Annotated in this window: 82 protein-coding genes and 1 pseudogene; 20 read left to right on the top strand and 63 right to left on the bottom strand. The window is 42.9% G+C overall.

Going from position 1 to position 86,059, the window contains the following annotated elements:
- On the top strand, window positions 1-422 hold a 422-nt coding region (locus tag HF992_RS05525; RefSeq protein WP_168549062.1), incomplete at its 5' end, for an IS30 family transposase.
- 387 nt (window positions 423-809) lie between these two features.
- Here the strand turns inward: HF992_RS05525 and thiI are convergent.
- The 10 genes from thiI to HF992_RS05475 all read right to left on the bottom strand — a co-directional run bounded on the left by thiI (window position 810) and on the right by HF992_RS05475 (window position 13,662).
- On the bottom strand, window positions 810-2,024 hold the full coding sequence (gene thiI, locus HF992_RS05520) for a tRNA uracil 4-sulfurtransferase ThiI (protein ID WP_168549061.1): 1,215 nt from the start codon (window positions 2,022-2,024) through the stop codon (window positions 810-812).
- Between the two features lies 1 nt (window position 2,025).
- Window positions 2,026-3,168 (bottom strand): cysteine desulfurase family protein, encoded by a 1,143-nt coding sequence (locus HF992_RS05515; RefSeq protein WP_168549060.1) that lies wholly within the window; start codon window positions 3,166-3,168, stop codon window positions 2,026-2,028.
- A 172-nt stretch (window positions 3,169-3,340) separates the two neighbouring features.
- Complete coding sequence (locus tag HF992_RS05510; protein WP_168549059.1) at window positions 3,341-4,342, bottom strand: YeiH family protein; 1,002 nt, start codon at window positions 4,340-4,342, stop codon at window positions 3,341-3,343.
- Entirely contained in the window at window positions 4,339-6,810 is a 2,472-nt protein-coding gene (locus tag HF992_RS05505) for a bifunctional DnaQ family exonuclease/ATP-dependent helicase (protein WP_168549058.1), read from the bottom strand. Before HF992_RS05505 ends, HF992_RS05510 begins: the two co-directional genes overlap by 4 nt.
- Before the next feature lie 216 nt (window positions 6,811-7,026).
- Complete coding sequence (gene glmS, locus HF992_RS05500) at window positions 7,027-8,841, bottom strand: glutamine--fructose-6-phosphate transaminase (isomerizing) (protein WP_168549057.1); 1,815 nt, start codon at window positions 8,839-8,841, stop codon at window positions 7,027-7,029.
- Between the two features lie 148 nt (window positions 8,842-8,989).
- Window positions 8,990-9,430, bottom strand: a complete 441-nt coding sequence (locus HF992_RS05495; protein WP_168549056.1) for a CoA-binding protein — start codon at window positions 9,428-9,430, stop codon at window positions 8,990-8,992.
- Between the two features lie 39 nt (window positions 9,431-9,469).
- Window positions 9,470-9,679 carry a suppressor of fused domain protein gene (locus HF992_RS12185; RefSeq protein WP_168549055.1) on the bottom strand — a complete coding sequence of 70 codons (210 nt, stop codon included), beginning with the start codon at window positions 9,677-9,679 and terminating at the stop codon, window positions 9,470-9,472.
- Complete coding sequence (locus tag HF992_RS12180; RefSeq protein ID WP_168549054.1) at window positions 9,676-10,041, bottom strand: suppressor of fused domain protein; 366 nt, start codon at window positions 10,039-10,041, stop codon at window positions 9,676-9,678. The genes HF992_RS12185 and HF992_RS12180 overlap by 4 nt, the downstream gene beginning before the upstream one ends.
- A 14-nt stretch (window positions 10,042-10,055) precedes the next feature.
- Window positions 10,056-12,713 (bottom strand): DNA polymerase I, encoded by a 2,658-nt coding sequence (gene polA, locus HF992_RS05480; protein ID WP_168549053.1) that lies wholly within the window; start codon window positions 12,711-12,713, stop codon window positions 10,056-10,058.
- Between the two features lie 106 nt (window positions 12,714-12,819).
- Entirely contained in the window at window positions 12,820-13,662 is an 843-nt protein-coding gene (locus tag HF992_RS05475) for a DegV family protein (RefSeq protein WP_168549052.1), read from the bottom strand.
- A 131-nt stretch (window positions 13,663-13,793) separates the two neighbouring features.
- On the opposite strand from HF992_RS05475, the gene HF992_RS05470 reads away from it, so the two are divergent.
- Window positions 13,794-14,372 (top strand): TetR/AcrR family transcriptional regulator, encoded by a 579-nt coding sequence (locus tag HF992_RS05470; RefSeq protein ID WP_168549051.1) that lies wholly within the window; start codon window positions 13,794-13,796, stop codon window positions 14,370-14,372.
- A 140-nt stretch (window positions 14,373-14,512) separates the two neighbouring features.
- Here the strand turns inward: HF992_RS05470 and HF992_RS05465 are convergent, their stop codons facing one another.
- Genes HF992_RS05465 through HF992_RS05455 form a run of 3 tightly spaced genes read right to left on the bottom strand, consistent with a single transcriptional unit; the run spans window position 14,513 to window position 16,866 of the window.
- On the bottom strand, window positions 14,513-15,547 hold the full coding sequence (locus HF992_RS05465; RefSeq protein WP_168549050.1) for a M42 family metallopeptidase: 1,035 nt from the start codon (window positions 15,545-15,547) through the stop codon (window positions 14,513-14,515).
- Between the two features lies 1 nt (window position 15,548).
- Window positions 15,549-15,941 carry a hypothetical protein gene (locus HF992_RS05460; protein ID WP_168549049.1) on the bottom strand — a complete coding sequence of 131 codons (393 nt, stop codon included), beginning with the start codon at window positions 15,939-15,941 and terminating at the stop codon, window positions 15,549-15,551.
- A gap of 7 nt (window positions 15,942-15,948) precedes the next feature.
- Window positions 15,949-16,866, bottom strand: coding sequence for an aldo/keto reductase (locus HF992_RS05455; protein WP_168549048.1), 918 nt, complete (start codon window positions 16,864-16,866; stop codon window positions 15,949-15,951).
- 298 nt (window positions 16,867-17,164) lie between these two features.
- Here HF992_RS05455 and HF992_RS05450 point away from each other — a divergent pair, with 298 nt between their 5' ends.
- The 5 genes from HF992_RS05450 to HF992_RS05430 all read left to right on the top strand — a co-directional run bounded on the left by HF992_RS05450 (window position 17,165) and on the right by HF992_RS05430 (window position 22,239).
- Window positions 17,165-18,418 carry a threonine/serine exporter family protein gene (locus HF992_RS05450; protein WP_168549047.1) on the top strand — a complete coding sequence of 418 codons (1,254 nt, stop codon included), beginning with the start codon at window positions 17,165-17,167 and terminating at the stop codon, window positions 18,416-18,418.
- A gap of 148 nt (window positions 18,419-18,566) precedes the next feature.
- A complete protein-coding gene (locus HF992_RS05445; protein ID WP_210729415.1) occupies window positions 18,567-19,808 on the top strand; it encodes an aminopeptidase in 1,242 nt (413 codons plus the stop codon).
- A 512-nt stretch (window positions 19,809-20,320) separates the two neighbouring features.
- Window positions 20,321-20,854: a beta-class carbonic anhydrase gene (locus HF992_RS05440; RefSeq protein WP_210729414.1), complete on the top strand. Its 534-nt coding sequence runs from the start codon at window positions 20,321-20,323 to the stop codon at window positions 20,852-20,854.
- Between the two features lie 3 nt (window positions 20,855-20,857).
- Window positions 20,858-21,490 (top strand): MBL fold metallo-hydrolase, encoded by a 633-nt coding sequence (locus tag HF992_RS05435; RefSeq protein ID WP_168549044.1) that lies wholly within the window; start codon window positions 20,858-20,860, stop codon window positions 21,488-21,490.
- The gene (locus HF992_RS05430) at window positions 21,481-22,239 is read left to right on the top strand and encodes an alpha/beta hydrolase (RefSeq protein ID WP_168549043.1); all 759 of its coding nucleotides are present in this window, start codon (window positions 21,481-21,483) and stop codon (window positions 22,237-22,239) included. Before HF992_RS05435 ends, HF992_RS05430 begins: the two co-directional genes overlap by 10 nt.
- A gap of 373 nt (window positions 22,240-22,612) precedes the next feature.
- Here HF992_RS05430 and HF992_RS05425 read toward each other — a convergent pair whose 3' ends face one another.
- Together HF992_RS05425 and pcrA are read right to left on the bottom strand one after the other, a co-directional pair.
- A complete protein-coding gene (locus HF992_RS05425) occupies window positions 22,613-23,893 on the bottom strand; it encodes an O-acetylhomoserine aminocarboxypropyltransferase/cysteine synthase family protein (RefSeq protein WP_168549042.1) in 1,281 nt (426 codons plus the stop codon).
- A gap of 242 nt (window positions 23,894-24,135) precedes the next feature.
- Window positions 24,136-26,385 (bottom strand): DNA helicase PcrA, encoded by a 2,250-nt coding sequence (pcrA, locus tag HF992_RS05420; protein ID WP_425505592.1) that lies wholly within the window; start codon window positions 26,383-26,385, stop codon window positions 24,136-24,138.
- 376 nt (window positions 26,386-26,761) lie between these two features.
- On the opposite strand from pcrA, the gene HF992_RS05415 reads away from it, so the two are divergent.
- Entirely contained in the window at window positions 26,762-27,970 is a 1,209-nt protein-coding gene (locus HF992_RS05415) for a cation diffusion facilitator family transporter (protein ID WP_168549040.1), read from the top strand.
- Between the two features lie 84 nt (window positions 27,971-28,054).
- On the opposite strand, the gene phoU is transcribed toward HF992_RS05415, so the two are convergent.
- From phoU to nox, 18 genes are all read right to left on the bottom strand, one after another.
- The gene (gene phoU, locus HF992_RS05410; protein ID WP_168549039.1) at window positions 28,055-28,708 is read right to left on the bottom strand and encodes a phosphate signaling complex protein PhoU; all 654 of its coding nucleotides are present in this window, start codon (window positions 28,706-28,708) and stop codon (window positions 28,055-28,057) included.
- Between the two features lie 12 nt (window positions 28,709-28,720).
- Window positions 28,721-29,479, bottom strand: coding sequence for a phosphate ABC transporter ATP-binding protein PstB (gene pstB / locus HF992_RS05405; protein ID WP_168549038.1), 759 nt, complete (start codon window positions 29,477-29,479; stop codon window positions 28,721-28,723).
- A gap of 8 nt (window positions 29,480-29,487) precedes the next feature.
- Window positions 29,488-30,291, bottom strand: coding sequence for a phosphate ABC transporter ATP-binding protein PstB (gene pstB / locus HF992_RS05400; protein ID WP_168549037.1), 804 nt, complete (start codon window positions 30,289-30,291; stop codon window positions 29,488-29,490).
- A gap of 180 nt (window positions 30,292-30,471) precedes the next feature.
- Window positions 30,472-31,359, bottom strand: a complete 888-nt coding sequence (pstA, locus tag HF992_RS05395; protein ID WP_168549036.1) for a phosphate ABC transporter permease PstA — start codon at window positions 31,357-31,359, stop codon at window positions 30,472-30,474.
- The gene (gene pstC / locus HF992_RS05390) at window positions 31,349-32,284 is read right to left on the bottom strand and encodes a phosphate ABC transporter permease subunit PstC (RefSeq protein ID WP_168549035.1); all 936 of its coding nucleotides are present in this window, start codon (window positions 32,282-32,284) and stop codon (window positions 31,349-31,351) included. Before pstC ends, pstA begins: the two co-directional genes overlap by 11 nt.
- A gap of 9 nt (window positions 32,285-32,293) precedes the next feature.
- The gene (locus tag HF992_RS05385; protein WP_168549034.1) at window positions 32,294-33,160 is read right to left on the bottom strand and encodes a phosphate ABC transporter substrate-binding protein PstS family protein; all 867 of its coding nucleotides are present in this window, start codon (window positions 33,158-33,160) and stop codon (window positions 32,294-32,296) included.
- A 150-nt stretch (window positions 33,161-33,310) separates the two neighbouring features.
- Entirely contained in the window at window positions 33,311-34,621 is a 1,311-nt protein-coding gene (locus HF992_RS05380) for an RsmF rRNA methyltransferase first C-terminal domain-containing protein (RefSeq protein WP_168549033.1), read from the bottom strand.
- Complete coding sequence (locus HF992_RS05375; protein WP_168549032.1) at window positions 34,618-35,382, bottom strand: inositol monophosphatase family protein; 765 nt, start codon at window positions 35,380-35,382, stop codon at window positions 34,618-34,620. Before HF992_RS05375 ends, HF992_RS05380 begins: the two co-directional genes overlap by 4 nt.
- The gene (locus tag HF992_RS05370; protein ID WP_168549031.1) at window positions 35,372-35,650 is read right to left on the bottom strand and encodes a UPF0223 family protein; all 279 of its coding nucleotides are present in this window, start codon (window positions 35,648-35,650) and stop codon (window positions 35,372-35,374) included. Before HF992_RS05370 ends, HF992_RS05375 begins: the two co-directional genes overlap by 11 nt.
- 2 nt (window positions 35,651-35,652) lie before the next feature.
- The gene (locus HF992_RS05365) at window positions 35,653-36,054 is read right to left on the bottom strand and encodes a Spx/MgsR family RNA polymerase-binding regulatory protein (RefSeq protein WP_168549030.1); all 402 of its coding nucleotides are present in this window, start codon (window positions 36,052-36,054) and stop codon (window positions 35,653-35,655) included.
- A gap of 73 nt (window positions 36,055-36,127) precedes the next feature.
- Entirely contained in the window at window positions 36,128-37,045 is a 918-nt protein-coding gene (locus tag HF992_RS05360) for a bifunctional riboflavin kinase/FAD synthetase (protein WP_168549029.1), read from the bottom strand.
- 23 nt (window positions 37,046-37,068) lie between these two features.
- Window positions 37,069-37,950, bottom strand: a complete 882-nt coding sequence (truB, locus tag HF992_RS05355; protein ID WP_343032954.1) for a tRNA pseudouridine(55) synthase TruB — start codon at window positions 37,948-37,950, stop codon at window positions 37,069-37,071.
- A gap of 226 nt (window positions 37,951-38,176) precedes the next feature.
- Entirely contained in the window at window positions 38,177-38,827 is a 651-nt protein-coding gene (locus tag HF992_RS05350) for an ABC transporter ATP-binding protein (protein WP_168549027.1), read from the bottom strand.
- Window positions 38,828-38,829: 2 nt separating this feature from the next.
- A complete protein-coding gene (locus HF992_RS05345; RefSeq protein WP_168549026.1) occupies window positions 38,830-39,504 on the bottom strand; it encodes a DUF1430 domain-containing protein in 675 nt (224 codons plus the stop codon).
- A 69-nt stretch (window positions 39,505-39,573) separates the two neighbouring features.
- Window positions 39,574-40,842, bottom strand: a complete 1,269-nt coding sequence (locus HF992_RS05340; protein ID WP_168549025.1) for a hypothetical protein — start codon at window positions 40,840-40,842, stop codon at window positions 39,574-39,576.
- A gap of 271 nt (window positions 40,843-41,113) precedes the next feature.
- Window positions 41,114-41,413: a lactococcin 972 family bacteriocin gene (locus HF992_RS05335; RefSeq protein WP_246201243.1), complete on the bottom strand. Its 300-nt coding sequence runs from the start codon at window positions 41,411-41,413 to the stop codon at window positions 41,114-41,116.
- A 643-nt stretch (window positions 41,414-42,056) separates the two neighbouring features.
- Window positions 42,057-43,334, bottom strand: a complete 1,278-nt coding sequence (locus tag HF992_RS05330) for a DUF2130 domain-containing protein (RefSeq protein WP_168549024.1) — start codon at window positions 43,332-43,334, stop codon at window positions 42,057-42,059.
- An 86-nt stretch (window positions 43,335-43,420) separates the two neighbouring features.
- The gene (nox, locus tag HF992_RS05325) at window positions 43,421-44,788 is read right to left on the bottom strand and encodes a H2O-forming NADH oxidase (RefSeq protein ID WP_168549023.1); all 1,368 of its coding nucleotides are present in this window, start codon (window positions 44,786-44,788) and stop codon (window positions 43,421-43,423) included.
- 412 nt (window positions 44,789-45,200) lie between these two features.
- Here nox and trkA point away from each other — a divergent pair, with 412 nt between their 5' ends.
- Genes trkA through HF992_RS05310 form a run of 3 tightly spaced genes read left to right on the top strand, consistent with a single transcriptional unit; the run spans window position 45,201 to window position 48,787 of the window.
- Window positions 45,201-46,556 carry a Trk system potassium transporter TrkA gene (gene trkA / locus HF992_RS05320; RefSeq protein WP_168549022.1) on the top strand — a complete coding sequence of 452 codons (1,356 nt, stop codon included), beginning with the start codon at window positions 45,201-45,203 and terminating at the stop codon, window positions 46,554-46,556.
- A gap of 1 nt (window position 46,557) precedes the next feature.
- Window positions 46,558-48,033, top strand: coding sequence for a TrkH family potassium uptake protein (locus tag HF992_RS05315; protein WP_168549021.1), 1,476 nt, complete (start codon window positions 46,558-46,560; stop codon window positions 48,031-48,033).
- A gap of 1 nt (window position 48,034) precedes the next feature.
- Entirely contained in the window at window positions 48,035-48,787 is a 753-nt protein-coding gene (locus HF992_RS05310; RefSeq protein WP_168549020.1) for a GNAT family N-acetyltransferase, read from the top strand.
- A 37-nt stretch (window positions 48,788-48,824) separates the two neighbouring features.
- Here the strand turns inward: HF992_RS05310 and HF992_RS05305 are convergent, their stop codons facing one another.
- Window positions 48,825-49,577 (bottom strand): MurR/RpiR family transcriptional regulator, encoded by a 753-nt coding sequence (locus HF992_RS05305; protein ID WP_168549019.1) that lies wholly within the window; start codon window positions 49,575-49,577, stop codon window positions 48,825-48,827.
- A gap of 203 nt (window positions 49,578-49,780) precedes the next feature.
- Here HF992_RS05305 and HF992_RS05300 point away from each other — a divergent pair, with 203 nt between their 5' ends.
- From HF992_RS05300 to HF992_RS05290, 3 genes and pseudogenes are all read left to right on the top strand, one after another.
- Window positions 49,781-51,469, top strand: a complete 1,689-nt coding sequence (locus HF992_RS05300; protein WP_168549018.1) for a PTS transporter subunit EIIC — start codon at window positions 49,781-49,783, stop codon at window positions 51,467-51,469.
- A gap of 1 nt (window position 51,470) precedes the next feature.
- Window positions 51,471-52,253, top strand: coding sequence for an HAD-IIB family hydrolase (locus HF992_RS05295; RefSeq protein WP_168549017.1), 783 nt, complete (start codon window positions 51,471-51,473; stop codon window positions 52,251-52,253).
- A gap of 107 nt (window positions 52,254-52,360) precedes the next feature.
- A pseudogene (locus HF992_RS05290) lies at window positions 52,361-52,831 on the top strand (PTS sugar transporter subunit IIA); the annotation flags it as partial.
- A gap of 878 nt (window positions 52,832-53,709) precedes the next feature.
- Here HF992_RS05290 and HF992_RS05285 read toward each other — a convergent pair.
- The 6 genes from HF992_RS05285 to metG form a co-directional block, all read right to left on the bottom strand.
- Window positions 53,710-55,725 carry an FtsX-like permease family protein gene (locus tag HF992_RS05285; RefSeq protein ID WP_168549015.1) on the bottom strand — a complete coding sequence of 672 codons (2,016 nt, stop codon included), beginning with the start codon at window positions 55,723-55,725 and terminating at the stop codon, window positions 53,710-53,712.
- 1 nt (window position 55,726) lies between these two features.
- Window positions 55,727-56,482 carry an ABC transporter ATP-binding protein gene (locus tag HF992_RS05280; RefSeq protein WP_168549014.1) on the bottom strand — a complete coding sequence of 252 codons (756 nt, stop codon included), beginning with the start codon at window positions 56,480-56,482 and terminating at the stop codon, window positions 55,727-55,729.
- A gap of 124 nt (window positions 56,483-56,606) precedes the next feature.
- On the bottom strand, window positions 56,607-57,578 hold the full coding sequence (locus HF992_RS05275; RefSeq protein ID WP_168549013.1) for a sensor histidine kinase: 972 nt from the start codon (window positions 57,576-57,578) through the stop codon (window positions 56,607-56,609).
- Window positions 57,578-58,273 carry a response regulator transcription factor gene (locus tag HF992_RS05270; RefSeq protein WP_168549012.1) on the bottom strand — a complete coding sequence of 232 codons (696 nt, stop codon included), beginning with the start codon at window positions 58,271-58,273 and terminating at the stop codon, window positions 57,578-57,580. Before HF992_RS05270 ends, HF992_RS05275 begins: the two co-directional genes overlap by 1 nt.
- Window positions 58,274-58,471: 198 nt before the next feature.
- Window positions 58,472-59,044, bottom strand: a complete 573-nt coding sequence (locus HF992_RS05265) for a GDSL-type esterase/lipase family protein (RefSeq protein WP_168549011.1) — start codon at window positions 59,042-59,044, stop codon at window positions 58,472-58,474.
- Window positions 59,045-59,049: 5 nt separating this feature from the next.
- Window positions 59,050-61,044 carry a methionine--tRNA ligase gene (metG, locus tag HF992_RS05260; RefSeq protein WP_168549010.1) on the bottom strand — a complete coding sequence of 665 codons (1,995 nt, stop codon included), beginning with the start codon at window positions 61,042-61,044 and terminating at the stop codon, window positions 59,050-59,052.
- Window positions 61,045-61,516: 472 nt separating this feature from the next.
- Here metG and HF992_RS05255 point away from each other — a divergent pair, with 472 nt between their 5' ends.
- Genes HF992_RS05255 through HF992_RS12365 form a run of 3 tightly spaced genes read left to right on the top strand, consistent with a single transcriptional unit; the run spans window position 61,517 to window position 62,453 of the window.
- On the top strand, window positions 61,517-61,768 hold the full coding sequence (locus HF992_RS05255; RefSeq protein WP_168549009.1) for a transposase: 252 nt from the start codon (window positions 61,517-61,519) through the stop codon (window positions 61,766-61,768).
- Window positions 61,738-62,274 carry a transposase gene (locus HF992_RS05250; RefSeq protein ID WP_168549008.1) on the top strand — a complete coding sequence of 179 codons (537 nt, stop codon included), beginning with the start codon at window positions 61,738-61,740 and terminating at the stop codon, window positions 62,272-62,274. The genes HF992_RS05255 and HF992_RS05250 overlap by 31 nt, the downstream gene beginning before the upstream one ends.
- Window positions 62,275-62,303: 29 nt before the next feature.
- Entirely contained in the window at window positions 62,304-62,453 is a 150-nt protein-coding gene (locus HF992_RS12365) for a TetR-like C-terminal domain-containing protein (RefSeq protein WP_168549007.1), read from the top strand.
- Between the two features lie 243 nt (window positions 62,454-62,696).
- On the opposite strand, the gene HF992_RS05240 is transcribed toward HF992_RS12365, so the two are convergent.
- The 6 genes from HF992_RS05240 to dhaK all read right to left on the bottom strand — a co-directional run bounded on the left by HF992_RS05240 (window position 62,697) and on the right by dhaK (window position 68,826).
- Window positions 62,697-63,410 (bottom strand): MIP/aquaporin family protein, encoded by a 714-nt coding sequence (locus tag HF992_RS05240; protein WP_246201242.1) that lies wholly within the window; start codon window positions 63,408-63,410, stop codon window positions 62,697-62,699.
- 21 nt (window positions 63,411-63,431) lie between these two features.
- Window positions 63,432-65,252, bottom strand: a complete 1,821-nt coding sequence (gene glpO, locus HF992_RS05235; protein ID WP_168549006.1) for a type 1 glycerol-3-phosphate oxidase — start codon at window positions 65,250-65,252, stop codon at window positions 63,432-63,434.
- A 93-nt stretch (window positions 65,253-65,345) separates the two neighbouring features.
- Window positions 65,346-66,851, bottom strand: coding sequence for a glycerol kinase GlpK (glpK, locus tag HF992_RS05230; protein WP_168549005.1), 1,506 nt, complete (start codon window positions 66,849-66,851; stop codon window positions 65,346-65,348).
- Window positions 66,852-66,877: 26 nt separating this feature from the next.
- Complete coding sequence (gene dhaM, locus HF992_RS05225) at window positions 66,878-67,252, bottom strand: dihydroxyacetone kinase phosphoryl donor subunit DhaM (RefSeq protein ID WP_168549004.1); 375 nt, start codon at window positions 67,250-67,252, stop codon at window positions 66,878-66,880.
- Window positions 67,245-67,829 (bottom strand): dihydroxyacetone kinase subunit DhaL, encoded by a 585-nt coding sequence (gene dhaL / locus HF992_RS05220; RefSeq protein WP_168549063.1) that lies wholly within the window; start codon window positions 67,827-67,829, stop codon window positions 67,245-67,247. Before dhaL ends, dhaM begins: the two co-directional genes overlap by 8 nt.
- Window positions 67,830-67,833: 4 nt before the next feature.
- A complete protein-coding gene (gene dhaK, locus HF992_RS05215) occupies window positions 67,834-68,826 on the bottom strand; it encodes a dihydroxyacetone kinase subunit DhaK (protein WP_168549003.1) in 993 nt (330 codons plus the stop codon).
- A 175-nt stretch (window positions 68,827-69,001) separates the two neighbouring features.
- Here dhaK and dhaS point away from each other — a divergent pair, with 175 nt between their 5' ends.
- The 3 genes from dhaS (at window position 69,002) to HF992_RS05200 (ending at window position 71,910) form a co-directional block, all read left to right on the top strand.
- Window positions 69,002-69,574 (top strand): dihydroxyacetone kinase transcriptional activator DhaS, encoded by a 573-nt coding sequence (dhaS, locus tag HF992_RS05210; RefSeq protein ID WP_168549002.1) that lies wholly within the window; start codon window positions 69,002-69,004, stop codon window positions 69,572-69,574.
- On the top strand, window positions 69,567-70,541 hold the full coding sequence (dhaQ, locus tag HF992_RS05205; protein ID WP_168549001.1) for a DhaKLM operon coactivator DhaQ: 975 nt from the start codon (window positions 69,567-69,569) through the stop codon (window positions 70,539-70,541). The genes dhaS and dhaQ overlap by 8 nt, the downstream gene beginning before the upstream one ends.
- 541 nt (window positions 70,542-71,082) lie before the next feature.
- On the top strand, window positions 71,083-71,910 hold the full coding sequence (locus HF992_RS05200) for an exodeoxyribonuclease III (protein WP_168549000.1): 828 nt from the start codon (window positions 71,083-71,085) through the stop codon (window positions 71,908-71,910).
- Between the two features lie 1,158 nt (window positions 71,911-73,068).
- Here the strand turns inward: HF992_RS05200 and HF992_RS05195 are convergent.
- From HF992_RS05195 to HF992_RS05115, 17 genes are all read right to left on the bottom strand, one after another.
- Entirely contained in the window at window positions 73,069-74,244 is a 1,176-nt protein-coding gene (locus HF992_RS05195) for an acetate/propionate family kinase (protein WP_168548999.1), read from the bottom strand.
- A 20-nt stretch (window positions 74,245-74,264) separates the two neighbouring features.
- A complete protein-coding gene (locus tag HF992_RS05190) occupies window positions 74,265-74,984 on the bottom strand; it encodes an MIP/aquaporin family protein (protein ID WP_168548998.1) in 720 nt (239 codons plus the stop codon).
- Window positions 74,985-75,000: 16 nt separating this feature from the next.
- Window positions 75,001-75,519, bottom strand: coding sequence for a GlcG/HbpS family heme-binding protein (locus tag HF992_RS05185; protein WP_168548997.1), 519 nt, complete (start codon window positions 75,517-75,519; stop codon window positions 75,001-75,003).
- 41 nt (window positions 75,520-75,560) lie between these two features.
- Entirely contained in the window at window positions 75,561-75,944 is a 384-nt protein-coding gene (locus tag HF992_RS05180; RefSeq protein WP_168548996.1) for a glycerol dehydratase reactivase beta/small subunit family protein, read from the bottom strand.
- Complete coding sequence (locus tag HF992_RS05175; RefSeq protein ID WP_168548995.1) at window positions 75,925-77,778, bottom strand: diol dehydratase reactivase subunit alpha; 1,854 nt, start codon at window positions 77,776-77,778, stop codon at window positions 75,925-75,927. Before HF992_RS05175 ends, HF992_RS05180 begins: the two co-directional genes overlap by 20 nt.
- Before the next feature lie 27 nt (window positions 77,779-77,805).
- Window positions 77,806-78,312: a diol dehydratase small subunit gene (locus HF992_RS05170; RefSeq protein WP_168548994.1), complete on the bottom strand. Its 507-nt coding sequence runs from the start codon at window positions 78,310-78,312 to the stop codon at window positions 77,806-77,808.
- 30 nt (window positions 78,313-78,342) lie between these two features.
- Window positions 78,343-79,002: a propanediol/glycerol family dehydratase medium subunit gene (locus tag HF992_RS05165; RefSeq protein ID WP_168548993.1), complete on the bottom strand. Its 660-nt coding sequence runs from the start codon at window positions 79,000-79,002 to the stop codon at window positions 78,343-78,345.
- Between the two features lie 12 nt (window positions 79,003-79,014).
- Window positions 79,015-80,676: a propanediol/glycerol family dehydratase large subunit gene (locus HF992_RS05160; RefSeq protein WP_168548992.1), complete on the bottom strand. Its 1,662-nt coding sequence runs from the start codon at window positions 80,674-80,676 to the stop codon at window positions 79,015-79,017.
- A gap of 17 nt (window positions 80,677-80,693) precedes the next feature.
- A complete protein-coding gene (gene pduB, locus HF992_RS05155) occupies window positions 80,694-81,395 on the bottom strand; it encodes a propanediol utilization microcompartment protein PduB (protein WP_168548991.1) in 702 nt (233 codons plus the stop codon).
- A 242-nt stretch (window positions 81,396-81,637) separates the two neighbouring features.
- Window positions 81,638-82,090, bottom strand: a complete 453-nt coding sequence (locus HF992_RS05150) for a cupin domain-containing protein (protein WP_168548990.1) — start codon at window positions 82,088-82,090, stop codon at window positions 81,638-81,640.
- Window positions 82,091-82,109: 19 nt separating this feature from the next.
- Complete coding sequence (locus HF992_RS05145; protein ID WP_168548989.1) at window positions 82,110-83,207, bottom strand: ethanolamine utilization protein EutH; 1,098 nt, start codon at window positions 83,205-83,207, stop codon at window positions 82,110-82,112.
- Between the two features lie 25 nt (window positions 83,208-83,232).
- The gene (locus tag HF992_RS05140) at window positions 83,233-83,508 is read right to left on the bottom strand and encodes a EutN/CcmL family microcompartment protein (protein WP_168548988.1); all 276 of its coding nucleotides are present in this window, start codon (window positions 83,506-83,508) and stop codon (window positions 83,233-83,235) included.
- 21 nt (window positions 83,509-83,529) lie between these two features.
- Window positions 83,530-84,159 (bottom strand): ethanolamine utilization protein, encoded by a 630-nt coding sequence (locus tag HF992_RS05135; RefSeq protein ID WP_168548987.1) that lies wholly within the window; start codon window positions 84,157-84,159, stop codon window positions 83,530-83,532.
- Between the two features lie 16 nt (window positions 84,160-84,175).
- A complete protein-coding gene (eutD, locus tag HF992_RS05130) occupies window positions 84,176-84,817 on the bottom strand; it encodes an ethanolamine utilization phosphate acetyltransferase EutD (protein WP_168548986.1) in 642 nt (213 codons plus the stop codon).
- Between the two features lie 14 nt (window positions 84,818-84,831).
- Window positions 84,832-85,482: a hypothetical protein gene (locus tag HF992_RS05125; RefSeq protein WP_168548985.1), complete on the bottom strand. Its 651-nt coding sequence runs from the start codon at window positions 85,480-85,482 to the stop codon at window positions 84,832-84,834.
- Between the two features lie 86 nt (window positions 85,483-85,568).
- A complete protein-coding gene (locus tag HF992_RS05120) occupies window positions 85,569-85,838 on the bottom strand; it encodes a BMC domain-containing protein (protein ID WP_168548984.1) in 270 nt (89 codons plus the stop codon).
- A 57-nt stretch (window positions 85,839-85,895) separates the two neighbouring features.
- The gene (locus tag HF992_RS05115) at window positions 85,896-86,045 is read right to left on the bottom strand and encodes a BMC domain-containing protein (RefSeq protein WP_425505591.1); all 150 of its coding nucleotides are present in this window, start codon (window positions 86,043-86,045) and stop codon (window positions 85,896-85,898) included.
- Window positions 86,046-86,059: the final 14 nt, after the last annotated feature.

The raw sequence follows: 86,059 nt of genomic DNA, 5'->3' as shown, positions 1-86,059 counted from the left end.
ATGAGATTGATACCGTTATTCAGACGCGTGCTAAAAACGAGTGCTTACTGACACTCACAGACAGGAAGAGTCGCTTTCAAATCATTCGTCTCATTCCTGACAAGTCAGCGACATCAGTAAATCAAGCTTTGAAAGGGATTCTACGAAACTATCACATCAACTCAATCACAGCGGATAACGGGACAGAATTTAGTCGCTTGGCAGAGGTCTTTGATCCTGAGTGTATCTATTATGCTCACCCTTACGCCTCTTGGGAAAGAGGAACCAACGAGAACCATAACCGACTCATTAGACGATGGTTGCCAAAAAGCACTAAGAAAACGACCGCAAGAATGGTCGCCTTCATCGAAAATTGGATTAACAACTATCCAAAGAAATGTTTGAACTATTTATCTCCTAGACAATTTTTACTAAATGCCTAACTTAGACTTGAAATTTAGCGTATTATAAGTTTCGCTTTTGAACGAATTCTTCCTGCAATCCGTCAAAATGACAGAAGCTAAAACAATAGCCGACCGATAGCTATTCCCTAAAACGCTCAACACTAGTCTCATCGACATAAACAGCAATGTATATCCCCAGTTCACTCTTTTGCATTTGGCTGGCGAAAGGTTTATTGCTATCGATTACTCAAACAGTGCAAACATCTTATTTTATTCGCAAAATCACACCGATCCATACCCGACGAGATGGGGAAAAGGCTAAGGGCATTTCTTGGTAGACAATCTTGGCTAAGTTTTCAGAATGACCCACACCATCCCAAAAACACTCGACTCAATCAAGCAACTAACCTTCTGGGACAACTCGCTTTATAACAAGTTCTCAATGAGAGCACTAAGGCTATCCTCTTTGGAATGAGGCGTTATTTCTGTCACCACGATACCTGCTAATGCTCGTTCGACCAAACCATCTACATCTAGGCGCGCTTCGTACTGCTCGACGTTTTTGAGTTTAGGATTAGTCTTAGGCTGTGCAGGGGCAAAAATGGTACAGCAGTCTTCAAAGGGCTGAATAGAGATGTCAAAAGTATCAATTTGTTCTGCCAAGTCAATAATTTCTAGCTTGTCCATAGTCACAACAGGACGGATAATTGGGGTGCTAGTTACTGCATTGATGGCCTGCATGGATTCCAGTGTTTGACTGGCCACTTGTCCCAAACTTTCTCCATTGATAATGACGAGGGCACCACGCATCTCCCGTATCCTGTCTGTAATGCGCATCATAAAGCGGCGGGTCAAGGTCATTAAATAAGCTTCTGGTACCTTTTGTTTAATCTCTTCTTGAATCTCTGTAAAAGGAACTTCAATAAATTGGATATTACCACCAAACTGCGTTAACTTACGGGTCAAATCATGGGCTTTTTTTAAGGCTCCTGGACTGGTATAAGGGGGGCTAGCAAAATGAACAGCTTCAATTTCCACCCCGCGTTTGAGTGAAAGATATCCCGCTACTGGTGAATCAATCCCCCCAGACAGCATCAGCATGCCCTTGCCAGAAATGCCAACAGGCAAACCACCAGCTCCCTTATGAGTCTCATGGGAAATATAGGCCGCATCGTCGCGTATTTCTACGCGTAAAACGACATCTGCCCCCTTCATTTGGGCTTTAATTTCAGGTAAAACTTGAAACACAGCATCTCCCAAGAAATGATTAAGCTCGACCGAATCCATTTCAAAACTATGATCACTACGCTTAGTCACTACTTTGAAAGTCATGCCTTCTTGATATACACCGCGCATAATAATCTGAACAGCTTCTTTCAGGGCTGGTACTGATTTTTCAATTTTATAGGACGGCGAATACGTCTGAATCCCAAAAACCTTAGCAAGAGCTGTTGAGACCTCACGATAATCTGCCCCGTTAAGGTAAACATGGCCACGGTCACGATCGGTATAGATTCTGACCTGAGGAAAGCCCTCCAAGACAGCTTCGATGTTACGGCGAAGGCGACCAATAAAGCGCATACGGTTCTTTCCTTTAGTAGATAGCTCTCCGTAGCGAATTAAAATCTCTGAGTACTGCATCTTATCTCACTTTCTGTGTTTGATTGTCAATTTGCTTGAGAATGGTCAAAAACTGCTCAATCTGACTAGCATCCGTCTCTGAACCTAAACTGAGACGAACAGCTGTCTGAGCATTCTTTGTCGGAACGCCCATAGCAATCAAGGTTCCTGCTGCATGACCTGCCCGAGACGAACAAGCACTAGTCGTCGATATATAGATTTCATGGGTTTCGAAAGCATGGACAATGACTTCCCCACGGACATTTTTTAGTCCAAAGGTCACAATATGGGGCGCAAAACCATCTCTACCCGAAAACAACAAAATATCCGAGTGTTTTTCTAAGGCGTTCAGCAGATTATCTCTCAGAACACGTTGTTGATGACTCACTTGTTCTAAACGCCCCATAGCCAAGCGAAGCGCCTTCGCTGTCGCTGCAATACCAGCCACATTTTCTGTAGTGGACCGTAAATCACTCTCTTGGCCACCGCCGTGAAAAAGGGGAGTTATTTTTTTGCCACGCTTTTTATAAATAAATCCAACTCCACGAACACCATGGAATTTATGACTGGAGAAGGTCGCAAAATCCACGCGCTCCGTCAAGTAAGTACCTGTTGGAATCTTGGCTAAGGCCTGAACACCATCCACATGAAAACTGATGGTAGGTTTATCTGCTAATAAAGCTGAAATAGCCTCAATCGGCTGGATAGCACCAATTTCATTGTTGACCGCCATAATGGACACTAAAATCGTTTCTGGAGTAATCCGTTTAGCCAATTCATCCACATCAACAAAACCAGCACTCGTCACTGGAGCTATATCTACTACAAAGCCTTGCTGAGTCAGCCACTGAGCTGTTTCTTTAACGGAAGGGTGTTCTACCGCTGAAATGATGATATGGTTGCCGTAAGCACGTTTTTCAAAGGCAACCCCTTTTATAATCCAGTTGTTCCCTTCTGTCCCACCAGAGGTAAAGAAGATTTCATCTGGCAATTTGCCAATAAGCTCTGCGATTTGTTTCCTAGAAGCTTCTAAAATACGGCTAGCTTGTGTCCCTAAATGATGCAAAGAACTAGGATTGCCCCAAATTTTTTCAGAAACCTCCCGATAGGTGTCAAGAACTTCCGGAAAAGGTTTAGTTGTCGCACTATTATCAAGATAAATCATACTTACTTTCCTTTAAAAGGCTTGAATCAACGGATCCAAGCACTGTTTTCAATAACTTTTATTATAACAGATTGTGACCTTCCAGTCTATTTTCCCTAATTCTTATCAATTAACATTTAAGGGGAAGGGGGCTAAATCTTGGCTGACAGTGTAAAAGAGGCACGGTCATAACCTACCACATTCCCAACAGAGACTGCATGGCCAGAGTAACGACGATAATGGCTAACCAACAGGTGGCTCCTAGGCCAAAAGCTCGGCCTCCAGTTTTTAATAATTTTCCAAAATGGGTGTTGAAGCCTATTGCTGCCATGGCCATGACAATGAGAAACTTGGACAGCGTTTTTAGAGGCTGAAAAACCTTCACATCAAGTCCTAAACGACTCCATAAAGTAACAAACAATGCTGCGGCTAAAAAATAGAGCAAAAAAGTTGGCATTATCCGCTTTAGCTGAACCCTCGATTTAACCTTCCCTTTTTGACGATTACGGTAAAACGATAAACTAAGAGTTATAGGAATAATCGCCAGAGTCCTAGTCAATTTCACAATCGTCGCCTGCTCCAAAATATAACTTTGATGGAGGCTGTCCCAAGCAGAAGCGGTCGCCGTTACTGACGAGGTATCATTAACTGCCGTACCTGCAAATAAGGCAAACCCCTCATTTGACAGCCCTAAAAATTGCCCCAAACTTGGAAACAAAAGAGCAGCCAGAAGGTTGAAGAAAAATATCACTGAAATAGCTTGAGCGACCTCTGCTTCTTCAGCATCAATCACAGGCGCAGTTGCTGCAATCGCCGAACCCCCACAAATAGAGGAGCCTACGCCTATCAATGTGGCTTTTGTGGCATCTACGTTAAAAAGAGTCTTAAAGAGAAAAGCAACTGCTAAAGCTGTTAAAATGGTCGTTACAATGACTGGCAATGATGCTAGACCAACAGCCAGTACTTGATGAAGATTAAGGCTAAAGCCCAATAGGACAACTGCTAGTTGCAAGATGACTTTCGCAGTGAACGTAATTCCTGCTTGCGTCAGCTGACGTTGCTTATGGATAGAACCAATACTCATTCCCAACAACATGGCAATAACTGGCGCTCCCACTAAAGGAAAAACCTGCCCCAAAAACCACGCTGGTAAGGCTACTAGAAAACAAAGGGCAAGTCCTCTTAGATAGATCATGGCAACTTCCTTTCTTCCTCTCCCGATGCAAAATAAGTTTCAATTTTGGAGGGCAAATCAATTGGTGATACACTCTCTACAGGACAAATGGTTTCCAAGAAGAGCCGTATCGTTTGACCGTAAGATTTCGTCAATACCCGTCTATCCATAAGGACAACTGCTGACTGCTGATCCTTGCGGCGCTGAGTACGTCCTAAGGCTTGTTTGAGCTTTAGCATAGCCAGAGGAAGATGATAGTCATCAAAGGGGTTAAGCCCTGTTTCTGCCAAATGATGATTGAGTTTTTTGACGTAGGGATTGCTCGGATTTTCAAATGGCAGACGGGTCACCAAGAGGATCATCTGGTCTTGCTGAATAAAATCCGCTCCCTCCCAAAAGCTCCCTGAACCGAGTAGAATATTAGCTTCACCTCGCTCAAATCGCCGTTTAACCTGATTAGCTGTTCCGTGCTGGTGTTGGGCCAAGTAAGGAAGTTTGCTCCTTTCTAGACGTTCAGCGACTTCTAGTAAGGTTTGATTAGCAGTAAAGAGGACGATTATGGGCTTGTTAAGCTGGCTCAAACTTAGGATCTGGTGGTAAATTAAGTTGACATAGTCCTGGGCAGTAAGGCTACTAATGTCGGGCAACTCTTTCAACAAAAAGACTGTCTGGCTCCTTAAACGCTCCTGAGGTAAGTAATCGTAAGTTACTCTCTTCTCAGGAACCCCCAACAACTGCGCCAAATTGACGCGCTGGCTAATGGCCAAGGTAGCACTAATCGCCATCACTTTCGTATTTTCTGGCAATAGTTCATAGAAATTCCCTAGGGATAAACTGGCCCCATGCAAATAAGGAACGACCGTTTCTCCCCATTTTTCCTGACTGATCCAAAATTGATCTAAACGCAAGTCTAAGACCTCTCTGAGCTGAGGAAAAAAGCTAACATTAAGTTCGCTCAGATCTTGGCGTAGGGCTTCAACGGTTTTTTCAATATCAGTTGATTGATGCACTAATTGCGCAAGGTTGTAAGCAATATTCTCTAATAACCGTCTGGTCAATAAATCTGGACTAGTTTTCAGATGCTGCTGACTATCGTTTTGGAGTTCAAAAAGATTGACCTTTCGCCTGCTTAAATGCTCCAACTGCAGGGGCAATTTTTGAGCCTCGTCAATGATCAGCACCTTTCCTACTAAAAAGGAAGGATCGTCTGCCAAACGATTAAGCAAATAGGCTTGGTTAGTAATGACCAAGCGACTGATCTTAGCCCTGAACTGTCCTTTCTGCCAGAAATCAATATCAGTGAAAAGACTGGAAGTCGACAGGTGACCGTCATGACGCAGACGGTCAAAATAGTTAAATGCGCCAAATTTCTGCTGGATTTCATCTAGATCACCTGTCTCAGTCTCCGTCAACCAAACTAAAAGCTGCATCTTAATGCGATTGAGAAGACGGTTATCTTCCTCTAGAGAGAGGCTAGCCCAAAAAACATCCAACTTGATATAATTCTCATAGCCTTTGAGACTGAGGCAATTCAGATGAAACACTTCTGCTAAGCGTGTCCCTTCTGTCTGCATAATCTGATCTTGAAGCAATTTGGTTGGAGCAGCCACAATAATTTGCTTATCTGGACAGTTAGCTAGAAGCGGCAAAAGATAGCCATAGGTTTTGCCAATCCCTGTCTGCGCCTGAATAAAATTGATGTTTTGATCTCTCAATCGATTTTCAACTACTGAGGCAAAGGCGACTTGCTGTTGCCGTTCTTCTAGGCCTAACAGAGCACTATTTTGCTCAAAATGGGGAGCCAGATGACGTGCTTTTGCATAGTAAGATGGTTTTTTTACCACAATATCTAACACACGCTCATATCCTGCAGACAAGTAATCACTCGTATAACTAAGCAATTCCTCAAGGACCTGACCTGTTTCAAAAAGCAAGTGATCCGCATAGGTCAACAATTTTTGGAGCGTTACTTTAGGCAGGGTTATTATTTTCTCCTGAATGGCTAGGAATAATTTGGCTGTCGCTAGTGCATCCGCAATGGCCGTGTGAGCGTCCAGAAGCTCAATTCCTAGATAATCTGCCAGATTGCCCAAACTATAGCGTTCTAAACTGGGGAAAAAGACCTGACTGAGTTCAACAGTATCTACTCTTGGTGTCCTCAATTCATAACCTTCTAAGAAAAGGTGCTCTGCTAGCAAATTGGCATCAAATCGCACATTATGGGCGACAAAGACAGCATCTTCCAAGAGCGCAAAAATATCACGCGCTACTTCCGAAAAAACTGGTGCCTGTCGTAATTGTTCATCCGTAATGCCTGTCAACTGTTTGATATGAGGTGTCAGGTCTTCGTGCGGATTGACATCTGTTTCATACATTTCAAGAAGTTGACCATCTTGAACCAATACGATACCCACCTGAATAATCTTGGCATCTGGACCTGTTGATGTCGCTTCTAAATCAACAATGGCATACTTCCTCGTCTTGATCATCTCTTTCATCCTGTTAAGTATTATAGCATATTTCCAAACAAGATTGAACGATTTGAAATAAGACAATAGGTGCTGACCGCTAACATTTTTCTATAGTTGGTTCAAGTGAACCTAATACGACGTAAACTATTGTGGGAGACTAAGATAGTAAAAAGCAATCGGATCTAAAATGAATCCGATTGCTTTTTAAACTGTTTTGAGTATCCTATATCTCTACTATTCTACGGTAACAGATTTGGCTAAATTACGCGGTTTGTCTACATCGAGACCCCGCTGTAACGAAGCATAGTAGGCTACTAACTGCGTTGGTACCACCATTGCAATTGTTGAGAGATACGGGTGTACTGCGGTTACGATTAGGTCGTCATCTTCTTTGGCAATCCCTTCTTCTGCGATAGTCATGACACTAGCACCGCGAGAGACTACCTCAGAAATATTGCCACGGGTATGGGCTGCAACAGCAGGATTGTTGGACAATAAAGCAATCACAGGCGTGCCATCTTCAATCAAAGAGATTGTGCCGTGTTTTAACTCGCCAGCCGCAAAGCCTTCGCACTGAATATAGGAAATCTCTTTCAGTTTCAAACTGGCTTCCATAGCAACATAGTAGTCATTGCCACGGCCAATGTAAAAAGCATTACGGCTGGTTGCCAGCAAGTTTTCTACCTTGCTTGCTACTACCTCCTTCTCAGACAAGGTCGCTTCGATCGATTGGGCTACCAGAGACAATTCTCGAATCACATCAAACTCAAGCGCTTCTTTCTGGCCATTGGCACGCCCAACTGCAGTAGCCAAAAGTGCCAAAGCGGCGATCTGGGCGGTATAAGCCTTGGTTGAGGCAACTGCAATCTCTGGCCCAGCATGCAAAAGCAGGGTATGGTCTGCCTCACGCGACAGGGTTGAGCCTGGGACGTTGGTTACGGTTAGACTAGGAATGCCAAGTTGATTCGTCTTGACTAGGACCTGACGGCTGTCAGCGGTCTCCCCAGATTGGCTGATGAAGATAAAGAATGGTTTTTGGCTCAAGATTGGCGTGTGGTAGCCCCATTCTGAAGCAATTCCCAATTCAACAGGCGTCTGTGTCAATTCTTCTAGGAAGGACTTGGCCGCAAAGCCAGCATGGTATGACGTTCCAGCGGCGATGATGTAAAGGCGATCAGCTTCTTGGATAGCCTTTACAATGGCTTCGTCAATAACCAAATTTCCTTTGTCATCAGTGTACTTCTGAATCAGCTTACGCATAACCGTTGGTTGCTCATCGATTTCTTTGAGCATGTAGTAAGGATAGGTCCCTTTTCCAATATCCGATAAATCAAGCTCCGCGGTGTAACGTTCACGCTCAATAGGATTGCCATCAAAATCTGTTACTGTCACGCTATCCTTGGTCACAACAACCAATTCCTTGTCATGAATCTCCATAAACTGATCGGTTTCACGAATCATGGCCATGGCATCTGAACAGACCATGTTGTAACCGTCCCCTAAGCCAATCAAAAGTGGCGACTTATTCTTGGCGACATAGATGGTCGTTGGATCTGCTTTATCCATCAAAGCAAAAGCATATGATCCTTCGATGATAGACAAGGCCTTTTTAAAGGCAGATAAGGTATCCAACCCTTCTTCGGCAAATTTTCCAACCAAGTGAACAGCAATTTCGGTATCTGTTTGTCCTAAGAATGTATCTCCGACCAAGTAAGTCTCCTTGATCGCTTGATAGTTTTCAATCACACCATTATGAACCAAGGTGAACTGCTTATTTTCTGACTGATGCGGGTGGGCATTGACTTCACTTGGTTTACCGTGAGTCGCCCAGCGGGTATGGCCAATACCCGCTGTCCCATGAATATCAATTCCAAGCTTATCACGCAGACTAGCAATCCGTCCTACAGACTTAATCACTCGAGAATCCTGCTCACTAGATGTCACGTAGATACCAGCGGAATCATAACCGCGGTACTCCAACTTTTCCAATCCTTGCATCAAAATATCAGTCGCATTACGGTTTCCAACGACACCAACAATTCCACACATTTTTTTACTTCTTTCTAAAATTGGTATAGTTCATTTCTAAAAACAACATTACTAAAACTAAGTATAAACAAGTTTTTAAACTTTGTCAATGATAAAAGTGGTATAGGTCACTTGAATAAAAGAAGAGTGGGCAATTTGCCCGCTCCACTTAATCGCTAGATCTTTTAAGGTTATAATATTCAACCTTGATGCAACGATTCATGACAATATCCTCTCGACCAGCCTGACGCAGAATCCTTTCTGCGTCTTGGCTCTCCAAGCCCAACTGAGCCCAGAAGACTTTGGCATCCGTCTTGATAAACGCTTCTGCCACTTCTGCTAAAAATTCGCTTCGGCGAAAGACGTTGACAATATCAATAGAAACCGGCACCTCAGAGAGGTCTCTATAGGTCATTTCACCTAGGATTTCCTGACCAGCTGCCTTTGGATTGACTGGAATAATCCGGTAACCCGCCTCTTGCATCACCTGGCTAACTTGGTAAGCAACCGTCTCTGTCCTTGGCGATAGACCAACTACTGCAATGGTCTTTGCTTGTCTTAAATAATCAAAAATTTTCTCCTGAGGAGGATTCTGAAACTGATAGGTCATGGGGTTCTCCTTTCATAAAATGTTTTTTCCAATCGTTTATCAGAATTGAATCTCTGGACGGTTTAGATCCCAGTAATCAATCTGTTGCTCTTCAAATAAATCTTGCAACTTGTCTGCTCCGTATTGCTCTACGAATTTCAATTCTTTGTCTGAAATCGGTATAGCCATAAGCCAAGTAACAGTTAGCTGGTCAAGGGTTAAATCCTCAATATCCCATAAAAACAGAGGGACAAACAACATGTGTTTCATGGATAACGTCGTATCATATTGTGACACACATTGGGATAAACGATACCAGGCGAACAGCTATGAGTTTTCATAATCACATTAAAGGCACAACTCGCTAAGATATTGGCAAACAACTCCTGTCCAGCATAAGCCACACCTATTAGTTCAACGCGTAATTCTTTGTGATTAGGTAAGTAGGTTTGAATACTATGTTGGGACAAACCGATGGTCGCATAGGTCACCCAATCTTTTTCAGGCCTATCAATCGCAGAAAAAATATCAATCCAGGATTGTTTATCATCAGTATAATAACGATTGACTTGTGGCGAACCACCCACACGATTTAATATATGATGTGCAATAACTTTTAGATGACTACGCATTGACTATCTTCTCTCTACTTCGCCTCGTACCAGTTTTCTCCTGAACTGCTATCGGCAATGAGGGGCACAGACAACTCAATGGCAGACTGCATGGTCTCGGTGACCAGTTGGCTAACAGCATCTAGCTCTGCTATTGGCACCTCAAGGACGATCTCGTCGTGCACCTGAAGGAGCATGCGTGCTTGATAGTCGCCAGCAGTCAGTGCCTGATCTAGGTTAATCATGGCAACCTTTAGGATGTCTGCAGCAGATCCCTGAATCGGTGAGTTGATGGCAGTTCGCTCAGCAAATTGGCGGATATTAAAATTGCGCGAGTTGATATCTGGCAATTCTCTGCGACGCTTGTAAATGGTCTCCACATAGCCCTTATCTCTGGCCTCCCGCACCACATTTTGCATGTAGTCCTTGATTCCTGGGTAACGCTCAAAGTAGGTGTCAATATAAGCCTTAGCCTGATGACGCAAAATCCCCAAATTATTAGCCAACCCAAAATCAGAAATCCCGTAAACAATCCCAAAGTTAACTGCCTTGGCATTCCGACGATCATTTGGTGTCACGTCTTCTGGCTGATCAATGCCAAAGACCCTCATGGCTGTTGAGGTGTGGATATCCAACCCATCCTTGAAGGCCTGAATCAAATGCTGGTCTTGCGAAATATGAGCTAGCACCCGAAGCTCAATTTGTGAGTAATCCGAGGCTAAAAGGACGCTGTTAGGCATAGACGGCACAAAGGCCTTGCGAATTAGCCTTCCTTGTTCTAAGCGGATAGGGATATTTTGCAGGTTAGGTTCTGTTGAGGAGAGTCGTCCGGTCTGGGTCAAATCCTGGACATAGCGCGTGTGAATTTTATGGTCTACAGTAATATAATCCTGAAGGCCGATGACATAGGTCGATTGTAGCTTGGCAATCTGGCGATAGTCCAAAATCTTAGCCACAATTGGCGATAGGGGAGCCAGGCGTTCCAGAACATCAACGGCAGTGGAGTAACCTGTCTTGGTTTTCTTAGTCATTTCAACTGGCAGGCCTAACTTCTCAAAGAGAATCACCCCCAGTTGCTTAGGCGAGTTGATATTGAAAGCTTCTCCTGCCAGGTCATGAATTTCAGCCGTCAGGCTTTCCAGGACCACTTCATTTTCTGCCTGCATAGCCAGCAAGGTCTCTTTCTCCACCCGAATACCCGCTATCTCCATCTTAGCTAGAACATTCGCTAGAGGCTGCTCCATCTCCAGAAGTAGGTCTAATTGTTGGTGTTCAACCAAGCGCTCTACCATAACGGTTTCAGTGTCGATTAAAACCTTTACCTTTTGAGCTAAATGGCTGAGCAAAATAGCTGTTTCAGGAACCGCACGCTTGACGCCCTTGCCATAGACCAATTCATCTGCCGCAAGCTGTCCCTGACCATAAAGCTGATCAATGGTAGACAAGGTATTGTCCTCAATCGTTGAAAGTAAATATTTTGCCAAACGACTGTCAAAAGCAGGCGCAGGTAAGTCAATCCCATAGCGACTTAGGAGGACTTTGAGCCGTTTAAAGTCATAGGTTTTCAGGGCTGTCTTTTCCAAAAATCCCCTAAGAACGGAAGACTGCAAGAGACTGTCTCCTTGGCTAACATAAATCTTCTCCTTGTCTCCCCAAGCCAGACCAATCACAGGCTCAACATGGTAATTATCATTGAGGATTTCCAGATAATAAAAGTGATTGGAATCAAGCATGGCTTCTGTCACTTTTGTTACTTGTTCAAAGGCGATTTCTTGACGTGCAGGGGAGGCTTCTGGTTGTACTGAGACTATCTGGGCTTTTAGCTGCTTAAACCCCATCTCATCGTAGAACTGTCCCAAGGCCTCAAGATTCTGAGGACCGGTATAAGCAATATCTGCTAAATCAATGGCAATCGGAGCCTTGGTATCAATGGTCGCTAATGTCTTGGATAAAAAGGCTTGATCTTGATCATTGACCAAATTTTCCTTCATCTTAGAAGGCTTCATCTGGTCAATATTGGCATAGATGCCTTCCAGGCTACCATACTCGTGAAGCAACTTGAGCCCTGTCTTTTCTCCGATTTTGGTTACCCCAGGGATATTATCAGAGGCATCTCCCATAAGCGCTTTGAGGTCGATAAACTGACTCGGTGTGATTCCCATTTTTTCCATCAGATAGGCCGGAGTGAAGGTCTCAAATTCAGCCACACCTTTTTTCGAAATTTCAACTTTGGTATGGACATCTGCCAGCTGAATCAAATCTTTATCACCAGAAACCACCGTTATCTCAAAAGCCTGATTAGCCTGCTCTGCCTTTTTAGCCATTGTTCCAATAATATCATCAGCCTCATACTGTTCCAGTTCATAGTGCCTTATGCCTAAGACATCTAACTGCTGGCGGATAAAAGGAAACTGTTCACGGAACTCATCAGGGGTCTTGGCACGGCCACCCTTGTAGTCGGCATACATGGCAGTCCGAAAAGTAGTTTTACCAGCATCAAAGGCCACCAAAACATGGCTAGGCTTTAGGCGCTCCAAGAGGTGGTTAAGCATAAGGTGAAACCCATAAATCGCATTAGTATGAAGACCGGTCGGACTTTTAAAACGATCAATTTGGTGGTAAAGGGCAAAAAAAGCTCGAAAGGCTACCGATGAGCCGTCAATCAATAAAAGTTTTTGTGTCATATTTTCCATATACCCATTATAGCACATCTCTTGCCTTTCTAATTATTTAGGCTATCATGAGATTTTGGAAACAAAAAACTGACTGCCACTCAGTGAGGACTGTCAGTCTGATGTGTTAAATTTCATAGCCAATCAAGAGGCCGCCTTCTTCTGCATAGAAGGAACAAAGACCAGATGTTGGGAGAACCACGATTTCTGCTGCTGGAAATTGGCTATGTATCAAGTCTGAAAACTGCTCAACAAACTTCTCGTTATTGCGATGACCAATGACAACCTTGCCTCCCTTGTAACCAGCTTTTAGAAACTCTTCATAAGCAGTGCTAACAGACTTCTTGTGCCCGCGTGCCTTTTGGAGCATTTCAAGAGTTCCTTCATCACTAGCCTGACCGACCAATCGAATATTGAGAAGTCCGATAACAGTCCCTAATACCTTGCTCAGACGACCGTTTTTAACCAAGTTGTCTACCTTTGCTAAAACAAAGAGCAACTTGGTTTTCTCTTGATAAGCTGTTATAGCTGTCGCTACTTCTTCAAACGACAAGCCTTGGGCAATCAATCGATTTAGCTCTAAGACCAGTAGGTCCACTTCACCCCCAGCAGATTTGGAGTCAATCAAATGAATCTGAGCTTCTGGATGTTCTTCCTTATACATGTCAGCAGCAACACGGGCTGCATTGAAGCTACCAGACAGAGTCCCTGTGATAGTAACCACAAAAATCTTATCCGCTCCTTGATAGGATTGCAAGTAAGCTTCTGTACTTGGACAGGCTGAGGATGCTGGCTTAGAAGAGGCATACATAACCTCCATCATTTCATCGATATCTAGATTCTCATCATCTACAAAAATCCGGTCTTCCACTTGAATTGTCAAGGGAACACGTTGATAGCTAGCGTCCGGTGCTAGATTTTCTATAGATTTTAACTCGCTAGATGAGTCGGCAATAATTTTCCAAGACATAGGTTTACCTTTTTCTATTTTAGATGATTTTAGTTTGACATTTAGGGTCTTTATCATTAAAATTATATCATGTCCGAAGATTTTTGGACAGTAGAAACTACTGTTGATGTCACAAAAGAAAGGGAAGTGTCATGCCTGATCAAAAAACACCGCAAAAATCGACACAGCACCTCCAAGCTTTTAACAAAGAGGCCAATCAGTTGACACGCGAATCGCTTGAAACAGCTCTGCTATTTCTCTTAGAAAAAAAAGAGCTTGCCAAGATTTCTGTATCCGAACTGGTCCAAAAAGCTGGGGTCTCCCGCAATGCCTTCTACCGCAACTACCAGTCCAAGGAACAGCTTTTAGAAGAGATATTTGAAAAGGTGATTCGCCGTATCTTCAAGGAAATGCGGACCAACTCTAAAAAACAGGGGCAGGATAATTCCTGGCTGACCCTCTTTAAGGAAGCCAAAAAAGAAGCCAAGCTCTTTCAAATCGCCTTCCGCTATAATTTTGAAAAGCGACTGAGTACCATGCTGTCTGAATTTTTAAGCGGTAAAGAGGAAGCTAGTACGTCTAGCGAGGAAGTTAAAGAAACAGATTATACCAACTCCTTTTGGAGTTCTGCTATTGTCGCTACCCTAGCCAAATGGGTGTCAGATGGCATGAAGATTTCTGAGGAGAAAATGGCAAATTTAGGCCTTCCCTTCTTCAGTAAGAAAAAATAAAAACCATTAGTCCCTCACTAAGCAAGGCACTAGCTCCCTGTTGTCCGCTTGAGTGCTGACGCCGACATACATCAAAAGGATTGGATCCCTAATATCAAGGGCCCAATCCTTTTTAGGTAGTAGAATGATTAAGGCTAAAATTATTCCAGCATCTCACTCTTGAGGTAAGCATCCACCAAACGCTCTGTCGCATCAACCGAATCAATATGGGTCCGTTCATAAGAATGACTGGACTCAATTCCAGCTCCCAAAAGAGCATGGCGCACATCTGCCCCCGCCCGCATAGCAGCTGAGGCATCGCTCCCATAGTAAGGGTAAATGTCTAACTGATAAGGGATGCCGTTACTTTCACAAAGGGATACTAAATGCTGGCGAAGCTCATAGTGGTAAGGGCCTGAACCGTCCTTAACGCAGATGGAGACAGTGTATTCATCTGTCTGCTGATCATCGCCCATCGCCCCCATATCAACCGCCAGGTACTCGACCACCTTGGCATCAATATTAGAATTGCCACCATAGCCGATTTCTTCATTGTTTGAGAAATAAAAATGAGTGGTATAAGGCAGTTCAACACCTTCTTCTTGATAGGTTTTTAATAGATGGAGCATGATGGCTGCGCTGACCTTATCATCCAAATGCCGACTCTTAATAAAGCCATTTTCAGTCACGATAGTCCGGGGATCAAAGGAGATGAAATCACCGACTTGGATGCCCAATGCACGTGTCTCTTCCGCATTGGTCACTCTCTCATCCAAGCGAACTTCCATGTTGGTTTGATTTCGTTCAGCAGTCCCTGCATCACGATAAACATGGACACTGGTTTGATGCATGAGAATGGTTCCTGAAATGGTCTGTCCAGTCTTTGCAACATGGATGGTGCAATTTTCCCCTTCAATGGCATTGTAGACAAAGCCTCCGACCAGATCCATCTTGAGACGGCCATCTGATTTGATAGCACGCACCATGGCTCCCAAGGTGTCTAGGTGGGCTGTGATAAATCGGTGTTGGTTATCATTCTGCCCCTTAACCGTCACCAAAACACCACCCTTGGGTGTCTGGACGGGATCATAACCAAATTTTTGAGTTTCAGTCACAACGTAGTTCATGATTTCTTTAGTAAATCCTGTCGGTGACGGGGTTGTTGTTAATCGTGTAATATAGTCAATCGTGTTCATCTTACTCCTTCTTTGAAAAATACTTGTCAAAAATTGCTTGACACCAGCCGATCCATTTTACCTCGTAAAGGTCCTGCGGTAAACGTCTTGTGGCCAAGTCAGCAATAGATACGATTCTTTTTTCCTTAGTGGCTTCAACACAAAAACGGTAAAAGTCCCAGTTCCAGTCCTCCTCCTCCAGAATAACTGGAAGAGCTTCTAGTCCCTTCTGATAAGCCACAAATAGTCTTGAATGGCCATCTACCACAATCCATTGCCCATCCAAGTACTTGACCGCAATAGGCTCAAATCCGGCCAAATCTTGGGGATTGAACCAAACTTCAATAGCTTGAAGTTTAGCCTCAGATAGGTAAAATTGACTGGGCTGTAGGTTTAAAATGGGGAAGTTTTTCATTCGGAGACTATGGCAAGAAGTTGCCAGCTGACAAGTAAAGCTTGTACCATTCTTCGCGGGTCAAATGAATGTCACATGCTTTAGCGATATTTTTCAGGCGCTCAGGTTTCATGGAGCCAATAATGGCCTGCATTTTAGCAGGATGACGCAAAATCCAAGCAATGGCAATCGCTTCTGGAGAGACTCCTTTTTCATTGGCCAATTCTTCCAGAGTCTTATTTAACGCCTCATAATCAGGATGACCAAAGAAAGTTCCCTTATCAAGACTAATCAAGAATGGCGACCAGGTTTGGATAGTGATGTTTTTCAGGCGGCAATACTCTAACACGCCACCATCACGGTTCACACCACCTTCAGTCAACATGTTAACCTGCAATCCCGCATCAATCATCGGCGTATGAGCGAGGCTCAGTTGTAACTGGTTGGCTAACAAGGGCTCATCCAGATAGCTTTGAAGAAGTTCGATTTGATAGGGATTGACATTGCTAAGCCCAAAATGACGAACCTTGCCGCTTGCCTTGAGCGCTTTGAAAGCTTCTGCGACTTCTTCAGGCTCAAATAGCGTATCAGGACGATGGAGCACCAAAACATCTAAGTAATCCGTTTGCAAACGTTCCAAAATCCCATCTACCGACTGCAAAATATAATCTTTTGAAAAGTCAAAGAAGCCACGACGAATCCCACATTTGGACTGCAAGATGATAGCTTCGCGCTTGATGCCTAGCTCCTTAATAGCCTGACCAAAAATCCTTTCGGACTGACCACCACCATAAATATCTGCATGGTCAAAGAAATTGATGCCCAAATCCAGGCTGGTCTGGATAACTTCTTTTGCAGCTTCCAAATCCAGGCCAGCCATGCGCATACATCCTAAAGATAAGCGAGACACCCGAAGGTCAGATGGTCCAAGAGTTATTTTTTCCATTTTCTTCTCCTTTTGCTGTGAGAGTGATTTCTTTCATTTTAACATAAAAAAAGGCAAAAGGCAGTTGTTAATCAATATTTAGGGGTATTTTGATGACACTAACAGCAAATGACCTCAATGAGAATTCTGTTTTACTAATAGCCTGTCTAACCTGACTTTGATTCGTAAAACGGCGTTTTAGATTCAAATCGCCCATTAATACGTCGTTCAAAGCACTTAGGAAAGGCTCCGTTGTTCTTACTTCCTCTTGAAATGGTAGCCCTGAGGGCGTATAATAGAGACAGTAAAGGAAGATTCTATGAAACAAAGTCAAACCTATTCAGAGATGGATACTATCCTCAGAGCTGGCCGCATTTTGGTGGAGTCTGGAGCAGAAATCTACCGTGTCGAAGAAACCATGAGTAAGATGGCAACAGCTCTCGGCCTCCAACAATTTGATTCTTATGTGATCAACAGAGCTATTGTGGCCTCCGCCTTGAACGGCAAAGGGTTTTCAGAAGCACGAACTACGACGGTCCCAGAGACCAGTATTAACCTCGGAAAATTAGAGGCAGTCAACGCTCTTTCGCGGCGTATGGCGGAGACTGGCAAGGCCTCGCTAGTCGAGGTAGACTGGGCCTTGCGGAAAATCGAAACTCAGCAAGATTATGATTTCTGGCAGGTTGTCGCTGCCTATTTTGTTGGGGCAGGAGGCTTTTCTCTTGCTCTTGGAAGCAGTGGGATGGATTCTCTTGCTTCTGCTTTGACAGGTGGTCTTCTAGGTGTTTTGCTTCAGCTCATCTCTCCCTATATTCAGACCAAGTTCTTGCTCAATATCTTCGGGGCTAGTGTGGTCTCTTTGTCTGCTAATCTACTCTATTTTTGGGGTCTGGGAGAACACCGTAGTTTGATTATCTTGGGAACCTTGATGGTCTTGATTCCTGGGGCCTTCTTTGTCAATGCTATCCGAGAATTTTCTCAAAACAATTATTTCACAGGTCTAGCTCTGTCTATGTCAGCCCTTTTGACCTGTATATCTATTTCAGTTGGAGTTGCCGTTACTATTGGCTTCTTGCCCTTCGCAGAGCAGATGACTAGCAGTTTTTCGCTCACTGAGCTATCCCTATCTGGCTTACTGATCCAAACCTTGGCTGCCGGGGTTGGTACAATCGCTTTTGCCATCCTCTACCATACCCCATGGCTGTATTGCCTGGATTTGGGAATGTTAGGAGGGGCTACCTGGGGATTGTACCGCACTCTATGGTATCACTTTCATATCGAAGCTCTGGCCATTTTCATTCCAGCATTGATGGTGGTCTTTATGTCTCGGATTTTAGCGATTAAAAGACAAAGTCCCGCAACCATTTTTCTGTCAACCAGTATGTTTCCTTTAATTCCTGGACTCAGTTTTTATCGGGCGGTCTATTTCTTCATTACAGGTTCAGATGAGCTAGCCATAGACCATATCCGCAACAGTTTTATCACTGCCTTCACTATTACCATTGCGATCGCTATAGTCCAACAACTCCCGTTGAGGCGCTGGATTACTCACTCGATTAAGAAACAAGCGTAAACACTCTCCTCCTCTTTTGGAAGGGAGTCTTTTTTTAGGGCATTCGGACTATAACAAATTTTATATAGTCAATTTCTGAAAATAAAGTCATTTTATGGTAGAATAGACAGTATCTTATTGAATAAATGGGCCATGCCCAAAGAAGGAGATGACTATGTCACACATTGATGCACGTTTACATAAATACGCTCAAGTAATTACCCAAGTTGGTGCGAATGTTCAACCAGGCCAACGGGTTTGGATCAACTGCACCACAGATGCCCTTCCCCTGATTCGCTTGATTGTCGAAGAAGCTTACAAGCTAGGTGCTGCAGATGTTCATGTTAAAATGACAGATGACCGCATAGCACGCCTTAGTGCTGAATACCAACCAATCGACTACTTCTCAGAAGTTCCACAATACGCTGTTGACGAGCGTAATTTCTACTTAGATGACAACGTTGTCTTCATTCATATTGTTTCGTCTGCGCCAGACCTCATGGCTGGTATTGATTCTGATAAGTTGACTGCTCGCGCAAAAGCCATCGGTGAAAGCTTCCAGTACTACCGCTCACGCACTATGACGGATAAAAACTCATGGACCATTGCTGCCTACCCTTCTCCAGGCTGGGCTAAGTTGGTTTTCCCAGATGAAACGGATGAAGAAACAGCGGTTGCTAAATTATTGGATGCCATGCTGGAAGCAACTCGAATCAATGTCCCAGACCCTGTGACAGAATGGAAAGAGCACCGTGCGCGTCTAACCGAAAAAGCAAGCTATCTCAACCAGAAACACTACAAGGCTCTTCACTACACAGCTGAAGGAACGGATTTGACCATCGGATTGCCGAAAACCCATCTCTGGGTAGCTGCTGGTGCACACAATGAAAAAGGCGCTGCCTTCATTCCAAACATGCCAACTGAAGAAGTCTTCACAGCGGCTGAGAAAACTGCCGTGAACGGTTATGTTTCCAACAAAAAACCACTCTCTTACAACGGAACAATTATTGATAACTTCAAACTCCACTTCAAGGATGGTGCTGTCGTTGATTTTGAATGTGAACAAGGGTACGATGTCTTGAAGGGCTTGATTGAGCACGATGAAGGCTCGCGTTACCTCGGCGAAGTTGCCCTCGTGCCACATGACTCTCCAATCTCCAACTCAGGCCTGCTCTTCTTCAATACGCTCTATGATGAAAATGCAGCCAATCACGTTGCCTTAGGTGCTGCTTACCCTACTAATATTGAAGGAGGCGGTGATATGACGGCTGAAGAAATTGCAGCTGCAGGCATCAACTACTCTACAGCCCACGTGGATTTCATGATTGGTTGTGCAGACATGTCTATTGATGGTATCCTCGAAGATGGTACCCGCGAACCCGTCTTCCGCAATGGTAATTGGGCCTTTTAAACTGCTAGCCAGTCAGTCCTGTTGGTAAAGCTATCATAAGTCCCCTAACAACACCTATGCCCGTCAGCTAAGCATTTGACTAGCCACTTCCAAGCTTTATAACCGAAAACTTGGGAGTGGCTATTTTGGTTATCCTACTAAAAATAGAAACAGGTTAGATGGCAGTTTGCACTGTCTCTCTAGTAACCATCGTCACAATCATGTGTTGCATAATTGCCTACTTGTTATCTACTAAGGAGATAACTGATTGAGCTTCAGCTCTTTTTAGATCAATTCGGTTATATGTAAAACTGTTAATTTAGCTTAGAGCAACTACCACAGCAAGGGATCTGGGTATAAAATAGGTCACATTTTGCAGACGCTTTCCAAAGACTGCTAACTTTACCATTCTGCTGGATATTTCTGTTAGAGACTGGACCAGCAAGTCTATTCCTCCATTCAATCAATACCCTACTGCAAAGGAGCATCAATTGTCGTTACTAGCTGAAATACTTTCTTATAATGAGAAGTTTGTGGAACAAGAACTCTTCTTGACCTATACCAAACCTGAAAAAACGAGAGACCTAAATGTCGTTGTGGTCACCTGTATGGATGACCGTTTAGTGGAGTTAGCTCATAAAGCCCTTAACTTAACTAGCGGAGAGGCTAAAATAATTAAAAATGCTGGTGCCCTAATCAGTCATCCCTTTGGTTCAGTGATGCGTAGCTTAATTGTAGCCGTTTATGAACTCAAAGCTGATGAAATTATCATTATGGGCCACAAAGATTGTGGCATGAGCAAGGTCAACACTGAAAAAATGATTCATAGTATGTTGGATAGAGGGATTAACCGAAAAGATCTTGATTTGATTCAATATACAGGCATCGACTTTGAGCGCTGGCTTCGTGGGTTCAGCGACGTGTTCCAATCCGTCAAACACGATGTCAACTTGGTCAAAAATCATCCCCTGCTACCTTCTGATGTTCCGGTTCATGGACTGGTTATTGATCCAGAAACAGGTGCTCTCGATTTAGTTGTTGATGGTTACCAAAATGTGAAAGGATAAGATATGAATATCATCAAAATTGTCAACGAAGTTGCTGGAGAAAATACCTATATTTTAGAAAATGAGACCCATCTGCTCATCGTTGATCCAGGCAGTGATTGGGCAAAAATTTCTAGTAAGTTACAAGAGCTTGGAAAACCATTAGCAGCTATTCTGCTCACTCACACCCATTATGACCATATCATGAGTGTCGATCTTGTGCGTGATCATTTCAACCAACCACCTGTTTATGTGGCTAAGGAAGAAGCTGATTGGCTATTCACTCCTGAGCTCAACCTTTCTGCCCTTCCGAGACACGATGACATGCAAAATGTCATATTAAGACCTGCTGAAAAGATCTTTGAGCTCCATAAGCCCTACCAGATGGAAGGGTTTGCATTTGAAGTCCGCCCAACACCTGGACATTCTATCGGAGGTGTTTCCTTTGTCTTTGATCAGGAGGCATTGGTGATTACTGGTGACGCCCTCTTTAAGGGCAGTATCGGTCGGACAGATCTCTACACTGGTGACCTTAATCTGTTAAAAGCAGGCATTCAAACAGAACTCTTCACCCTTCCGAATGACTATGTCGTCCATCCTGGACACGGTCAAAGTACTACGATCGGTTACGAAAAGGCCTTTAACCCATGGCTTTAAGAGAGAATTTTTCAAAAAAAGCACGAAAATGGGGTCTAATCTTGGTGAGCCTCTTTTTGAGCCTGTTACTAATTGGGTATGCTTATCTGATCATAAAAACCTATCGTCCCACAGCCTTAGCTTATGAGAGCCTTGAAACAGCTCAAGAACAAACGACTAGCTATAGCTATTTTGAACCTAAGCAAGCCAACACAGAGAAACAACCGCTAATCTTTTATGGAGGTGGACTAGTGGATAGCCAGTCCTACAGCTATTTAGCCCATCAACTAGCGGATCAGGGCTATCCTGTTTACCTACTCCACTCTCCCCTCAATCTTCCAATTTTGGGACAGGACCAAGCTCTTGATTTGATTGAAGAAAAAAATCTGCATTCTGTCTATCTAATTGGCCATTCTCTTGGTGGTGTTGTAGCATCTGGAGATGCTTTAGAAGGCCATCCAGATATCTCAGGCCTAATCTTACTCGCCAGTTACCCCGCCTCGAGCGTTGACTTATCAAAAACTGAGGACCTAGCTGTTCTCTCTATAACTGCCAGTCAGGACAAGGTGCTCAACTGGCAACAGTATGAAAAAAGCAAACCCCAACTCCCACCCAAGACCAGCTATATGACTATAGAAGGTGGCAATCATAGTGGTTTTGGCCTTTATGGACAGCAATCTGGAGATGGGCAGGCAACAATTACTCCACAAGAACAGCAAGAATGGGTCAGTCAGGAAATTCATCGCTTTATCCAAAACTCTCTTCACTAATCGCACTATTTTCTAAGTATTTAATAGTCTTTTCAATTTGGATTTTTCCATCTAAGGGCAAGTGCCTTTGTAACTGCTGAGCAAGACAATCACTAGCTTAGAAAAAGAGTGATAACTGAACCATTAGCATAAAAAACAACAAACACGCTTTAGCGTCTCTTGAACGTACCCAAGATGATACCAAAGCGTGTTTTTTTGTGGCGTTTATTCTAAGTGACAATCAAAATCTGAGTGAGATGGTGGTCATCAAGCAACGATTTTGTCAGTACTGCAGCAGCTAAAAAAGCGTTGAAGTAGTCGTTAGACTCAGGTTTTAAGCTTAAATAAATAGCAGTGTGTCGGTGAGCCATCTCCTGTCAATCAACTAGTTTCCTTAAATCTTCTCTAATGCTAAGCGAAAATCTTCAATCAAATCCTCTATGTTTTCTAGGCCTACTGAGATACGGATTTGATTTTGGGTGATGCCTGCAGCTCGCAAAGCTTCTTCGTCCATCTGGCCGTGCGTCGTTGTCGCTGGGTGGATGACCAGTGACTTGGCATCTGCTACATTAGCTAGGTCTGAGAAGATCTCTAAGTGATCTATCACCTGGCAGGCAGCCTCTGCTCCTCCCTTCACCTGAACTGTAAAAATAGAGCTGGCACCTTTTGGTAAATATTTTTGTGCCCTCTGGTAATAAGGACTAGAAGGAAGACTGGCATAGTTCACAGACTCAATCTTAGGATGATTTTCCAAGAAACTGGCTAGTTTCTTAGCATTGTCAACATGGCGCTCCACACGAAGGGAAAGGGTTTCTAAGCCCTGCAAAAGCAAGAAAGCATTAAACGGCGATAAACAAGCCCCTGTATCTCTCAACAGCTGAGTTCTGACAGCTGTTATGAAGGCAGCCTTCCCAACATCGCGTGTGTAGCTTAAATTATGGTAAGTCGGATCCTCATTGACAAACTGGGTAAATTTTCCAGATGCTTCCCAATCGAATTGTCCCGAATCAACGATGATCCCCCCAATAGATGTCCCATGCCCACCAATAAATTTAGTTGCCGAATGGATGGCAATATCCACCCCATGTGTGAAAACATTAATCAGGTAAGGAGTTGCAAAGGTATTGTCAACTACCAACGGAATCTGATGCCCATGAGCAATTTCTGCCAAGCGCTCAAGATCTGCTACATTGCCTAAAGGATTACCAATGGTCTCTGCAAAGATGAATTTCGTATTCTCTTGAATAGCTGCTGTAACCGCCTCAAAATCATCAATATCCACAAAAGTCGTTGTAATGCCATATCTTGGCAAAGTGACATGAAACAGGTTATGGTTGCCGCCATAGATGGTGCTTGATGCCACGATATGATCACCAGCATGGGCTAAGGCCAAGGCTGTATAGGTAATAGCTGCCATCCCAGACGAAGTTGCAAGGGCTCCGACACCACCTTCTAAAATTGCCAAACGCTCTTCTAAAACAGCTGTAGTCGGGTTGGTGATACGCGTATAGATATTAGCTGGCTGGCGCAGGGCAAAAATATCCTCAGCATCTTGAGCACTGTCAAAAACAAAAGAAGTCGTCTGGTAAATGGGAACAGCCCTTGACTTAGTGGTTGGGTCAATCGGCTGACCAGCATGCAATTGTAAGGTTTCAAAATGAAATTGTCGCGTCATAAAACACTCCTCAAGATTTATTTTTTATTAGTGTAGTCCTTTTCACCTCTTTTGTCCAATAGTCTTTCTATTTAGGCCAAGATAGTTTTTGACTATAAGAGAAAAAACGGCTTGTCATGCCATCAGCAACTAGAACCAATCGCCTATTTTGGGGATTTTCATCAATCAGAACCTCCCGCTAAACATAGAATAACCCACCATGATGAAACTACCATCACGGTGGGCAACACGACTCTTTGCACTTATTTCTTCTCAATTGGAGCAACACTGGCTAAGAGTTTTTTGAGACCAACTTCTGGAAAATTGATCTTCAACTCTTGTGCTTGACCACTGCCTGATACTTCAAGGACAATGCCCTCTCCCCATTTTCTATGGTGTACAGTATCACCAATTTGCCAATCGACGCTGGATGTCGTATGAGACTTGGCGGGGATATATGGTCTCTGAGGAGAAGCTTGTGCCTTTCGACTTTGAAGGGCTTGAGAGAGACTCATCCCTTGGCCAAACTTAGAGGCTCTGCCATCAACATAGGCGGCCTTAAAGCTGACTTGTTCTGGCCGAGCTAATCCTTGATAGTCCAGCAAATCGTTAGAAATTTCAATTAAGAACCGGCTAGGGCGGTTGTAGTTCGTGCGTCCAAATAGAAGGCGAGAATTGGCATTGGTCAGGTACAGGCGTTGCTCGGCTCTTGTAATCCCGACATAAGCAAGGCGTCGCTCTTCTTCCAGCTCATCCTCATCTTCTTTAGCACGGCTGAGTGGAAAGACATCCTCTTCCATCCCTACCACGAAAACAATGGGGAATTCCAACCCTTTGGCAGCATGTAAGGTCATCAAGGTTACCTCATCCGACTCCACCTCACCATCATCAGTATCCGCAATCAGTGCTAAGTCATTGAGAAAACGACTCAGTTTGTCCAGACCACTCTCTTCTGCTGAACCTTCCGACACCTGTTTTTCATCAAAGTTCTTGGTCACAGAGAGAAATTCTTGAATATTCTCCAGACGATTTTCGCTTTCTGGTGTCTGTTGAATGGCTAGAGCTTGTGCATAGCCCGTCAGATTCAAAACCATTTCCACTAATTCCGTTACAGTCGTCTGGTCCAATTTTTGACGCAAGTTGGCTAAAACAGTTGCTAGTTCGTATACTGCTCCTGCAGCCTTACCCTTTATTGGTGATAGTAAAATGTTTTGACCAGCTTCCAAAAGAGAAACGCCCTCCTGATTGGCAAAATGGCGGAGCTTATCAAGTGTTCCAGGTCCAACACCACGTTTGGGTTCGTTAATGATGCGTTCAAAGCTGAGATTGTCAGCAGGATTGGCTATGATATTGAGATAGGCAATAACATCCCTAATTTCTTTACGGGAGTAGAACTTGGTTCCACCAACCATGGTGTAGGAGATATTCGATTTGAGCAGGGCTTCTTCCACTGTCCGTGACTGGGCATTGGTTCGGTAAAGCACCGCAAAATCCCGATACCGAAACCCTTGCTCCCTTATCAGACCATCAATGGTTCGCGCAATGTAGACCGCCTCGTCTTGCTCATCATTGGCGCGGTAGTAGGTAATGGCTTCTCCTTCTGGATTCTGAGTCCATAATTTCTTAGGTCTACGCTGACGGTTGTTTTGAATCACCTCGTTAGCTGCCTGTAGAATAGTCTTGGTTGACCGGTAATTTTCCTCCAAGAGCACCACCTTAGCTTCTGGGTAGTCCTTTTCAAAATCGAGGATATTTTGCATATCCGCTCCCCGCCAGCCATAGATCGATTGGTCCGCATCTCCGACCACGCAGATATTTTTGAATCGCGAAGCCAAGAGTTTGACCAGCTGGTATTGGGCATGGTTGGTATCTTGGTACTCATCGACATGAATGTACTGGTAGCGTTGTTGATAATAAGTCAAGACATCTGGATGCTGATCAAAAAGACGTAGCGTCAGCATGATTAAATCGTCAAAATCCACCGCTTCGGATTGGCGAAGTTCTTGCTGGTAAGCCTTATAGCACTTAGCCACTATCTGCGTGTAGATATCGCCAGCCAGATTCTCATAAGCGACTTCATCAATCAGGTCATTTTTGGCGTTGGAAATGGTTCCCAAAATAGAGCGTTCACTCCATTTCTTGGGATCCAGATTGAGATTCTTTAAAATCCGCTTCATCAGCGTGCGTTGTTCACCTGGATCAACAATAGTGAAATTGCGATTATAACCTATATGGTCTGCATCACGTCTCAAAATGCGCACACACATGGAGTGAAAAGTCGCAATCAAACTATCCTGTGTTGCGGGATTAAGGGCCATAGCACGTTCTTTCATCTCACGCGCAGCTTTATTCGTAAAGGTAATGGCCAAAATATTCCAAGGATTAACCATCTTTTCATCGATTAAGTAGGCAATCCGATGGGTTAAGACCCGCGTCTTACCAGACCCTGCACCAGCCATGATTAAGAGCGGGCCTTCTGTTGTCTGCACTGCTTCTGCTTGTCTGTCGTTCATACCTTTGAGTAAAGAATGCATATCGTCTCACTTTCTGTTCTAACCGTTCCATTATACCATAAAATACTCGTCTATAGGTGCTTTAATCTTAGACACTCAAAAAGAGAAAATCCTTTTTTCTTGCCCTCTTTCGTGTAACATCCTGTTGGACGGCGATCATTTCTGCACTAGTTTGAGTGGCTAGAGCATAAGGCCTATAACTTGATATAGATTTTAGGTTTTCTGCCTATTCTGACGTTCTGTCGGTCCGTTCTCAGAAAGAAGTAAGCTCCCCTCCCTATGTAAACTGACCCATCCAGATGACTGACCTAGAAGATTTGAAAAAATGCCTTATCTTAGTTATAATAAGAAGACACTATCCTAGAAAGAATCGTCTATGAACCAAGCTGCCACTAATCTTAAACTTGCTGAGCGCGGTGCCCTGATAGGTATCATCGCCTATATTCTACTATCGATTATTAAAATCACCGCAGGCAATCTGTTTCATTCTGCTTCTTTGATGGCAGATGGTTTTAATAATATGAGCGATATACTGGCCAATCTTGCGGTTTTAATCGGTCTCAGGCTAGCCAGACGACCAGCTGATACCGATCACAAATTCGGTCACTGGAAAATCGAAGACCTAGCCAGCCTAGTCACTTCCTTTTTAATGTTTGCCGTTGGGTTTGACGTCCTTTTCAAGACGGTCCAAGGCTTATTTCGCGCTCAGTCAGTTCCTGTAGACCCTCTAGGGGCCTGGGTCAGTATCTTTTCAGCCTTAATCATGTTTAGTGTTTACTATTACAATAACAAACTGGCCAAAAAGGTTCATTCTAAAGCATTGAGAGCTGCAGCAAAAGATAATCTTTCCGATGCCCTGACCTCTATCGGAGCCAGTGTTGCCATCCTAGCTTCTGCCTACAATCTGCCAATCATCGATAAAGTGGCTGCTATTGTGATTACCGGTCTGATTCTAAAAACCGCCTATGGTATTTTCATGGAATCTTATTTTACCCTATCAGATGGTTTTGATGAACAGCTTCTGGCCAAGTACAGCCAAGATATTCTCCTTCTTCCCAAAATTTCATCTGTTAAAGCGATTCGTGGCCGAAGCTACGGGAGCAATATTTACTTAGACATCGTGCTTGAAATGCATCCTGATCTTTCCGTTTATGAGAGTCACGAGGTCACCGAACAAGTCGAAGACCTTCTCAAAATCAAATATGGGGTATTTGACATTGACATTCATGTTGAACCACTCATCATTGATGAGGACGAAGTTATAGAGAATGTCTTTAACAAACTTTACCGCTTTGAATCCTACATCCTAACAGAAGAAGACCAGTGGCAAAATCTCCTATCAAAATACTTAACAGTCATTAATGCTCAAGGGAATGAATTAGACTACCAGTCCTTTCTAACGCATAAGCCAAAAACGTCCGAGGCAATTCGGCACTTTCACATGACACCTATCAGTCAAAAGAGCATGCTGATTCATTATAAATTAGCTCAAAATGCCCACACTTCACTCTGGCGTCGTCATGAAGATTGGAAACTGGTCTTTCACCAAGTCACCCCTATCCCGACAGACAAAGAAACCACCTAGCGGTAAAACTGGGTGGTTATTTTTCGTTAGTTTTCTAAAATCACAGATCCTCTGTTACTCGTCTAGTCTTCTTAGGAAACGGCTTTATAGCTCGATGATCTTACCAGTCTTCAAGTAAACCACCCACTCACAAATGTTAGTGGCATAATCCCCGATCCGTTCAAGATAGGTCAAGACTTGGAAATAATCCTTTCCTGCAATGATAGCTTCTGGATTTTCCTTAATTTGCTCAATCGCTAAGGCTTGAATTCTATTGTAATGTTCGTCAATGTCCTTATCTGAAGCCGCAATTTCCCGAGCCTTTTCATCGTCACCTTTAATATAAGCATGCATGGTTTCTTCAACCATAAGCTTAACGGCGCGACCCATTTTGCTGATTTCTTCTTCCACATCCTTCAAGCGAACTTCACCCTTCATTCGGATAGTTGCCTGAGCAATAGACAAAGCATGGTCCCCCATTCGCTCCACATCACTTGAGGCCTTCAAAACGGTGATAACCGTCCGAAGGTCATGGGCTACAGGCTGTTGAAGAGCAATGATTTCCAGAGATTTCTTTTCAAGCTTTAATTCATAGTTATTGACAATTTCATCTTTTTCGATGATTTCCTGAGCCAATTCACGGTCATGACTGACAAAAGCACGAACCGTACGATTGATTTGGGCAAGGACCTCTGTCCCCATGGCATAAAACTGATTGTGCAGCTTATCTAGTTCTTCTTCAAATTGTGTTCTCAACATAGCAGTCTCCTTTTAACCAAATTTACCAGTAATATAGTCTTCTGTTTCCTTGTTTTGTGGGTTAAGGAACATTTTACGCGTCTCACCGTATTCAACCAATTTTCCATCCAGAAAGAAGCCGGTACGGTCTGAAATCCGTGATGCTTGTTGCATAGAACGCGTCACCAAAAGAAGGGTGTAGTCCTTCTTCAATTCATAAAGTGTTTCCTCAATTTTACCTGCCGAAATAGGGTCAAGGGCAGAAGTCGGTTCATCTAAGAGAATGAGCGTCGGACTGGTTGCCAAAACGCGTGCCACACAAATCCGTTGTTGCTGACCGCCAGATAATCCGACAGCTGAATCATTGAGACGGTCCTTCACTTCTTCCCAAATGGAAGCCCCTTTGAGAGAGCGTTCCACCACTTCATCTAAGACGTTTTTATCCTTGATGCCCTTTAAACGCAACCCATAGACCACATTTTCATAAATGGTCATCGGGAAGGGATTCGGCTGTTGAAAAACCATCCCAATTTCCTTGCGGAGTTCCACTGTATCAGTTCGAGGACTGTAAACATTGTGGCCATTGTAGGTCACAGAACCTGTCACTGTCGCTTCTGGATTGAGATCATTCATCCGGTTGATTGAACGCAGGAGTGTTGACTTTCCTGATCCAGATGGGCCAATAAGGGCTGTAATTTCATTGGCTTGAAAGTCCATTGAGACATTGTCCAGGGCCTTTTTCTTTCGGTAATAAACCGAGAGGTCTCTCACACTTAAAATAGATTCTGACATGATTCCTCCTATCCGAAACGGCCTGTGACATAGTCAGTAGTAGACTGAAGTTTAGCATTTTGGAAGACATTGATGGTCTTGTCGTATTCGATTAAATCTCCCAAGTAGAAAAAAGCCGTGTAGTCGCTAGCCCGTGCCGCTTGTTGCATGTTGTGGGTCACGATGATGATGGTGTAATTCTTCTTTAAGTCTAACATCGTCTCTTCCAGCTGCATTGTTGAAATAGGATCCAACGCTGAAGCTGGCTCATCCATCAATAAAATATCCGGCTTAACGGCAATAGCGCGCGCAATACAAAGCCGCTGTTGCTGGCCACCCGAGAGCGTGAAGGCAGATTTGTGAAGATCATCCTTCACCTGATCCCAAAGGGCCGCTTGTTTAAGAGATGTTTCCACGATTTCATCTAAGAATTGCTTATCCTTCACACCCGACCGCTCATAAGCAAAGGTGATATTTTTGTAAATGGACTTAGCAAATGGATTTGGTCTCTGAAAAACCATGCCGATATGCTTTCTTACTTCATAGACATTCATATCAGGACGGTTGACATCAATCCCCTCGTAGAGAATATTCCCCGTTACCTTAGCGATGTCAATGGTGTCATTCATCCGGTTAAGGCTACGGAGGTAAGTCGATTTACCACATCCAGACGGTCCGATTAAAGCCGTAATTTTATTTTTTTCAAATTGCATATCAATGCCCTTAATAGCCTCCTTAGGCCCATAATAGACATGGAGGTCTTTGGTTTCAAGAGCTACCTTCTCCTCTGGGAAAGTAATGATATGCCGTTCATTCCAATTGTAATCCGCCATTAGTTCTCCTTTTTTTGAAGAGGAATGGGAAAGAAGACTACACATGGTTTAGTCCACAATCCATCCCTATCTACTGATTCGGTCTCAGTTGCTTTTCTATTGAGCAGTCGGACCGGCCAATTCCTATCATTTTCTTACTAGCTACTTCTAAAAATTGGCATTATACTCAGCCCATAATTGCTATTCAGCTGAGGTTAGTTTTTTGTACAACGTCTGACCGATGTAACGTGCAGAAATGTTGAAAATCAAGATAAAAATCAAGAGGACGGCTGCACTTCCTGCAGAAACCTGAACAGCATCTGGGATCGTTCCTTCACTATTAACTTTCCAGATATGGACCGCTAAGGTTTCAGCCTGACGGAAAATAGAAATCGGACTAGTGACACTGAGGATATTCCAGTTAGACCAATCGAGTGCTGGCGCAGATTGACCAGCGGTATAGATCAAAGCCGCTGCTTCGCCAAAGATACGCCCTGAAGCTAGAACGATCCCTGTGACAATCCCTGGTAGAGCTTCTGGAATAACCACATGCAAGACGGTCTCCCAACGCGACAGCCCCAAAGCTAGCCCTGCTTCCCGTTGGGTATGATGGACGTTGCGCAAGCTATCTTCCACCGTACGCGTCATCTGAGGAAGGTTGAAAACGGTCAGTGCTAGGGCACCTGAAATAATGGAAAAGCCATATTGAAACTGGACAACGAAGATTAGATAGCCAAAGAGACCCACTACCACTGATGGCAAAGAGGACAAGATTTCAATACAAGTTCTGATAAAGTTTGTCAAAGGCCCTTTTTTGGCATATTCAGACAGATAGATTCCTGCTCCCATTGAAATAGGAATAGAAATAATCAGGGTCACAACTAGCAGAAAGAACGAATTGTACAGTTGAATCCCAATTCCACCGCCTGCCTGATAAGAAGAGGAAGGACTCGTCAAGAAGGACCAACTGATGTGCGGAATCCCTCTTGCCAAAATAAAGAGAATCAAAGAGGTAAGAATAGTAACAATGATGGTCGCAATACTGTAGAGTACCCATGTTGCTAATTTATCTATTTTTTTAGCGTGCATAATTTTTCTTACCCTCTCTCGTAATCAATTTCATCACCATATTAAACGCCAAACTCATAAAGAGCAAGACTAAAGCCAATGACCAAAGCACATTGTTTTGGACGGTTCCCATAACCGTATTACCAATCCCCATAGTCAAAACAGAGGTCAGAGTTGCTGCTGGTGTCGTCAACGAAGTCGGAATGACCGCCGAGTTACCGACTACCATCTGGATGGCCAAGGCTTCTCCGAAAGCACGAGCCATCCCAAAAATAACTGCCGTAAAAATGCCTGGGCGCGCCGCGTTTAAGATGACACGCCAAATCGTCTGCCAACGGGTCGCCCCCATAGCTAGGCTCGCTTCTTTATAATGGCGTGGCACAGCTCGCAGACTATCAACTGTCATGAAGGTCACTGTTGGCAAAATCATGACAAAGAGCACAAAGACCCCTGACAAGATGCCGAATCCTGTGCCTCCAAAGATAGAACGAACAAAAGGGACAACTACCTGCAAACCAATAAAGCCATAGACGACCGACGGAATTCCGACCAAAAGCTCAATCACCGGTTGTAGGATTTTGGCACCGTATTTAGGTGAAACTTCTGTCATAAAGACGGCCGCCCCAATCGCAAAGGGAGTAGCAACAATGGCCGATAAAATCGTCACAATAAAAGATCCCATGATCATCGGAAGCGCTCCAAGATAAGGTTGACCATTCGCATCCTTTACGCCTGGTTGCCATTGACTACCAAACAGGAAATCAAAAGGGTTCACCTTATTAACAAAGAAAGTAGATAGTCCTTTTTGAGCCACAAAAATCAAAATCATGGCTACTATAAAAACAATCAATGTTAAACAGAAGAACGTAATGCTTTTTCCAAACTTCTCCAGACGGGAATTTTTAGATGGAGTGGTCAACTGTTTGGCTAATTCTTGATTTTTCATCTCTACTCCTTACTTTGGTGTTACCTGACCATCAGCTGTCTTTTCGACCTTCATGTCATCGATCGAAATATAGCCCATAGTTGGCACGATTCCTTTTTGAACGTCTTCGCTCAGTATGTATTCCATGAATTCTTGAGTTAAACTATCGATTTCTTTTTGCGTATACATATGCTCATAAGACCACAGTGGCCAATTGTTAGTCGTGACATTCTCAGCAGTCGCTTCAAAGCCGTTCAACTTCAAGCTTTTAACCGAATCGTCTACATAGGCAAAAGCCAAATAAGAAATCGCTCCTGGCGTTTGCGCAACGATGGACTTAACCATCCCGTTTGAGTCTTGCTCCTGGCTCTGCTTAGCGGCCATACCACCCATAATAACCGAATCAAAGGTTTCACGAGACCCTGAACTCGTGGCACGGTTAATAATGGAAATCTCAAGGTCTTCTCCACCTAGTTCTTTCCAGTTAGTAATCTCACCTGTGAAAATCTTTTTTAACTCTTCTGTTGTCAAATCGTCAACTGTCACTTTACTATTAACGATAACAGCCATTCCTGCCACAGCAACTTGATGATCTACAAGGGCAGACGCATCAATCCCTTCCTTTTCCTCGGCAAAAAGGTCACTGTTTCCAATCTGAACAGCACCAGACTGAACCTGGGATAAACCCGTTCCGGAACCACCCCCTTGAACGTTAATGGTTTTACCAATATTGTCCTGACCAAATTCATAGGCCGCTGCTTCAACCAAAGGTTGAAGGGCTGTCGACCCTACAGCAGTAATGGATTCACCACGGTCAATCCAGCTAGCACAAGCTGTCATGCTGAAGCTAGCCAATCCCAATACGACCAGTCGTCCGAATTGAAGTCGTTTTTTCACTTTTTTCTCCTTTTTAGAGTAACTTTTATGGCTATTTGTCTTCCTAAATCACTTTAACCGTTATCCTTTTTCAGATTAAATCGAATTAGGGGCTTTCAACCAAATTCTCTCTTTCCACTATAACATAGATAACCCCATTTTGAAAGTAGTTTATTTCATCCTGAGGCCTTTTGGAAAGTAGTTTTTGAGTATCCCGCTGACCCACTTAGCAAAGCCTAGCCCATTCCCTTCCACAACTACTTGATACCAGCCATTAGGAAGGTCTAGAGCTAGAGAAAGGGCCTCTCCCGAGATGTAGCGGGTAAAATCATCAGAGGATAGTTCAATGGTTTTTGATACCTCATCAGGTCTCAACGCCAGTCCTAATGCAAAGCTCGGCTCAAAACGCTTGGTTTTAAAGGTTCCCAAATGCAGACCATTACGCGCAATCTTCAGCTTAGACAAATCAGGCAACCCTTCGGGCAAAAGGTAAAGTTCCTCCCCAAACACCTGTAGCAATCCCGTGATTGACACGTTCAGGTGCTCTTTGGCAAAGGCTTGCCAGTAAGCAAGCTGTTCTCTAGTAAGGTTGGATTTGCCCGACCTTAGCTCGGTAGGCTCCTGAACGGGTCTTTGGTCTCGGAACTTAGCAACAAACTGCCCCTCTCCCTTAAACCGATGGGGATACATCCGAGCCGTTTGGGGCTGATGGATCCCTGTCGTCATGCCATTTAGGTGTTGAATTGGAACCAAGTCAAGGTAGTCCGTTTGGCTTAATAGCCATTCCACTACTTCTTCATTCTCTTCAGGTGACCAGGTACAGGTGGAGTAGACAAGACTTCCTCCTGGCGCTAACATGGTCAAGGCAGAACTCAAAATCTCTCTTTGCAGACTAGCACACTGGGCAGGATAAGCCTCTGACCAATACTGGACAGCTTCTGGATCCTTTCGAAACATCCCTTCTCCCGAGCAAGGCGCATCTAGGACGATCAAATCAAAATAAGCTGGGAAAACCTTGGCCAAGCGTTCCGGAGATTCATTGGTCACCACAACATTACGCGCCCCAAAGCGCTCAATGTTCTCCACCAAAATCTTACTCCGCTTCTTGCTGATTTCGTTTGAGACTAAGACACCTGTATTGTCCAAATAGCTGAGCAAGTGCGTTGACTTTCCACCTGGTGCTGCTGCTAAATCCAAGACCTTCATTCCTTTTTGGGGCGCAGCAATTTGCCCAACAACTTGTGCCGCAGGCTCCTGAGAGTAAACAAGACCTGTTACATGCTCAATGGATTTCCCTAATACCTTACCGTAATATGACCAAGGCATCTGATCGATTTTCTCGGCAAACTCTTTCTTCTTAGCCTTCAAAGGATTGATTCGAAAGCCTGAAACAGGAGGTTTGTCAAAACTCTCCAAAAAAGCTTGGGCCTCATCTCCAAGCAATTGTGTGTATTTATCAATAAAGGATTGCGGTAACGTCACCTTGAATTCTCCAAAATTTCTATTATCCTATCACATTGGCTGGCAGGAACCATCATCACATACTGGCGGTCACTAAAATTAAGTTCTTCTACAAGCCCGATCGTCACATAACCTAGGCGTTCTCCCATGATTTTTGCAGCAGCATAATCCCAAGGACTAATATGGGAAATATAGCCTAAGAGCTGACCCGATAAGACCTTGGCCATACTGATCGTTGCTGAACCATAGGTCCGAATCCCCAAAACCTGATCAACTAGACCAGCTAAGCCCTGAATGTTATGGCGATACATGCCTGGGTTGATTGCCAAAAGGGATTGGTTTAACGGTTTCTTCTGATAGGCAGCTAAGCGGTGGTCATTGCAAAAAACATCAAACTGTCCACCACCGTAAAATAACTCCCCTGCCATGACATCGTATATCAAGCCAAATTGCCCCACACCATCTTCAAAATAAGCCAGTGAAATAGCAAAATCACACTTTTGAGCCACAAAGTTATTAGTACCATCGATGGGATCAATCACCCAAACCGATCCTTTATCAATGGGTTGCTTGTAATCCTCTTCCTCTGCCAAAAAATGATCCGCCGGATACTGGCTTAAAATCTCCGATATCAGAAAATCTTGGACTTTTCTGTCCATATCCGTAACCAAATCTGTGAAATCCGTTTTTTCTGTGATTTCTAAGGGCTGGTCCATGCCAGCCTTCAAAAATTCTCCCGCTGACCAGACTAGGGACTTGGCAAAATCAAATTTAGTTTCCAAGGCGGATTTTCCCCCTTCCCTGTTCTCTCGCTAGTTGCACCACCCGGTAGGTCGAATAGCCACTCACAGCTTCAAAGTCACGGTCAATCTGACGTTCTTCTCCCTTGCTTGGAACAACGGTTTTAAAGAGACGATAGGCTTCTAGGAGCTTTGTAGCTTCTACCCCACCTTCATAGGCGGCTTCAACCTGGTTTAAAAAAGAAAGCACTGAGGTCATCTCATCAGTGCTCCACAACAAATTTAAAGGATAGGAATACTGCTTATCCATAACTAACCAATCTCCGCTTTCAAAGTGGCATTTTTTAATTCTTGCTTGCGATAATCCCGTGATAAAAAGGCACGAATCTCATCCTCATTAAAACCAATTTGCATGCGCTTGCTATCCAACAAAATCGGCCGTCTTAACAGGCTAGGATAATCTTCAATCAGCTTAATCAACTCCGAAATGGACAAATCATCCACATCAATGTTCAACTTCTGAAAAATTTTTGATCGTGTCGATATCAAGTCATCCGTACCATTTTCTGTCAGAGACAAGATGTGCTTTAACTCATCTGCTGATAAGGGACTTGTCATAATATTGTGTTCTTTAAAGGGTACATTATGCTTGGTTAGCCAAGCCCTTGCCTTGCGGCAAGATGTACAACTTGGAGATAAAAATAAGGTAATCATACAATCGTCCTCGTCATTCAGTCTCTAATATTATACAATATTTGAAATCATTTTGCTAGACTTTTTCGTGTTTTTATGCCTTCCAGACTCGGACTTTTTCTTCATCATCTGCCAATTGTCGGGTCAAACTGTCAATGCCATCAAATTTTACCATTTCGCGCAATTTATCTAACCAATGAATCTGAATGGTCTGCCCATACAAATCCCCTTCAAAATCAAGAATATGAGCTTCTATGCGTAATTCTTGCCCATCAAAGGTCACATTTTTGCCAACACTGGCCATTGACCGATATAACTTTCCTTTGATTTCAACATCTGCCACATAAACACCGTCCCCTGGTAGAAAAACTCTATCCAAAGGCGCTAAATTAGCTGTCGGATAACCAATCGTTCGTCCCCTAGCATCACCGTGAACCACAAGGCCACGCGTGTTATAAGTATAACCTAACAGTTCACGCGCTTGAGTCACATTGCCTGCTAAAATAGCCTGACGGATCTGTGTTGAAGAAATCTTTTGGCCTTGCCATTGTTGCTCAGCCACAATATGAACCGGGCAATCCAAAACTTCTTTCAAGTAATGCGCATCTTTTTGATCACTTCCAAAACGGTAGTCAAAACCAGCTACAAGCGCTTGTGCACGTAACGTTTTGACATAATTTTGTATAAACTCACTCGATGAATTCTGGGCAAACTCCCCTGTAAAATCAATCCAATAAAGGAAATCAACCCCTGCTTCTGCAAATTTCGCCAACCGATCCTCTGGACTATTAAGGTGAAGCAATAGCTCTGGCTCAAACCGGCTAAATGCTAATTTGGGAGACTCTGGAAAAGTCAATACAGCAACCTTCAACCCCAAATGCTTTGCTAGTTTTTGAGCTTCTTGAAATAAGCTTTGATGGCCTAGGTGCAAGCCGTCAAAGTAACCTAGAACCAGAACAGTGTCCTCTTCCTGTACAATGTCTCGATAGTCAGTGATTTTGTAAACTTTCATGTTTTTTATTTTACCACATTTCGTTAGAGAAAGACTTTTCTAGGCTTGTAGAGCTCTTCTCGCTTCTCTAAGATCGCAATCAATTGATCCGCTCGAAAAGCTGCAACCCAGTCATCTGCCACGTCAGGCAAGGCAATAAATCTCCCGTAGAGAATATCTTGCCCCTGTTCCTCATTCAAGAGAACCCTTGGTAACGTCCCCAAACCAAATTCGATCGGCAATAGAAACTCCCAATTTCCCTCCTCCACTTTCTGAGCAATTTCTGATAAAGTCACGGCATCCTGAATCTCTAGACCAGATGCTGACGTTCGGACCAACTTGGACATGTGGCTAGCATAGCCTAGCTTCTTCCCTAAATCAACTGCCAAGGTCCGCACATAGGTCCCCTTACTGCACTTAACCTGAAAACCAAACCGAACAAGACCATCTTCAAACTGCAAAGGACTGGTCCGTTCAAAAGAGTAAATGACCACCTGACGCTCGGGACGCTCGACTTCTTCACCGGCACGGGCATACTCGTAGAGCTTACGCCCATTGACCTTGACCGCAGAATACATGGGGGGAACTTGAGTAATCTGACCGACAAAGGCCGCCATGACTCTATCCACTTGTTCCTCGCTTAAATCCTCTTCAATAGGGGTCGTCTCGACCACTTCCCCACTGGCGTCTTCCGTTGTGGTGGAAAAACCAAGAGTTATCTCTCCTTCATAGATTTTTCCTTCTTCTTGCATGTATTCGATGAGCCGAGTAGCTTTTCCAACTGCAATAGGAAGCACCCCTGTCACATCGGGATCCAGCGTACCACCATGCCCAATCTTCTTTTCATGCAGGATTTTCCGCAAGCGAAAGACCACATCATGACTGGTCATCCCAGCCTCTTTTTTGACATTAATAATTCCTGAAATCATGGGTTTATTTTACCATAAACCACAAGGAAAAACTAGGGGATTGGTCAAAAAGAAAAGTAGTCCTCTAATTTTATGGCAAACGTCTAAACTCGAATCTAAAAAAAACGGACACAGTTCATTTTCTGTTACTCAGAGTCCCTTTTTGTTCGCTTTTAATGATGCTACACCTTCAGAGGAACTAACGGTCTCAAAAGTCAAAATTATTTATTCAACTCTCCGACAACTAATAAGACTGGAGAGTCACGATATCCTCCAGTCTAATGATGCAATCTGCTTTCTCCCATATGGCTGGATTATGGGTAGCGATAATAATCAACCGCTCAGGAGATTTCAATTGTAGCAACAAAGCCATAATAGCCTCTGAATTTTTAGGATCCAGTGCTGCTGTTGGCTCATCTGCTAAAATAAGTGGAGGATTTTTAAGAATAATTTTTGCAAGAGCGACCCGTTGCGCTTCGCCTCCTGAAAGCTCAAAAATCTTTCTATTCAACTCTAAATAACCTAGATTTACTTGCTCTAATGCCTGATAAAGGGCTCTCGTTTTTTCCTGCTTTCCCATTTTTTTACCAATAAGCCCTAACTCAAGATTGTCTTGAATGCTCTGGTTATCTAATAGGCCAAAGTTTTGGAAAAGGTAACCCAAATGACGACGAAAAAAAGTTAAATCACTTATTGATTGCAGAGATTTATCGTTATAAAAAATATTCCCTGAATCCTCTTTTTCTAGCTTACCTATCATATTGAGCAAAGTTGTTTTACCACTACCACTCTTACCAACCAGAGCATAAACCTTACCTGCCTCAAAGGTTAAATTGAGTTTTTGAAACAATTGCCGTTGCCCGAATGATTTCGATATAGATTGAAGTGTAATCATCTCTAAGCTCCTTTCAAAACGGTTGCTGGGCTCAATTTTTCACGATGCGCTCTATAAATTAGCGTAAGGAGGGCATTTAACCAGAAAATCAAAAATGTCAAACTATTTAAAAATAAAGGAATCCTTAACCAAACCAATACAGCAAATGCCAAAAAGAATATCGCTAATTGGGCAGTCAAATAGTCTCTATGTAGCTGAAGAAATCCTAGACCTGAAAGACGTTTAATAAAAATCTCTCTGCGAAATTGCTCAAAATAAAGAAGATTCATTGACTGAAATAGAAGAACTGATGTCGCTATGCCTAGAATACTGCCTCCTAGACTGAGTAATCGTTCCGAAGCGATGTGTTCAAGTTGTCTCTGATAAAGCAAGCGACTATTTTCGATATAGGAAATGTAAGGTAACAACTGTTCCTCTTCAAGCAGGTGTTTAGCGGTTGCATAATCACTAAAAAATAGGTGATTGGTAAATGCATTTCCCCAAAATTGCCGTGCTAATGAACTACTTCCTGTTGACTTAGGGGTTATCACCACAATAATTGGATCGATTAGATACTGTTGGGAAGTAATGGCCGTCTGATTATACAAAAAGTATTCTTTCCCATCCGAAAGATAGCCGACAATTGGATTTATTAGCTCAAGAGCTGTTGATTCATCAGTCTTGAATCTATCGTTCAACTGTTTACTGTAAAGTTCTATGTAATCATTAGCTCTATCTTTCAAAGAATGAGGCAACAGAAGGCCATACTAACCCGGCGAAAGTTCTTCTAATTGTTGTCGTACCTTAGCATCTACATCAATGGATTGCTTATCAAGATAGTTCGCAGTAACATAGAGGGTGTTGCCATCCGGATGATAATCTGTTTTTTTTACACCTTGGTTATTCTGATCTGAAAAAACATACTGTGTCAAATTGTTTTGAACCAGCATAGCAACATTGGCTTCAACTGCCTTATTGATAAACGGATACCACTTATCAAAATAGGTAGCCTGTTTATCCCTTTCTCCAACTGCTAAATTAAAACTCATATTGACAAGGTCTGGCTCCTTGGCCCAATCTGACTTGGACTGTTCTTGCAAGCTCATTTCATTCTGATAAATAAAGACACGATTAAGGCTTACTCCAACAATAGTAATGGCTAAAAATTGTCCTCCCAACATTAGACTCAACAAACCGAGTAAGGGTAACCTCCCTTTGATAATGGGAAGAATATGGTTCTTTCTGACACCCAAAACATAGACAAGTGTCAGGAAAGAAGAAATTAAAATCAAAATGAATTGATAAATAAGTAAACTAGCTAATAAAAAGGATATAAAAAACCATTCCCCTAATCCTCTATAAAATAACCAAGCGCTACCAAGTAACAGCGAGACCAAGGTAGCTATACTTGTCCCTATAATATCTTTTAGAATACTCGCTAGACTAATGCTGAGTAACGGCCGGCCTGATAAAAGGTTAATTCCAACTGCTTTCAGCTCTGTAATCCGATAAATCAGGGTCAAAGCCGTAAAAGTCAATATACAAATCAAAACTGCTAGTAGCTGAGATCCTCGAGATAACGCGAACAAAGCGAATAACCAAGGTGACTCAGGTAACTTGGGAATTGCTTGATAACCCAAACGTAAAAAAAAGTCAGCCAGCACCTGAACCGTCAACGTACCATCAATAATAGCATAAGAGGTAGCTTGCTTTTGATAGGTAACGACCATTTGCTCCGTTGCAAGTGGTAATTCCTTAGGTAATTTTCCGTGGCCATAAACCTGATAGAAAAAATTAGCCTCACCACTCTCTTGCGGAACAGCCAAAACTTTCGCAATCGTGCTATCTGTTTTTACAGCAAGCTTCTCTAATTCAGCATCAAGAGTTTCTAAATTTGCTGGAGATTCTGTCACTATTTGATGGATAAATAAGCTAGGATAGCTTCCATACCGTAACTGAGTAACACGTCCACTAATCAGCCACACTACAAAAACAGTTAACAGTAGACTTGAAAATAAAAGAAAGAATCGTTTCATTTTACCTCTCCATCTGTAAAGCCAGTCTGGGATAAAAAGTCCTGACCACTCCACTCGATTTTAAATTGGTTAAGCAAAGCGCATTAGTTAAGGGACTAGACTGCCTAACTCTAGGCAATCTAATCTCCTTTTCGTCACACCCATTTTTTGAAATCAGTTTAGGTGGATAGACTTATTACCCTACATTTTGCAATCTCAAACAGCCTTTTGCATGACTGTTATACTCTTTTTCGTTTGTTGGCGTTCTTTCCCACTCCCTCTAAAAACCAAGCTAGTTTGTCCCACAATCAAACCAAGCATGCTCGCCAAAGCTTGTATTGACGAAGGCATATGCTGTATAATGCCTATCGGCTGTTTTATAATCCCCTCTGCTATCACTAGCTCTGGTAACGCTCGCCCAATGCCACATATAATCGTGACGATAGCTAGAAAAAGCTCCCCAATTGTCGGGATCGTGATGGCCTCCATAAGACCAGTAACCACCGTTCTGCACGGCCAAAACTGGACTTCCAACTCCTAAGACAAATGAAACACCCAAAAACAGTTTGAGAATATTAGATTTAGTAGACATTGACTGAATTCCTTTCTATAACTAATGATTCCTATCAAACATTTCCCGTTTTTCTCAATGTTACCCTCCTTTCATCAACGGGATACTCTGTTTTCTATTCCAAAGTTATTATACACAAAAAGAAAGCGTTGTCAATCATTTTTGCACGCCAAATGCATGCAACTATTTTCTAGTCACCTGCATTTTTTCAAAAAAATTCTTGAAAATATCCCTATAATCGGTGCCAGTCTGTTCATCTCACAGAAATGATACCACAAATTTTATCTAAAAAGCAAAGCACACTAATTCCCCGAAAATTTGTTTTCTAAAACCATCTTTGCTTCATGTGTTTGGCGTGACTATTCGTGAAAGAAAATGGATGTAGCCTTTTTCTAGTCCATCCATTTTTTAAACATCTTCACAGGTTTTACATTTTAATGATCACTGACTTTCCTTATGACAGATACCAAAATGTCATCCTAAAAATATAACTGTCTACGAAAACAAGGTAGCTGAAACCGACGTTTGTCTCAGGCGTTTGGCATAATCTATTTTACCAGTAATTTTGATCATTATGCCAATGTCGTGTAACGAATGACAAAAGACCTACTATGTCTAACACATTTGCTTCTTGGGTTTCTAGCATTCAGCGACTTTCGTCATGCTACTTCTGCTTTGCCAACTCCTCAAATTTCTCCCGCATGGTGGGATTGTTTCGGGTTAATTTCTTGACAGAGACGTCTTCTAACTTGTTGTTCGCCAAGCGAAGCTGGTTTTCAGAGGTAGTCAAAAAGCGTTTGACTTCTTCCATGCGCTTAATGGCCTTGTCAATCTCATCAATCGCCTTGCTGAAATTGGTACTGGCCGAGTTGTAGTTTTTGGCGAAGGCTGTCTTAAAGGTCTCCAAATCCTCCTCAAAATGGGTGATGTCAATGTGTTGCTCTCGGATAAGGGCTAGCTCCTGCTTGTAGGCCAGACTGTTGAGCGCAGCATTTCGCAAAAGCCCAATGAGCTGGATAAAGAACTGAGGGCGGACCACATACATCTTCTCGTACTCGTGACTAACGTCTACAATACCGGTATTGTAGTAGTCGTTGTCCGCTTCCAGCATGGTGACAAGGACCGCATACTCACACTTTTTCTCTCGTCTGTCCTTGTCCAATTCCTTGAAAAAGTCACTATTTCTGTGCTTTGTTTTAGTGGTATCGGCTTCATTTTTCATCTCAAACATGATGGAAATGAACTCGATCCCATTCTCATCTGCCTCACGAAAGATAAAATCCCCTTTTGAACCAGAACCTGAGACCTCATTATCTTTCCCGAAATAGGCTCGAGGAAAGGCATAGGCCCGAACCTTATTAAACTCCGTCTCCGCATAGATTTCCAGACTCTCTCCGATAGCCTTAGTGGATTGCTGAGCCTTGAAATTCTTATAAAATTCAACCTGCTCATTGGCTGCTTTTAGCTGAATGGCATAATCATTTTGGACAGCAGTCAACGCCAACTGGCTTTCTTTTTCTTGTAGAAGGAGTTGATGTTTCATCTGATCTCGTTCTTTTTCAACTTCGATCAAGCTTGTCTGAAGCTGATTTTGATGCTCCAGCCGCAGGCGATCGAGTTGAGCCTCTAAGGCTATGATAGTCTGTTCCTTTTGAGCTAACTGGTCTGCCATCTCTTGCTCCGTTGATTGTTTAATCAGTTTTTTCTCGGTATCAAACTGCTCAATCTGACTGGTCAAGGTTTGGATAGCTGTATTCTTTTCTTCCAAAAGCTGCTGTTGCTTATTTTGGGCTTTTTCCTGTACCAGTTCCAACTCTCTGGCCAAGCGGTCATGGATTTCCTGTTCGAATTCTGCTGTCCGAATCTGGCTCAATAATTGGCTGTAGGCTGTCTCATTAACCTGAAACGCTGTTCCACAATGGGGGCACTTGATCTGATTCATTCTATCCTCCTAAACATTTCTCTTCATTATACCAAAATTCCAAGGCAAACGAAAAAACCTGACGCAGCAGGTTCTTTCCGTTGAGGTTATTCAGCACTCAAGGCAGCCATAGTGATGTAGTTGTATGGCTTGTTGAAGTGTGGCAAGAAGAAGATATCTGTCAAGGCTAATTTCTCAATCGTTACACCTTCTTGGATAGCAAGTGAGAACATGTGAATCCCCATAGAGATGTCTTCACGCGCAGCCATTTGAGCACCAAGGATACGACGAGAGTCCTTATCGTAAACAATCTTGATGGTTACTGGGAAGTTACCATGTTCCATGAATTCAGGTTTTTGATTGTCAGTGTACTCCGTTACCGCAGCATTAAAGCCAAGGCGAGTCGCTTTTTCCAAAGTCAAACCAGTTGATACCAGGTTAAGGCCGTAGATTGAGATACCGTTAGAACCTTGTACACCAATACCTTCAAGTTCAGTACCACATGCGTTGTGAGCAGCTACAATACCTGTACGAACAGCATTTGAGGCAAGCGCAATGTAGTTAGTGTCTTTCAAAGCATTGTCATAGATTGTCGCACAGTCACCGATGGCGTAAACGCCTGGGATTGAAGTTTCTTGTTGTTTATTAACAAGGAAAGCACCGTTGCGGAAACGCTCGATTTGTTCACCTGCAAAGGCAGTATTTGGACGGAAACCAACTGCAAGGATAACCATGTCTACATCGTATTCGTTCTTATCAGTGATGATTTTCTCAACTTTACCGTCACCAGCAACTTCTTTAACAGTTTCGCCAAAGGCTAACTGAATGCCGTTGTCTTCAAGGTTTTTCGCCATCAAATCGCTAAGGTCGCGGTCATAGTAACCAGCCAAGCAAGTGTCTACAACGTCGATCAGAACGACTTCTTTACCTTTGCGTTGGAAAGCTTCTGCAAGTTCGACCCCAATGTAACCAGCACCTACAACTGCCACACGGTTGATGTCTTTGTTCTTCAAGCGTTCGATCACGTCTGCTGAGTTTTGGTACAATTTAACGAATTGAAGGTTTTCAAGTGTTGCTTCAAACTCCAATGAACCTTCTTTGATTTCAGCACCTTTGATTGGTGGCAAGATTGGTTGTGAACCAGTTGCAAAGATCAATTTGTCAAACGATTCCACATGTTCTTGGCCATTCACAAGAGCTGTGACAGTTTTAGCATCGTAGTCGATGTGTTGCACTGGTGACTCCATGTAAACTGTTGCGCCAAGGCTTTCCAATTCTTCCTTATTAGAGTAGAAGAGACCCTCGCTACCAGCAATTTGCTCACCGATCCAAAGCGCCATCCCACAACCTAGGAAAGAAATGTTAGAGTTTTGGTCAAACACTACGATTTCATTGGCATTGCCGTAGTTTGTCAACATAGTTTTGATACAGGCTGTACCAGCGTGGTTTGCACCAACAACAACGATTTTACTCATTAAAAGTTCCTCTTTCATAAAATATAATGTTATATCATCTATTATACTATAAAGAGTTATCGCTTACAATCTTTTTGCTTGTTTTTCTTCAGATACTCGTCATTTAATCCAATAATGGTCCTTTTTGCACTCACAAGAGGCGTTTTATGAAAAAAGCATCCTGTGAATTAACCCTTGTAGTAGCCACTAGTTTTGCTTCATAGAACAAAGCATCTTCTTCTGAAAAAGGTCTATCAAACTAAAGTGGTTGCACACTTGAAAATAGCCAACGAAAAGTTTCTTATTATTGGCGATCCATGTCAACAGCTTTATTGGTATTCTCCCACCGGTTATGCTATAATAGCTCTATTCTATTTGGAAAGTCTTTTTGAATCATAACTTCTAGTTCTATGATTCATATGGAGGAAACACTGTGAAAATTATTGTTGCCGGAGGCGGCAAGGTCGGAGAGTTGCTTTGCGAGGAACTTGCTAATCAATATCACGATTTGGTTTTAATTGAAAAAAATCCTGATGTTTTAGAACATTTGCTGGATCACTACGACATAACAGGTCTTGTAGGCAATGCTGCTGCTTACGATATCCAGGTTGAAGCTGGTGTTAAAGATGCTGATGTCTTCATTGCTACAAGCGAAACCGATGAGATCAATATTATCTCAGCTATTATGGCCCGCAAAATTGGAGCTAAGTACACGGTTGCTCGAGTCCGCAATCCTGAGTATGCTACTCAGTTTGATTTCGTTAGGGACAGCTTAGGCATTGACCTCCTCATCAATCCTGATTTTTCAGCAGCCCGTGACATTGCTGCCATCATCAAATATCCCTCATCACTCAGTGTTGAAACCTTCATGGGCGGGCGGATCAATTTGGTTGAATTTGAAATTTCAGATCGCTCTTCCCTTGTCGGCATTCCCTTATATGACTATAAGAGCAAATTTGGGAGTTTGCGGGTGTGTATCATCCACCGTGGTGACGAGGTCATGATTCCTAAAGCAGATAGTCGCCTCCAAGTCGGTGATCGAGTCCATGTGACAGGTTTTGTCAATGATATGCTCAAATTCCGCCAATGCCTCTTAGACGGTGATGGTCAGATCAAGAGTGTCATGGTTGTCGGAGGTGGACGGATCGCCCACTACTTGCTCAAGCTCCTTTCAAAGAGTCGGATTGATACCAAGGTTATTGAGCAAGATGAAGACCGTTGTGAGTTCCTTAGTGTTGAATGGCCTCAAACGACCATCGTCTGGGGAGATGGGACAGATCCTACCGTGTTGGAAGAGGAAGGCCTCACCCAGTACGATGCCTTTGTGTCATTGACTGGTGTTGACGAGGAAAACTTAATCACTTCTGTCTATGCTAAACACTCTGGCGTCAAAAAAGTGATCACTAAAATGAACCGCACTAGGATTCTCAAAATCTTGGGAGATGTCAAAATTAAGTCCATTATTACCCCAAAACAGTTGATCGCTAACGACATTAGTCGATTCATTCGCTCGCGGACCAATCTCCAAGGCTCCAATGTCGAAGCACTTTATCGCCTAGCAGATAATCAGGTTGAAGCCCTTCAATTTAGGGTCAAAAAAGAATCCAAAGTTTGTTTTATTCCGTTGCAAGAACTCAAACTCCGTAAGGATCTTTTTATCGTCAGTATCATCCGCAACGAGGAACTGATTTTTCCTGCCGGTCAGGATAGCCTCCAACCACATGACCGTGTGATTTTGGTGACGACCCACAACCATTTAACCGATATCAACGATATCCTGGAGGCCTAATATGCGACAGTCTCTCATTCGTTATTTTATTGGAAAATTGATGCAAATAGAGGCTGGACTGTTACTCCTGCCCCTCCTGGTCAGTTTTCTCTATGGGGAAAGCCTTAAGCAGAAGTTCGCCTATGGAAGTGTTGTAATTAGCCTTTATCTCGTTGGTTTTCTCCTGTGTTTTAAAAAACCTGCGCATTTCAAGCTCACCGCTCGCGAAGGGATTTTCACTGTTGCCTTGGCTTGGATTTTTCTGTCTTTATTTGGGGCCTTGCCCTTGGTTCTGAGCGGTGAAATCCCCAATCCTTTTGACGCTTTTTTTGAAATTTCCAGCGGTTTTACAACAACTGGTTCAAGCATTCTCTCTGATCTTTCCGTTTTGGAAAAGTCTTCTCTCTTCTGGCGGAGTTTTACCCATCTGATCGGTGGAATGGGGATTTTGGTTTTTACACTGGCCATTCTGCCAAATGCTGGTTCGGACACTGTTCAGCTCATGCGAGCTGAAGTCCCTGGCCCTGTCTTTGGTAAAATTGTATCCAAATTGACCCAGACGGCTCGCATTCTTTATGCTATCTATATTTCCATGACAGCTGTCATGATTTTCATTCTCTGCCTGACGGGCGTTCCGCTCTTTGACAGTTTGCTCTTGTCCTTTGGTACAGCTGGTACTGGAGGTTTTGGAATCAACAATGCAGGTTTTGCTATTTATAGCAATCCCCAGCTAGTCGAATGGATTATTGGAGTCGGCATGATGCTGTTTGGGGTCAATTTTAATATCTACTACTTTATTCTGATTGGATCTGGATTTGAGGCTCTAAAAGACGAGGAGTTTAAGACCTATCTCGGGATTATTTTAGCCGCTACAATCGGTATTTTCCTCAATATCCTCCCCCATTACCAGAATATCTGGGATGGCCTTCGTATTGCCTTCTTCAATGTTTCTTCTATCCTTACGACAACTGGTTATGCCACAGCAGATTTTAACGACTGGAATATCATCAGTCATCTAATCCTTATCAGCCTGATGTTTATTGGAGGAAGTGCCGGGTCTACCGCTGGTGGCCTTAAAGTCTCTCGGGTACTGATTTATATTAAAATGGCCTTGTCAGAACTGCGACGAGTCGGACAACCTAGACGCGTTGTGACCCCTCTCTTTAATAAAAAAATCATTGAAAAAGAGCGTCAGATTAACCTCGCTCACTATCTTTTAGTCTATATCTTAGTCTTTGGCCTAATTCTCTTTAGTGTTTCTTTCGAATCCAAAGACCTGACAACTGCTTTTACGGCTGTTGCCGCTACGTTTAACAATATCGGACCTGGTTTGGGTGCTGTGGGACCAACATCTAATTTTTCAGCCTATTCAGACTGGAATACACTGGTGCTCACCTTCTCCATGCTAGCCGGTCGCCTAGAGATTTATCCCATGCTGATTCTCTTCGCTCCCAGCACGCTCAAAACCTTCTCAAAATTACGCTTTTGGTTACGCTAATATGAAATTACTCAATAATGCATCGTCAGTGAACTCACTTTTTAAGGATTGGCAAGAAACTATCATCTGGTCCTGTTTGCAGGGGGTGATGGGTGAGATTTTTGTAGATAACCTAGAATACCCACAATCAGCCTTGGCAAAACTAGGGAAAAAGGCTTCTTTTGGTTTTCTAGCAGGTCAACCAAACATAGAATTGCTCGAATCTTGTCGAGGAGAGGATATTATCCTTGTTCCGCAACATCAAGGTTGGTCGGATTTAATCGAAACGACTTACAGGTCAAAGGCTCATGCTTTTACACGCTATGCAACCAAGAAGGACACCAAATTTGATCGTCACAAATTAGAAGAATTTGTGACTAGCTTGCCAGAAGAATTTGATTTGCAATGGATTGATGAACAGCTGTATAAAGTTTGTTTGACCGAAGGCTGGTCACAAGACTTGGTTGCAAATTACGATGATTACCAGCACTACGCTCAACTTGGATTAGGAGTGGTCGCCCTTTATCAAGGAAAGGTGGTAGGCGGTGCCTCGTCTTACTCAACCTATGAAAATGGGATTGAAATTGAGATAGATACTCACCCCGATTTTAGGCGGAAGGGTTTGGCAAAAGCTATCGCAGCTAAGTTGATCTTGGCTTGTTTAGACAGAGGACTTTATCCTAGTTGGGATGCCCATACCAAGGTTTCCTTGGAGTTAGCAGAGAAATTAAGCTATGAATTTTCACATGACTATATCGCTTATGAGCTAGAATAGGGGCTCAAGCTGAAATTAGACTAGGATTTTTCCCAGTCTAATTTTTTATTTTGCTAAGAACCACTTCAAACAACAGTGTACTGACAAGATTAAACATTAAGCGTGAACGTAATTTTTCACGCTTTTTAGGCGCATCATAAATATAGATGACATGGTCACTAATCTTGGATAATAGGCTATTTCCAAGTGTGGTGATAGACAATATGAGAGTTCCATTTCGTTTAGCAGCTAAAATACTTTCATTGACTTCTTGGCTATTTCCCCCCAAGGAGAATACTAAAATAACATCCTCCTGTGTTGAAATATCTTTAATTCGTTTAATGCTATGCTGCTCAAAATAGTCATTTGACCACACATTAATTAATTTTAATTTTCGATTAAAATCAGCCATAGCCATATAACTCGAACCGACACCGATACAGAATATTCGTCTCGCATTCAAAAGACAGTTAGCAAAGATATTAAAATCTTCCTCTGTCAAAATGGCTAAGGTCTGCTGGAATTCAACGTTTAGCTGATTTTTGACTTGCTCAAAAGAGTTCTGTTCGCGTTTTGCTAGGGCACTTCGTAGTTCTTTTGATAACCTTAAATCATATTTTAACTCGTTATAGGTCCGATATCCCATTTTTTTACAAGCGCGGACGACTGTTGAACTGGAAGTATAGAGGTCTGCGCAGATGGTTTTCAAGGTGATCGTCTCAACTTCTTCTTGACGCATCAAATAATCAATTACTTCCTGTTCATTTATCGAAAGTTTCTCATAATTTTTCTTTAAATTGTTTAAAAACATAAGTACCTCTTTTGCTAATACAGTTAGCTCTTTTAGCAAATTGACAGATAAGTCAACTAAAAATGTTTGGGATAAAATGATTTACTAGTAAAATTTTACCCTAAAAGTAAAAAACATTCAAGATAGGAAAATTGTTCGAAAAAAACGTTTTTTAGAGAATGTTTGTTAAAATGAATGTGTAAAAAATATATAGGAGGCTAAAAATGAAAGAGAAAAATAAACTAATCTCTGCATTTGAGCAATTTGGGCGGTCGTTTTTATTACCTGTTTCAGTTTTACCGGGAGCAGGAATTATAAAGGGCATTGGTACTGCCTTTACAAATGAAAACACATTGAACATGTTTCCAATTCTGACGAATAACATCTTCCAATTCATTATGAAACTTTTTATTGTATTGGGAGATACAGCCTTTAATAACTTACCTGTTATCTTTGCTGTAGGGGTAGCAGTTGGATTAGCCAAACGTGAAAAAGGTTCTGCGGCTTTATCTGGCTTGCTTGGATTTATTGTCTTACACTATATTCTTAACTTCTTATTAACTACGACAGGACAGTTAGTTGATACAGCTGGTGTTGATAAAGTCCAAGCAAAATTGCTCATGGCCAACGCCATGCAAACAAAGGTCCTCGGAATTCAAACAATGGATCTGAGTGTCTTTGGGGGGATTATTGCTGGACTTACAGTCTATTTTGTGCATAAATGGGCGGTTAAACAAGAACTGCCAACAGTCATTGGTTTCTTTAGTGGTCCACGTTTCGTCCCTATTGTGACAATGGTAGTAATGACATTTGTTGCTACAGGTGTCTTCTTTATATGGCCAACGATTCAAGTAGGAATTAGTGCCTTATCAGTGATGATTTTGAAATCTGGACCAATCGGGACTTTCCTTTATGGTTTGATTGAACGCGCTTTATTACCATTTGGGCTCCATCATGGTCTAAATTGGCCGGTGCGTACAACAGAATTAGGGGGATCGTGGATTATTAACGGTCAGCATGTTGTGGGAACGGTGAATGCTTACATTGCATCATTGGCAGACTCAACTATCCATTCAATTGATCCAGCTATTACACGCTTTAATGGCGGTAAATTTGTTTACTTCATGTTTGGGTTGTCCGGGGCAGCATACGCAATGTATAAAACAGCGACACCTGAAAAACAAAAAATGGCTGGCTCTCTTCTTTTTGCTGCAGCAGCAACTTCTTTCTTAACAGGTATCACGGAGCCAATTGAATTTACCTTCTTATTTGTCGCACCAATGCTATATGCTGTTCACGCAGTGATTGCTGGTTCAGCATTATTTGTTATGCATATGTTGGGAGCAGGTGTTGCAACTCCTACAGGTCATGGTTTAATCAATTTGATTATTTACGGAGTTTTACAAGGGCCTAAAACACATTGGTGGCTTGTTTTCCTTGTGGGAATTCCATATTTCTTCATTTACTATTTTGTTTTCAAATTTATGATTATCAAATTTAATTTTAAAACACCTGGCCGTGAAGATATTGATGAAGTTCGTTTGGCTACCAAAGAAGAAGCCCGTGGAAAATACGGTTTGAAAATTCAATCTGTTGGTAAAGAAGAACATGCTAGTCAGACAAATGAAAACCCTTCTGAAAAACCACTCAGCAAGCAAGAAAAAACACATCAGCAAGCCCTTGGTTTAATCGAAGCACATGGTGGACCTGAGAACATTGTTGACGTAAACGCCTGTATTACCCGCTTGCGTATAGATGTCAAGGATAAATCGCTTGTGGATAAAGATACGATCCTCAAAAAATATGAGGCTCTTGGTTTTGCAGAGAATGGGATGCAGATGCAATCTATCTACGGTGCTTACGCTAATGTATTAAAGATGGAAATTCAAGAAATATTAGGGATTGGTGAGTAGGATGGCACGCCGTATTCTATGTGTGACAGACCTTGATGGTACTTTTGTGAAAAACTCAGTTGATGTAGATAGTGAGGATTTGCAGGCTTGTTACCAGCTTTGTTCCATCGGTGATTTCTCTGTGGCAACAGGGCGTTCCGTTGAAGAGATTCATTATATTTCTCAGAAAAATAACATTAAATTCAAACATTTGATTGGGTTTAACGGTGCTTTAGTTGAGTCAGAAGATAGAGTGATTTTTTCTCGGCCTCTTGTCCAAAAAGATGTTCATGACCTCTTAGCCTATCTCAAACAAGAAAATCTTATTTTTGACGCCCTAGATGGTCAATCAAGGATTGGTAATTTTGTTCATGAACATGCTGAACATCTTTGGAATATGGATTTGCTCTCTTTGAGCAATCCGTTTGACATACTCAAAACTAAAACGATTTATAAATTTAATGTGAGACCGAAAAAAGAGTTGGGGGCAGTTTATTTCAAACATTTGCAGTTACAATTTCCGCACTTAGAAGTTTTCAAAGCTGGAGCTACACGCATTGAAGTCACTGCTACAGGAATTTCAAAAGGTAGCAGTCTTGAGCTGTTGAAGTCTGATTATGATTTGATTGTTGCTTTTGGTGACTCAGGAAATGATATTTCCATGTTTCAAGCAGCAGATATTTCTTATTGCATGTCATCAGCACCTAAGCAAGTACAAACTGAAGCAACATATGTTTTTGATTCATTTGCATTAGCTGCACAACACTTTTTAGAGACACTTGCTCAGACTAATTATAATTTGTAACCCCAATAGTATTATGACAAGGATTAAAAACGAGAGCAGAGGAATTTATTATGACAGAAAGCTTTTTTTCACGTTGGTTTTCAAAAGGAAAAACCTCAACAGCTTCCACTGAGGTTATGCAAAATGAAGACATCATCCTATCTCCTGTAAGTGGACAATTGGTGGACTTAGCAAAAGTTAATGACCCAGTTTTTTCCTCTGGTATGATGGGGCAAGGAATTGCTATCCAACCAAAACAAGGAGTGCTTTATGCACCTGCAGATGCAGAGGTAACGATTGCTTTTGAGACGGGACATGCCTATGGTTTAAAGACAGTTCATGGAGCTGAGATTTTACTTCATATTGGGATTGATACGGTTTCAATGGAAGGAGATGGTTTTGAACGATTAGTCACAGAAGGTATGCCAGTCAAAGCAGGGGACAAGTTAGGAGTTTTTGATCTGGATAAGATTGGGACTGCTGGTCTGGAAGCAACAACGATGGTCATCATTACCAACTCAGCGGACTATAAGGAAATTTTACCAAGCCAAACAAAAACAGTTGAGGTCGGCGATCATTTACTAGCACTTAAGCGATAATACATAACAGCTGCATGGAAAATTGTGGTATAAAGTTGGCAAGATGAAATGATTATCACTAATTGTTAAGGTTCTTTAAGAAAAACTCTAAAAAATGCATGTAACTCAAAAAGTTGCATGCATTTTCTTCATTCTTACGACTGGCTATATGAGTAAGGCCAGGTTTTAAGAAATTCATCCAAGTTTTCAGTGCTTTCCAGTTTAATATTTTGAACAACTGGCTAATGAAATACGTTTTCCCAAAGTTCACAAAGATCACATTGCCATTTTTGAGCGGGATAAGCAGGAACATCTCTTTCTTTTGTCCAATGAGATGTATGACTAATGTAGTATCCTAAATCTGAGCTCTATATGAGATTTATCTTTATACGACTATTACCACTACATACTTGAATTTCTTTATGCTTCCAATAAACTTGATTGAGTATTTAACAAAAATAAAGCTACGGCAGATACTTTCTATCGCTGAAAAAATGTTGAAAATCTTATGCCTTGAGAAGTTGTGATTGCGCAATGGCTATCCTATCATTTCCATAGTGCCCATTTAGAGTATGTTTTCGCGCTACTTTATCGTTATTTATCAGGCTTCTCATTTGTGCTCTTCTCTCTTTTCCCTTAAATTTTCTGAATTGGCACATTTGCAGCTACACCGAGAAAGACTTCAAGGCAATTGAAAAAGCAAAAATACCTTTTATATAGCTGTAAGAAACTGCCTGCTTTAAATATTGACCACTTTTTAGAACACTTAACAGAGACTTACTGGCGTTTCTTATTAAGACGGAAGATAAAGAGCCTGAGAACAAAAGTTTTCTCAGACTCTTCAATTTAGGCTGGACCTATTGCCCAGTTTATTTTCCTTAACAAAACATATGACTGACTTACTGACTAACAATTTTGCGGTAACTACGTGAGGTAATAGCGAAAACAGCCAGATAAACCACTAGGAAAATAGTGCAGACCCCTAGGGTCACTTGCATAATTTGCAAAGTTGACATAGGGACAAATAGGTGCAAAATCTTATCCAGCATCTGAAAGGCAGCTGTCAGGTGGACAAATGCACAAGTTAAGGGGAGCAAGAAGACAACCAACACTTGCTTACGGATTGTTTGACGGGCCTGATCTTCATCCAAACCAACTTTTTGCAAGATGACAAAATTTTCCCGATCCTCGTAGCCTTCAGATACCTGCTTGTAGTAGATAACAAGGACTGTCCCAAGCATAAAGATGACGGTCAAGAGCATACCGATAAAGAAGAGAGAACCAAAAAGGGTTGTGATTTCTTTTTGATTGCGTGCCCGAAAAGAACTATACACTTCTATCTGTTCCGGGAACCTCTCCTTGATGAAGGCATTGAGCGGTTCTTCAAGGGCTAATTGTCGCTCTAATGATAAATCAGTGTCCAAACCAGCATAATAATACTGAGTCAGACCGGTCAACTGGTCGCTAGTGAGGTCATAGCTCGGTAATGTTTTGAGGACCTCTTCAGCATCTGCGACAACCATATAGACATTCTTGCTGAAAATCCCTGCTAGATTATCTGAGACATTGCCCTTGATAAAGTTTTGCACATCTTCTTCAATAATCTGGAAAGCCTGACCATCCAAGACAAAGGGCTGGTTCTTATCTATCTGATGCCCTTCCACTCGGAGCATGGCCTCTCCCTCTTTCAGCTCGACCCGCTCCCCTGTCATAGCCTGGTAATCGCCAGTCCCAACCATAAAGATGGCCCCTTCTGGCAGACCACGTGTTTCAGCGTTGTAGGGAATGAGCGTATTGCCCTCCATCTTTGCGATAGAACCCATGACATAGCTGTAAGCGACTTGCTTGGTCGTAGGCATCTGCTCTTGCTCTTTAAAGTCATCCAAGAGACGGGATAAATCACTTAATGCTGTTGTATCCTGCGGCTCTTTGGCCAACTTCAACAAGGCAATGTCATGCGGATTGCTCTTTTCAACGAAGCTATTGGTTCCGATGTAGATGCTACTCCCTCCGGCCATGGTGACCAAGACCATGGTGGACAAGATGGCAATCGTCGCAAGACCAGCAGCATTTTTCTTCATCCGAAAGATCAGGTTAGAAGTCGAAATAAAGTTTTTTGGCTGGTAATAATAGTTCTCACGTTTTTTCAAAAAACGAAGGAAGACTGTTATGCCGGCATTAAAGAGTAGGTAGGTCGCAGCCATTACGAGAAGGACAGCGATAAAGAACATGCTGATTGCTGCCACAGGATCTTTGACGGTATTGGCCATATAGTAGCCAGCGCCTAAAAGACCAAGTCCTAGAAAAGTCTGTAAGCCCAGAAAACGTCCTTTTTTCTCTCCTTTTTTGCTTTCTTTGTTTAATTCTAAAGCCTTGAGGCGAATCAGCTTAACCCCATTGAGAAGAAAAGTGACAAAGAAAATCCCAGCAAACAATATCATAGTCGCAAGCACACTCGACCACTGGAAGGTTGATGCTAAAACGACAGGCCAATCCATCATTTTTAGGAGAATAGCATAAATCAGCTGGTCCAGAAGAAGCCCTAACCCAAGACCAAGGCCTGTACTCATCACTCCAAATAAGAGCAACTCTAATCCTACCATCTGAACTAGATGGCCTTTGTTCAGCCCTAGAATCTCATAAAGCCCCAATTCCTTGGTACGATTTTTCATGACAAAGCTATTAGCATAAAGGATGATGGCAAGAGAAGCTACTGCGACAATAAAGGAGCCCAGGCCTAATATCATAATCACTTGAGCACCGCCATAAACTTCTTGGAGGCCAGGGTTAAACGTCAAGGACATAAAGATGTAAAAAATGGCAATGGTTAAGCTGGTCGCAAGCACAAAAGGGTAATAGAGGGAGCGATTTTTGAGAAGGTTGCTGACAGCCAGTTGGCGAATCAATCCAAACATGCTACTCACCTCCTGCCATAACGGTTAAGGTATCTGAAATCTGCTGGAACATTTGGCGTTCCGTCTTGTCACCACGGAAAATTTGATTGTAGAGTCTACCATCCTTGATAAAGAGGACACGGTTAGCCCGGCTGGCTGCACTGGTTGAATGGGTCACCATAAGGATGGTTTGCCCTGTCTGGTTGATGGTCTCAAAAACATCCAAGAGGGTGGCTGAGGATTTGGAATCTAGAGCTCCAGTCGGCTCATCCGCCAGAAGGATTTCAGGTTTACTAATAATAGCACGCGCTACGGCTACCCGCTGCTTCTGGCCACCAGATAATTCGTAAGGCATTTTGTCCTTAAGGCTAGCAATCCCAAGCATATTGAGAACTTCTAGAAGCCGCTTGGTCATCTCTCCAATCGGCCGACGCGACAAAACCAAGGGCAAAAGAACATTGTCTTTAACAGAGAGCGTATCCAGCAAATTAAAATCTTGAAACACAAATCCCAACTTTTCCCGCCGAAAAGCGGAAGCCTCTTTTGCTTTAATGGACTGGGTGTCCATTCCATTGAGCAAGACTTGTCCTGCAGTTGGTGTATCCAACATGGCTAGGATGTTGAGCAGGGTCGATTTCCCTGAGCCAGATTCCCCCATGATGGCGACGTATTCGCCCTCGTCAACCGTGAAATGAATGTCTTTTAGGGCCTCTACTTGGTTACTGGAAAACCGTGTTTTGTAGATTTTTTGAATATGCTGTACATCTAAAAGTGGCATAAGATTCTCCTTTTCTCATTTGGGGATTTCCCATCGTTCTGATACTAGTCTACCTTATCTTCGGAGTTCTTACCTTAACTTTACCTTTCATTTTGTCCGTCTATTCTTACAATTTTGTAAGGTATCAATCTTGAGCCAGACTTTGTTGTGGAAAATGCAGTTTTACTTGCGTTCCTTGACCAACTTGAGAAGTCAATTCAATCTGGTGTCCTAATTTTTCCATAATGGTTTTAGAGAGATAAAGCCCTAGGCCGGATGACTGTTGGTTCACACGGCCGTTAAATCCTGAAAAACCGCGTTCAAAGACACGCTGCACATCACTGACTTGAATCCCTATACCCGTATCTGCAATGACGAGAGTATCCCCTTTCATATAGATCGAAATGGTGCCGGATCGTGTGTATTTGATAGCATTGGATAAGACCTGCTCAAGCACCACCATGAGCCATTTGCGATCAGTCACGACCCAGTATTCAAAATCAGCAAATTCCAAACGAAGGGAGTTGCGAATGAAAAAGAGTGTAAATTTTTTCAAGACCTCTCGAACCAAGACATGGACATCCTCCTTCTCCAACACCAAGTCCTCATGGAAACTCTCCAACCGCAAGTAGGCCATAGCCATATCTGCGTATTGTCCTAGGCGGAACAATTCCTGCTCTAATTGTTTGACGTTCGGCTCTTTCTTTAATTCTTTCAAGAGAAGGTTGCTTGCTGTCAGAGGAATTTTAATCTGATGTGCCCATAGGGTAAAATAATCCATCGTCTCTTCTTGATTTTTTCTTGTCCGAAGTTGCATCATCTTGAGTTCTTCTTGTTTAGCCTTCAATTGGCTTTGAAGGACCCTTTCACTTGGACTTAAAAAGGCTTCATCCAGTAACCGATTCTCTTGACTGTCTCGAAATTTACGCCATTCCCTCGCTATATCCATGCTAACTACCACGGAAATCATTAGGACAATAAGGCTCAATTGATAGATAAGGAGGTCTTGTACAGCTTCAAAGACCTTTGAAAAGAGGAATAGACAGAAAACTACTGACACAGCACTCCCTATCCATAAGAAACGCGACCGTAAATAAGCGTTTAAAAATCGCTGCATCACTCTCTTTCCTCCAGTTTGGCCAGACAATAGCCCAATCCTTTCTTAGTCACGATCAGATCACCCAAACCAATATCTCTCAATTTCTTGCGCAGCCGGGTCATATTAACCGTTAACGTATTATCATCAATAAAGACATCGCTATGCCAAAGCGCCTGCATCAACTCCTCACGACTGACGACTTCTTGCCCGTGACGCCACAAGACCTGGATCACCTGAAATTCATTTTTCGTCAGGTCAAAAGCCTGTCCTTGGTAGCGAAGCTGAGCGGTTTTTAAGTCCAACACGACCCCTTGGTAATCCAGTAAACTAGCATCACCTTCTCCGGCAAACTCATAAGACCGTCGCAAAATCCCTTGAATTTTAGCCAAGAGCACAGTCATTTCAAAAGGTTTGGTCACATAATCATCCGCCCCCATATTGATAGCCATGACAATGTCCATCGCCTGGTCATGCGAGGATAAAAAGACAATCGGAACTTTTGATAGCTTGCGGATTTCCTGACACCAGTAATAGCCATTGAAGAAAGGTAGGGTCAAATCTAATAGAACTAAATGAGGCTCCGTCTGAGTAAAAACCTGTAAAACTTGGGTGAAATCAGCTATATCTATTACATCAAAGCCCCACTGCTCTAAGTTTTTCTTGACCAAGTTACTGATCGTCGGATCATCTTCTACCAATAAAATTTTATGCATACCATACCTTTCTGTCTTGAGAAAACAGGTCACCTCTAAGGCAACCTGCTGAAAATTGAGAACCTGTATCCACTAGCAGAACGCTTGACTGGAGCAGTTAAGTCTACTCTTTTTTCAAGCCTATTGAATATCCGAAAAAATGGCCTTGAATGAGGAACTATAACCGGTCACTTGAGGAAGACACGAACGTTACAGGGTCTATGTTCGTTCAAGAATCCTTGCTAATATCCCTTCTGCCAAGAGGCCATAAGCTAGGCTACCAAAGTGCACCCCATCATCCAGCTGGCCCTTGAGTAAGTCCGAAACTGGCAATGCCTGCCCATCAAAAAGAGCGACTGTATCTAGCAAGTCGACCCCTTCTTGACAAGCCATCTTTTTGACCACTTCCCCATAGAGAGCGACCAAGCGGTTGGTTCGATAGACTTGTTTTTTCTCGTCAACCGGCGCAGGTGTCATCAGAAGAATCTGCTCCGAAGAGAACTGCTTTTTCAGCTCTTGAACAATCAGGCCCAAGTTGGCCTGGTACTCTCCCAAAAACACTTGCTTGTGCTGAGCTAAATCATTGGCCCCAATAAAAACCACTACTCGATCACAATCTGGCAACTTCCGCTCAACCAAGTGCGCCAACAAATCAAAGGAGTTATCCCCTGGCACCGCCCAGTTCTCGATGCTCAGATCAGTAGCTAGCTGATGGAGAGAATATTCTATATGGGGAATTTGTTTGCCCTCACAACGGGCAAACAAACTATCCCCTAAAAGCAAAAGTTTCATGTTTCCTACCCAATCACACTGCCGTTTGGCACAGATGGGTCAACAGTTAAGAGGGTTAAGTTGCCGTCATGTTCTGCAGAGAGAATCATGCCTTGGCTGACGTATTTTTTCATCATTTTACGAGGTTTGAGATTGGCTACAATCTGGACTTTGAGACCGATCAATGCTTCTGGATTTGGATAAAAGTTGGCAATGCCAGACAAGATTTGACGGTGTTCGGCATCTCCTGCATCCAGTCGGAATTGAAGTAATTTATCAGACCCCTCAACTTTTTGACAGTCGATGACTTCTGCCACACGGATTTCGATCTGGTCAAAATCTTCAAACTTGATTTCAGGCTTGTTAAGGACCAATTCAACCTCTTCTGGCACCCATTCTTTTTCGGTTGCAGGTTTACCAGCAGCCATTTGGTCCTTGATGTAGGCAATTTCTTCATCCATATCGAGACGTGGGAAGATTGGGGTCCCTTTGGCCACCACTGTCACGCCTTCTGGGAACTGACCAAAAGTTAGATTCTCCATCGCTTCAACGTCACCGAGGCCCAATTGGCTAACGATGCCGGTTGCTGTTTCCATCATGAATGGCGCGATTAAATGAGCAACTACGCGCAAGCTTTCCGCTAAATGCGCCATGACAGAGCCAAGGTTGCCTTTTTGGTCTGCATCTTTTGCCAGCACCCAAGGAGCGGTCTCATCAATATATTTGTTGGTGCGGGCAATCAAGCTCCAAACAGCCTCAAGAGCACGTGGGTAGTCGACCAAGTCCATGTACTTGTGGTAGTCTGAGATAACTTGTGTCGCCGTAGCTTCTAAGTCGGCGTCAAAGTCCGTCTGACCAGCAGACAGGCTTGGTACTTTTCCGTCAAAGTACTTGTTGATCATCGCAACTGTCCGATTGAGGAGGTTTCCAAGGTCATTGGCCAACTCATAGTTGATCCGACCAACGTAGTCTTCTGGCGTAAAGGTTCCGTCAGAACCGACCGGAAGGCTACGCATGAGGTAATAGCGAAGCGGGTCTAAACCGTAGCGCTCCACCAGCATTTCTGGGTAAACCACGTTACCTTTTGACTTAGACATCTTGCCATCTTGCATAACGTACCAGCCATGAGCGACCAAGCGCTTTGGCAAGGGCAAGTCAAGTGCCATGAGGAAGATTGGCCAGTAAATACTGTGGAACCGTAAGATATCCTTACCAACCATGTGAATGTCAGCTGGCCAGAATTTGTCCAAACGGTTTTCCAAATCATTTTCTAAACCAAGAGCTGTCATGTAGTTAAAGAGGGCATCCAACCAGACATAGACCACGTGTTTCGGATTATTTGGAACTTTAATGCCCCAGGTAAAGCTGGTCCGTGACACCGCCAAGTCTTCCAGACCTGGCTCGATGAAGTTTTTGATCATCTCGTTCATCCGACTATTTGGGGTGATAAAATCAGGATTTTCCTTGTAAAAGGCCAAGAGGCGATCAGCATATTTGCCCATACGGAAGAAATAAGACTCTTCTGACACCCATTCGACTTCGTGGCCAGACGGAGCGATACCGCCTGTCACTTTACCGTTTTCGTCACGGAAAACTTCTGTTAATTGACTTTCTGTGAAGAACTCCTCGTCTGATACGGAGTACCAGCCAGAATACTCACCCAGGTAGATATCGTCTTGGGCTAAGAGTTTGTCAAAAATCCGTTGAACAGCCTTTTCGTGTTCTGGATTGGTCGTGCGGTAGAAGACATCGTGGGAGATGTCTAGCAGGTCCCAGAGCTTCTCAACGCCTTCTGCCATGCCATCCACATAAGACTGGGGAGCCAGACCAGCCTCAGCTGCCTTGGCTTCAATCTTTTGACCATGCTCGTCAAGACCAGTCAGGTAGTAGACATCGTAGCCCATGAGACGCTTGTAGCGGGCCTGCACATCGCAAGCGATGGTCGTATAGGCCGAACCGATATGGAGCTTCCCAGACGGGTAGTAAATCGGGGTGGTAATGTAAAAATTCTTTTCAGTCATGTTCTTCGTCCTTCTAAGCCCAAATGAGAGGCCGTTTTAGTAACACTCCATTATACCATAAAAATGAATCCTACTCTAGTTAATGTTAATGCTAATCACACCGTACGTATGAAGAAAAAATTCCTAATCAATTTCTGAAAGACAGAAAATTATCCTGAACAGTTAGGGTTCAAGAACAGTGCTTAAAGAAAGCCATTTTTTCAAGCGCTATTGCCAAGAAGATAAGACAAATATGTTTGAGTAAACTCTTTCGAAACATCTAAAAAATTGAGGTTTTAACAGTTTCAAAAGTTTTTCAACAAATGATTTTCTACATGTGACTACCCTGAATACCCAAATCTTTCCTATTGATAAAAAAGAGATATAGCTTTCTTTTGCTTATACCTCTTTTTTTAGAGTTTCAAGAATGTTACATTTTCACGAGTTATCACTGTAAGAACCTGTATTCACAAAAAAATGTTAAACTAAAGATATGGCACGAAAAGCATATGATACCGATTTAACCGATCAAGAATGGGCTCAACTTGAACCCTATTTCTCCAAACACCGCACCTATAAATGGTCTAAACGAGAACTCGTCAATGCAACCTTGTATATCACTAAAACAGGCTGCCAATGGCGCATGCTCCCTCATGATTTCCCTCCTTACCCAACTGTCTGGAGTGTCTTTCGTCTTGCCAAGGAGAGCAGCTTGTGGGACACCATTTTGACGGAACTGGTTTAAAAAAGCGACTGAAAGCTGATAGAGCACCTACTCCAACCTATGCTATCATTGATTCTCAAAGCGTCAAAACAACAGATGTTGCAGAGGAACGTGGGATTGATGGCGGTAAAAAAGTCAAAGGGAGGAAGCGCCACATCGTTGTTGATACAATGGGCAATCTTCTTGATGTGGTGGTTCATGCAGCTAATTTACACGACACAACATCAGGCATTTTAGTGGCTCGTAAAGTGATGGTACAATGTCCGACCATCAAGGCTTTTTCAGCTGATGCTGGTTATCGGAAAAGTTTTGAAGAGATGATGATTGAGGAGTTTGGCTGCCCAGTAGATATTTCTGAAAAAATCAAAGGTAGCTGGCAAATCATTCCCAAACCTTGGGTTGTTGAGCGAACTTTGGCTTGGTTGAACCACTCTCGAAGATTAGCCAAGGATGTTGAAAAATCCGTATCGTCAGAGGTGGCTTTTATAAAACTATCTCATATTAGTTGTCTTTTAAGGGCTCTATAATTTTGTGAATACAGGTTCTCAACTTACAGTTGGAAAAGGCTTACAGAATTCCAGCTAAGTACGCTCTCGAATATTACGTCAATACGATTTTAAGAACTATCTTTACATGGATACGCAACGATTACGAGGAACCCCCTAAAATGTTAGCGGATATCCTCTATCAATCCATCAATATTTGATAAAATCATTTTGCCTAAAGCATTCCAAACCAAAACCGTTAACCGTTCGCTCTGTTATACCTGTAGAGCGAACGGTTAACTGTTTTTATGCCTAGAATCGGATCACTTCAAAAATGTCTGACCTATACTAATTCTAGCAGCAGTGCTGATTTCCATCTGACCTACTCCTGAAAAGTCTCACTATTATCCAGCAAAACAAGAAAACTGTCCATCTAATATAAGATAGACAGCTTTGCGATTCGTTTAGAAAATCAAACCATGGAGAACTGCTGCTAAAACCGCTCCGATGATTGGGCCAAGGACTGGTACCAAAGCATAGCCCCAATCAGAGTCGCCCTTATGTTTGAGCGGTAGGAAGTGATGAACGATACGAGGCCCAAGGTCACGCGCAGGGTTAATAGCATAACCTGTTGTCCCACCAAGGGATAGACCGATAGCTAGAACTAAACCACCTACTAAAAGTGGAGTCAAGCCCGCAGCCAATTCTTGCAGGCCAAAACTAAGGATGGTAAATACCAGAACAAACGTGCCGACAATTTCAGAGATGTAGTTAGACGCCTTGTCATAAAGTGCTGGGCCGGTGGCAAAGGTGCCTAGAACAGCACCAGTGTCTTCGGTCGCATCATAATGTGGCTTGTACATTTGCCAAACGATCAACTGACCGAGGAAGGCTCCTAAGAACTGCGCAATAATATATGGGATAACAGAGCTCCAAGGCGTATTCCCTGCTACTGCCATAGCAATGGTCACCGCAGGGTTAAAATGGGCACCCGGTGTTAATTTTCCGAAAGTAAAGACTGACATCGTTACAGCCATTGCCCAGCCAATCGTGATAACAATCCAACCTGCATTATTGTTTTTGGTCTTATTGAGCACAACGCCCGCTACAACACCATTACCTAGGAGAACAAGCATGGCTGTTCCCAGAAATTCACCAATTAATTCATTCATTAACATCGTTTTTCTCTTTTCTATTTGTTACTTCAAGTGTGCCAAGTCATTATTGGCTAGTGTAGTCTGCAAGTGTTCTTTTTGTGCAGCTGTTTCTTCGGCACTCCAACCATAGTACTTAGCCATTTCGTCCAAGACAGGCTGGATAAGGGCATCGACCTGCTCACGCTTAAAGAGCATGTAGTTGGTCCGACGCAGGAAGAAATCAACTGGGCTGAGCGCCATCTCATACCGCATAGCATAGTGAAGCGAGAGTGTATCTGCTAGGGTCAAACCTTCTGCTTTTTGAAGCTCTTTTGCCAGAGCGAAAACCGTCGGTGCATTAGAGCCATACAAATTGGTCAAGTAAAGCGCTTCTTCATGCGTCAAACCAATGGTCAAACCTTGCTGAGCCAGCGTTTCAATCTCTGCTTCCAAGTTATTGGCGTTGAGTTCACCGCCTGAGACTGGATAAATTTTCGAATTGATCAGCTTGAAGCTGCGACCAAATTCTTCCGACAAGACCTTGATAATCAGCTCCATAGCACCTTGTGCCATTTTGCGATAGTCGGTAATCTTACCACCTGCAAGGGTGATTAAGCCATTGTCATCTCGCTCTAAGCTAGACCCACGAGAAACCGATGATGGATCTAGGGTCTTCTCAGACAGACTCCCTTCCAAGTTTTGAACAGCCAATTCCACATCACCACGGGTCTGCTCATCTGCTAAATAGCCTTTGACAACACCGATTAAGTTTTCAAAGCTCGTATCGCTCATCTTGCCACTATTGCCACCGTTGTAGTCAGAGGCTGAGTTGCCAGATAGAAGCGGCCGCAAACCTGCCCAGCCACTCTCAATGTCCTCAAGGGTCAAGTTGGCTTCTGGGAAACGGTTATTGACAATGCCAAGCAAGTAGTCCACATCTTCTCGGGTCACTTGCAGGTTGGCTAAATCCCCCTTGTAGTCGGTATCTGTCGTGCCGAAGTAGGTCTTGTTTTCACGAGGAAGAACGAAAATCATCCGCCCATCTCCCAGACCAGTATCAAAATAGGTCGGTTGGTTAACTTTGAGACGGCTGTTATCCACCACCAAATGCACCCCTTTAGTCGGACGCATCTGGTGTATATCCGTCCCATTGCTGAGGTTGCGCACCTCATCGCTCCAAGGACCTGTTGTGTTGATGACTAGGCGTGCCTTGATAATCAAAGTCTCATCTGTCAGGAAGTCTCGGGCAGTGATGCCAACAACCTTACCAGCAGCATCATAGAGGAAACCTTCTGCCTTGACATGGTTGGCAATAAAGGCCCCATCTTCATGAGCTTTTTTGATGTTTTCAATGACTAAACGAGCATCATTGTTCCTGAAATCTAAGTAATATCCTCCACCAATCAGGCCTTCTTTTTTCAGACCAGGTGCTTTAGACAGTACTTCTTCCGTAGAAAGCATCTTATTGGCATAAGGTGTATTGGTCACATTGGCTAAGAGATCATAGAGGTCCATGGCCACCTTGAGGCGGAAAAGGCTAAAGGTTGATCCAGCTTCATCATAAACAGGTAGGAGCATGGGGTCTGGTTTTGGAATGTGGGGGGCGATGCGTTGAACAACTGCCCGTTCAGAAACTGTATCTGCCACCACTTCTACGTCAAATTGCTTAAGGTAGCGCAAACCACCGTGAACCAACTTGGTTGAGCGACTTGACGTTCCTTCTGCAAAGTCCTGCATCTCGATGAGCCCTGTTGATAGGCCACTGGCGGCAGCCTGCAAGGCCACCCCAGCACCTGTAATGCCTCCACCAATGACCAATAGGTCCAAGGTAGTATCCTGCAAGGCCCTCAAATGATTTTGTCTTGTGTGTTTGGAAAATACCATCTGTTTTTCCTTTCCTTGATATGTTTCCCTTACGGATAAAAAGGTCTTTGCTTAAAAACCATCCATGAGTAGTCTATCTGATTGATCACTGTACTACTCTGCTTCTGCAAAAACTTGGGTTGCTTTGACTGCTTTTTTCCAACCTTTATACAGTTTTTCCTTGCGCGATTCATTCATACTAGGGGTAAAGCGCTCACCTGTCTCATTAAGGGTCTTGAGTGCTTCTAAATCCTTCCAGTAACCCACTGCCAAACCTGCCAAGAAGGCTGCACCGAGGGCTGTTGTTTCCAAATTCTTGGCACGGGCAATATCAATGCCTAAGATATCAGACTGGAATTGCATGAGGTAACTGTTCATGGCTGCGCCGCCATCGACCTTCAAAACAGGGATATCAATACCAGAATCATCCTTCATGGCGTCAATCACATCACGCACCTGATAAGCAATAGACTGAAGAGTCGCCTTAACAAAGTCTTCCTTGCTGCTGCCACGGGTTAATCCAAACACAGAGCCTCGAGCTTCTGAATCCCAATACGGTGCACCTAGGCCTGTAAAAGCAGGTACCACGTAAATCTCATCATCATTCTTAGACGCACGGGCCAGGCTTTCTGATTCTGGAGAGGCTTGGACCATCTTGAGACCGTCACGGAGCCACTGAATAGCTGAACCAGCCACAAAGACCGAACCTTCTAAAGCATAGTAGACCTTACCGTTGATGCCATAACCAATCGTCGTCAAGAGCTTATTCTTCGAGATTTGTAAGTTTTCACCTGTATTCATCACGATGAAGGAACCTGTCCCGTAGGTATTTTTCACCATACCAGGCTCAAAAGCCAACTGACCAAAGAGGGCCGCTTGCTGGTCACCTGCCATGCCTGAAATCGGCACCTCACCACCATAGAAATGGAAGGATGCTGTATGGCCATAAATTTCAGAATTAGACTTAACCTCTGGTAACATCGCCTTTGGAATATTGAGAATTTCTAAAATGTCATCATCCCACTTCAGCTCTTCAATATTGTAAAGCATGGTTCTGGCAGCATTAGAGTAATCGGTCACATGAGACTTGCCATCAGTTAGCTTCCACACTAACCAAGTATCTATCGTCCCAAAGAGGAGTTCGCCACGTTCTGCACGCTCTTGAGCCCCTTCAACATGGTCTAAAATCCAGCGGACTTTAGTTGCTGAGAAATAAGCATCAATCACAAGACCCGTTTTTTTATGGAAGAGTTCTTCGTAACCGTCTTTTTTCAGCTGGTCAGCTAGATAAGCGGTCTGTCGAGATTGCCAAACGATAGCATTGTAGACCGGCAAACCCGTTTTTTTATCCCAAACCACTGTGGTCTCCCGCTGGTTAGTGATCCCGATTGCCTCAATCTGATTGGGCTTGATACCACTTTCGATGAAAGAGCCTGCAATCACAGATTGGACGGAGTTCCAAATTTCATTGGCATTGTGCTCAACCCAGCCAGCCTGTGGGAAAATCTGAGTAAACTCTTTCTGACTGGAAGCAACTTGCTCTCCTTTTTGGTTGAAGATAATGGCACGCGAACTCGTTGTGCCCTGATCAATAGCCATGATATATTTCTCTTGAGACATAGGTCTTCTCCTTTAGCGCATTGTGCTTATTTATTGATGTTCAATTCGTCTAATTGGGGCAAAATAGCCTCTAAATCAGCTCCTGCCTGCAAGAGTGCTGCGGCAGTGTAAGTTCCTTCAACCACTGGCACTTGCTGAATCAGAATGGTTTTTTCTGAGAAATCCGCCACCATTTCTAAGTTCATGCGGGCACTCCCCAGATCAAAAAAGGCTAAAAGTGTGTCACAAGGGTTATTGTCAACAATTTCTTGCACCTGATCAAAACTGGTGCCAATCTCTCCTTCAGGTGTTCCTCCAACATAGGTCAAGTCAATGTCTTTGGCGACTTCAGCAATCAAATCCGCGATTCCCTGAGCTAGATGTTTAGAATGAGAGACGAGAATAATACCAACCTTACTCATCCAAACCACCTGCTTCAATCAAGGATTGGAAGAGCAAACCTGATGAATAAGTACCTGGGTCAATGTGACCGACAGAACGTTCGCCCACATAAGACGCTCTACCTTTTGTCGCTTGAAGCGCCTTGCTAGCTTCGACAGTCTCATCGATCAATTCTTGTGTTAATTCACCAGACCGGAGGCTATCAATGACCTTGCTCCAAATGTCTACCATGGTCTTTTCACCGATTTCTGCCTTGCCTCGTTTTTGAATCATATCTAGTCCAGCCGCTAAACTATCTACCAGTGATTCACCTGCTTGTTGGCCCTTCATAATCCCCATAAAGGCAGAACCGTAAAGCGGACCTGAGGCACCTCCAACCTTACTGAGCAATTGCATAGAAACCATTTTGAAAACATCTGCTGCGGTTTCCGGTGATTTAGTGGCCAGCTCTTCCATCACAGCAGCCATACCACGAGCCATATTGCCACCGTGGTCACCATCTCCAATCGGCGTATCCAACTCACTCAGGTAGTCTTTATTTTCTTGGATTTTCTCATTGAAGAGCGTTAACCATTTAATACTTGTTTCTGTCTTCATCATCTTAACCCCACGCTGCTGTTGTAACTGGGCTATTAAGGGCTTCTAGCCAAGCGTCATTTTCCAATTTAATCAAGGTCAAAGATAGGCCTGCCATGTCAATTGCAGTCATGTAGTTACCTAATTTTTTATAGATCACTTCAACACCTTTTTCAGATAAAAGAGTTGCGACATCGTGAGCAAAAACATATTGCTCCATCAACGGCGTTGCCCCCAAACCGTTAATCAAGATCCCATAGCGGTCTCCTGCTTTTGCTTCAAAAGAGTCAAGAAGTTTACCAACCAATTCTTCCGCCAAAGTCTTAGAAGAGGCCAATTTTTCCTTACGGTAACCAGGCTCACCGTGAATTCCAACTCCGTACTCAATTTCATCTTCTTCCAAGATAAAACCAGGTTTGCCAACTTCTGGGACTGTGGCACCACTAAGCGCTACACCGATAGTGTGAATATTTTTGACCAATTCTTCGGCTAATTCCTTAATTTCGGCGAGCGTTTTACCAGCTCGTGCAGCATGACCTAAGATTTTATGAACCAAAATCGTTCCTGCCACACCTCGTTTACCTTGGGTGTAGAGGCTATCTTCCACTGCTATATCGTCATCAACAATCACGCTAGCGACGTCAATGCCTTCCATCTCAGCTAATTCTTGAGCCATTTCAAAGTTCATGATGTCCCCAGAATAGTTCTTGATGACCATGAAGACACCTGCTCCTTCATCTGCTGCCTTAATCGCTTCTAGTACTTGATCTGGTGTTGGAGAGGTAAAGACTGCACCACAGACAGCAGCTGATAGCATGCCCTCACCGACAAAACCAGCGTGAGACGGCTCATGTCCTGAACCACCGCCAGAAATCAGGCCGACCTTGCCTGTTTTTTCTGCCTTGCGTGTGATGACTTCAAAGCCTTCTAAGCGTTCCACCAAATCACTGTGAACATAACAAAGACCTTCTAACATTTCATCAACAACTGCTGTTGGCTGGTTGATTATTTTTTTCATGACAAAACTCCTTTTTATATTTTTGGGTTTTTAAAACAGCTAAAAACCGCTCGCTTTGATATAATTAGTATAAAAGAAAGCGCTTCAAATTAAAAGGGACAATTTTGCTAATCTGTCCCTTTGACGTGTCACCATTGCGTGATAAACTGAAATAGATCAAGTTATAGGAGATCAAATGACATCCTCTATCATCACCAAAAAAAGAATCGCCAAAGCCTTCAAGAGCGTCTTGAAAAACAAAGATTTTGAAAAGGTATCTGTGACAGATATCATGGAAGTAGCTCAGATGAGACGCCAGACCTTTTACAGCCATTTTTTAGATAAATACGAACTCTTAGAGTGGATTTTCAGAACCGAGCTGCAAGAGCAAATCATAGATAATCTCAACTATATCTCTGGTATCGGTCTTTTACATGAGATTTTTTACTTTTTTGACCAGAATCGAACCTTTTACAAGGCCCTTTTTGCAGTACAAACACAAAATGATTTCTTGAGTTACTTTCAAGATTATTGCCTCCAGCTCGTCGTCAAGATTGTTGCCGAACACAGTCAAGAGCATTCTATTCATCTGCCACAAGCTGAAAAAAATTTCTTTTTTCACTACCATGCGGCTGCGCTAGCCCAAACCATAAAGTCCAATCTCAATGATGAGACATCAGACTTTTTTCAATTAGCTCAGCACACCGAGGATCTCCTCCTCTCTTTTTTAGACTATCATTCAGACCATAGGAGGGCTATCCATGGATAAACACAAACATTATATTGAAGAACATATTCAGCGCTTCTTAAAAGATTCCCCCCACATTAAACGCTTCGGCCAGTCCCGCTTTCTCTACAATGCCAAACGAGATGAGAAATGTATTCCGCTCCTCGCGGGTGGAGGAAGTGGCCATGAACCTGCCCATTTTGGCTATATTGGGCAGGGCATGTTAGCTGGTGCCATAGCCGGAGATCTTTTTATCCCTCCAACTCCACAAGAAATCATCGCAGCTATCCGATTCCTTGATAAGGGCCAGGGAGTCTTTGTCATTATTAAGAATTTTTTAGCTGATATAAAAGTCTTTCAAAAGGCTATTGAGGTCTGTCGGCAGGAAGGCAGAGATATTCGGTATATCATTTCCCATGATGACATCTCTGTCGAAGAAAGATTTTCCATCAGACATCGCGGGGTAGCTGGTACCCTTTTCCTCCATAAAATTTTAGGGCAAGCGGCTCAAGAAGGCGCCAGTCTAGAGCATTTAGAACAGCTCGCATTAAAGCTTGCCCCTTCCATTGCGACCTTAGGCGTTGCCACAAGAGCACCTCATTGTCTCCTTAGTCAAAAACCGCTTTTTCACTTACAGGAGGGGTTCATTTCCTACGGAGTGGGAATACATGGGGAGGCGGGGTATCGAACTGTTCCCTTCATTTCAAGTGAAAAATTAGCCATCGAACTCATCAACAAGCTCAGACTCTTTTTCCGCTGGAAAGAGGGACAAGGCTTTGCGCTCTTGATTAATAATCTAGGGCAAACTCCTCCAGACGTCATCCAACAATTCCAGGAACAAGTCCTAGATTTGTTGGATATTGAGGGATTAAAGATTGAGTTTGTCCATTCTGGTCGGTTTATGACCAATCTCGACATGGAAGGCATTTCTCTCTCTCTTTGTGATATCAGAGATCATAGATGGATTGAGTGGTTAAGCGCTGAAACAACTGCTCCTGCTTGGCAATAAGCCAGTCTAGAATGCGATTGATCTTTCTGAAAATCCCTTGTAGCATCAATACCATTCTACCTAGTTATTTGAGCGTCCCTTCCTAGATAGTACCTCTATCTCATATTTTTTTCAGTTGCTAATTTTAGGGCGTACGGCTTACTGAAACCCAAACACTAAGTCCTCACTTCTGAGGACTTTTTGGTATAATGAAATAGAATGATTCATCAACTAAGCAACTTTTACTTTAGCCGGCTAAAGTAAAGGCTAATTTCAAATTTACTGTCCCCTGACGTTATGCTGATCACTGGTTATGTGCTTTATTAACGGTTCACTCAGCACCCTAGACTTTGCAAAAGATGCACCTTGCAAAGTTTAGGAAAGTTCTGAACAAGCTGCTTATTTGCCTTTTCTTAAAACAGGTACCAACAGGTCCCTTTACTGGTTAGAAGGGTGGCTTAGCAGACACTAGGTCAAGGCTGTATCCATTGCAATCTCGTCTTAGCAGATTCTCTTTCATTCTCACATTGATCTCTCATTAACATTTAGAAAAGGATCCCTTATGAAACTCATTTCATGGAATATTGATTCCCTCAACGCTGCCCTTACGTCTGATAGTCCCCGTGCTTTGTTATCTCGTGCGGTCCTCAACACCTTAGCTGTTGAAAACGCTGATATCATTGCCATTCAAGAAACCAAACTATCTGATAAAGGACCTACGAAAAAACATTTGGAAATTCTTGAAACCTACTTTCCAGATTATGCCGTTGTCTGGCGGTCTTCCTGTGAACCAGCTCGCAAGGGCTATGCTGGAACCATGTTTCTCTACCGCAAGGACCTGACCCCCATTATCAGTTTTCCAGAGATCGGTTCACCGACAACCATGGATGCTGAAGGCCGTATTATCACCTTGGAGTTTGATAGCTTTTTTGTTACGCAGGTCTACACCCCTAATGCGGGTGATGGCCTGCGCCGTCTGGCTGACCGCCAGATTTGGGATGAAAAATATGCCGATTACTTGGCTGAATTGGATCGCATCAAGCCAGTCCTAGCTACCGGTGACTACAATGTAGCCCACCACGAGATTGACCTGGCCAATCCAGCCAGCAACCGCCAATCACCTGGCTTTACCGATGAGGAACGCCAAGGATTTACCAATTTGCTGGCGCGTGGCTTCACAGATACCTTCCGCCACCTGCACGGTAACATCACCGGCGCTTACACCTGGTGGGCTCAACGTAGCCGGACTAGCAAAATCAACAATACTGGCTGGAGAATCGATTACTGGTTGACTAGCAACCGCATCGCTGACAAGGTCACTCGCTCTGAAATGCTCGATTCTGGAGCCCGTCAAGATCATACCCCTATTGTCATGGAAATTGATCTTTAATGGGCTACGAATGTAATAAAGTTTTAAAAAAAGCTACTAACCCAGACTCGGACATCTGTCCCAGTAAAACTCACACACCAAACAAATATCTCCGAGAGTGGGACAAAAATCGGCAATTCGCCAGAATTCGATGAGTCGTTAGCCCACCTCCGCATAGCTCAAACAGTCAGGGAAGCGACTGTTTGAGGTTGGAAATTTGGGAAAGATATTTCCCTCATTCGTTAGGGCTGTAAAAGCTGATAAAATCAGGGAATTAGAGCCCACTCACCCACTGCGCCTTGCTTGAAAATTAAAAACCACTTGAGAGGTTAGGAGTTTTGTCCCAGCCTCCTATCAAAAACTCTGACAACTGAGCATAGTAACATACTCCCTTACTAGATTTAGTGACTATTTTCTCAATCAATCTAGTAAGGGAGTTTTTTGTCTGCCTAAAAGAAGACTAAGATGTCAGATGTTGATTTTTAATGAGAACAGGGACAGCCCATAACTTTTCACCCAAATGGTGTAACTCGCATTATAAGGCAATCTGAAGCCGATTTTAGAATTCACTTTTGTCAATCGTTAACTCAGGAAAAGTGACTAGAAGAAGCGAATTCTGGTCCTTTTTCTATCGTTCGCCGTCCACGTGTTTAGTGCACCGAGATCTGTTTTGCAAATAGTCTCAATCCTGAGTTTACAACTCTAGCACTTAATAAGAAATGGTCCTCAAATGATATGAGCTTTATTCTGTATGGATCCCTATTTCAGTGCCATTACGTATCGTGATAACAGCTCTATTATGCGAATTCATATTTTCCACTGTTTATCCATAATGATCCAGTTTCACAGTATACGTCTCGAGAATACCCAGATAATAGCACCATTCACTACTCTCTTGATATAAAGGTAGTAAATGCATGATTAAGCCTTATTACGCATTTATTTTGCCACCTAAAGGATGACTTGATAATCAAAAAGTTTTGAAGAGTCAGTCATTGGATACCTACAAATGAACGATTTCAAGTAAAACACAAGACCCTGCTCCTCTTAAAATGAGGAACAAGGCCGTTACTTAATTTTTTTATATGCCATTGTTTGCTTGATAGCAATTAGCATACACCAAGTGTTAATAGCTTTCTAACAAAAATTCGTTTCCCCTGAGCTATTTCCAGTCAAATACTATGAAATTAGTTCGAGGGTTTCCAATGCAATCATCAACTCTTCATTGGTTGGTAGAACTAAAAGCTTAATACTGGAATTTAGTGCATGAATACAGATTTGGGAGGTTTCATTGGCTTCCTTGTTTAGATGAACTCCCAAAGCTACTAATTTTTCAGTAATTTTCTGACGAATAATCGCAGAATTTTCTCCAATGCCAGCTGTAAAAACAATCGCATCCACACCACCCAAATCTAGATGGTACTGGGCTATAGTGTAGGCAATTCGATTGACAAACATATTGATCGCTAAGGCTGCCTTGCTAGATCCACGTGCATAGGCAAACTGAATCTCCCGCAAGTCATTGCTCAGTTCCGAAACAGCTAACAAACCAGATTCTTTATTCAACATATCTATGATAGCTTTTGAACTCATTTCTTCTTGTTCCATTAAAAATGGAATAATAGCTGGATCAATATCACCGCTACGCGAACCCATCATCACCCCTGCCAAAGGTGTAAAGCCCATAGAAGTATTAACTGACTCTTTATTACGAATAGCACAGATGCTCGCCCCATTTCCCAAATGGCAGGAAATAATTCGTAAATTTTCTTGCGCTAATACTTCCTCTGCTTTGTATGCAATATATTTATGGCTGGTTCCATGGAAACCATACTTGCGTATGCCATACTGTTCATAATAACGCTTAGGTAAGGGATAGAGATAATGCTCAGGAGCTAACGTTTGGTGGAATGCTGTATCAAATACAGCTACATTTGGCACACTCGGTAAAAATTCTTGAAAAGCTTTGATGACCTGCAAATTGATAGGATTATGGCTAGGAGCTAATAAAGACAACTCTTCAATAATACGTAAAACTTCAGGTGTGACCAAGGCAGATTGTTTAAAATGAACACCTCCGTGTGCTACTCTATGACCCACACCAGTAATATTCTCTAGAGAACCCAGAACCTCTTTCTGGTGTAAGGTATCCAACAAATAAGAAACAGCTTGTTTGTGGGTTATTCCTGGTAGGGACTCTTTCACCGTTTGGCCTTCTACCGTGAGACTAAATAGGGTATCTTCCTCACCAATTCGCTCAAAAATTCCTTTAGCTATAATCCTTTCTTCTGGCATAGCTAGTAATTGAAATTTCAAAGAGGAACTTCCTGCATTTATGGCAAAAATCTGGGACATACATTCTCCTTCTATTAACTCTAGCTAACCAAACACTGGAAGACAAAAACGGCCAGAGTTGCACCAATAATAGGTGCAAGGATTGGAATCCAAGCATAGTCCCAATGTGCCTCTCCCTTGTTTGGAATAGGCAAGATAGCATAAGCCAAACGCGGACCAAAGTCACGTGCTGGATTGATCGCATAACCAGTTGTTGAACCAAACGACAGTCCGATTGCCATGACCAAGAAGGCTACAGAAATTGGAGCCACCCCTGCGACAAAGCTGCCTGTATTCATCAAAAGAAGAATGAAGATAAAGAAAAAAGTTGCAATGATTTCGCTGATAAGGTTAAAAAATGGCGTTGAAATAGCTGGAGTAGTCGCAAAGATACCAACTGTATTCCCTTCTTCTGGTTTAGTTGCCATAAAGTGAGGATAATAATGAACAACAACAATAGCAGAGCCTACAAAAGCTCCCAAAAGCTGTGCAATAATGTACCCTGCTACCATACTCCAGTCAAACAAACCACCTAACGCAAAAGCAAGCGTGACAGCAGGATTTAAATGACCTCCTGTCTCAAAGAAACCCGCAACAGATACTCCAAACATCACCGCAAAGCCCCAAGCAATCGTGATGGTTAAAAAGTTAGGAGATAAGTTTTTGGATAAGGAATGGTTCAAACTGATGGAGGAGCCAAAGCCAGCCCCTAAAGCAATCAGCACCATAGTGCCTAAAAATTCACCAATATAGTATTGCATATTGTTTTACTTCTCCTTATTTTCCAGCCTGCAGATGCTGTACGGCATACTCCGCAATTAATTGATCTTCTCGGGCATTACCGCCACTAACGCCAATACCTCCTGCTAAACGCTCTCCTTCAAAAATAGGAATCCCACCTGGTAGGCTCACAATTTTGTTGTCGGACATAATTTCTAGTTGGTAGAGCCATTGACCAGGCTGGGTTAGGGGAGCCAAGTCCTTTGATGCCATCCGCATCCCTACTGCTGTATAAGCTTTCTTATAGGACATCTCTGAACTAACCAGCAAAGCATTTTCCATACGGTAGGTCATGACCACATGACCTGCTGCATCTACAACGGAAATCACTATGGAAATACCTAATTCTTGAGCTTTCTCTTTGGCTCGGGAAACTATCTCCCAAGCCTCACTGTGGATATTGAGCGGTTGCGCATCCGTTTTTCCCTTCAGAAGCTGGCAGCATCTATCCACGACCTGTTGAACAAAAGCAGGAGTTGAACAGTAGTCTTCTAAGTTTTTCTCCCATCGTTCCAAATCAAGATCACCTTCTTTCTAGTGTCCTTATTCTTTGTCTCTTAAAAAGAGACCTCAAAAGCAAGATGTCCAATTAGGGGGATGCCTTTGACTAATTTTGCCGCATTTCCACCTAGTATTCGAAGGACTGATGCCTCTTGTTCTTTCAAATTCTTTAATTGATAAACAAATTGTTCCTCTCGTAGGTTTCGGTAGTGGACTACTATTGCCATCTCATCCAAAGCAATCCCCACAGATAAAGCAGAAGATTGAGCAGCTGCATATGCTAATGATACGAGATTCTTCCCAGTCCTCTCTGGATGTTCTTCATAAAAATAGGGGATCCCTTCTTCTTCTATCCCAAACTGGATCTGCTCCAGCAAAGCTTCTGATACTTTTCCTGTACCATAGATGAGAATGACAGGTTTACACACTTGGGCACTCATCGTACTTTCCCCATCTTTCTTTGCAATAAGACAAAATTAAACCAGTTGCGACTGCATTGCGCGGACCAACTATCCCCCTGATATTTCCTCGACCTGCGACAATGTAACTTTGCGATAAAGCATCTGTAATTAGCTGCGGCACTTCAAAGTCCAAGGCAGAACCTCCAACAATCACAACAAATGGAATATCACGAATGTCTCTGGTTGGACTAACACTCCTGAGAGCTCGAATAGCATTAATGACAAAAACACGTTCTTTGGCTGACTGTCGAACGAGTTTAACTTTTTCAATAGAAACCTCCTGCTCTAGCGGCGTATACTCGCCTCTATCTTTAACAATGATGACACGGGCAAACAAGTCGCTACTGAGTGGCTTATCAAAAAATTCAACCGTTCCATCTTCATGTCGAATATGGAATAGACTTTCCACCTTGGCCAATGGGTATTTTTTTATATCTTCTGCCAAGTGACGGTTTTCTAACCCTAATTCTGAATTGATTAACATCGTCACCATATCGCCCGCACCTGCTAAATGGACAGCTTTAATCTCACCATCGGCACTCATAATAGAAGCATCCGTTGACCCAGCCCCCAGATCTAAAATAGCCAATGGTCTGGATGTTCCAGGTGTCGTTAAGGCACCTAGAATAGCAGAATGGGCTTCTGCTCCTCCTACTTCTACAGGAATTCCTAGCTCTTTTTCCACCTCATCCGCAATAAGCGACATCTGCAAACGGTCCGAATTGACCATGGAGGCAATGCCGACTGCTTGTTCCATAGAATATTCACCCGCCAAACCACCTTTTACCGTCACAGGAGCAAAGGTATCAACTGCTAGGATGTCTTGGATTTTAATATCCTCAACTCTTTTTTCAGTCAGTTGAGCCATGATTTGGCGGACTTTTTCCAGCATGCCACCCACATTGGTGCCTGCCTCACCAGTGACATCTTCAATGCCGTCTACCATAGAGACATGCTCCATAATAGTAGCAGCTCCTGTCGCAACATCTACTGTCTGTGTCTGGTAAGTTCCCATTATCTTGATACTACCTGCGGGAATTTTCCGTGCTTGAACATCTCCTTCAGGTGTTTTTATCACGATAGCTGAGCGGTTTCCGATCAAAGCACGGGCAATTGGGACAACATGCTTAGTATCTTGGGCGTCTAATTCAAAGACGGTTGCAATGCCATATGGGTTAGATAGCTGAGAAATCACCTTACCTGCAGAAGCAACTTCTACAGCAGCCCGCATCCCTACAGGTACCTTGTCAATATAAGCAACCTCATCAACAATTGGAATCTTATGTTCTAGACGATTATGGACTAATACTCCGTCATCTGCCTGTAAAATAGCAGCTTTAATACTGTAACCACGTGCTACGTAGGCATTAATCAATTGAGCTATCGCATCAAAATCAATTCGCTTAGACACCACAACTACATAGTCACGATCAAGGGGTTCTTCAATAAGCTTCAGGATATCAACTGTATAGCCAATCCCCATTCCAAGCCCCCCTGGAGTCCGAGGGTTGTGACCAACCATAGTTGATTCGGTAATGATGGTCTCTGTGATGGTTTCCATCGCCACATCCCCAATAACAGGTGTCGCCTCATTGATGCGAATCATGGAAACATCTTTCAAAGAGATGGGCGCATGCTCAAAGAGAAGACGCAAGGATTCATAAATGCCATGAACATTTTCCTTAGTCCCCTTGATACCAGTGGTATCTGCCAAGGCATGGGAAAGAAAGGTCACGTTACCGTTTGTATCAATGCAGGCCAAGGCCGATTCTGTTGAAGAGTTGCCGATATCCACGCCTACTACATATACCATACTTCTTTCCTCCGATTTCTTATGCAATTAGTTATCGCCTTTAAGTTTTTTACGTCGCTCGTAATGTTCTGCAGCTTCACGGATAAAGCTCGCACAGATTTTCGCTTGGTAACGTTCGTCTAACTCTTTAGCAATCTCAAATAGTTCCTGTTTTGACGAGCGATAGGGGCGAAGGGCATTGTATATTTCCAACACACGCTCATCTGGTACTTTGGTTAATTCTGCTGCACGAGAGAAGTTGTACTCAATAGCTTCACGACCAGCTGCTTTGGCGATTTCACCCTGTTTCAAGAGAATCTCCGGCTTAATTCGCAAGTCTTTTGAGGTAATAGAACCGTTCAAGACGTTTTCAAGAGTAATGTCCTCAAATTTTTTATTATCCCCAACCACAATCCAGTCTGGATGTTTTTGGGCAATTGGATAGTCTTCTACACCAACAGATGAGGTAGGTGATGTCGGAGTAAATGCCATTGGTTTCTCTGCTACCATCTCCTCTAAAATTTTCTTGACTAATAATTCAACAGAGTCGTTCATGATGTGCCTCCTTTACTATTTATCTGATGCCTAGAGCAACTCCAACTCTTCTGCAGGACGCCCTCTTTCTACCAACTTAGTTTCCTTTATATGCAATAGGGCTGAATAAGCCTGGTACTTTGGACGTGCCATTTGGTCATTTAGGGTTGGTACTGGGTTTAGTGTCTCACCTTTAGCATATTTAGCCGCATTTTTTCCAATTAAGCGATAGGTTTCAGCTGTCAAAAGCGGTGCTTGAGGGAATAGTTCCAAATTGCTCAATGGTGGCAAATCACGCTGGTGAATCACGGCAGTCCCTTTAGATTGAATCCCAATCGCAATGCCGGATCCTGATAAGTGGTCGCCTTCTACTGCAACAAAGGCAACGTCTGACGACCGAAATACTTTGACCACACGTGCTTTCAACCCTTCTTCTTCAATACCGGCAACGACCTGTCGAAGCACCTCCTTATGAGGAATATCCACCATGGTTTTGACCTGTTGTACACCAAAGGCAGGACCGACAGCGATAACAACTTCATCAACTGATCGGCTTGATTTGGCAATACCTTTTGGTCGAACAATAGCTTTTTCAGGGAGGGATGGAGTTGATTGGACAGATTTGGATGTAGAGTAATCAGATTCTTCTTGCATTTCTTGCAACGCTTCTTTAATCAGTGAGCGTAGCAGTGTTTCATCAATGGTTGTCATACCTATTTCCTCCTAAATGTCACGTGGATCAATCGCATTTGGAATATCTTTCACCTTTTCCCACTCTTGGCCAACCAAGCGGTTACCAGTTCCAACACCAGTATAGTCATTTGGGGAGTTGACAGCGGAGATAACATTCCAGTTGCGGTCAAAGATAGCCGAAGTTTGCAGGAAGTCACCAGCTACACGTTGCTTGAAGAGATTGAGCAATTCGGTCGCTACATCTGGGAATCCATTGTTTGCTAAGGCTTTAATCAAATCAACACCTTCTACACCACGCTCCAGAAGATGGACAGCAGCTTTGATATCTTCTACTTTATCACGTTCAGGCATATCTTTTGAACCATGAGCATATGTTGCAGCCTCCACTTCTTCATCTGTAATAGTTGGCAGACCAAGACCTTTGAAGAGAGCTTGCATGACACGAGCAGCCTTACGTCGAACTTGAATGACATCTTCTTCACGCACTGGACGAAGACCACCATCCACACGCAAGTCACGTTGAAGAATATTGTAATCATCGTAGTCTTCCGCATCCCAATTTGAACCAGCAAACATATTGTCATAATTTGGAGTAGAAGAATAACCAGAGTTGATGAAGTCTGTACCAGGAGCAAGTTGCATTAAAGTACGTACTGAGCGACGCAAATCAGAGTGTGTGAAGGTCTGATCATTAGAGGAAGCACATTCCAAGTCGAGCATAGTAGCGATTAAATTTTCAGCGATAACCGCACGAATCCCACTAGGAACTGCAGCAGGGATGCCGATACAAGATACTGAACCATTTTGTGTTCCCTGTACACCTGCCGCTTTTGTAATATACAAGCAACGGGCTTCTAGATACAACATGGATTTCCCTTCTGCTTGGCCCATTTGCACTTCTGCACCTGTCCCTGATGTAAATCGCATTTTTAGGCCACGAGAAGCATAAGCTGAAGCCAAGAAAGCTTTAGACCATGGTGTATCATCACCATCTGTGAAAACATCTTCTGTTCCATAAACAGAGATGGTTTCAGCATAAGCTGTGAATCCACGCATACCCAAATCCAGTTCTGTTGCTTCTTCCAAGGCACATTGAGTTAACACCCCCGGACGACCAACTTGTGAACCGATCATGATGCCTAAGGCGTTGAATGGAGCGTAACGAGCAACCGCTACGGTTGTTTCTTGCTCAGCAAATCCACGAAGAGCACCCTCAGCCGCATCTGCAGCAATTTGTACAGGATTATCATTAACGTTTGTGACGTGAGACTGCGTCGCCGTTTGTTTACGTGTACGCATTTTTTGGACCGCCATCATGATTTCTACAACATTCATATGGCTAACGATTTCCACAATTTTAGCCGGTGTCATAGCTTTTGTCAGCTTAACGATTTCACTACGGGGAACAGAAGGCGTTAAAATCATATTAGCAATTTCTTTGGAATCCATAGCCATAACTTCTTCAGCGTGACTCAAGTCAATCCCATAGTTCGCTATAAACTGGTCAATCAGGTCAAATTCTTCTTTCGATTTCCCATCAAGTTCTACTACCTCACCATGTTGAATCTTAATACTTGGTTTTGGATCATTTGGACTTTCCATAGCAATCAAGCCTTCTTCTACCCACTCTTTCACAAAACCATCTTGGTTAATTGGACGTTTACTTAATACTTCAAAACGTTTGGATCTCATGTCTTCATTCCCCCTGGTTAGATATAAGAAGGTTGGGTACTGATTGGTTCATCACCCAAGGTTGCTAAGAGCTGTTTACCTACCTCACGCGCAGAAATGACTGCCTGCCTGACCGCACCAGAATCCCCACTAACAGTCAAAATAACCTCATTCGAGAAACTCGTTCCATTATTGGGTGAAGAATATGATACTACATCAACAGTTGCCGCTTTTACTGCAGTATCAGCCATAACAACACCAATCGCTGCCGGAGCACCTACGATTACACCAAAAGCTCTCCCAATGGGAGCACCAAAGGCTGCTTCACAAGCATAACTAGAGCGTGCAGTATATTGCAATTCAATATGACCCGCTTCATTCGCATAAACATCTCCAAAAGTACGATCAATTTCTTTCAAAGCTACTTCGACAGCCCGTCTAACATCAGATACATCATCACTCCCAAAAATAATCAAACTACCATGACCTGCTCCACCTTTAGTATCACGGGGCAATTCGATTTTAACAATTTCTGTATTCGTAGCTTTTACTGCTTCATCCGCTGCCATAATGTGTGGACCTGCACCCGTACGCGCTCCTAAAACCCCCAGAGAACGGTACCTTTTTTCTAACTGCATGGCATCGAGTAATTGTTGGTCGACATTAGCAATGACCAAACCAATTGTCTCTCCAGTTAGATTGGAACCGATAAATTCTGTAATATTTGCATGTTTAGACATAAGAGATTCTCCTTTACCTATATATTAAAACCAATAACTTATGAATATTTTGCTTTCGTATCTCCAAAGATAAATTCTATATAAATTAGAGAGGTTAAATAGCAGTTATAAAATAATGAAAATCATAAATCTCTTTCTTGGAAAGTTGTTACATTATTCACAATATATTCTAAAAAGTATTCATAACTCGTATAAGTTATGAATAGCATTTTTATTTATTGTAAATGGCAAACGATGATGGCTTACTGATTCTGCCAATCAGCTGGATAAGTAACATAGATAAAACGTGCTTTCCCCTTAACAGAAAACTTAATGTCACTGCCTTTAGGAATAAAAAGTATCTCACCTGGACCAGCTGACATCACTTCATCACCAACAATAATGTCTAGGCGACCATCAATCACGTAATCTACCTCATCGTAATCCAAATGCCAAGGGAAGGTTGTGTCCTCCATGGTCATCAATCCTAAACCAAGGCGAGGACTTTCTTCTAAGGACAACAAATCTCTTGTATAGACCTTATCTGTTGCATTCCCGGTATCCAAACGATCCTGATCACGCACATCCAATGTTGGGAGAGCAATTGAGGTCACCCCTGACTTACTCACTCGTTTAGCAGTATCTTTAGTTACTAATTCCTCTAAGAGAATTTTCTTCACCAGAGCTTCTAACTCTGAACGGTCAATATGGCTCATTACATACTCCTCTCATGCATCATTCAGCTTCTTTTTTGGTGAGGGCGAAGGCCAAAATCACAGCAGTCACACCACCAACAATCTTACCAATCATCATCGGCACAATCATTTCTGGGTTCTGACCCGCTGTAAAGCCTAGGTGGTCTCCGATAACAAACGAAGCGGAAACGGCAAAAGCAACGTTGATGATTTTACCGCGTTTATCCATGTCTTTCAACATTTGGAACATGGCAATGTTGTTGGCTAGAGAGGCTACCAAACCAGCAGCTCCGACTTCATTCATGCCAAGAGACTTACCAATAGCTGACAATGGTTTGTTAGCAACTTTAGTAAAGACGGCTACCAGACCAAAAGCACCTGCCAGAGTCACTGCAATAGACCCTACAACACCAAAGGCTTCCATCAGCAAATCTGCACCTTCTGGATAGAGGCTCAAGAGGAATTCATTACCTGTTAACAACTGAGCTGCACCGAAAGCAAGACCTAAAGTAGCTACCACAACGATGATTTGACCAAACACCTCAAAACCTTTAATCATACCATCTGGTGCTAGCATCAATCCCAAGAAAATCAAACCTGCCACAATAACAATCGGAATTAGGTTAACCAATAGGGTTCCAAATGAAAGACCTGGAACTAAAATGCCACCAACCAAGCAACCAATCGGAACAGTCACCAAACCATAAAGAATCCCACGCGCTAAGAGCGGACGATCCTCTTTTTCAATGATTCCCAGAGCAACTGGGATAGTAAATACAATGGTTGGTCCCATCATTGATCCTAAGACATAAGCAGCAAAATTACCGACTTGTGGATTTTCTGCCAAGCTCAAGGCCAAAGGTGCTCCACCCATATCGTTGGCAATAAAGGTTGTAGCAAAGATTGATGGGTCTGCACCAACCAAGCCATACAATGGCACAATTACTGGTTTTAGGACATTGGCCAAAATAGGTGCCACCACCATAATCCCTGCCATGGATAAGGCTAAGGCTCCCATAGCCATAATACCTTCTTCAAATTTTTCACCTAGTCCCAACTTGCCACCGATGCTCTTATCCACAGCACCGATTAACATGAAGAGAACCATAATATAGATAATGATTTCATTGATACTCATGAGTCATTAACTTCCTCCATCTCCATTAATTTTCATCTGGATAATCTACTTTATCAATAATTGCTGTTATAACCATATCAACAGGAATATCAGGTTTTGAGAGGCTTACACGGGCTGAACTCCCTGTGGAAACCAATACCAAATCCCCTTCTCCGGCTCCAATACAGTCAGCAGCAACCACTAAGACAGGATCAACCTGATGTTTATTGAGCTGACGTTCTATCACTAAGAATTTTAAACCATTTAGTTTCTCATCTTTCCGAGTGGCCCAAAGGCTACCTCTCACTTTCCCAACAAACATCGTACTGTCTCCTTTTTTAGTCTACTTGACAACTGTAATTTTATGACGTTTCAAATAATCTTGAGCTAAGGCTGTAATAATCATTCCTTTTTCTAATTGGAAACAATCGCCCTCAGCCAATCCCATTTCCCTTAGTCTTGATTCCGTTACCAAACGGCTTACTGACTTTAAAGGAGTTTTTTCAAATCGAGCAGGTAGAGGCTGTTCCGCTTTTATTTCTGCAGCAGATAATTTTGCCCCCAATTCTCCTTCTTCATAATAGGAAACTCCATATTTCTCTAGGGTTGTTTTTTGTTTCAGCAAATCTCGGTACAGACTTGACTTTGAGGTTTGCTTGTAGCGTTCTATATTTAGAATACTTGCAGACACCCATACTGGCTTTCCTTCTAGAAGGCCTGTCAAAAGTGCTGTTTCTTCATTAGTCGTAGGACAAAGAGCTGCTACCCTTAAAAGACTATCCAATGATAAGTTATCTACGATTATTTTATCAGCAGCCCGATAATCTTCAACAATAACATATCCCGCTTGCTTCAATTCAGTCAATAAATTTTTTTCGCCAATGACATAAAGAGTCGATTTTTGTTCTAATGTCGTACCCTTTTCTAGCAAACGTTCTGTAATTAACTGAACCAGTCTATCAATATCGTGCATTTTCCCCTGCCTTTCCTTACGATTTCTTCAGGATCCGACCACGCATCCCTTTTGTAAATCCACAGGCATTAGCTTCATCATAGTCAATATGCATATAAGTCGCAAAGTTAGGGTGTACACGTACCACAACATCATCGAAGACAAGTGGACGCTCTCCCTCTACTGCTACCTGTACAATCTCCTTGTTAATGACTCCTGCCTTTTCAGCATCCTCAGGGGTCATGTGTATATGACGTTTCGCAACAATTAAGCCCTCATCTAAAGACAGAGATCGATTGCCATTGATGAGAATAACTCCAGGCGTCCCGGTGATATCGCCACTCTCACGAATTGGTGCTTTTATCCCCAGCTGAAGACAGTCTGTCAAAGAAACTTCCACCTGTGACTTAGGACGTACCGGTCCAAGGATCACTACATTTCGAAAAATTCCTTTTGGACCTACTACAGTTAAGCGCTCTGAACAAGCATACTGACCAGGCTGTGATAAATCCTTAACTTTCGTCAATTGATAGCCAGGTCCAAATAAGAATTCCAAATCTTTTTGACTAAGATGGACATGACGTCCACTTGCCTCAACTTCAACGCTCAAGCTAGCTGAATTTTCCATTTCTTGTTTCACTTTTTCAACAATTTTATCGACTAATTGCTCAAGAGACATTCCGTACCTCCTTCCTAACTTTCTTCACTGGTAATCAACCAAAGTAGGACTTCTATTGATTTTAAAAGCTGACAAACTTGACTAAGAAAACAATCTTTTGCTCCATTTTCTAGATATTCTAACTCTCTACGGAGCAATTCTACTTCTGTATAGGCTGTATACAACACCAACTTCCATACCGGCTCTTGATAGCCTATCAAAACACCCTGCTGATCAAGTTGCTTGCTTATGCGAATATCTTGCAACTCTGTATGTGTCAAAAATTGGTCTCCATACAAGGAAATATCCTCTAAAATACGCCCTTCAACAATATGTTCTACAACTTTCAAGAGACTCCCTACTTGATCACATTTTTCTGCCTGAAAGGCAAAATAAAGTTCCCTTTGGCATGTAAGAAAGATTGGATAGAGCTTCAGTAAGCGGTAAAGTTGCGAATAAACAACAGAGTCTTCCAAGGTCTTAACCTCACAAACTCTATGCTCTGCTGCACGCCTCTCACTTAAAATAAGTGACGAAACAGATACAATATCGACATGGTGATCCATCAGAAATCCTTTGGCTGCTGGGGTCAGTTTTTGATCAGTTGCGACTTCAAATGTTCCGTGCTCTACGATCTTCGCTTCACGGAACATCTTTCTAATCTTAGCTTCTGTAAGAACTGACATATCTTCACTCCCTTCCAGCACAGACCGCTTCAAGGATTCTAGCTATTCTTTAGCAATAGAATCCTTCTGAAGCGGTTATCTATTCCTTATTTTGGCAAGACAACTTCTACTTCTGCATGCGGACGTGGGATAACATGCACAGAAATCAACTCACCGACATTTTCTGCTGCAGCTGCACCAGCATCAGTCGCTGCCTTAACAGCACCAACATCTCCACGGACCATAACTGTTACCAAGCCACCTCCGACTTGCTCTTTACCAATCAAAGTAACGTTAGCTGCTTTCACCATTGCATCTGCTGCTTCAATTGCACCGACCAAACCACGTGTTTCTACCATTCCTAATGCGTTTGACATAATAAATTCCTCCAATTTTTATATATAGTTTTTACGATATGGCTGGTTATCTATTCCTTATTTTGGTAAGACAACTTCTACTTCTGCATGTGGGCGTGGGATAACATGCACAGAAATCAACTCACCGACATTTTCTGCTGCAGCTGCACCAGCATCAGTCGCTGCCTTAACAGCACCAACATCTCCACGGACCATAACTGTTACCAAGCCACCTCCGACTT

It is taken from the genome of Streptococcus ovuberis (assembly GCF_012396585.1).
Taxonomy (GTDB): domain Bacteria; phylum Bacillota; class Bacilli; order Lactobacillales; family Streptococcaceae; genus Streptococcus; species Streptococcus ovuberis.
This window is presented reverse-complemented; position numbering and strand designations above follow the sequence as displayed.

Coding starts and splice junctions, on each gene's coding strand:
- thiI (WP_168549061.1), bottom strand. CDS start 2,024: ATGCAGTACTCAGAGATTTTAATTCGCTACGGAGAGCTATCTACTAAA.
- HF992_RS05515 (WP_168549060.1), bottom strand. CDS start 3,168: ATGATTTATCTTGATAATAGTGCGACAACTAAACCTTTTCCGGAAGTT.
- HF992_RS05510 (WP_168549059.1), bottom strand. CDS start 4,342: ATGATCTATCTAAGAGGACTTGCCCTTTGTTTTCTAGTAGCCTTACCA.
- HF992_RS05505 (WP_168549058.1), bottom strand. CDS start 6,810: ATGATCAAGACGAGGAAGTATGCCATTGTTGATTTAGAAGCGACATCA.
- glmS (WP_168549057.1), bottom strand. CDS start 8,841: ATGTGTGGAATTGTTGGTGTCGTTGGAAACCGTAATGCGACTGATATT.
- HF992_RS05495 (WP_168549056.1), bottom strand. CDS start 9,430: ATGACCTATCAGTTTCAGAATCCTCCTCAGGAGAAAATTTTTGATTAT.
- HF992_RS12185 (WP_168549055.1), bottom strand. CDS start 9,679: ATGAAACACATGTTGTTTGTCCCTCTGTTTTTATGGGATATTGAGGAT.
- HF992_RS12180 (WP_168549054.1), bottom strand. CDS start 10,041: ATGCGTAGTCATCTAAAAGTTATTGCACATCATATATTAAATCGTGTG.
- polA (WP_168549053.1), bottom strand. CDS start 12,713: ATGGAAAATATGACACAAAAACTTTTATTGATTGACGGCTCATCGGTA.
- HF992_RS05475 (WP_168549052.1), bottom strand. CDS start 13,662: ATGTCTTGGAAAATTATTGCCGACTCATCTAGCGAGTTAAAATCTATA.
- HF992_RS05470 (WP_168549051.1), top strand. CDS start 13,794: ATGCCTGATCAAAAAACACCGCAAAAATCGACACAGCACCTCCAAGCT.
- HF992_RS05465 (WP_168549050.1), bottom strand. CDS start 15,547: ATGAACACGATTGACTATATTACACGATTAACAACAACCCCGTCACCG.
- HF992_RS05460 (WP_168549049.1), bottom strand. CDS start 15,941: ATGAAAAACTTCCCCATTTTAAACCTACAGCCCAGTCAATTTTACCTA.
- HF992_RS05455 (WP_168549048.1), bottom strand. CDS start 16,866: ATGGAAAAAATAACTCTTGGACCATCTGACCTTCGGGTGTCTCGCTTA.
- HF992_RS05450 (WP_168549047.1), top strand. CDS start 17,165: ATGAAACAAAGTCAAACCTATTCAGAGATGGATACTATCCTCAGAGCT.
- HF992_RS05445 (WP_210729415.1), top strand. CDS start 18,567: ATGACTATGTCACACATTGATGCACGTTTACATAAATACGCTCAAGTA.
- HF992_RS05435 (WP_168549044.1), top strand. CDS start 20,858: ATGAATATCATCAAAATTGTCAACGAAGTTGCTGGAGAAAATACCTAT.
- HF992_RS05430 (WP_168549043.1), top strand. CDS start 21,481: ATGGCTTTAAGAGAGAATTTTTCAAAAAAAGCACGAAAATGGGGTCTA.
- HF992_RS05425 (WP_168549042.1), bottom strand. CDS start 23,893: ATGACGCGACAATTTCATTTTGAAACCTTACAATTGCATGCTGGTCAG.
- pcrA (WP_425505592.1), bottom strand. CDS start 26,385: ATGAACGACAGACAAGCAGAAGCAGTGCAGACAACAGAAGGCCCGCTC.
- HF992_RS05415 (WP_168549040.1), top strand. CDS start 26,762: ATGAACCAAGCTGCCACTAATCTTAAACTTGCTGAGCGCGGTGCCCTG.
- phoU (WP_168549039.1), bottom strand. CDS start 28,708: ATGTTGAGAACACAATTTGAAGAAGAACTAGATAAGCTGCACAATCAG.
- pstB (WP_168549038.1), bottom strand. CDS start 29,479: ATGTCAGAATCTATTTTAAGTGTGAGAGACCTCTCGGTTTATTACCGA.
- pstB (WP_168549037.1), bottom strand. CDS start 30,291: ATGGCGGATTACAATTGGAATGAACGGCATATCATTACTTTCCCAGAG.
- pstA (WP_168549036.1), bottom strand. CDS start 31,359: ATGCACGCTAAAAAAATAGATAAATTAGCAACATGGGTACTCTACAGT.
- pstC (WP_168549035.1), bottom strand. CDS start 32,284: ATGAAAAATCAAGAATTAGCCAAACAGTTGACCACTCCATCTAAAAAT.
- HF992_RS05370 (WP_168549031.1), bottom strand. CDS start 35,650: ATGGATAAGCAGTATTCCTATCCTTTAAATTTGTTGTGGAGCACTGAT.
- HF992_RS05365 (WP_168549030.1), bottom strand. CDS start 36,054: ATGATTACCTTATTTTTATCTCCAAGTTGTACATCTTGCCGCAAGGCA.
- HF992_RS05360 (WP_168549029.1), bottom strand. CDS start 37,045: ATGAAAGTTTACAAAATCACTGACTATCGAGACATTGTACAGGAAGAG.
- HF992_RS05350 (WP_168549027.1), bottom strand. CDS start 38,827: ATGATTACACTTCAATCTATATCGAAATCATTCGGGCAACGGCAATTG.
- HF992_RS05340 (WP_168549025.1), bottom strand. CDS start 40,842: ATGAAACGATTCTTTCTTTTATTTTCAAGTCTACTGTTAACTGTTTTT.
- HF992_RS05335 (WP_246201243.1), bottom strand. CDS start 41,413: ATGTCTACTAAATCTAATATTCTCAAACTGTTTTTGGGTGTTTCATTT.
- HF992_RS05330 (WP_168549024.1), bottom strand. CDS start 43,334: ATGAATCAGATCAAGTGCCCCCATTGTGGAACAGCGTTTCAGGTTAAT.
- nox (WP_168549023.1), bottom strand. CDS start 44,788: ATGAGTAAAATCGTTGTTGTTGGTGCAAACCACGCTGGTACAGCCTGT.
- HF992_RS05315 (WP_168549021.1), top strand. CDS start 46,558: ATGCGACAGTCTCTCATTCGTTATTTTATTGGAAAATTGATGCAAATA.
- HF992_RS05310 (WP_168549020.1), top strand. CDS start 48,035: ATGAAATTACTCAATAATGCATCGTCAGTGAACTCACTTTTTAAGGAT.
- HF992_RS05305 (WP_168549019.1), bottom strand. CDS start 49,577: ATGTTTTTAAACAATTTAAAGAAAAATTATGAGAAACTTTCGATAAAT.
- HF992_RS05300 (WP_168549018.1), top strand. CDS start 49,781: ATGAAAGAGAAAAATAAACTAATCTCTGCATTTGAGCAATTTGGGCGG.
- HF992_RS05295 (WP_168549017.1), top strand. CDS start 51,471: ATGGCACGCCGTATTCTATGTGTGACAGACCTTGATGGTACTTTTGTG.
- HF992_RS05285 (WP_168549015.1), bottom strand. CDS start 55,725: ATGTTTGGATTGATTCGCCAACTGGCTGTCAGCAACCTTCTCAAAAAT.
- HF992_RS05280 (WP_168549014.1), bottom strand. CDS start 56,482: ATGCCACTTTTAGATGTACAGCATATTCAAAAAATCTACAAAACACGG.
- HF992_RS05275 (WP_168549013.1), bottom strand. CDS start 57,578: ATGCAGCGATTTTTAAACGCTTATTTACGGTCGCGTTTCTTATGGATA.
- HF992_RS05270 (WP_168549012.1), bottom strand. CDS start 58,273: ATGCATAAAATTTTATTGGTAGAAGATGATCCGACGATCAGTAACTTG.
- HF992_RS05265 (WP_168549011.1), bottom strand. CDS start 59,044: ATGAAACTTTTGCTTTTAGGGGATAGTTTGTTTGCCCGTTGTGAGGGC.
- metG (WP_168549010.1), bottom strand. CDS start 61,044: ATGACTGAAAAGAATTTTTACATTACCACCCCGATTTACTACCCGTCT.
- HF992_RS05255 (WP_168549009.1), top strand. CDS start 61,517: ATGGCACGAAAAGCATATGATACCGATTTAACCGATCAAGAATGGGCT.
- HF992_RS05240 (WP_246201242.1), bottom strand. CDS start 63,410: ATGTTAATGAATGAATTAATTGGTGAATTTCTGGGAACAGCCATGCTT.
- glpO (WP_168549006.1), bottom strand. CDS start 65,252: ATGGTATTTTCCAAACACACAAGACAAAATCATTTGAGGGCCTTGCAG.
- glpK (WP_168549005.1), bottom strand. CDS start 66,851: ATGTCTCAAGAGAAATATATCATGGCTATTGATCAGGGCACAACGAGT.
- dhaM (WP_168549004.1), bottom strand. CDS start 67,252: ATGAGTAAGGTTGGTATTATTCTCGTCTCTCATTCTAAACATCTAGCT.
- dhaL (WP_168549063.1), bottom strand. CDS start 67,829: ATGAAGACAGAAACAAGTATTAAATGGTTAACGCTCTTCAATGAGAAA.
- dhaK (WP_168549003.1), bottom strand. CDS start 68,826: ATGAAAAAAATAATCAACCAGCCAACAGCAGTTGTTGATGAAATGTTA.
- dhaS (WP_168549002.1), top strand. CDS start 69,002: ATGACATCCTCTATCATCACCAAAAAAAGAATCGCCAAAGCCTTCAAG.
- dhaQ (WP_168549001.1), top strand. CDS start 69,567: ATGGATAAACACAAACATTATATTGAAGAACATATTCAGCGCTTCTTA.
- HF992_RS05200 (WP_168549000.1), top strand. CDS start 71,083: ATGAAACTCATTTCATGGAATATTGATTCCCTCAACGCTGCCCTTACG.
- HF992_RS05195 (WP_168548999.1), bottom strand. CDS start 74,244: ATGTCCCAGATTTTTGCCATAAATGCAGGAAGTTCCTCTTTGAAATTT.
- HF992_RS05190 (WP_168548998.1), bottom strand. CDS start 74,984: ATGCAATACTATATTGGTGAATTTTTAGGCACTATGGTGCTGATTGCT.
- HF992_RS05180 (WP_168548996.1), bottom strand. CDS start 75,944: ATGAGTGCCCAAGTGTGTAAACCTGTCATTCTCATCTATGGTACAGGA.
- HF992_RS05175 (WP_168548995.1), bottom strand. CDS start 77,778: ATGGTATATGTAGTAGGCGTGGATATCGGCAACTCTTCAACAGAATCG.
- HF992_RS05170 (WP_168548994.1), bottom strand. CDS start 78,312: ATGAACGACTCTGTTGAATTATTAGTCAAGAAAATTTTAGAGGAGATG.
- HF992_RS05165 (WP_168548993.1), bottom strand. CDS start 79,002: ATGACAACCATTGATGAAACACTGCTACGCTCACTGATTAAAGAAGCG.
- HF992_RS05160 (WP_168548992.1), bottom strand. CDS start 80,676: ATGAGATCCAAACGTTTTGAAGTATTAAGTAAACGTCCAATTAACCAA.
- pduB (WP_168548991.1), bottom strand. CDS start 81,395: ATGTCTAAACATGCAAATATTACAGAATTTATCGGTTCCAATCTAACT.
- HF992_RS05150 (WP_168548990.1), bottom strand. CDS start 82,090: ATGAGCCATATTGACCGTTCAGAGTTAGAAGCTCTGGTGAAGAAAATT.
- HF992_RS05145 (WP_168548989.1), bottom strand. CDS start 83,207: ATGAGTATCAATGAAATCATTATCTATATTATGGTTCTCTTCATGTTA.
- HF992_RS05140 (WP_168548988.1), bottom strand. CDS start 83,508: ATGTTTGTTGGGAAAGTGAGAGGTAGCCTTTGGGCCACTCGGAAAGAT.
- HF992_RS05135 (WP_168548987.1), bottom strand. CDS start 84,159: ATGCACGATATTGATAGACTGGTTCAGTTAATTACAGAACGTTTGCTA.
- eutD (WP_168548986.1), bottom strand. CDS start 84,817: ATGTCTCTTGAGCAATTAGTCGATAAAATTGTTGAAAAAGTGAAACAA.
- HF992_RS05125 (WP_168548985.1), bottom strand. CDS start 85,482: ATGTCAGTTCTTACAGAAGCTAAGATTAGAAAGATGTTCCGTGAAGCG.
- HF992_RS05120 (WP_168548984.1), bottom strand. CDS start 85,838: ATGTCAAACGCATTAGGAATGGTAGAAACACGTGGTTTGGTCGGTGCA.